Below are 87,153 nucleotides of genomic sequence, written 5' to 3' on the forward strand. Positions count from 1 at the left end.
CATGGTGTTGAACGCATCGGCTCCCAGGTACTGATTTCCTGGCTGCACTCACTGATTCACCGGCTGCAATGGGATGACCAGTTACACCGGCGACTGGAGAAAGTGCGCCTGGTGTTCATGCCCATGATCAACCCCGGTGGCATCTGGAACCGCACCCGCAGCAACCCCCATGGCGTCGATCTGATGCGTAACGCCCCGGTGGATGCCATGGGCAAGGTGCCGTTCCTGGTCGGCGGCCACCGCATCAGCCGTCATCTGCCCTGGTACCGGGGCAAGGCCGGCGAGCCCATGCAACCGGAAGCCCAGGCCCTGATCCGGGTGGTGCGCGAAAAACTGTTTGGCGCGCCCTTTTCCATGAGCCTGGACTGCCACAGTGGTTTCGGCCGCCGTGACCGGGTGTGGTGCTGTTATGCTCGCAGCCACCGCCCGATTCCCCACATTGCCGAGGTGTTCCGGCTCAAGCAGGTGTTCGAGCAAACCTATCCCTACCAGCACCCGTATCTGATCGAACCGCAATCGATCAATTACACCACCCACGGCGACCTCTGGGATTATCTCTACGACGAGGCTCAGGAGCAGCACCCGCACCACACCTTCCTGCCCTTTACGCTGGAGATGGGTTCCTGGTTGTGGGTACGCAAGAATCCGCGTCAGATGCTCGACTTTTTCGGTTACTTCAACCCGGTAATCAGCCACCGCCATCACCGCGTACTGCGCCAGCACCTGCCGTTTTTCGAATTTCTCACCGCCATGACCGCCAATGCCGGCAACTGGCTGCCTCCCGGCCACCGCCGAGAAAGCCTTACCCGCGAAGCCCTGCGCTACTGGTTTCGCGATGACGACGGTAATTAGCTGTTGAAAACAACGTGTACTGGCGGCACCACCATGCCGCCAGCACAATCAAACGCGCCAGGCGATTGATTTGCCGCGCCCACGTTGACGGACATGTGTCGTCAACGTGGCTTGAAAAACCGCCTTGCAGGTGCCGACTCTGGCCCTGCCCTTGCATAATCCACGGCCATGCCCCCAAATTGGGCAACACCAAGCAATGTCCGCAGACCGGCCAAGCGCCCTTGATAGAGAGTCGATTATGAAACTTGCCGCCCTTTTCCCCCTGGTACCCGTGGCCCTGCTGGCGGGCTGTCAGCATTTCAGCTACCAGGCCCCCACCGGCGACGACACAGCCACAGTCATTTTCACCAGTGATGATCTGGTGGCTCAACCGGTAGTCTGCGTACCAGGCGAGGGCTTCCAGTCCACCGAATATGCCCTGGGCGTGAACACCCTTGACAGTAAAAGCATCGACGAAATGCTTAACAGCATGAAAAAAGCCACCAAGGTAAGCACTCAGGTATCTGCGGGCAGCACCCGTATCGGCGTCACCATGAACCAACGCGAGAATGACGGCAGCCGGGACCGTTGCAAGGTGGCACTTCAGTTTGATGCGCTAAAGGGTGCCCGCTACCAGGCACACTTCACACGAAGTGCCGGCCAGTGCGGGCTTTCACTTAACGATGAAAGCGGCGCCCCTACGAACGCCGTGCTGGTTGACTGGCAGTGCCCCTGATATTGGCACCAAATCAGTGCGCCGCACCATTGCGGCGCACACCAATCCTCAGAACGTTTCCCATCTTCCTGTCTTTTTTTCGCAATATAACGATAACCAACTGATTTAAAAAGAAACTAAAGAGTTGGCACGCTCTCTGCTATATCTATTGCGAGCCCACAGGGCCGTGCGTCACCAACGCACACCAGACAGGAACAACTGCGAAACAATTGCAAAGAGGGTTGCACATGAAACAAGTACTGGGTCTTAAAAAAGTCCTTCTGGCCTCCGCCGTAGCTGCGAGCATGGTGGCGCCGTCCATGGCAGCTGCTGAAGTTAGCGGCAGCCTGGGCATTTCCAACATGTACTTCTGGCGTGGTCAGGACATCTCAGGCGGCACCGCCAATGTGTCAGGCAGCCTGGATTACAGCCACTCAAGTGGTCTCTATGCTGGTGTATGGGGCAGCTCCGCCGGCAATGGTACCAACGGTAACGACGCACCTGCCGCGGGTACTGAGACGGATCTGTATGTCGGGTTCGGCAATGAATACAAAGGTCTTAGCTACGATCTGTCCTATGTTTACTACGCCTACCCGAACCAGCAAGATACCGATTTCTCTGAAGTTATCGGCAGCGTAGGCTTCGCCGGCGTGACCGCGACGGGTTACTTCGGGGTGGACAATGGCTCCACTGAAAACAGCAGCAACTACTACACCCTTGGCTACTCCTACGACAAATACAGCATTCTGGCTGGTACGTGGGACATGGAAGCAGATGACACGAACTATACTCACGTTGATCTGAGCTATGCACTCACCGATCAGCTGAGCTTTACCGTGTCCCAGATCACCGCAGCGGATAAATTCGCCGGTGTGGATGATAGCGACGATCCGCTGTTCGTCGTGAGCTACAGCTTCGACATCTAAAACTGTCGACGGGGCGGCACCTCCGCCCCATGGTTTTACGCCGCAGGGTTCTCCCTGGTCCTCGCTAAACACGCAAGCAAGCCCTGCGGCGCTTTTTATTTTCTATCCATCCCCTGCGAACTGCCCCGTTTCAACGGCAATGTTACAGACAGGGCTTCATGGTCTGACACCACATCCCGACCCTGAGAATCATAAAGCTGGCGATAGCGGCCGGCATTACCCCTCGTAACTGCCACTCCATCCAGATCCGCCTGCAGTTCCTTATTTACCCAAATGTGATCCAACGCACTGGGGCGACAACGATAGCGAAAACTGTAACGTTCCGACTCCGGCAACCTTTGCCAGACATCGTAAAGCCCGCTGCGAGCAAAGCGTTGGTAGCTGTCTGAAAAATACCCCGCGCCTTGGCCGGAATTGAAATCGCCAAGCACCACCAGAGCCCCCTGCTGACGAGCGGCCCAGTCGGCCAGCAATGCAGCCTGCTGCTGACGTTTGACTCGAACCCATTCTTTTTCCAGACCGCGCGCACTGCGCATGTGCACCACAATAACCTTCAGGGGCCAGGGACTGTCCAGCACCAGTTGCAATGGTGGCCGGCTGTAGAGGGCATGACCCGCAAACCGCTGTTCGGCAAACAATGCCTGGACGTGCGCAATATGCACCGGTGTACGGCTAAGCACCCCCACGTCCATACCGGCAGGATCGTTGCCTTCCAAAAGCGTGGCTTGATATGTCAGACCTTGATGTTTGAGCCGCTCAGCCAGAGCCTCCAGCAAACGACGATTCTCGACCTCCTGTAACGCCAACAGTGAAGGTCCCTGAAGCGGACCAGAAATGTAGGCAGCCAACGCATCCAACCGTCCGTTCAAGGTATCGGTATCAAGCGGGTCATCAAGCCCACCATCACGCACATCATCCCGTAATCGCCACAGATTGAGGGTAGCCATGGACCATTGCCCGTCAGGCACCGCAGGAAGATTGCGGGCCGGCACCAGATTGCGGCAATCCGCCTGCCCGAGGGCGCCCAGCACGACAAGGACAACAACAAACACAATACGCATAAAGCCCCTCGCAAAAGACAGCAGTGTACGAGTGACAACAGGAAGCAGGAAAGTCGCTTGCAGCCGGAAAACCACCGGATTATGGCTTTACCGGACCGTCTTAACCGGGCACCCCACAGGTCAGTTCCTCACGGAAGTGGCATCAAACAGCCCCGGCAATGCGGATAGCGTCTATCTCTTTGGTTACGTCTTATTTTGTAAAACAGGACACAGGTCATGAACAAACACCGCTGTCATCACCACGTCATCAATAAAAAAATCCCACCCGGAGGCCGGGTGGGCAAAGGTTACGGGCGGAACACTACCTTCAATTTGGCAGTCACCCGTGAGTCGTCCAGATAACCAATAAAATTCCGGTTACTTGATACCAACAACTGCATTTCCCGATCCCCGGAGACCTGTCGGGGCGGCATACCCCTGCCGGTAAAAATCATGCGGGCCCAGTAACTTTTCATCTGTTCCGGCGTTTTTCCCATCAATGCCAGATAGAATGCCCGTCGAGTGGCACTGCTGGCCGGCAGGTCCAGTGGCGACAGCACCTGGCCCTGCAAGCGCCGGGTATGGCCATTGAACAACTGACGCACGTCCGACTGGCTGAGAGCCGTCAGCGGGCTGTCAGCGGCGACCACCACCACCGGCTCGGCCAGCACCAGCACCGGCCACAGCAGCAACAGCGAAGCGATCCATTTCTTCATGACGGCCCCCTAAAACACCAGATCCGCACTGAGGCGAATCACCGTGGCATGGTCGTCATCCAGGTTTCCCCCCTCGGTGACAAAGAAGCCGCTGGTGTCATAATCCGCATCGGAAAAATCGTAGTAATAGCTCACCTCACCCTTGAGCGCGAGGGACTCGTTGACGGAATAACGCAGGCCCGCGGTCCAGCCCTTCTGCCGCTCCGCCAGTGAGTCCTGCAACACGGTCGGCGATACCGGTGAGCCCTGCAGCTGGGGCAGGTAGGCATCATTGATGTCGTAGTACTTGAGCATTGACCAGGTCAGCACCGGCATCCATTTGCCGAAATAATGCCCCATGGTCACATAGCCGCTGTCGCGCCCCGGATACCAGTTGTTGAAATCCAGCCGCGCCCGTTCAGCGGCCAGATACCAGTCACCATCGTCATACTGCAGCCCCAGCCCGGCGAACCAGGTGTAGACGTCATCAAAGCTCAGCCCGGTACCGAAATTGCTGTTGAGCTGTTTGATGCTGTCCGGCAGCGGGTCCACCGACACCGACGCGGCGTTATAGGCCACCCGCAGGGACCAGTCCTGCCACTGGCTGGTCAGGTTGATGCCGGCCAGATCATCCGCTTGGTAGACGGTATCCGCCGAGCGCACGCCCCCCTCCACGCGTCCGGTTCCCCAGAAGGCGGACAAACGCTGGGCCACGGGGCCGGTGTTGAAGTTCCAGGAGGCTTCCAGGGCTTCCATGGCCTTGATCGGTACGGTGCGGTAGACCTCGGAAGGCGGTGTCACCCAGGGATAGGCATAGCCCACATCCACATATTGCGAATGCATGTAGAACGGCGCCACCATGCGGCCGGCCTTGAGGCTGATGGCATCGGTCAGCTGGTAATCCAGGTAACCCCACTGCAGCTCGGTCTGAAAATCGTCCTCGCCGCTGGCGTACAGCTGCATGACCGCATGGGTGCGCTCATTAAGGGTGGCGTCGATGCGCAGCCCGGCCCGGGTCAGCTTGTCAAAACGCCATTGATCATCGGCCCCATCCGCATAATGCACGCTGCCACCGGCCACATCGGCATCGGTGTGCAACACGCCGGTAGACAGGAAACCATTGACCTGCAGGCGCTGTGGCCCCGTCTGATAGGCACTGGCAGCCTGACTTTCCAGTGCTTCCAGTCGGGCTTCGTAATCCTGCAGTTGCTGTTCGAGCGATGAATCGGACGGTTGTGCCTGGGCACTCACCGTCACGGCAGTGAGTGCCGCCCCCAGACAGGCAGCCAAGGCCTTATCCATGCAAATCCTTATAAATATATTTTTATATCGTAGTTTTTATTAGCCATAAGGCTACGACGAAAGCATGGCATTATCCGTGAACCGGTTGGATTTTCAAGGATTACCCGGCCCGTTGCGTTGCACCGGAAAGAGCGTACACACCGGCTCGGCCTGACTGATCCGCAGACAGATCCTGATCTGGTCACCGGCTGCCGGCACCCGGTTGAGGCGGGTCAGCATCAGGTGCATGCCACCGGGCTTGAGTGTCACGCTGTCCCCGGGGGCCAGCTCGATGGCCTGCAAGGCCTGCATGCCCATGGTGCCGTCGGGCTGGCCAACCATGCGGTGAAAGTGCAGTTGCCCGGCCAGCGGCGAGGTGGCGCCGGTAATATGCGCGGTGGTGCTACCGGTGTTGGTCAGCGTCATGTAAGCGGCCAGCGACGAGGCCACCGGCGGCGCGGCGCGCACCCAGGGCCGCTCGATCACCACCTGGGCCATGCCCGGCCCGGCCAGCATCAGCAGTACCAATGCCGCCCCGGCCCGCGAGAAAGAAGTCACGGCGATCCTCCCGTTGCACCCGGTCGCAGTTTGTTTTCCTGGGCGGTATAATCCGCGCCCATTTTCCACCGTTTTAGGGTTAATCCCCATGGCACGCAAGCTGTTTATCCAGACCCACGGCTGCCAGATGAACGAGTACGACTCCACTCGCATGGCAGACCTGCTCGAATCCAGCCACGGCCTGGAGCCGACCGACAACCCGGACGAGGCCGACGTGCTGCTGCTCAACACCTGCTCGATCCGCGAGAAGGCCCAGGAAAAGGTGTTCCACCAGCTGGGGCGCTGGAAAAAACTCAAGGACGCCCGCCCGGACATGATCATCGGCGTGGGCGGCTGCGTGGCCAGCCAGGAGGGCGAGGCCATTCGCGAACGCGCGCCCTACGTGGATGTGGTATTCGGCCCGCAGACCCTGCACCGCCTGCCCGGCCTGATCACCCAGGCCGCCAGCACCCGCGAGCTGGCCATCGACGTGACCTTCCCGGAAATCGAGAAGTTCGACAACCTGCCCGAACCCAGCGTCGACGGCCCCACCGCCTTTGTGTCGATCATGGAAGGCTGCTCCAAGTACTGCACCTTCTGCGTGGTGCCCTACACCCGCGGCGAGGAAGTGAGCCGCCCGGTACAGCCGATTCTCGACGAGATTGAGCACCTGGCGGACCTGGGCGTGCGCGAGGTCAATCTGCTGGGCCAGAACGTCAACGCCTACCGGGGCCAGGGCGCCGGTGGCGAAACCCTGGATCTGGCCGACCTGATCCTGCTGATCCGCGATATCGACGGCATCGACCGCATCCGCTACACCACCAGCCACCCGGTGGAATTCTCCGATGCCCTGATTCAGGTCTATGAAGAAGTGCCGGAGCTGGTCAGCCACCTGCACCTGCCGGTGCAATCCGGCTCCGACCGTATCCTGGCCATGATGAAACGCAACCACATGGTGCTGGAATACAAGAGCAAGCTGCGCAAGCTGCAACGCATTCGCCCGGACATTTCCTTCAGCTCGGATTTCATCATCGGCTTCCCCGGGGAGACCGATGCGGACTTCCAGGCCACCATGGATCTGATCGGCGAGATCGGTTTCGACATGTCCTTCAGCTTCATCTACAGCGCCCGCCCGGGTACCCCGGCGGCGGATCTGCCCGATGATGTGCCCATGGACACCAAGAAGCAGCGTCTGGCGATCCTGCAGCAGCGTATCAACCAGAACGCCCAGGACATTTCCCGCAAGATGGTGGGCTCCACCCAGCGCATACTGGTGGACGGTTTCTCCAAGAAGGACCCGGGCCAGCTCAAGGGCCGCACGGAAAACAACCGGGTGGTCAACTTCCGCTGTGACGATACCGACCTGATCGGCAAGTTCGTGGACGTGACCATCGCCCAGGCCTACAGCAACTCCCTGCTGGGTAGCGACCCGCGCAATCCAGGCTGAAACCGGTATCGGCGGGCCAGGCTTACAGCGCCACGGCCCGCCCCATGAACAGGATCGGCCCTGACGGGCGTTTGCCGGGGGAACCGCCGGCGGGCTCCAGCGTTAACTCGAACAACTGACCGCTTTGCACACCACCGACTCGCCTGGCAGGCAGCACCAGTGGATGATCGGGCTCGACCAGACCCAGCGAACGGGGACCCAGGGCCGGGTCGGCCAGGGTCCAGAACTGCACGCTGCGATCAGCCGGGTAACTGCCATGCATCAGGGGGGTGAGACGCAGTTCGCCCGCGTCGGAAACGGTCACCCGCCAGCCGGGGTTGGCCGCCTCACCCGGCGCCTGCAGGATCACCGTATAAACCGGTGCAGGTTGCCGCAATGGCCCCAGCAACAGGGCCACCGCCACCAGCAGGGATGCTGCCAGCGCCCGCCAGACAGTAAGGCTTTGCCACAACTGCAGCCAGAGGCGGGGTCGCTTACCGCTGGTCCCCTCGATACGGCGGGAGATCCGCTTCCACAGCTGCGGCGGTAAAGACACCGGCTCGAGTAACGCCGCGGCGTCCAGCCAGTGTTCTTGCCAGCGACGAGCCAGATCGGCCGCTTCACTGTCCTGCTCCAGCCAGCGGGCAATCTCCGCCTCTTGCTCCGGCGCATGCAGGCCGAGCACATACTCGGCAATCAGGATACGCTGCTCTTGCGGGGATTCGGGAATCATAAGCGCAGGCACTCCTGCAGACCCTTCAAGCCGGATCGCACCCGGCTCTTGATGGTTCCCAACGGGACCGACAGCCGCTCGGCAATCTGCTCATAGGTGAAGCCCTGATAGTAGGCCATGAGAATCGGGCGCCGACGTTCCAGGCGCAATGTCTGCAGACAGTCGATCAGCCTGTGGCGCTGGTCCTCCTCCACGTAACATTGCTCGGGCGTCGACCCGCCATCATCCGCCCAATGATCACCGGGCAACGGCTCAAAGGCCTCGCGACGGGCTCGATGATGCTGATTGATCAGACGGTAACGCAACAGTCCAAACAGCCAGGTGCGGGCGCTGCCGCGCTCGCAATCAAAACGGTGAGCATGCTTCCAGACCTGCACAAAGGTCTCTTGCAAGGCATCTTCCGCCAGGGAAGCGTCGCCGGTAAAACGTCGAGCCACCGCCAGCATTCGCGGCGCCTCGTTGAGGTAAAGTCGGTGAAAGGCCTGCCGGTCTCCCCCGGCACATGCCTGTAGCAGAGCATTGCCCTGCTCAAGATCAGCACGCTGATCATCCATGAACCTGCATCCCGGGCGAATTTTGACAGAGCAAGATTGACTCAGCCGGTGCGAAGGCCATGTCAAGAAGGAAAGCCGGGCCGTTTGCACGGCCCGACCCGCCAGATCAGGGCGCACGCCCCAGATCATCGGCAATTAACGACACCGATTCCGGCGACGATTGCGACCAACTGAACGACGGCGCCAAATCGCCACCGGCGGCACCAAGAATGTTGTCAAACCGCAGCACCTTGCCCTGGGACTTTTCCGCCACGTACAAATGCTGGCCATCAAAGGCAATATCCACCGGGTTACCCAGCTGGGTCTGGCCCACCGTACTATTGTTACCGTTATCGATATTCACGCTAACGTTGGTCAGGCCATCCGCGCTTGCGGCCCCATCGAGCACATAGATCTTGCCATCGGTGGTATTGGCTCCGCTGCCCACATCGGAGACGATCAACTGGTCGGTTTTTGCCACATGGACAATGCCGTGCAGGTTGGTCGGTGCCGCAAACGCCACGCCGCCGGTCGCCGGCGTAATCACCCGATCCGGCCCGCTGGCGCCACGTACAACACTGTAACGGTCGAAAACGGCCACGGTGCCATTGGTCAGGGCCACATACAGCCGGTCTGCCTGTGGATCGTAGTCCAGATCCCAAGGAGCCACCGACAGCGACGTGGAAAACAGCGGTGCCACATTGCCATCCGCCTGAGCTCCGAACACCCGCACGGAAGGATTGCCGTTATCGGTAATCAGCACCCAACCCAGTTTATCGGCCACATCGAAGCCTTTCGGTGCAGTCAGGCCAGTACTGGTGCCCGTGACAAGCCGGTCACGCTCAAGCGCGAAGGACTCGCCATCGCGCTCCAGCGCCAGCCGGTTGATCACTGCCAGGCCACCGTCGTAGCTGACATAGGCATCCCCCATGTGATTAAAGGCCAGGCTCTCCCGATCCTGATTGGTGATAAAACCACGCTGCATGGCCCCCAGATCCAGATCCAGCACCACCACGTCCGGGCTCTTCGGCGAGGCTGGCGGATTGCTGGTGACCGCCACACCGGTAAAGAGGGTGCCCGGGCCGTCAATATCGGAAAGATCCGGCGTGGTGACCGTATCGGGGATCAGGGTCAATGATTCCGGTTTGATGCTGGCGACCACCTTGTCCGGGGCGATATTGCCGGAGCCACCGGAGAACACGTCCCGATAGACAAGGATGGCATCATTGGATTTTTCAGCGATATAGACATCGTCGTCATCGAGCACCAGGTCCACCGGGTTACCCAGCTGGGTCGCCGCACCGGCCAGCGTTCGTGCCGGTGTCACAACACCATTGGCGGTGGAGGCCTTCTCAATCACATAGAGACGGCCATCATCAGCAATGCCCGCGTCGCCCACGTCACTGACCACAAGGGTGTCGGTGTCGGCCCGGTAGGCAATGCCATGCAGATTGGAAACGGAACCGGCGGTGGCTGGCGTAATGACTCTCGCCGGGCTGGCCAGAAACTTGCCGGCCACGTAATCGTCCACCACCAACACGGTGCCGTTGGTCATGGCCAGGAACAGTCTGTCCGCAGCCTCATCATAGGCCAGATCCCAGGCATTGCCGGCCAGGGCCGTGCTGGCCAGCGACGTTGCCATGCCGCCCGCCGCCGTGCCATAGACTTCAATGCTGTTGCCGCCAATATTGGCAGCCATCACCAGCCCCGCCCGGTGAGCGATGGCAATGCCCTTGAGTGTCATGGAACCGGGAGCCGCCACGGTACGATCCAGGGTCGGCACGTCGGCCGTGCCATCCTCTCTTTGCGCCAGTTTGTGCAGCACCTGCAAACGGCTGGGCGCTCCGCCACTGTCGTTGGCCGCGTAAAGATTGCCCAGCAAATCCAGCGCGATCCCTTCATTGGCGTCGGCACTGAAGGTTGCCTTGACCGACAGGCTGGCATCGAGCCGGTCAATCTGCCCGCTATTAGCGGGGCCATTGTGCATGACCAGCAAGGACGGCCCGCGAGTCACCCCCGGGGAATCAATCAGCGGCCCATCATTATCATCACCACCGCAGGCGGCCAGCGTCACGGCCAGCGCCAGGGGGGACAGCCACAGCAAACCTTTGCCATTCACATTCATGTAATCTCTCCTTGGAGTATGGCACTGGCCCGGAAACGGCCAGCGGGACGGCGTCCTGCCCCCGGATACCTTGTGGCGACGCCAACGGATGTAACAGCGGGTAATATTTGTCAGCCAATCGGTAATCCGGCCAAATTCATCGGTTGTCCGACACCTGGCCCGCAGCCCTTGCGGGCCGGGTGCGGCAGGACTAGGCTGGCGGGGTAATTTTGCTTTCCCGAAAACACGCTTCGGGGTATTCTGAAACCCTCTGCAACAGCCCACAGGGCCACGTTTTCCATCTTGGACACACCACTCGCTTCTCAGAAAATCAGTCTCGAACCGAACGATTCCCGTCGCCTGGCCAGTCTCTGTGGCCGTCTGGATGAGCACATCAAGCAGATCGCCCAGCGCCTGAGCGTGGATATTCACAACCGTGGCAATCAATTTTCCCTGGCCGGCGAGCCCGCCGCCGTGGAAGCTGCCGGCGCCATCCTCACCGAGCTCTACGAACAGACCGGCGATGGCACCGAGCTGACGCCGGAGATGGTGCACCTGCATTTGCAGCAATCGAATGTGGCGGATCACACCTCGGCCGGCCGGACAGACAATACCGTGGCCTTTCCCAGCGATGAGGTGATCATTCGCACCCGGCGCACGCGTATCAAGCCACGCGGCACGCACCAGCGCGAATACGTCAGAAACATCCGCAAGTTCGATATCAATTTCGGTATTGGCCCGGCCGGTACCGGCAAGACCTGGCTGGCGGTGGCCTGTGCGGTGGACGCCCTGGAAAAGGCCGAGATCCAGCGTATTCTGCTGGTCCGCCCGGCGGTGGAAGCCGGTGAAAAACTGGGTTTTCTGCCCGGTGACCTGGCGGAAAAGATCGACCCCTATCTGCGCCCCCTCTACGACGCGCTCTATGAAATGCTCGGCTTCGAGAAAGTCGCCAAGCTGATGGACCGGATGGTGATCGAAGTGGCACCGTTGGCCTACATGCGCGGGCGCACTCTCAACAACAGTTTCGTGATCCTCGACGAAGCCCAGAACACCACGCCGGAACAGATGAAGATGTTCCTCACCCGCATCGGTTTCGGGACCCGCGCGGTGATCACCGGCGATGTGACCCAGGTGGACCTGCCGCGTCACCAGCGCTCGGGCCTGGTCAATACCCTGGAAGTGCTGGATGGCGTGAAAGGCATTGGCGTCACCCGTTTCGACAGCAAGGACGTGGTTCGCCACCCCCTGGTTCAACGCATTGTAGAGGCCTACGACCGCCATGAACGGGATACCGACACCGACCGTTGACGTCCAGTGGGCCAGTGATGACCCGGACGTCCCCGACCCATCGCAATTATCCGCCTGGGTGCGCCACGCGGCCCGGGCCGCCGGTGGCGTAGTCGGCGATGTCACCCTGCGGATTGTCGATGAAGAGGAAATCCGCGCCCTGAATCATGATTTCCGCGGCAAGGACAGCCCCACCAATGTGCTGTCCTTTCCCTTTGAAATGCCCGAGGGGCTGCCCGCCGATGCGGTGGCGCCCCTGCTCGGCGATGTTGTCATCTGTACCCAGGTGGTGCGCCGGGAAGCCGCTGAACAGGGCAAGACCCTGGAGGCCCACTGGGCCCATATGGTGACCCATGGCGTGCTGCACCTGCTAGGCTATGACCATATTGACGATGACGACGCCCAGATCATGGAAACCCTGGAAATCCGCACCCTGCAGGAACAGGGCTTTGCGGACCCCTACCAGACGCCCGACTCACAGGAGAGATAGGCAACATGTCGGACGATTATTCGGATAACGGTACCGGTCGAAGTTGGTTGGAGCGTGTCGGCCAGTTTTTCTCTTCCACGCCCGGCGACCGGGAGGAATTACTGGACCTGATGCGCTCCATGCGCGATGCCCATGTGGTGGATGGCGACACCCTGGGAATTATCGAAGGCGCCATCTGCGTGGCGGACATGCAGGTCCGGGAGATCATGATTCCCCGCTCCCAGATGGTCAGCATCCGCGCCTCCGGGGATCCGCGGGACTTCCTGCCCACCATCATCGACTGTGCCCACAGCCGTTTTCCGGTACTGGGCGAAGACCCGGATGAAGTGATCGGCATTCTGCTGGCCAAGGACCTGCTGCCACTGATTCTCGAACCGGCCCGCATGGAACGCTTTGCCATCAAGGATCATATCCGCTCGGCCATGGTGGTGCCCGAATCCAAGCGTCTGGATTCGCTGCTGCGAGAGTTTCGTATCAGCCGCAACCACATGGCCATTGTGGTCAACGAATACGGAGGCGTGGCCGGCCTGGTGACCATCGAAGACGTGCTCGAACAGATTGTCGGGGAAATCGAGGACGAGCATGATGTGGAAGACGACGATTACCTGATCAAGGATCTGGATAACGCCGAATACACCGTCAAGGCACTGACGCCCATTGATGACTTCAACGAACATTTCCACTGTCAGTTCAGTGACGAGGAGTTCGACACCATCGGCGGGCTGGTCATGCAGAAATTCGGACGCCTGCCCGGCCGCGATGAATCCGTGGTGCTGGATGGCTACCGTTTCACCGTTCTCAGCGCCGACGGCAGAACAATAAGACTGTTGCGGGTGACACCGCCGGGGGAACACAGCGATGACGACAACCCAGAAGAGGCCGAACGCTGAGCGGCTGAAACGCCTGCCCTGGATCACCGCCCTGGTGAGCCTGTTGATCATACTGGGATACTTGGCCCTGCCGGCGGCACGGGCCCCGCAACCGGTACTCGACTGGTATGCCAGCTCCGGCCTGAAAACCCTGGAATGGCAGAACTACCTGGCCTGGCTGCGCTTTCATGGCCAGAGCCCGCTGGCCGCCAGCCTGGAGCAGCAGCTGGCCACTGGCGATCACCACGCCTACAGCGCAGCCCTGTTGTCGCCGGCCTTTGATGCGGACAGCCGCCAGCGCGGTCGGGATTTCTGGAGCCCCGCCGATCTGGAGCGTCGCCAGAGCCTGCGTGACCAGGTGCCGTTGCAGCTGGCCGCCAGCCCGCTCTACCAGTGGGGCCTGCCGGTCCAGGCCAGTCGTCCGGCCCGTTTCTTCACGGCCCCCTTTGTGCCCGGCTCCCCGTGGGCCACGTTCGCCCTGTTGCTATGGATTCTGCCACTGGCCATCTGGCTGGAGAAACGTCTCGGCCATGGCAAGCAGCTGACGCTGTGGCTGGCCGGCAGCCTGCTGGCCGGCGCCGGCTATCTGCTACTGGCCCGGCCCGGCCAGATTCCCCTGCACGGCGCCGGCCCGGCACTGATGGTCTGGGTGGGCGCCTTTTTCGGCCTGCAGCGTCGCACCCTGGCCTTGCCGATCTGGCAGCCCCGCCAGCGGCGCTGGCAGACCCGGCATGTGCGACCCTGGTGGCTACTGCCCCTGATCCCCGCCATGCTGAGCCTGATGCTGCTCTACAGCTCCCCGGCCAACAGCCTGGCAGCGGCGATACTGGCCCTGCTTGGCGGTGCCGCCGTGGTACAGCTGATGCGCGCCAGTGACAGCGAGCCGCAGGAGAGCGACCCCTTCATCACCCCGGACCCGCAGCAGGTCAGTACCCTGAGTCGGGGCTGGCAGGCCCTGGCTCTGCTTAACGGGCCCACCGCCCGGGACAGCTTCCAGCAGGTGCTGGCCGGTGACCCGGCGCATTTCAGTGCGCTTACCGGGCAGTTCACCGCCCTGCAACTGACCGGCGACGACAACGGCTGGCACCAGGTAGCCTGCGCCCTGTTCCGCCACCCGGCCAGTGGCAAGGGCGAGCCGCAACAGGTTCGTCACTACTGGCACCAGTACCAGCAACGCAGCCAGACGCCACTCCCCGGCACCGTCGGCTGGGCCCTGGTTGCCACCCTGGCCCGGGCCCAGGCATTCACCGAAGCCGAAGCCCTGGCCGAGAGCCTGCCCGCCGCCGAGGGGCGCCAGCAGGCACTGGCCGTGCTGGTAGAGGAATTTGAAAAGGAAGGGCTGGGGCATCGGGCGCGAAACTGGAAATCACAGGCGGCCTGATCCGCTGTGTCGCTAACGTGAGGGCACAGCACAGCGGCCGAGATGACGGGGCGAAAAAGCGGGTCAGAGGGTGCCACCCGCCCAGGATCAACAGACCATCCGAGCGCTAGACCAGATAGGTCTTGCTGAAATGCCGGAAGCGTTCATGGGCGGAGGTTCGCAGCATTTCGAACAGCACCATCTCCGCACTCACCACCACGGCGCCGCCGTCACGCATTCGTTGCAGGGCCAGCTCCCGGTCCTGTGCCGAACGGCTGGACACCGCGTCGCTGACCACAAACACCTGCTTGCCCGCCTGACGCAATTCCAGCACGGTCTGCAATACACAGACATGGGCTTCCATGCCACAAACGATCACCTGATCCCGCGCCAGCAGGGCCGCCGGCAGACAGTCTTCCGCCAGGCAGGAGAAGGCCCGCTTTTGCACCACCTGCGGTGACGGCACCGCCGCCAGCAAACGCGCATCCGTCTCCCCCAGCCCCTGCGGATACTGCTCGGAAAACACCACCGGCAAGCCCGCGTCCACCGCCACCCGCAACAACCATTCACACCGCTCCAGCAGCGCCTCCGGCGCCACCACCGCCGGCACCAGCTTGCTCTGCACATCCACCACCAGCAGGGTGGCATGGTCGCGATTCATCAGCATGGAGGTTCCTCCTGAGTGGAGACGGGTAACGTTTAAACAGCCCACAGGGGGTGGCCCCGAGCAACAGGGACATCAGGCCCAGGCTTCGCGGCAACGGGCCACCTGCTGGCGCAGCTTGGCATCGCGACAATGACTTTCCACAAAGCGCAGGTACTGCTCGGCCTTGCCGGCCAGACCAAACTGCTCGGCCAGAATCTGCGCCAGCAGCAGATAGGCTTCCCCCACGCCGTCGAAGCCCGGGTGCTGTTCGTGCAGGTCCTTGAGCAATTGTACCGCCACCTTGGGGGCGCTGTCGGCCACGCCCCGTGCCAGCGCCAGACGCAGCCCCGCCGAGCCCGGCAACCATTGCGGCTCTTCACGGCGCTGTCGTGCCAGCAGCGCCAGGGCCTCCTGCCAGGCTTCGGCGCCGATTAACACATCCAGGTAGTCTTCACGGCGGCGACGGCGCTCGTCCTCGCGCCCCAGTACCGCCAGCAGACGATCATGCTGCTGCCAATCCGCCAGGGTCGCTTTTTTGCCTTTCAGGGTTTTGCTGACGCCAATCAGCACCCGATCAAAAGCCCCCGCCGCCAGCTGCACCCGCTCGCGGCGCTGATCCAGAGGCTCGGTGGCGCGGGGCACCGCCGCCCCCTGATACCCCCACCGACGGCCGTGGCGGGCCAGCAAGTCACCACACAACGCTGACAGCGCCAGCCACCAGCAGCCGGCCAGGCCCGCTGCCAAGGCCTGCACCGCCGGCATGGGTAACAGATCCATGGCCACACTGATCAGTGCCACACACAACATCCAGCCCAGCGAGGCGAACAGGGCCGCCACCAGCCCGTCCCGTGAGGCGGACAACAGCAAGCCCGGCATGGCCGCATAGGCCCCGGGGCCGGCCCCTTCCACTTCCACTGCCAGCCAGATGGCCGGCACCAGCAATAGCAGCAGCCCGCCCACCAGCAGGCCCGCGGATACCGACACGGTCAACAACAGCACCCCACTGCCGGCCAACACCACCAGCACCGGCAGCCCCTGAAACAGGGCCGTGCGCCAACGCGACAGCGGCGTCAGTGCCCGCCAGCCCGACGTCGTCGCCCGTCGACTCCGGCTGCTGCGCTCCCGACCGCGTTCGGCCAGCACCGCACTGCCGATACCCATGGCCGGCAGCCCGCCCAGCAGTACCACGGCCACACTGATCCACAACGGCGGCAACAACGCCGCCAGTCCTGCCCAGATCAGGGCCACCGGCAGCCATTGCGGGGAAAAGGGGAAGCGCAGGTAACGATCCAGCTGCTGCCATAACGGGGTGCGGGACCGTTCCGCATCCGCAGCGGCAAGGGGCTGGTTACACAACAGACAATGGGCAACAGCCGATGGCCCATCCCCACCGTCCACACATTGCTGACACAGATGCAGACCATCATGCGGGCAATACCACAGCGCCGCCGTCCCCGGATGGTACTTGCAATAGTGATTCACTATGATGCCCCCAAGCTTGCCAGCGCTTGCGCGCCTTTTATGCCCGCTTGCCGGTGTCACCGGCAAAGGGGCGACACTGCGATCAAGCGCATTTTTATGCAACATACTTTATTCGTATTCTGCCCGGGTCTCTACTCATGCGCGATAGATTGCTGGCCCTGACCGCCGGCCTGCTGTTTCCCCTTGCCTTTGCCCCCTATGGCTGGGTGTTCCTGTTGCCGGTCAGCATCGGCTTGGGCTTCTGGACCCTGCAACGGGCAGGCAGCGCCCGGGATGCCCTGCTACGCGGTTGGCTCTATGGGCTGGGCATGTTCGGCTTCGGCGTTGCCTGGCTGCATGTTTCCATGCACGACTACGGCTTCATGCCCCTGTGGATGGCGGTGCCCTTCACCGGCATCTTTGCCGCTGTGATCGCCCTTTATTATGGCCTGACCTTTTACCTGAGCTGGAAGCTGGGCCGCTCGGCACTGGCGTTTGCCGGCCTCTGGGTGGTGCTCGACTGGGTGCGCGGCTGGCTGCTGACCGGTTTCCCCTGGCTCTACGCCGGCTATGCCCTGGTGGATACCCCGCTGGCCCGGCTGGCACCACTGGGCGGAGTCTGGCTGCTGACACTGGTGGCGGTACTGATGGGCGCCAGCGTGGTCATGCTGCTGCGTCGCCAGCGCCATGCCTGGCTGCCCGCGGCCCTCACGGTTGCCCTGATGACCGGCGCCCTGCTGATGCCCGACACGCCCTTTACCCATGCCAGTGGTCCCAGGCAGAAAGTGGCGCTGGTGCAGGGCAACATCCCCCAGGACATCAAGTGGCAGATGACCATGCGCAGTGCCACCCGCGAGATCTACCAGGACCTGACAGCACCGATCCCGGCGGACACCCTGGTGATCTGGCCGGAGTCCGCCATGATCGAGTTCTACCAGGACATCCACGGCTTTATCGATGATCAGGGCAAGGCGCTGGCTGACCGGGGTGGCGCCCTGATCACCGGCCTGCCCTGGCGTAGCGACAGCGACGCGGGTATCACTTACCACAACAGCATCGCCTCCATCGGCAAGGATGGCCTGCGCGGCGTCTACCACAAACAGAAGCTGGTGCCCTTCGGCGAGTACGTGCCCATGCAATCGCTGATTCGCGGCCTGATCCCCTTCTTCGATCTGCCCATGTCCGGGTTTACCCCGGGCAAACCCAGCCAGCCCAACCTGCGGGCCCTGGGCCATACGGTGGCGCCCTTTGTCTGCTACGAGATTCTTTACCCGGATCTGGTGGCCGAGCGCAGCCATAATGCTGACCTGTTGCTGACCATCAGCAACGATGCCTGGTTCGGCCATTCCGCCGGGCCGCATCAGCACTTCCAGATGGCTCGCCTGCGCGCCCGGGAAACCGGCCGCTGGCTGTTGCGCGACACCAACAACGGCATCACCGCCATCATCAACGAAAAAGGCCAGGTTACCGACCGCCTGCCCCAGTTCGAGCGTGGCGTACTCTACGGTGAATACCAGCCACGCCGTGGCCAGACCCCCTTCATGCGCTTTGGCATCGGCCCCTGGTTGCTGCTCTCGGCGGTGCTGATCGGCCTCGGCTATGCCCTGAGGCCACAAGTCCGGAGCGATATATAATATTTTAGAATAAGCTTATAACTAAATTTGACTTGGTCGTTTTTTGCCCCTATAACAGTGGTAATCGCACCCACTGTTACAGGAGGCAATCATGTCTCAACCACAAGTCAAAGCCTTTTTCGATCACGACACCAACACCGTCAGCTATGTGGTGACAGATCCGGCCACCAGCCACTGCGCCATCGTCGATTCGGTGCTGGATTACGCGCCCAATGCCGGCCGCACGGATCACGGCAGCGCCCGACAGATCGTTGATTATGTCCGCGAGCAGGGCCTGACCGTGGACTGGCTGCTGGAGACCCATGTGCATGCGGATCACTTGTCCGCAGCGCCCTGGATCCAGGAGCAGGTGGGCGGCAAGCTGGCCATTGGCGAACATATCCGCACGGTGCAGGACACCTTCGGCAAGATTTTCAACGCCGGCACCGAGTTTGCCCGCGATGGCCGCCAGTTCGACCACCTGTTCAAGGATGGCGAGACCTACAAGGTGGGCAACATCGAGGCCCGCGCCATCCACACGCCGGGGCACACGCCGGCCTGCATGAGCCACCTGATCGGTGATGCCCTGTTCGTGGGTGATACCCTGTTCATGCCCGATTACGGCACCGCCCGTTGTGATTTCCCCGGTGGCGATGCCCGCACGCTCTACCAGTCCATCCAGAAGCTGCTGGCCCTGCCGGACGAGACCCGCATGTTTCTCTGCCATGACTACCTGCCGGAGGGCCGCGAGGCGTTTGTCTGGGAAACCACCGTGGGTGATCAGCGCCAGCACAATATCCATGTCCACGAAGGGATCAGTGAGGAAGATTTCGTGAGCATGCGTGAATCCCGCGATGCCACCCTCGACATGCCACGCCTGATCCTGCCGTCAGTGCAGGTCAACATGCGCGCCGGCCACCTGCCGCCCGCCGAGGACAACGGCGTGAGCTATCTGAAGATCCCGCTTAACGCCCTGTAAGGAACCGGCCATGACCAACAAGCAGAACCAATGGGATGTCATCATCGTGGGCGGCGGCGCGGCGGGCATTGCCTGCTGCGCCAGCCTGCTCAAGCGCCGCCCGGACCTGGCCATCGCCATCGTTGAACCCAGCGACCGGCACTATTACCAGCCGGCTTTTACGCTGGTGGGCGCCGGCAGCTTTGAACCGGCGGCCACCTGCCGCAGCACCGCATCACTGATCCCGGACGGCGCCAAATGGGTGCGCTCCCGGGTGACAGTCATGGACCCGGCACAACAGCGTGTCGGCCTGGACGATGGCCAATCGCTCTATTATCGGGCACTGGTGGTGGCACCGGGGCTGGAACTCAATCTGGGCGCCATTGAAGGGCTGGAAGCCACCCTGGGCAGCAACGGGGTCTCCAGCAACTACCTGTTCGAGCTGGCGCCCTACACCTGGGAATGTGTCAGCCAGCTCAGACAGGGGCGCGCGCTCTTTACCCAGCCGCCCATGCCAATCAAGTGTGCCGGCGCCCCGCAGAAAGCCATGTATCTGTCCTGTCATCACTGGGAGCAACGAGGCTGCCTGAAGGACGTGGACGTGCAATTTCACAACGCCGGTGGCGTGCTGTTCGGTGTGGCAGATTTCGTCCCGCCGTTGATGGAGTACGTGAAGCGCTACCAGGCTCACCTGAATTTCAACAGCCAGCTGGTGGCTGTGGACGGCGGCGCCCGCCAGGCCCTGTTCCGGGATACGGATACCGAAGGGGCAAGCCACGACCGCTACGAGGACTTCGATTTTCTCCATGTGGTCCCGCCCCAGCGGGCCCCGCGCTTTGTTCGAGACAGCGAACTGGCCAACGACGCCGGCTGGGTCGCCGTGGACGAAGCGACCCTCCAGCATCCACGCTTTGACAATGTTTTCAGCCTCGGAGATGCCTGCGGCGCCAGCAACGCCAAAACCGCCGCCGCGGTTCGCAAGCAGGCGCCGGTGGTGGCGGAAAACCTGATCGCCATGCTCGCCGACAAACCGCTGACCGCCCGTTACGAGGGCTATGGGGCCTGCCCGCTGACGGTGGAAAAGGGCAAGGTGGTGCTGGCCGAGTTCGGTTACCAGGGGGTCCTGCAGCCCTCGTTCCCGCTCAACCCGACGGTGGCGCGCAAGAGCATGTGGTGGCTCAAGGCCAAGGCCATGCCACGCATCTATTTCGATCTCATGCTCAAGGGCCACGAATGGCTGGCCAAACCGGCACGCCTGTAAGCCATGAAAGGGTTACGTCACATCGCCGCCGGCCAGTGGCTGCGCCACTATAACCGTCAGACCGCCGCCGCGGACGGCGTGGCGGCGGTGATCGTCACCATCATGCTGATTCCCCAGAGCCTGGCCTACGCCATGCTCGCCGGCCTGCCGCCGGAGGTGGGACTGTACGCCAGTATCCTGCCGCTGGTGGCCTACGCCGTGTTCGGCTCCAGCCGCACGCTGGCGGTGGGGCCGGTGGCAGTGGCCTCGTTAATGACCGCCGCCGCCGCCGGCGAAGTGGCCAGCACCGGCAGCCCGGAATACCTGGCTGCGGCCATTATCCTGGCAGTGCTGTCAGGGCTGATGCTGGTGGCCATGGCGGTGCTGAAAATGGGCTGGATCAGCAACCTGCTGTCCCACCCGGTGGTCAGCGGCTTTATCACCGCCTCCGGCTTGCTGATCGCTGCCAGCCAGCTCAAGCACATGCTGGGCGTGCCACTTTCCGGCCACAACCTGCCGCAGTTGCTCGGTTCACTGACGCAACACCTTGGCGATAGCCACTGGCCCACGGTGGCACTGGGCAGCGCCGTGCTGATCTTTCTGCTCTGGGTGCGTCGTTACCTCAAGCCCCTGTTGCTGCGCCTGGGCCTGCCGCCCTTCAGTGCCGACCTGATCAGCAAGGCCGGGCCGGTGGTGGCCGTGCTGGGCTCCAGCCTGGTGGTCTACCAGCTGCAACTGCAGCAGGGCGGCATGGCCATTGTCGGCGACATTCCCAGGGGCCTGCCGGACTTCATGCTGCCGGCGCTGGATATGGCACTCTGGCAGCAGCTTGCCATCCCGGCCCTGCTGATCAGCCTGATCGGCTTCGTGGAATCCATTTCCGTGGCCCAGACCCTGGCCGCCAAGCGCCGTCAGCGCATTAACCCCAATCAGGAACTGATGGGCCTGGGCACCGCCAACCTGGCCAGCGCCTTCAGCGGCGGCTTCCCGGTAACCGGCGGTTTTTCCCGTTCCGTGGTCAACTTTGACGCCGGCGCACAGACGCCCATGGCCGGTGTCTTCACCGCTTTGGGCATCGCCCTCACCGCCCTCTTTCTGACCGGCTGGTTCACCTACCTGCCCAAGGCCACCCTGGCCGCCACCATCATGGTAGCCGTACTGACGCTGGTGGATCTGCGCGCTCTGGTACACACCTGGCGCTTCTCGCGGCTGGATTTCCTGGCCATGGCCACCACCATTGTCGGGGTACTCGGCTGGGGCGTGGAGGCCGGCGTACTGGCCGGCGTCAGCACCTCGCTGGCACTCTATCTGTGGCGCACCAACCAGCCCCATGTGGCGGAAATCGGCCTGGTCCCCGGCACCGAACACTTTCGCAATGTGCAGCGCCACCAGGTACGGGTCAGCCCCGGCGTGCTGGGCATGCGCATTGATGAATCCCTGTACTTCGCCAATGCCCGGCGGCTGGAAGACCAGATCTACGATGCGGCCCTGTTGCGGCCTCAGACTCGCCATGTGGTGCTCATGGGCGCGGCCATCAATCACCTGGATGCCAGTGCCGTGGACAGCCTGCTGAGCCTGAACCAGCGCCTGCGCGACGCCGGCATCACCCTGCACCTGTCGGAGATCAAGGGGCCGGTGATGGACCAGCTCAAGCATACCGAACTGCCTGATCAGCTGAGCGGAAACATCTTCCTGAGCCATTACCAGGCGATACAGGCACTGGCCCCGGATTGCCTGGCAACACGCGACAGTGCCTCTTGCAGCCCGGCTGTGCAGCGTTAAGCTAGAGCGACATTTTCAAGGAGTCTTCATGGTTACCATCAAACGTCTGACCGACACCCTCAGCGTCGCGCCGCAACTGCGCCCGGAAGACATGGCCCAGCTGGCCGAGGCCGGTTTCAAGACCATTATCAACAACCGCCCGGATGGCGAGGCGGAAGATCAGCCCAGCAGCGCCGAAATGGCCGCCGCAGCCCAGGCCGCCGGGCTCGAGTATGCCTACCAGCCGGTGGTGGGCAGCAACATCGCCGAAACCGATATCGACGGCTTCGATGCCATCGTCACCCTGGCGGAAACGCCGGTGCTGGCCTTCTGCCGCACCGGTACCCGTTGTACCACCCTGTGGGCCCTGACCCAGGCGGAAGCCCTGGACAATGACACCATCGTGTCCACCGCCCAGCAGGCCGGCTATGACCTGAGCGGCCTGGTATCACGCCTGGACCAGCGACGGAACGGCTGATATGGCCGCCACGCCACGGTGGCTTCGCTGGCTGCCGGCCAGCGAATGGCTCAGCGGTTACACCCGCCAGGATGCCAGTGGCGATGCCCTGGCAGCACTGATCGTCACCATTTTGCTGGTCCCCCAGGGGCTGGCCTATGCCCAGCTGGCCGGCATGCCGCCGGTCACCGGGCTCTACGCCAGCATGCTGCCGCTGATACTGTACGGCCTGTTTGCCAGCAGCCGGGCCCTGGCGGTGGGGCCCGCCGCCCTCACCTCACTGATTACCCTGTCCGCCGCCGGCAGCCTGGCCCGCGGCGACAGTGCCACCTTCATGGCCGCGGCCATGGTCTTGGCCATTCTTTCCGGCGCGCTACTGGTACTGATGGCCGTACTGCGCATGGGCTGGCTCACCAATCTGCTCAGCCACCCGGTGATCGTCGGCTTCATCAGCGGTTGCGGCCTGCTGATTGCCACCAGCCAGCTGCCCCACATGCTGGGTATCAACGTTGCCGCCCATGACTTTATCGGCCTGTGGCAGGGCCTGCTCACCGAATGGCCCCGGTGGCAAAGCACCACGGTAGTGATGGCCGGCCTGGCGCTGGCCTGCCTGCTGTTGCCCCGCTGGCTGGGCACACAACTGCAAAAACGCACACGCTGGCGGGAAACCGGCAAACTGTTGGGCAAACTGGGGCCGCTGGTGGCGGTGGCGTTAACCACCCTGATCAGCGCCGCCGCCCAGCTGAACCATCATGGCCTGGCCGTGGTTGGCACACTGCCCGCCGGGCTGCCGGCGTTGACCTTGCCGTCCCTGCCACTGCAACACTGGCTGGACCTGGCCGGCCCCGCCGCCCTGCTGGCACTGATCGGTTTTGTGGAATCGATTACCCTGGCGCAGGCGCTGGCCGCCCGCAAACGCCAGCGCATCCGCCCCAACCGGGAGCTCATGGGCCTGGGGCTGGCCAATGTCATCAGCGGCCTGTCCGGGGCCTTTGCCGTCACCGGCAGTTTTTCCCGTTCCACGGTCAGCCAGGATTCCGGCGCCCGCACCCCGCTCACCGGCATTCTGGCCGCCGCCGGCATTGCCCTGGTGGCGCTGTGTTTTACCCGCGCCTTTTTCTACCTGCCCCAGGCCACCCTGGCGGCCATCATCGTGGTGGCGGTGCTGCCATTGGTGGAGCTGGGGGAGCTGAAACACCTGTGGCGTTTCAGCCGCGCCGACAGCCTGGCCATGGCGGCCACCCTGCTGGGCGTGCTGACCATCAGCGTGCAGGCCGGCCTGATCATCGGTGTGACGCTGTCACTGGCCCTGTTCCTGTGGCGCACCAGCCAGCCCCATGTGGCCGAAGTGGGCCGGGTGCCGGGCACCCAGCACTTTCGCAATGTGCAACGCCATGAGGTGGAAGTCAGCGCCCATGTGCTCGCCATGCGTGTGGACGAATCGGTGTGGTTCGGCAACGCCCGGCAGCTGGAAGACCTGATCTATGACAGCGCCATGCAGCGCCCGCAGGTTCGGCAGGTGATCGTGCAGTGCTCGGCCATCAACCACCTGGATGCCAGCGCCGTGGATAGCCTGAAAAGCCTCAACGATCGGCTTGCCCATGCCGGCGTGGTGCTCAATCTCTCGGAGGTGAAAGGCCCGGTGATGGATCTGCTCAAACGCACCGAGATTCCCGAACAGCTCACCGGCCAGATCTTTCTCAGCCATCACCAGGCGATGGAAACCCTGGCCGCCGAGAGCCCCTGATATACCGCTATCCTCCAGGGGGTCGGTCAGAAATAACGCAGCTGGTACCAGGCCAGGGCGAGCCACTCGTACCAGATCTCCGGCACCATGGAGAGCGCCCCCGCGGATGGCACCCAGGCCTGCCGGGGCAAGCGCCTGGCCCAGCTCGGGTGCGCCAGCATGCCCTGGTGGCGAAAGCACAGCAGCGCCCGCGACAGGTGCGAGCGGTCACTGACCAGCCAGATTTCGTCAATGCCGCGCAGGGTCAGCACATCGACGCTGTAACGGGCATTTTCCCAGGTGTTGCGGCTGGCGCTTTCCTCGATCACGGTGACGCCGGGCCAGCGCCGCCGCACGGCGGTGGCCATCAGTGACGCCTCGGAAGGCTGGCCCGGATGGCGGGCGCCCTTCTGCCCGCCGCTGACCAGTAGCGGCAACCCCTCGCGCTCGGCCAGCTCGGCGGCATGGCGCAGCCGGCGCAGGCCCCGGTCAGAAAGCCGGTAGCGCCCCCGCTGGTAACGTCGCCCGGCACCCAGCACCACCACCGCCTGGGGGCGAACCACGGGCTGGCGAGCCGGCAGCGGCGGCAACATGCCCCGCACTACCGCCGGCAGGGTGGCCCCGACCAGGACCAGCAATACCAGCCAGGTCAGCAGCATGCCCGTCTCCATCCGCTGGCCATGAAAAATTCCCCGGCTCGCCGCCGCCGTGATTGAGAAATCCGCCCCAAGCTCATGTATCCTATGTCCCCTTCGCCAACCGCGATGTTCCCCTCGCGATGTTTTTGTTTTTGTGACCCGTGACTTGTAATTAGTAGAGACCCGATGGACGCACAGTATCGCCCCGAACAGATCGAAGCCCAAGCCCAGAGCTTCTGGGAAGACAACCAGAGCTTCAAGGTGACCGAAAAGCCCGGCCAGGAAAAGTTCTACTGCCTGAGCATGTTCCCCTACCCGTCCGGCCGGCTACACATGGGCCATGTGCGCAATTACACCATCGGTGACGTGGTCAGCCGCTACCAGCGCATGCTGGGCAAGAACGTGCTGCAGCCCATGGGCTGGGATGCCTTCGGCCTGCCCGCCGAGAACGCCGCCATCAAGAACAAGGTGGCGCCGGCCAAGTGGACCTTCGAGAATATCGACTACATGAAGGGCCAGCTCAAGCGCCTGGGCTTCGGTTACGACTGGGACCGGGAGCTGGCTACCTGCACCCCGGAATACTATCGCTGGGAACAGTGGTTCTTTACCAAGCTTTATGAAAAGGGCCTGGTGTACCGCAAGCAGTCCACCGTCAACTGGTGCCCCCACGACATGACCGTGCTGGCCAACGAGCAGGTTATCGACGGCTGCTGCTGGCGCTGCGACACCCCGGTGGAGCAGAAGAACATTCCCCAGTGGTTCATCAAGATCACCGATTATGCCGACGAGCTGCTCAACGATCTGGACCAGCTGGACGGCTGGCCGGAGCAGGTCAAGACCATGCAGCGCAACTGGATCGGCCGCTCCGAAGGGGTGGAACTGACGTTCGCCATCGAGGGTGAAGACCCGCTGCGCGTCTACACCACCCGCCCGGATACCCTGATGGGCGTCAGCTATGTGGCGGTGGCCGCCGGCCACCCGCTGGCGCAGAAAGCCGCCGCCGGCAATGCCGACATCGCCGCTTTCGTGGAAGAGTGCCAGCACACCAAGGTGGCCGAAGCCGACATGGCCACCATGGAGAAAAAGGGTATCGCCACCGGCCTCACCGCCACCCATCCGATCAGCGGCGAGCCGGTACCGGTATGGATCGCCAACTTCGTGCTGATGAGCTACGGCACCGGCGCCGTCATGGCGGTGCCTGCCCACGACCAGCGCGACTTCGAATTCGCGCAAAAATATGACCTGCCCATCAACCAGGTGATCGAGCCGGCCAACGGTGAAACCATCGATCTGGGCAACCAGGCCTTCACCGAAAAGGGCACGCTGGTGAACTCCGGCGAATTCAGCGGCAAGACCTCCGCCGAGGCCTTCGACGCCATCGCCGCCTGGCTCACCGAGCGCAACCTGGGCGAGAAGAAGGTCAACTACCGCCTGCGCGACTGGGGCGTCTCCCGCCAGCGCTACTGGGGCGCACCGATTCCCATGGTGGAAACCGAAGACGGTGAACTGCACCCCACCCCGGCAGACCAGCTGCCGGTGATCCTGCCCACCGACGTGGAAATGGACGGCGTCAACAGCCCCATCAAGGCCGACCCGGAGTGGGCCAGGACCACCTTCAACGGCCAGCCGGCGCTGCGCGAAACCGACACCTTCGACACCTTCATGGAATCCAGCTGGTACTACGCCCGTTACTGCTGCCCGCAGAACGACCAGGCCATGCTGGACCCGGCCGCCGCCAACTACTGGCTGCCAGTGGATCAGTATATCGGCGGCATCGAGCACGCCATCCTGCACCTGCTGTATTCGCGCTTCTTCCACAAGCTGCTGCGCGACAGCGGCCTGGTGGAATCCGACGAGCCCTTCAAGCAACTGCTGTGTCAGGGCATGGTGCTCAAAGACGGCGCCAAGATGTCCAAGTCCAAGGGCAACACTGTGGATCCGCAAACCATGATCGAGGAATACGGCGCCGACACCGTGCGCCTGTTCATGATGTTCGCGGCGCCGCCGGAACAGTCACTGGAATGGAACGATGCCGGCGTGGAAGGCGCCCACCGTTTCATCAAGCGTCTGTGGCGGCAAGTGGCCGACCATGTCAGCGGTGGCGCCTGTATCGCACTCGATAAGGCCGCGCTGGATGACGCCGGCAAGGGCCTGCGCCGCAAGACCCACGAAACCATCCAGAAGGTCAGCGACGACTACGGTCGCCGCGCCACCTTCAACACCGCCATTGCCGCGGTGATGGAACTGGTCAACGAGATCAGCAAGTTCGAGGCCGGCGACGACGCTGGCCGCGCGGTGCGTCAGGAGGCCCTGGAAGCCGCCGTGCTGCTGCTGTCCCCGATCATTCCCCATGCCGCCCACAGCCTCTGGCAGGCTCTAGGCCATGCCGACCCGGCGCTGGATGCTACCTGGCCCCAGGTAGATGAAAGCGCCCTGGTGAAGGACACCGTGGAGCTGGTGGTGCAGGTCAACGGCAAGGTACGCGCCAAGCTGGCGGTACCGGCCAGTGCCGACAAGGCGGCACTGGAAGCACTGGCCCTGGAAGAGGAAAACGTGCAACGCTTTATCGACGGCAAGACGGTGCGCAAGGTGATTGTGGTACCGGGCAAGCTGGTCAATATTGTTGCCAACTAACGGAACTGACTGATGCGATTGCTCCGCCCTTTTCTGGTCCTGCTGCTGACGGTCTGGCTAAGTGCCTGCGGCTGGCAGCTGCGTGGCGCCACCCAGACGCCATCCCTGGACACGGTCACGCTGAAAGGCGCCAGCGCCCAGTTGCGCTATCCGCTGGAAGACAAGCTGGAAGACGAAGGCGTACTGGTCCATAACGAATCGCCCTACATTCTGGTGATCGAGGACGAGGACTGGAGCCGACGCACCGCGGCGGTGGATGACCAGGGCCGGCAGGCGGAAATCGAGCTGCGCTACCAGATTGTCTGGCACCTGGAGAGCCGCGACAGCGGCGCCCTGCTCACCGCTCCCAAACGCCTGATGGCTCTGCGCAGCTTTGCCTGGTACCCGGACAATGCCACCGCCTCCTCCGATGAAGAGCAGCTGGTGCGCGAAGACCTGTACGACGACATCATCGTGCGCCTGATCAACCAGCTGGCCGCCGCCACCCAGGGCTGGGAAGTGAACTGATGCGACTGCGCCCGGAGCAGCTGGCCAAGCACCTGTCCCAGTCCCTGCTGCCGGTCTATCTGGTGGCCGGTGACGAGCCCCTGCAACAGGGAGAACTGCTCGACACCCTGCGCCAGGCGGCCCGCGAACAGGGCTTTGACGAACGACAGCGCTTCAGCAGTGACACCGGCATCGACTGGAATGCCCTGCTCAACGAATCCCAGAGCATGAGCCTGTTCGGCGGACGTCGGATTCTCGAACTGGTGCTGGGCGAAAAGCGCCCGGACAAGGCTGGCAGCCAGATCCTGCGCGACATGCTGGCCTCCCCCAGCCCCGACACCCTGTTGCTGATCCGCTGCTCGCGGCTGGACCGGCGCAAGGACTGGAACAGCGCCTGGGTCAAAGCGGTGGATGAAGTGGGCGCCGTGATGGAAGTCTGGCCGGTGGAAGGCCCGGCCCTGCGCAGCTGGCTGCAGGAGCGACTGACCAGCCGCGGACTGCACGCCAATGACGATGCCATGGCGCTGCTGATCGAACGCAGCGAGGGCAACCTGCTGGCCGCCGCCCAGGAAGTGGACAAGCTCGCCCTGCTGGTGGAAAACGGTCAGGTAAGCCCGGAAGACGTGCAGCAGGCGGTGGGGGATTCCAGCCGCTACTCGCCCTTCGACCTCACCGAAGCCACCGCCCAGGGCGACGCCCAGCGCGTCATGCACATCATCCAGACCCTGCGCGCCGAGGGCGTGGAACCCCCGGTGCTGCTGTGGGCCCTGAGCCGCGACATCCGCACCCTGGACAGCCTGATCGGCGGCGGTCCGCCGCCGCGCCTGCCACCGCAGAAGGCCCGCGCCATGCAGGCCCAGGCCCGTCGCCTCAACGCCCGCCAGCTGCAGGCGGCCCAGGCCAGTGCCATCCGTGCCGATCAGTGCATCAAGGGCATGGCCAAGGGCGACCCGTGGCAGTACCTCACCTCCCTGGCCCTGCGCCTGGCTGGCCAGCCCCTGCCGCGCAGCATGGAACGCTAATCCCCGGAGACAGTCCCCGTTCGGTCGCAAAAGCAATTTGTCCCAATCTGCCATCACTCAATGGCACAATTCTGCTAGCCTGTGAGCCTTCAGTCATAACCAGCCAGAACAACAATGAGCGAACCCCGCGACACGTCATCGATCAGCTTTACTGCGCTCTACACCGGCCACGTGTGGACCCGTGACGGCCTTTCCGCCCCCTTCTTCCGCACCCGGGGCGGCGCCTTTCTGTACGGTGCCCTGGCGCCCTTCGAGTACATTGGCCGCAAGGTGGTGGGCGGCAACATCCGCACCTTCCTGCTGCAACGCCACCATCTGATCGACCATCGTCTGCACCAGCTGATTGCCGAAGGAACCACCCAGGTGGTGGAAATTGCCTGCGGCCTGTCACCGCGGGGTCACCGCTTCTGTCAGCAGTACCCGGAACTCACCTACATCGAAACCGACCTGCCGGACATGGCGCGCCGCAAGGAAAGCCTGCTGCGCGCACAGGGTCTGCTCAGCGACCGCCACCGCGTGCAACCGATCAACATCTTTGCCGACGAAGGCGAACTGAGCCTGGCCCATGTACTGGGCCAGCTGGACACCAACAAACCGGTGGTGGTGATCACCGAAGGGCTGGTCAACTACTTCCCGCTAGCCGTGATTTCCGCTTTCTGGCGCAAACTGGCAGACGCCCTGCGCGCCTTCCCCGCCGGCACCTACCTGACCGACAACTACCCGCTGTACGAAGGCATGCCCTTCTACCGCACCCTGAAGACCCTGGGCAACATGCTGGGCACCATTTCCCGCAGCCAGGTGGGTTTTCATTTCCACTCCGACCCGCAGGCCATCAGCCACTTCGAAAGTCTGGGCTTCGACCGGCTGACCATCCACAACCCGGCGGAGTATTACGATGCCCTGCCGATCCCCAAAACCCGCGGCAACCCCATGGTGCGGATACTGGAAGCAACCACGGGAAGGCTCCCAAAGGAAAACCCGTAAGGCTATACTGAAGCAGAAGCGGTAGTTTCCTAGTGGAAAGGTTGCGGGCCATAATGGCCAGCATGATCCGGTTCGAGTCCGGCGCCGCTTCATCTTATTCTTCATCGCCAATGATCCGCCCTTCAGACACTAGCCTGCTGGTGAAAACCGGCGGGCCGATCAGTGTGCGAGGCTTCACCAGGACACCCTCCCACGGACAGGCGCAACACGGGTTTTGTAGAGCCCGGCTTTGCACAGCCCCCAGTCGTTGACCACTACACCCAGTCCTTGAGGGTCGTCTACAAGCAGTGCCTCATTCAAGAGAACGCATATAAGACGGCATTATCTCCAGAAAAATTCAGACTCGAAGAACATCCTATACATGCAGCCACACCCGAATATCCAAAGGCTCCCAGTGTTCCGCATGATCCAGCACGGCTAACACCTCGGCGGATAACCGTCCTCCCTGGTCCATCAGGGCAGCAGACACCGCATTACCCCGGCGTGGCAAATAGCCGAGCTTGTGATTCTTCCAGAAGACTTCGACCGCAAGGTGATCATGGGGGTTCTCCGGTTGCCTGCGCAAACTCAAGGCATCTCCGGGGCCCAGCAACATCGCCACACCACTAAAAGCGTAATAACCGGAACCGGCGATTCGAGTATCCATCAACCGAAACCTTTGTTCCTTTCCTCTCGAACGCACCACCACCGGAGCTATTACCCCGGATACCGTCCCGGAAAACAGCAACTGCAATACTCTTCGTCTGTTCATGATCCTCCCCAAACGCTGTTCCATTTTCTTCACCACCAACCCTGCCACCCCAGCTGCCCTCAAAATGGCACTCACCCTATGTACAGTATTTCCAGTTGGCTTCTGGGAACGAATCATCCCAATCGCACGTTTACGTCAGGGCAGCCACCCCTCTGGTGCGGAACAACATCTCCGCCAGCCGGGGGCTGAGACGCGTGGCGATATTGGCCTCGCTGCCCGCCTTTTTCGGTGAGTCGCCGAGGTTATCCAGAGCTTTTGCTGTACCAGTAACTAGAGGGTGTTATCCGAGGCCATGACTATCTCGCAGAGCGGTAAGTCTCCGCCAGGCCCGACTAAAGGTGGGACAGAACGTCGCCCATTGCCCGTCGTGGCGTTACGCCCAATGATCGAAACAATGAGCCAGGGTGAGTAGCGTGATTCGCAGCGTTGGGTAACGGTGCCCCTGATCTCGCGGAGTTTACAGATTGTTGCACCGACGCCTGGCCAGCACCAGATACTCGAACAGCCGCAAAAGCGGTCGGGCGAACAGCCAGTACAGACCATAAAATACGTACCCGAGGCCCACCAAGCCCCAGGCGATTGCGCCTAGCGCGGCGACAGCGCCTATGAATATTGCAATGCTGCAAATCAACACGTCCACAGGGAGAGGGCCAGTGCGTTTTCAGGCACGGCGGTTGCGGCGCAGTAGAAGTTCCACCGCGCCGGGTTGCATGGGGTCGCACCAATCGTAGTTCGCCAGCAGTCTGCTCTGACGGTGGAGCCGTTTTGCAGCCCATCTGTCGATAGTAGGGAAAACGGGAACAAGTAGCAGACACAGGGCCATAAACGCCAGCGTCAGACTGAGCCCAAGGCCGAGAATCAAACCGACAAATGCCAGCATGCCAATGCCCTGTTTTGCTTATTGTTGGCTTGATCATAGCAAGCCCTACTCGTCGGCTCCACTGCGCAGGCGCGCTACCTCATGGCGGCTTCTACTCGCTCAGGTAGGCGGCCCGAGCGCGGGGCATGGCGGCGCTGGCGAAGGCATCGGGGTTGGGGCGGGAAAGCCTGTAAAAACCCTGAAGCTTGGCTATGACACAATGATGAAGGTGCTACAAAGCCTGGATGTAAATGTAGTTTGACGCCTGTTCACCAGCAAGGTCGTTGCACGCTCACAATGCTACTCATTTAAGCATTAGGGTACCTAAGGGGCTTTTCAACAGCCTGCCCCTCACGCTTGCCAGCCTGTTTATCCCCGCAGGTGCGGGGAACAGTCGATTAGGGCAGGCCCTCGAATGCTCCAATCCGGTTTATCCCCGCAGGTGCGGGGAACAGCCTCCCCCATTTCCTGCGATGAAGGAAATGCGCGGTTTATCCCCGCAGGTGCGGGGAACAGCCAAATAATACGGTCATATGCATTTAGCAAATCGGTTTATCCCCGCAGGTGCGGGGAACAGCTGCACCACTCGCATGGCGTCCCGGCCCACTCCGGTTTATCCCCGCAGGTGCGGGGAACAGAACACCCCGCCCATCATGCCGTCATGGGTGCGCGGTTTATCCCCGCAGGTGCGGGGAACAGAACTGCAGGCGCTTCAGAACGCTGTGCGCGTCCGGTTTATCCCCGCAGGTGCGGGGAACAGGGTGGCCCTGGCCGCCGCTTTGGCCAGCGAGGCGGTTTATCCCCGCAGGTGCGGGGAACAGCTGGATCGGCTGGCTGGCTCATTTTGTGCAGCCGGTTTATCCCCGCAGGTGCGGGGAACAGGCGCATCTTCCCTAGTGACGCGGGTTTTAATGCGGTTTATCCCCGCAGGTGCGGGGAACAGCTTCGGGCGTCGGCCATAGCGCGGCACGTTCTCGGTTTATCCCCGCAGGTGCGGGGAACAGAACGCATCCTCATAGCTCATGCGCTCGTCGCCCGGTTTATCCCCGCAGGTGCGGGGAACAGTCTAAATATACATGGCTGATTTATAAGGGAAAACACTCCCTTTCAAAATCCACCAGCCATATCGATCAAAATATAGCCAGATTTTTAAAGAGCGTTTTCGGTTGAAGATCCCTTATTCAGGATCGGGCAGAAAGGAAACCAGGCGCAGGCCATCGTAGTCGATGGGCACACGCCGGTTTTCACCGCAGGTCTGGAAGTCAAAGCCGGATTCGGTATTGGTGGCCCAGCTCATGGCGACATTACCATCCTCCACCATGGCTTCCACTTGTTCCCAAATCATCTCCCTGACCCGCTTGCTCACATCGCCCACGTATACACCGGCGCGTATTTCCAGTAGCCAGATAGCAAGCCGACCACGCAGCCGGGGCGGGACGTTCTCGGTTACCACCACCAGCATGCTCATTATTGGCTCCGGTGGCCGTCATCACCCAAGGACTTGGGCTCGGGAATGGCTGGCGGTTGGCTGTCCTCGGGCGGCTCCGGCGGCGTGATGCCTCCGGCGGCCAGTACCTCTTCAATGGCGGGAATAATTTTCTTGAGCAACCTCGTTTCTCTGAACGAATCCCGGCAAGCCACACGCACGGCTCTATCCGGCGAAGATGGTTTCTGGGCGGCAATGCGAAAGGCGACGGGCACCACGGTATCGAACTTGAAAAGATCAGCAATATCGTAGACGAAGGACAGAGGTTTGCCGGAATGGATAAATCCGACTGCGGGTGCATACCCGGCCGCCAATACCGCCGCTTCCGTCACACCATAAAGGCAGGAGGTCGCGGCACTAAGGCATTGGTTGGCTATATCCGCCTTATCCCATTGTTTGGGATCATAGCGACGACCATGCCATTCTACCCCATATTGCTGGGCCAAGAGCTGATAGGTCTTTCGAACCCTGGCGCCTTCGATACCACGCAACTGGTCCACGCTCCGGCGCTCCGGTGCCGGCTCGCCAAAACGTATCTCGAACATCTTGCGTACCACTTTGAGACGCAAGCCTTCATCCAGGGCCAGGCTGGCCTGATAAAGCAAACGATCCGAGCGAGCGCCGCCAGGCTGCCCACTGGCATAAAGTCGCACGCCGGCTTCCCCCACCCAAATCAGCAGGGTGCCGGTGATCGCTGCCAGTTTCACGGCGGCATGGGAAACGCGCGTGCCCGGCTCCAACATGATGCAGGCCACCGAGCCCACGGGAATGTGCTTGCGTTCACCGTGAACTTCGTCCACCACCACGAAAGCGCCATCCTTCACATCAATGCGTCCGTAGGACACAAAAATCATGGAAGTGCGCTCTTTCATGGGGATGGGCTTGAGCGGAATGAAAGCCATGCGCTAGCCTCGCCGCACCATGAGCATGCCGCACCCAAAGGCGCGGCTACGGCCCACGCCATTGAACAAGGCGTCGCGTAGACGCTCCGGGTCAGCCACGGTGATCACGCCTTCATAATCCACGGAGGAAAAACAAATTTGCCGTTGCTTGCGTTGCCATTGGTGTTGACGGTAACCGCTTAACTGAAGTGCGCTATCCAGCGAAAAACCCCAATCTTCACTGCGGTTTCTTAACCATTGTTCAGCGCCGGCATCCATGGCCTCGCTGACTTCCCAGGGCGAATCCCGGCCTTGCTGCCGACACTGCCACTTGGCGTCCATCAACACATCATGGCGGCGGGAGCGTGCCTCACCATCGTGCTTACGGGCCACCGTGGGGTTGGCGCGCAACTTGAACAGTAACCGATCTCCTTTTGATAACTGCGGGTCAAAGGGTTTGCTTTGGCACTCCAGCAACCCCGATACCGGTTCAGGCTCACGTGACGACAACACATAAAATAGCGGTAACCCCCGTGGGGATTCCCGGGAATCCAGTTGGTCTTTTTCCATCTCCTGACGAAACAGAAAAGGCCGCTCTTCCTCTTGTGTGAACAGCCGCCATAGCAACTGATGGTTCGCGTAGGCATCGCCCGACAGCAACTTCACCAGAGCGTTACGGTCGAGCCCTTGAGTCGCCACTCTAACGCGGGATAAATACATCAGCCCTCCTCCCTGAGACGTGCATGGTGCTCCTGGCGGCTACCGAATTGCCAACGTTCCCGACTGATCACATCGTCCGATGGTTGGCGGGTGTCCTGCACGGCAATATCACCGGCATCGCCCTCCCAGTAGAAATCCACAGTCTTCGGCAAATGCAGCCAGCGGCTTTGCTGGTCGCAAATGCGCGGCGGCACCACCGCGAAGGCTTCACGCAACCCGTTCGCCTGGACTTTTTGCGGAGCCAACGGCACTGCCAACGGGCACGCCTTGCGGCCCAGGTAAGGCGTGAATACTGGAGCGCGCAAAGCGGCTTCCAGTTCATCCAGGTTCCAGTCACTATGTTCATTAAGCAATACGGCCACCTGCCACAAACCATCCTGACGATATTCGCGGCTGGAAAGCACGGTGTTAAGCTTATCCTTGGGCACGGACAATTCATCCTTGCGGGTGAAGTAGCGGGCCTTTTTGTCCCGGCCAGGCACCTGCACAGTGTGATAATCACGCATGAGGCGACCGGCACTATGCTGCTTTACCGCAAAGCGCACGGATGACGCCAACGCCTGCTGCCCAGGGCCGTCATCCCGGCGAATACCCAAGGCTGCCGCCAGCAACCCCAACAGGGCGGCTCGGCCCGGATGGTCCGAGCTGGGCCGGGTCTCCCCCACTGCCGGCGCTCCCCAGCTGGCCAGGGGGCCATATAGTTGGAAAATCAACGCTTCCATCAGGCACCTCCTAGTCCTTTTTTAGAAAGTCCATCAGCGCCTGGAAGCTGCCTTCCCCGGTATGGGCGTTCAGGCTGTAGCGTTGATCGGCACATTCGCCATACACCTGGTCGAAGCGCTGGGTCTGCTCTTCCAAGCAAGTAATGGCATCCGCTGCCTGATCCTGGCTCTGCACTGGCTTGAGAAACGCCACCGACAGGGAACGCGGCTGTTGCGAACCCTTTTCCGCCATGACATAAGACGCATAGGCCCGTGAGCCAAAGCTGTTCTGTTTACCGGTGGGGGACACCTTGATGGCCGCTTCGGCCAGAGCCGCGATGGCCTTGTCCGCCAACGCCTCGTCGCCACTGAGGTTATCGATCAACTGGTCGCGGTTGATGCAGACATAGCTGTAAAACAGGCCGGCGGCGAAACCGGTTTCGCCGATATGAGCAGCACCCCGGTCTTCGTCACCATTATTGAGATCGTCGACAGCGGTGAAGTAGTCGTCCTCGATGACCACCGGATGGACTGTAATGGCGTGAGCCACCTGGCATGCCGCCTCCACGTTAAAAGCAGGATCCTCCGCCAACATCCGACCGAACAAGGCAATATCCGCCGCCGCCGGATTCTTGCGAAGCAACGCCAACTCTTCCTTTTCTGGTGCCCGATTTTCTTCAATCAGAGTATCGGTTAGAGCATCCACGGCCTGGCGCTCCTCCGGGCTGATATGGGCCAGCTGCGACAGTTCCACGCTGTCCTTTTCCAGCTTGCCGAACACATCGGCAATGTCAGCAGCCCACTTTTTCGCCTTGCCGTCTGCAATGCCTCCGTCCTGCAAGCGCTTCTCAACCTCCAGGCCCAGCCGCTTTGTACGGGTACCCAAGTTCCCAGCCAAGGATTCCTGAAACAGGTCGGAAGTACGCCAATGGCGCTTGAGCGATTGCGAGGATACTCGCAGCCGCTCGGCACCGCCCATGAAGGCAGTCTTGGGCTTACCCAGGTCATCCCGGTTCAGGTTGGCCGGCGGGTATGAAGTGAGAAGGTGCAGTTGAATAAAAGTGCTCATGATGTCAGTCCTTTGTGCTTTTCTCTTCGTCGAAGAAGGAGTTACTTGTCGTAGGCGTTTACCGCCGTGAAATACTCTGTCGCCCAACGCACCGCCAGGCGGTCCATGGGCCGGGAGCCCTGATTGCTTTGTTGCTCCTGGAACCAGTGCAGGATGTTGTCCGTCAGGGACAGCACCGGGGCAGTCTTGTTGATCAACGCCAGTGCGCGACGAAGCCGCATCAGAAAATCATCGCCGCTACGACTTTTTTGCAGTTGCGCGAAACGCATTTCGCTCATATAGGGTTTGCCGGTTTTTTCTTTCTGCTCTCCCAGCCTTCGCGCAAACGAAACATCTTTCGCCGCAGGCTGCTCACGTACGTCCGCCAGAGCGGCGGCGACACAAGCCCAGGCCAGCATATCTCTATCCCGCCGCTCGCTGGTTTGCGCCAACGCCTGCCACAGATGTCTAAAGCCTTCCGTTAGCAAGACTGCATCCAGCGTCTCACTACGCCGCAACTCGGCGCGGGCGCCCCGCTGCTCCTCCAGTTGCCGCCACCACTTCAGCACCGCGTCTCGGGTAGCGGATTCCTTAATACGAAAATAAAACGGAGCATCACTCATGCGGTTTCTCCTTGTTTCTTACTGGCCGCTTGCTGGCCGTTGTCATCCAGACGTCCGGTCTTGCGGAAGGCTTTTGCTTCTTTTCCGGTGTGGAGCTTCTTGCGGAAGGTATTACGCGCCTTGGTAATGCGTTTCATATCCAACTGTTCTGCCGGGCCACTGAGGGCAAAATCATCAAACAGGGCCGCGGCCTGGCGGGTAACGGCTCGATACCAGCTTGCTGCGAGCTCGGACGGGAACCGCTGCGGTGGCGCGTCGCCTGTCAGCAATTCACCCAGTTCCATAAGATGCTGATAAAAAACCTGTTCCGTGGCCTCCCACAGTGACGCACCGATGTAACTGACATCCCCCTTGGCGTCCTTGGGCCGGCTGAACCAGGCTTCCTTGACCTGGGCTTGCAACAGTCGGGCGCTGCTGTCCGTGAGTTCAATCATTTGCCGTAGCCACCGCTGAGCCAGGTCTCGCTCACCCTCTTCCAAGGCCAGAAGCGGCATATGCGCGCCGTACCAGCACCGGGGTTTCATATTGTCCATGTCATAGCCGAACACCCAAAGACCGGCGACTGTTGGTAGTTCTACGTCAAAATCATCCGCTTTATCGCACTTGTCCGCATAATCCAGCACCACCGGCGCAGGCAGAAAGCCCTTTTCTTTTTCATCCTTCATGGTCAGGGCTTCCCAGTAGCGATAGCCCAGGCCGTCCGTTTGCGCTTTGCGGGAGTACGGCAATTGTTCCGGCTTTTTGGGATCAAAGCGGTAAGGAGTGAGCGGGTGCGTCCAGGGGCCATCATAATTAAACCCGTAGTTTTTCGTGCGCAGCGAAGAAACATCGTATTCGCTCTGCCGTCCACAGAGATCACACTCGCAGGCCGCCGCTTCAATATTGAGTCGGATACGCCGAGGCATCGCCCAAAATGGATGAAGAGGATGGACGTCCTCCGGCGTCGTTTTTTGCCCCTTGTCGCTGACCCTGGTTTCTCCAAGCCAGGGAAAGACCTTGGAATCGGAAGTGCCGGGCGGCTCATAAGTCCAGCTATCCGTGTCCCGGACGTTAAGCCAAAGCCGGTGCCAGAGAGGACGGTCTGAGTCAGCGGGCATAACCAGCGTAGTCAGGGGGCCACCGCCGCGTAGCCCGGTCCTATACCCCTTTCCTCCAGCCGGAGCATTAATCTGCAACGTGAATAGCGCCATGGCAGCGCAATCCAGGCACAATTGTTCCACCCGACCTGCTTTTACAAAGTGATCGGTATTGTTCTTTATGGTGGAAGCGCCAGGGGAATCAATCAGCAACCCCGCAATATCAGTCGCTTTTTCATCGGCTAGCGAATCGAGGTCCTGCATAAACGCCGGTCCCTCGCTGTCCAACTCAAAGCCTGGCTTCCACTTTTCCAACATTTCCTGGCAAGACGCCAAGGACGGGGGAGTTTGATACCTCTTCACCCATGCATCCTTGTCTTCCGGTGCCATGGCTGTTTGCAAAAGACCAATCAGAAACTGATACGCCGCGCCCTGAAAATCCGCCCGGGGAAGTGCCAGATCAACAATGTCCGGATCCACCATGGCGGTGACAGGTAGATATTCCTGGCTGCCATCGCGGCGCTTGAATGACAGCCAGGGGGCGGTTAATAGATTCATGTTGTGGCTCCTTGCTTACGCATTGTTTTCATCCTTCCTCCCGATTCTGGGCACGCGATGCAGACCCATTTCCTGGCTGTAATCCATTGAGGATTCCTCCTCCGCTAACCACAACCGACTGAATTTCAGGCCCGGATAGCGCTCAGTCAGGCTGTCACGCTCTGCCGCAAGTGCTTGCGGCCACTCCGGTAAGCGCCTTGCCAGAGACTCCCGTACCTGCAATTGGCTTAGTTCCCAGGCAAATTGCTCCGCCTCTACCCAGGGTTTCAACATACCGCCTTCGTCTTGGCGAACCAGAGTGACGGTAATGCTGGGTTCCTCATTCAGGCGGGTACCGATGTCGATATTCACATCATCCATCCAGCCATGGCTGGCCTTGACGCTGTAACCCTGCTCCATATCAAGGCGATTGAAGCCAGCCATGGCCCGGTGGCTGCTGCGTTCGCCCTCCTGATCCAGGTGACGTTGTTGCAGTCCTTCGGGAATCTGAGCTTCGGCATCGTCACCAAAGACGGACTCAATCAGGTGGCGTGCACGCCCGGGCATGTCGATGCCGCCTTCGTCGCGCAAGGTTTTAAGGGTCAGCCAGAGTTGGCCGTGGTCGCGATAAACGGCGCCGGAACCCGGCAAGTGAGCAGACAGCCAATCAGGACCCGGCTGATCGTCGTAAGAGGGCGCCAACAGATGCAGCACCGGTGGCTGGCGCTGGTCGTCAGTGTCGATGGGATTACCGAGGGCGTCCCGGCGGTGGCGATGCAGGCGCCCGGCTCGTTGGATCAGTAAATCCATGGGGGCCAGATCGCTTATCATCTGGTCGAAATCCAGGTCCAGGGATTGCTCCACCACCTGGGTGCTGACCAGAATCCAGCCAGCCCGGCTTTCCGCCGTGGAGGTCTTGCCAAACCGTTCCAACGCCGCCTGCTCAATAGCCTGACGATCCGCCATGACAAAACGGCTATGAAACAACATAACCTTGCTCGGATCCGGCGCCCGTTCACGCAGAGTCTGATAAGCGGCGATAGCATCATCCACGGTATTGCGTATCCAGCACCCACACTGGCCACGTTCAGCCGTGCCGACAAGGTGGTCGATCACCGCTTCCGCTTCATTGAACGTTTCCACTTCAACCCGGCGAATCACGCTGTCACGAGTGGCCAATGGTGTCTGTTCCAGGCTCTGGTCCGTGACCCGGGTGGCCAGCGGAAAAGCTGCCAGCTCTTTCACCGTCTCGGCATTCAGGCCCCGGCCACGTTGGTAGGCCGCCACCAGACTGCGTTTCATGGCATGGGGCAAAGTGGCGGTAAGCAGGATGGCACTCCCTCCCTGCTGGGCATGGGCACGCAGCACTTCCTCCAGCAGTCTGGCCATGTAGTCGTCACAGGCGTGCACCTCGTCCACCACCAGCACCTTGTTTGCCAAACCAATCAAACGCAGGGTCTGATGCTTGAAGGGCAACACCGCCATCAAGGCCTGATCTACGGTACCCACGCCCACGTCCGCCAGCAGCGCCTTCTTGCGTGAGTCGGCGAACCACTGGTTACAGGCGGCGGATGCGGTTTGTTCCTCATCGCCATAGGCATGGTCCCGCCGCTGCTCAGCTATCACCGACTGTACAAAACCTGGGTTGAGATGACGCGCACCATGGGCCAGCACCAGATTGGGCACCTGCTCCCCGGCGAACCAACGACGATAGGTATTGGCCACACGCCCGTACATGGCATTGGACGTCGCCATGGTGGGCAGGCCGAAATACACCCCCTGCGCCTGGCGGTGCTCCAGCAGACGATGCACCAGAACCATGGCGGCTTCCGTCTTGCCGGCGCCGGTGACATCTTCCAGGACAAAGAGCTGAGGGCCAGGTTGCCAGGCCAGATCCTGCGCCCATTGCTGCAACGGCGTCGGCTCAAAACCAAAGAAAGACCGCACGCCCGGGAAGAAAGATGCAGTCAGCGGCTTACCAAAACCCAGTCTTGTCAGTGCTTGTTCGGCCTGAGGCAATGCCCTGGTCTGCCAGTAATCGTCCAGCGCTTGAGGACTGGACTGATAAGGAAATGCCGACTGATCCGACCCCAACCAATCCGCCAGCACCGCAAAGCCAGCCAGGTGCCAGGTCATTGTTTTAAAATGCTTAAGCCAATCTTTGTCCTGTGCCTGCTCTGGCCATTGAGGGCGAAGCCAGCTTGCCACTTCACAGGCGTACTCCCAGGCCGCCTGATGATCTTCAGGAAACCCCGGCGAGGGACGCTTGTTGCTTCCGGCATCCACCGGCTTGCCATGATGTCCAAACGCCATGCCCAGCATGACACGCAGAAAGTCTTTAGCCCCGTTACTGGTCTCGGGCCAGCCCCAGACTTGCAAACCATGATGTTTCAGTTCGCTTTTGAGGAAGGCTTTGAGAAAAACGGCACCCGCTTCACTGTGATGCGGCCATTCTGCCGTTCCGTAAGCCAGCGACGAATCCGGCGCGACCAACTCCGGCAACTCTGGCTCAGCCAGAGACTGGAACGCCCTGGCGAATTTGCCCAGGTCATGCACGGCCAAGCTGAAGACAAACAACGACTGTAGCTGCTCCGGCTTCAGTGACATGGACGCGGCCAATTCCTGGCAACGGACCGTATGGGGCGCCAGCAAGTGATAGCCGACCGCCGCCACATCCAGGCTGTGGAACGGCAACAGATGGCATGACGTACCCTCTGAATCCGTCGCTGGTTTGGCCTTACCCCAATACCGAAAATAAGCCGGCGCATTATTCCACGTAAGAACCACAAGTTTTCCCTTTACTGTTTTTCTTGTTGGACCCTACCACCCCACCTGCCCTTAAAATGGCACTCACCCTTTGTACAGTGGTTATTGCCCATACACCCCGGCCATGTCATTCACTCGTTTCATCACGGCCTCTCTCAACGCCGCCGGCCCCAGCACCTCGACATTCGCGCCATGGCGCAGGATCTCCATGATCAGTTCGGTCGGGTCCGAGTAGGGAATGTGCAGGTGGAAACTGCCGGCCAGCCATTCACCTTGCTGCTGGGGATGCCACTGCTCCTCGGCTACCCAGCGCGCGGCATGGGCGTTAAAGCATAGATGGGCGGTATTCGAGGCCTCACCGGAGAAGATGCCAAACCCCTGGTTGGCGAATGCGTCCAGTTGTTCTTCTGGCAGACGATGGGCGGGTGCTTCCTGCTGATTGGGGTGCTTTATTCTGTCCAGGGAGAAGAAACGCAAGGCGCGAGCCTGATGGCACCAGCCAAGCAGATACCAGTTGTCCCGGTAGTGCAGTAATCGTTGCGGGCTGACCTGGCGCAGGCCAGGCTGCTCAGTACCCCGACCGGTATAAGCAAAAGCGATTTGCCGACAACTCAACAAAGCATCGGCGACGGGCTGGAAAATGGCGGTATCAATCTGGCGATGATGGATGGGCTGAACGTTGACGCGCTCGCTGACGTCTTCCTCGCCCTGCCCGGCCTCATGAAGCAGCGCTCTGATGCGCCGCCGGAGCGGTTTGAGCCGATCTTCCATCAACCCTGGCTGGACACGCTCCAGCAATTGCTCACACACCAGTAAGGCGTGTAATTCGGAGGCATTCATCCATAAACCGGGAAGCTCGAACACCTCCGCCTCCGGGTCGTAACAATAGCCTTTTTGTTGCTGGTCGTAGTGAATGGGAGCGCCGAAGAAGGTACGCAGGTAGTTGATGTCCTTGCCTAGCGCATTACGCTGCACACCCAGCTCTTCCTCCAGGCGTTTGCGAGGAACAGGATGGCGGGCATGACGCAATATGTCATGGAGTTTGTAGAAGCGTTCCAGCCGATTCACAGTGCTCTTCCTGAGGCGTTATTCTTATTCCTTCTCGAACTCTATTCACTTGTGAACCGCATCACAAGACTCTGCCGACCTACAAAAAAGCGGGAGGCCATCTCTGACCTCCCGCCCTTTGTTATCAAACGCTTTTCTCGATCAGCCGTAAATCTTGTGTACTTTGTCGGCATTGCCCGGCTTGAGAAAATACTGGCCATCACGAAGCAGCTGGGTAAAGCGCTCGGCGGCCTGGATGTTGCCGTGTTTGAACAGGCAACGCAGGTAGCCGGCTTCGTCGTAATCGAACACCAGCAGCTCCAGGGTCAGTTCCGGGTTCTCCATGTACAGGGTGCAATCGCGGGCATGGTCGGCGATGGAAAAGCCCGGCTGATTGAGCTTGAGCAAGCAGCCGAAGAAGTTGATATCCACCACCTTCACCGGTTGATTGAAGCGGAAGCGATCACCGACGCGGGATTCGCTGGTGACCCGGCCATGGTTATTGCAGGGGATCAGGCGCTCGGCCCGGCGGCGCTCGATGCTGGCGATATCGCTGCGCTCGAACCGCTCGATGCCCTGCACCGGGGCCAGGCTCTCGCCACGCAGGAAGGTGGAGAACAGGTCCAGCGATACTTCGCGCTTTTCCAGCTGGGGCAGGTGGTCGGCCCCCTTGATCAGCACGAACTGGGCATTCGGGCATTTTTCCGCAAAGGAAGCGTTTTCCCGAGGCAGGGTGAAGCTGTCGAATTCACCGGTGGTGACCAGGGTGTCGCATTCCGGGTAACCCAGCAGCCCTTCCACGGACAGCAGGCGACGGCCGTTGATCTTGTAACGCTCGCGCTCGTTGTCGGACAGCTGCTTCATCTGGCGATAGAACAACTTTCGCGCCGTGGGGCTGATGCCGGTTTCCTTGAGGCGGTCGTAATTGACCAGGTAGAGCACCACCGCCTGGCTGAATTCGTCCATGCGGCCCTGCTCCAGCACGCGCACCGATTCTTCCACCAGCATCCGCCAACTCTTGCGCGGGCGGGTAACGATGCCGGCGACGATCAGCTTGTCGGTCTGTCGGGGGTACTTGTAGGCAAAGGTGCTGGCAATGGCCGACCCCAGGGAAAGGCCCATCAGGTGAACCTTCTCCAGCCCGGTCTGCAGGGTAAATTCAAACAACAGGTCCGCCAGGTCTTCCATGCTCAGATCCGGCGCCAGCTGGTCATTGTTGCCCAGCGACGGCAGATCAATGAGGATGACAGGGAAGTCCTGATAGATGCGCTCTACGCAGTATTTGTAGGAGGTGAAATTCTGAAAGGCGCCACCCACCACCAGCAACGGCGGTTTGGCGGCATTCTCCGGGCTGGCAAAGGCAAGGTAGTCGATGCGCCACTGTCCGACCCACAGCTGACTGGGGGCGGCCTTGATGCCGGCGCGGCTGTATTCCTGATACTGAAAGCCCATGGCGTCTGGCCTCCGTACTGGCCTGATTTGTTATTGTTTTTGGGGCAGGCCCAGCGGCTTACCCGGCAACACCTATGCAAGCTACGACATACCCGCAAAAGAATCAGAGGGTTACCGATGCGTAGCAAAGGATTTCAATTCTTCACCATTTGTGTGCAAGCGTAAAGAGCCGGTTATCGTTATAATGCCGCTCTTGACTCCCATTTTCCGACAGTCACGCGATATTGATATGAACATCCAGCAGTATATGCAGGGTCTGGGCGAACAGGCCCGTCTCGCCTCCCGTGCCATGGCCCGCGCCAGCAGCGGCGACAAGAACCGGGCCCTGGCCGCCATTGCCAGCGCCCTGCGCAGCCACCGCAGCGCCATTCTGCAGGCCAACCAGCAGGATCTGGACAACGGCAAGAGCAACGGCCTGGACGCCGCCCTGCTGGACCGCCTGGAACTCACCCCGGCCCGTTTCGATGCCATGGTGGAGGGCCTGGAGCAGGTCATGTCCCTGGCAGACCCGGTGGGCGTGATCACCGACCTGGCCTACCGCCCCTCCGGCATCCAGGTGGGCAAGATGCGTGTGCCGCTGGGCGTGATCGGTATCATCTACGAATCCCGGCCCAACGTGACCATCGATGCCGCCGCCCTGTGCCTGAAATCCGGCAATGCCGCCATTCTGCGTGGCGGCTCCGAGGCCATCCACGCCAACCAGGCCATTGCCGAATGCATTCGGGTGGGCCTGCGTGACGCCGGCCTGCCGGACACCGCCGTCCAGGTGGTGGAAACCACCGACCGGGCCGCCGTGGGCGAGCTGATCTCCCACCCCGAATATGTGGATGTGATCGTGCCCCGGGGCGGCAAGGGCCTGATCGAGCGCATCAGCCGGGAAGCCCGGGTGCCGGTGATCAAGCACCTGGATGGCAACTGCCACACCTATATCGATGACCAGGCGGATATCGCCAAGGCCATCAAGGTGGCCTACAACGCCAAGACCCAGCGTTACGGCACCTGCAATACCACCGAAACCCTGCTGGTGGCCCAGGCCATCGCCGAGCGCGTGCTGCCCGAGCTGGCCGGCCAATATCGTCAGGCCGGCGTGGAGCTGCGCGGCTGCGAGCAAGCTCGGGCCCTGGTGGAAGGCATAAGCGAGGCCACCGAGAATGACTGGCAGGAAGAATACCTGGCACCGGTGCTGGCGGTGAAAGTGGTGCGTGATCTGGATGAGGCCATCGAGCACATCAATCGTTACAGCTCCGGCCACACCGAAGCCATCATCACCGAGAACTACACCCGGGCGCGCCGCTTCCTCACCGAGGTGGACTCCAGCTCGGTGATGGTCAATGCCTCCACCCGCTTTGCCGATGGTTTCGAATACGGCCTGGGTGCGGAGATCGGCATCTCCACCGACAAGATCCACGCCCGCGGCCCGGTGGGCCTGGAAGGCCTGACCAGCCAGAAATGGGTGGTGCTGGGCGACGGCCACATCCGCCAATAGTGACCATGCCTGCACCACAGCCCGCCGGGACCACGCCCCTGGTCCTGTTCGGCGGCACCTTTGACCCGGTCCACCGGGCGCACATCAGTGCCGCCCGGGCGGTGTCCCGGGTGCTCGGCGATGCGCCGGTGCATCTGCTGCCCAATGCGGTACCGCCCCATCGCCCCCAGCCCCTGGCGGACGGCGAGCAGCGCCTGGCCATGCTGTCACTGGCCTGCGCGCCCTACCCGGCCCTGACCGCCGATGACTGGGAACTGCGCCAGAGCGGCCCCAGCTACAGCCTCAATACCCTGCGTCATTTCCGTGACCGGATCGGCCAGCGGCCGCTGGTGTTTCTGATCGGCGCCGACAGCTTCGCCAGCCTGCACCAGTGGCACCACTGGCGCGACTACACCGGCCTGTGCCACCTGGCGGTAGTGCCCCGACCGGATTGCCCGCTGGCCCGCGATGAGGTGCAGGCCGCCTTCCCGGAAGCCTCTGCCGACGCCCTGCGACAGCAACCGGCGGGCCTGCGCCTGATGCTGCAACGGCCGTTTCTGGACGTGTCCGCCACCGCCATCCGTGACGCCCTGGCCCGCAAGGGGCAGTGCCCGGCACTGGATGATGCCGTGATTGCCCATATTCATCGCCACCATCTGTATAATGTGGCCCATTCTCCATCTGAACCTGACTCCGACAACGAGGCCCCATGAGCGACACCCCGCTTCTGCAACGGGTAATCGACGCCCTGGAAGACGTCAAAGCCCAGAACATTACCCAACTGGACGTGCGCGAACTGACCAGCGTAGCCGATGACATGGTCATCGCCAGCGGCACCTCCAACCGCCATGTGAAAGCACTGGCCGACAGTGTGGTGGAAGCGGCCAAGGAGGCCGGTCAGCCGCCGCTGGGCACCGAAGGCGAAAACGGCGGCGAGTGGATTCTGGTGGATCTGGGCGATGTCATCGTGCACCTGATGCTGCCGGCCACCCGTGAATTCTATGACCTGGAACGGCTCTGGCGGGACCCGCAACACCACCCCGACCGCAGCCATCAGGACAATTAATTGCGACTGGTTCTGCTCGCCGTGGGCACGCGCATGCCGGCCTGGGTCAATGACGGCTTCAGTGAATACCAGAAGCGCATGCCCCCGGAAATGCGCCTGGAGCTGGAAGAGATTCCGCTGCCCAAACGGGGCAAGGCCGACACCGCCAGCCTGATTCGCAGTGAAGCGGAACTGATCCGCAAACGGCTGGACAAATACCCCGCTGCCAGGGTGGTGGCGCTGGAAGTGAAGGGCCGGGCGCTGGACACCCCGGCCCTGAGCCGCAAACTGGGGGCCCTCAAGGATATCGGCCAGGATCTGGTGCTGCTGACCGGCGGCCCGGACGGACTCTGCCCCGCCCTGTCGGCCAGTGCCGACGAGCAGTGGAGCCTGTCCAACCTGACCCTGCCGCACCCGCTGGTGCGGGTGCTGCTGGCCGAACAACTGTATCGCGGCTGGACGCTGCTCACCGGGCACCCCTATCATCGCTGACTTTCATTGCTGCGCCGCGACCCTGATATGCGCCGACCGCTAACATTAAAAGATCACCACCACGAGCAGCGCATTTTCAGTGTGCGGCTGATGGTCGGCGTGATTCTGGTGCTGCTGCTGACGCTGGTGCTGTTCAGCCGCATGATCTGGCTGCAGATCATCGAGCACAACCGTTACACCACCCTCAGCGACAACAACCGCATTCAGACCCAGGCGGTGGCGCCACCCCGCGGCCTGATCACCGACCGTGACGGCGTCATCCTGGCCGAGAACCGCCCGGACTTTTCCCTGGAGGTGGTGGTTGAACAGGCCGGCGATCTGGAAGGTCTGCTGGGCAAGCTGCGCAAACTGGTCACCCTGGACGATGACGATCTGGATCAGTTTGAAAAGCGCCGCCACAGTGCCCGCCGCCCCTGGGAGCCGGTGCCCCTGCGCGGCCGTCTCACCGAGGAAGAAATTGCCCGTATCGTGGTCAACCAGTATCGCCTGCCGGGGGTACGCATCGTCGCCGACCCGATTCGCCATTACACCCACGGCATCCTGTTTTCCCATGTACTGGGCTATGTGAACCGCATCAACGCCCAGGATCTGGATGACATGAGCCTGGACCAGCAGCGCAATTACGCCGGCACCCACTTCTATGGCCGCAGTGGCGTGGAACGCTTCTATGAAGACCGCCTGCACGGCCAGGTGGGCTACCGCCAGGTGGAAACCAACGCCCGCGGACGGATTCTTCGCGTACTGGATGAGCAACCGCCGGTGCCGGGCAGGGACCTGCGCCTGACCCTGTCCATGAAGGTCCAGCAGGCCGCCTATGACGCCCTGGGTGACCGGCGCGGCGCGGTGGTCGCCATCGACCCCCGCGACAGCAGCGTGCTGGCGTTCGTCAGCCGGCCGGGCTTCGATCCCAACCTGTTCGTCACCGGCATTTCCCACAAGGACTATTCCGCCTACCGGGAAGACCACGACAAGCCGCTGTTCAACCGGGCCCTGCAGGGCCGCTATCCGCCGGGCTCCACCATCAAGCCCTTCATGGGCATCGCCGGGCTGGATGCCGGCGTCACCAACTGGCAGCGCACCATCTTCGACCCCGGCTACTACCAGCTGGAAGACAACCCGCACCGCTACCGGGACTGGAAGCGCTGGGGGCATGGCCGGGTGGATCTGCACAAGGCCATCGTGCAGTCCTGCGATACCTATTTTTATGATCTGGGCTTCCACCTGGGTATCGACCGCATCCACCAGTACCTGAGTGAATTTTCCCTGGGCCAGCCCACCGGTATCGACCTGAACAATGAATCCACCGGCATTCTGCCCTCCAAAAAATGGAAGAAAGCGGCCCGTGGCCGCCCCTGGTTCCATGGCGACACCATCAACGCCAGCATTGGCCAAGGCTTCGTGCTGGTGACGCCCCTGCAGCTGGCCACCGCCACCGCCATCCTGGCCAGCCACGGCAAGCAGATCACACCGACCCTGGCCGCCGGCGAGGTCCATCACACCGAGCGCCATGACCTGGTGCTCAAGGATGCCGACAACTGGCAGAAGATGACCGATGCCATGGTGGACGTGACCGAAACCCTGCACGGCACCGCCCAGAACATGCGCAACGACCAATACCGTGTGGCCGCCAAGTCCGGCACCGCGCAGGTCTTTTCCGTGGGCCAGGACGAAACCTACAACGAGAAGGAGATCGCCGACCGGCTGCTCGACCACGCCCTGCTGATCGCCTTTGCGCCAGCCGATGATCCGGCCATCGCCGTGGGAGTACTGGTGGAAAACGGTCGCCATGGCGGCTCCACCGCCGGCCCGGTGGCCCACCAGGTGATGGATGCCTGGCTGCTTAATGACAAGGGCGAGCTGGACGTGCCGCCGCCCCTGGCTGGCGCCCCCGGGGCTGACAACAACGGCAAGGAGACACCATGAGTCAGCGGGAATTCCTTCGCCAGATGCCCGGCCATACCGGCAGCACCCTGAACCCGGGGCTGGCCAGCCGCCTGCACCTGGATGCGCCCCTGCTTACCGCCCTGCTGATGCTGATGCTGGCCGGCCTTACCGTGCTCTACAGTGCCGGCGGCGAAAGCATGGAACTGGTCTGGCGCCAGTGCCTGCGCTTTGGCGCCGGCCTCACCGTCATGCTGCTGGTGGCACAGATTCCGCCACGCAGCTATCGCTTCTGGGCGCCCTTCGTCTATACCGGCGGCCTGCTGTTGCTGGTGCTGGTGCTGGTCATGGGGGTGGAAGCCAAGGGCGCCCAGCGCTGGCTGCCGATTCCCGGCCTGGGCCGCTTCCAGCCGGCGGAAATCATGAAGCTCGGCGTACCGGCCATGGTGGCCTGGTACTTCAGCGAACGCACCCTGCCACCGCGCTTGATGGACGTGGTCATCGCCCTGTTGCTGGTGGGCATGCCCGCCATGCTGATCGGCCTGCAGCCGGATCTGGGCACCGCCATCCTGATTGCCGCCAGCGGGCTGGTGGTGCTGTTCATGGCCGGGCTCTCCTGGCGCCTGATTGCCATCGCCATCATTCTGGTAGTCACCGCCGCGCCACTGATGTATTACTTCGTGCTGCACGACTACCAGCGCAACCGGGTGGATACCTTCCTCAACCCGGAAGCGGACCCGCGCGGTGCCGGCTGGAACATCATCCAGTCCAAAACCGCCATCGGCTCCGGCGGCGTTCAGGGCAAGGGCTGGCTGGAAGGCACCCAGTCACGTCTGGATTTCCTGCCCGAATCGTCCACCGACTTCATCCTCGCCGTGCTCAGCGAGGAATTCGGGCTGATCGGTATCTGTGTGCTGCTGATCATGTATCTGGTGATTGTCGGGCGCGGCTTCTTTATCAGCTGGCAGGCCCAGGAAACCTTTGCCCGCTTGCTGGCCGCCAGCCTGACAATGACATTTTTTATTTATGTTTTTGTGAACATGGGCATGGTGTCCGGACTCCTGCCGGTGGTGGGGGTACCGTTACCGCTGGTCAGCTACGGGGGCACCTCGATTGTGACCCTGCTGGCCAGTTTCGGCATGTTGATGTCGATTCATACACACCGAAGACTGATCAGTTACTGAACCGGGAGACGCGCCTTGCTGCGTTATTACAAGGGATGTCTGGCCACGCTGATGGCCGTTGTCACACTGCCGGCGCTGGCCGCCGATACCAGCAACTACGCGGACCGGCCCGAGGCCCGGCCGATCATTGAGGCGCTGGTCAAGGAAGGCATCGACGAACAGCATGTGCGTGCGCTGCTGGCAAACGCCAAACGCCAGGACAAGATCCTCGAGGCCATTGCCCGCCCGGCGGAAAAGACGCTGGACTGGGCCGCCTACCAGAAGATCTTCCTGCAGGACAGCCGCGTCCAGCAGGGTGTGGCCTTCGCCCAGCAACACCGCGAAACCCTGGACCGGGCCGAGCAGGAATATGGCGTCCCCCGGGAAATCATCCTCGCCATCATCGGCGTGGAAACCCGTTACGGGCGCCACATGGGCACCTACCGGGTGCTGGATGCCCTGGCCACACTGGGCTTTGACTACCCGCCGCGGGCGGCCTTTTTCCGCAAGCAGCTGCAGGCCCTGTTCGAGCTGGAACACGATGCCCATATCGACGCCTCGGCCATTACCGGTTCCTACGCCGGTGCCATGGGCTATGGCCAGTTTATTCCCACCAGCTATCAGGCCTTCGCGGTGGATTACGACAACGATGGCGTCACCGATCTGGTCAACAACCCGGTGGATGCCATCGGCTCGGTGGCCAACTACTTCCACAGGCATCACTGGCAGCCCGGCCTGCCGGTGGCCGCCCGCGCCCGGGTCAGCAACGAACGCTACAAGGCCCTCACCGCCAAGGGCGAAAAACCCTCCTTCACACTGAACCAGGCAGCCCAATCCGGTGTCACACCGCTGAGCTGTGACAATGACACCCTGACCAGCGAATACTGTTTCGACCTGCCCGGCGATACCCTGACGGCCCTGCTGGAACTGAACGGCACCGAGGGCGCGGAGTTCTGGCTCGTCAGCCAGAACTTCTATGTGATTACCCGTTATAACCACAGCCCCCTTTATGCCATGGCCGTGTTACAGCTCTCCCATCGCCTGGCAGCGGCCCTTGAGGAGAACACCTGATGCGTTTGTGGCTGGCCCTGAGCCTGACATTGCTGGTTTCGGCCTGCGCAACCACCACCCCGGTGACCACACCGGATAGTGGGCAAAGCCCCTCGCAGGCGGGCAACGGCGCCCCCGGCTCGGACCGTTACGCCCACGACCAGGACACCGCACCCATGGAGCGTCGGGACGTGGCCAGCCTGCCGGAACCGACCCCCAAGCAGGAGGCGCCCAGCCGTTACGGCAACCCCAAGACCTACAGCGTCTGGGGCAAGACCTACCATGTGCTGCCCTCGGCCAAGGGCTATGTGGCCGAAGGCACCGCCTCCTGGTACGGGCAGAAATTCCACGGCTATCGCACCTCCAGCGGCGAACCCTTCGACATGTATCGCTTTACCGCCGCCCATCGCACCCTGCCCCTGCCCACCTATGCCCGGGTGACCAACCTGGATAACGGCAAGAGCCTGGTGGTACGGATCAATGATCGCGGCCCCTTCCATGATGATCGCCTGATCGATCTGTCCTGGGCCGCCGCCGTGCGCCTGGGCATCGAGCAACACGGCACCGGCCACGTGCGCGTGGAAGCGCTGAGCGGCACCGATAGCCCCGCCGAGCAGCCCAGCAGCACGGTACCCACCGCAGTGCGGGCCGCCGTGGACAGCCCGCCACCCAGCTCCACCCTGTTCCTGCAGGCCGGCGCCTTCCAGACCCAGGCCGCCGCCCAGCGTATGCAGATGAAACTGCGCACCGAACTGGGCGTGGCCAGCCAGATACGCAACAATGAGCAGGGCCTGTTTCTGGTCTGGCTGGGCCCCTACCGCAATGACAGCGAACGCCAGCAGGCCCGCACCCGGGTATCACAGGCCGGTTTTGATTCGCCCATGCCGGTATCGCCCTGAAGCGCCGGCACTGACACCATTGCACTTATCCGGTGGTCGCCTAGAATGCAGCCCAAGCAGGTGCGGGATGTTTCTTTGATGATCGGGGAATTTTTCCACCGATAGCGGTCAAAGCCCTCTTGGGAGCCTCTGACCCCACCCTTGCACGCTCAGGCTTACAGGCTGGTTCACCCCCCCGGCCAAGGTAAAGAGGGGCGCCCTTTTGAAGGCGTATGTCGATCCATCGGCTTTTTCCCTTCAAAGAAAGGGCAACAACGAGTGTGGGCCAGAATGAAAGCCCCGGGGGGCGTGACCTGAAGCGCCCATCTGCTGCGCCTTGCCTCTAGGAAAGGGAACCACCCTGTCCGTCGTGACAAGACACAACAGCTGCACGCTTCAGGTCACGCTGAGCATGTAAGGGTGGGGTCAGAGGCTCCCGCCGCACCCACTCCCGAGCTCAGCCCAGCGGCCCGGTGACCAGGTAATCAACAGGCAGGATACCCATGAGCCTTCAAACCATGCGTTTTTTCACTTTCGCTCTGTTTTCTCTTTTCGGCAGTGTTTTTGCCCTGCAAGCCCAGGCCGATGACATCATGGTGCCGCGCGCACCGGAAATCGAAGCCAAAAGCTATGTGCTGATGGATGCCCAGAGCGGCCAGATCATCGTTGAGCACAATGCCGATCAGCGCCTGCCGCCGGCCAGCCTGACCAAACTGATGACTGCCTATATCACCGAAGAAGAGCTGCAAAAGGGCAACATCTCCGAAAAGGATATGGCTCCCATCAGCGTGCACGCCTGGAAAATGGGCGGCTCACGCATGTTCGTGCGCGAAGGCACCCGGGTTCCAGTGGGCGATCTGCTCAAGGGTATCGTGGTGCAGTCCGGCAATGATGCCAGCGTCGCCATGGCCGAATACATCGCCGGCTCGGAGGATGCCTTCGCCGACCTGATGAACCAGCATGCCCAGCGCCTGGGCATGAAGAACACCCACTACATGAACGCCACCGGCTGGCCCACCGACAACCACTACTCCTCGGCCCATGACCTGGCGATTCTGGCACGGGCGATCATTCGCAACTTCCCCGAGCACTACAAGACCTACGACATCAAGGAATTCACCTACAACGGCATCACCCAGCAGAACCGCAACCTGCTGCTGTGGCGTGACCCGTCCGTGGACGGCCTGAAGACCGGCCACACCGACGCCGCCGGTTACTGCCTGGTGGCCTCCGCCAAGAAAGACGGCATGCGCCTGATTTCCGTGGTCATGGGCACCGATTCCGAAAACGCCCGCGCCCGCGAATCCCAGAAGCTGCTCACCTACGGCTTCCGCTTCTACGAGACCTACAAGGCCTACAGCGCCGGTGACGTGCTGGATACCGCCGAAGTCTGGATGGGCCAGCGTGACCAGCTGCGCCTGGGCCTCACCGATGACCTGGTGCTGACCATTCCCCGTGACAGCCACAACGACCTGCAGGCGCAGATCAGCGTGCAACCCCAGCTCAAGGCGCCCATCGTGCAGGGCCAGAGTTACGGCAAGCTGACCGTGAAGATGGGGGACAAGACGCTGGTGGAAAAACCGCTGGTGGCACTGGAGAATGTGGAAGAAGCCGGTTTCTTCAGCAAACTCTGGGATCACATCATGTTGTTCTTCAAGAGCCTGTTCTGAGGCCATTACGCCATGAGCCAGGTGTATCTCAATGGCGCCTTCATGGCGCCCCAGGATGCCCGGATCTCCCCCATGGATCGGGGCTTTCTGTTTGCCGACGGCATCTACGAGGTGATTCCGGCCTACAATGGCGTGCTGTTCCGCTTTGACGAACACCTGGATCGTCTCGAACGCTCCCTGCGCGAAGTGCAGATCATCAATCCGCACAGCCGCGCGCAATGGCAGGCCCTTTGTGAAGACCTGATTGCCCGCAATAACGGCGGCAATATCTCCGTCTACCTGCAGATCAGCCGTGGCATGGCGGAAAAGCGCGACCATGCCTTTCCCGATCCTCCAGTGGTGCCCACGGTTTTCATGATGACCAGCCCCATTGCGGTGCCGGCGGCGGACAGCCCGGACACGGCCCGCGGCTATGGCGCCATCACCCGCGACGACATCCGCTGGGCCCGCTGCGATATCAAGTCCGTGTCGCTGCTGCCCAACAGTCTGCTGCGCCAGCAGGCCGTGGCCGCCGGCGCGGCGGAGGCGATTCTGCTGCGTGACGGTTTCGTCACCGAGGGCTCCGCCAGCAACGTCTTTATCGTCCAGAGCGGCACCATCATCACGCCGCCGCGCAGCCACGCGATCCTTGGCGGCATCACCCGCGACCTGGTCGTGGAACTGTGCCACCAGCACGGCCTGCCCCTGGAAGAGCGGGAACTCACCGAAACCGAGCTGCGCCAGGCCGACGAAATCTGGATTACCAGCTCCACCAAGGAAGTGGTGCCGATCACCACCCTCAATGGCCACCCGGTGGGCCAGGGGCAACCGGGCCCGGTCTGGAAAGCCCTGGCACACCACTATGTTCGACACAAACGCCGCCTGTGCGGTCTGGATTAAGCGAGGCAGCCATGTCCACCGATGACACATCCCCCAGCGCCAATGGCATCAACGAACAGCTTTGGGACTTTCCCCATGACATGCAGCTGAAGGTTGTCGGCGCCGTGGACGCGCCGCTGGAAGAGGCCCTGATCGACATTCTCAATACCCACCTGGACGATTTCGATCCCGGCCGTCACCTGAACAGCAAACTCAGTGGCAAGGGCAATTTCATTTCCTTCACCGCCCAGGTCACCATGCAGAACCGCGAACAGCTGGAAACCATTTACCGGGCCCTGAACGCCTGCCCCCACGTCAAGATCACCCTCTGACAACCGGTTCCTGCCGGTTTTTCAGGCGTTTTGGCCGGCCGCTCCAGGCCGGCCATTACATTACGTAACCGCCCTTCACAGCCCGACACGCAAGCGCCACCAAGCTGTTATTGGTCTGGCACAACCGTGCCGCTAACGTTGTTCCCATAAGAACAACAGTCGGGATAGCTATAATGAAAACGCTTGTCGCACTCTGTCTGCTGGCAGGCATGGCCGCCATCATGGTCCAGCCTGCGCCCTCGTCCATGCATTACGCCCGCTTTGATCGCCCCAACGGTATTGTTCCCGCCATGCCCCGCAGCCCGGATATGGCCGAGCACCAAACCGGCGCCACCACCGGCATGGACCCGCTCAATACCTTCCAACTGAATCCGAATACCGACGCCCTGCGTGCCAGCATCGCGGTTTCCGACCTGAATCTGCACTGGGCGCAGCGCCGTCAGGGCAAACCCTCTATCTGAGGTTGCTGGCTGAGAAATTCATTGTCGCGAGATTGATTGTTGTAACCCCGCGAGGGGTTCTGCCTTGGCCCGGCGCCCCCGCCGGGCCTTTTTTTCCTGCCCCAGGATGCCAAGATTTCTTACATCCGGACGCCGACAAAGGCAGCCCGCCCGGCCTATAATCTGGCCATGGACACTCTGGTACGCTATTTCCCGACGGTGGATTACCCAACCTGCTGGCAAGCCATGCGGGACTTCACTGACCGCCGCGACGACAACCGCACCGACGAGCTGTGGGTGCTGGAACATCCCCCGGTTTTCACCCTGGGGCAGGCCGGCAAGCCCGAACACGTGCTCAATGCCGGCAACATTCCGGTGGTGCAGAGCGACCGTGGCGGCCAGGTCACCTACCACGGCCCTGGTCAGACGGTCATCTACCTGATGCTGGATATCCGCCGGCTGGGGCTGGGCAGCCGCGGCCTGGTCAATGCCATCGAAGCCGGCATCATCGACTTTCTTGCCAGCCAGGGCATCCAGGCCCGCAATCGCGACGATGCTCCCGGCGTCTACGTGGATGGCGCCAAGATCGCCTCACTGGGCCTGCGTATCCGCCGTGGCGCCAGCTACCATGGCCTGGCCATCAACCGCGACATGGACCTGGCCCCCTGGCAGCGCATCAACCCCTGCGGCCATGTGGGCCAGCCCATGACTACCCTGCAGGCCCAGGGTGTCCATCTGAGCCGGGATGACATGGAGCACCAGCTGGTGGCACTTTTGGCCAAACGTCTGGGGCTGACACCCCGGACAGCGCCCCCGCCCGGCTGGTACAATGGCGACACTGACACTTCCTTACCTGCCACGGTTACGGATACCCCATGAGCGAACAGGCACAGGCCAAACGCAAGGTTCAGATCGGCGACAAACTGCGTGGTGCCGACAAGGTCCGCACCATCCCCATGGTCAACGAGGAAAACGGCTATCAGCGCAAGCCGGACTGGATTCGGGTGCGCGTTCCGCCGGGTGGCGAAATCCAGCGCATCAAGAGCATGTTGCGTCAGCAGAAACTGCACACCGTCTGTGAAGAAGCCGCCTGCCCCAACCTGCCGGAATGCTTCGGCGGCGGCACCGCCACCTTCATGATCATGGGTGACATCTGTACCCGACGCTGCGCCTTCTGCGACGTGGGCTTTGGCCGCCCCAACGCACTGGACCCGCAGGAGCCACTGCACCTGGCCGAATCGGTGGAGAATCTGGGCCTCAACTACGTGGTGATTACCTCCGTGGACCGGGACGACCTGGCCGACGGCGGCGCCGAGCATTTCGCCGAGTGCATTCGCCAGGTGCGCAGCCGCACCCCGGACACCAAGATCGAAATCCTCACTCCCGATTTCCGCCCCTGCCTGGACACTGCGCTGGAGATCCTTGCCGCCACCGCGCCGGATGTGTTCAACCACAACATCGAAACCGTGCCCGAGCTGTACAAGCACATTCGCCCCGGCGCCCGCTACCAGCACTCGCTGGATCTGCTCAAGCGCTACAAGGCAGTGCGGCCCGATGTCAGCACCAAAAGCGGCATCATGGTGGGCCTGGGCGAGACCTTCGAACAGGTGATCGGCACCCTGGAAGACCTGCGAGCTCACGACGTGGACATGCTGACCATTGGCCAGTACCTGCAACCGAGCAAACACCATGCTCCAGTGGAGCGCTTCGTGCACCCGGACGAGTTCCGCGAATACGCCCGGGTCGCCAACCAGTTGGGCTTCAGCTCGGTGGCCTCCGGCCCCATGGTGCGCAGCTCCTACCACGCGGACCTGCAACACCAGGGCGTGGATGTGGGCGCCGTCTAGCCCCTTCCCGCGGGCGTAAATTTACATTTGCGCCCGCTGACCCCGGGCGGGCTTTCCAGTAGGCTTGGTAATCACTGACTAACCACCAAGTGCCGTCAATCTGGACCCTGCTATGCTGTATTGCGCCACCCGTTGGCTCACCGTTGCCCTGTTACTGTTTGCCGGCCCGGCCATGGCCGAACCGGTGGCCGCCGACCTGCCCCACCCGCAGCTGCAACCGGTACTGAACCAGGCCCAGAAAATCGATCTGCCGGACCAGGCACTGGCGTTGGCGGCCATTCCGCTTAACGGCCCCGGCAAGGCCCGCTATGTGAATCCGGACGAAGCGGTCAGCCCCGGCTCGATCATGAAGCTGGTAACCACCTATGCCGCCCTGGAACTGCTCGGCCCCAATTATCACTGGCATACCCGGCTGTACACCGATGGCACCATCGACGGTGACACTCTCAACGGCAACCTTTACTTTGTCGGCAGTGGCGACCCCAAGCTCACCGAGGAACGTCTGTGGCAACTGCTGCGTGAATTGCGCGGCTATGGCATTCGCACCATCAATGGCCAGCTGCGCCTGGACGGCAGTTTCTTCCATCTGCCCAACGGCATCCATGACTTCAACGACGACGGCGACAACCCCAATGCGCCCTTTCTGGTGGAGCCGGACAGCCTGCTTACCAACCTGAACGTGGTGCGCTTGCGCGCCCGCGCCGACGATCGTGGCATTCATACCTGGATGGAGCCGGACCTGGCCTCGGTCACCGTCAACAACCAGCTGGTGTTCAAGACCTTTGGCCACTGCCCGGCGCGCTACCAGTATGATTTCCAGCCCAGAACCCTGAGCAACGGCAAGGTCGAGGTGACCGTCACCGGCGTGCTGCCCCGTGACTGCAGCACCGACAGTTACCTGTCGCTGTTTTCCCAGCGCGACTACACCGCCGCCCTGCTCACCAGCCTGTGGCAGCAGGTGGGTGGCACCTTCACCGACAAGGCCGATATCGACCATACCCATCTGGCCACTCTACCCCGGGGCGCCACGCTGCTGGCGACCACCTCCTCGCGGGATCTGGTCACCATGGTGCGCGATATCAACAAGTGGAGTAACAATGTGATGGCGCGCCAGCTGTTTCTCACTATCGGAGCGGAACGCCGTCAGCCCGACGACCAGGACGACCTGGCTGCCGCAGAACGGGAAATCCGCCAGTGGCTCGCCCACAAGGGTATCGACGGTCACGCCATGGTGTTCGAGAACGGTGCCGGGCTGTCGCGCATCGAGCGCATTACCGCCGGCCAGATGGCACAACTGCTGGAGCAGGCCTGGCACAGCCCCTATTCCGCCGAGCTGATTTCCTCGCTGCCACTGGCGGCCATGGATGGCACCATGCGGCGGCGCCTGCGCGATGCTGACATGGATGGCCTGGCCCACATCAAGACCGGCTCACTGAACAACGTGCGCTCCGTGGCCGGCTTTGCCCGCGATGACAACAACACCACCTGGGCGGTGGTGGCCGTGATCAACCACCAGCAGGCCTGGAAAACCGAAGCGGTGCTCGACACCCTGCTCAAGCAAATCCACCTGGCAGCCCGGCCGACCACCATCACCACCGCCACCAATTAGGGTTCACGTGGCGGGTACCCCCCACAATGGTATGCTCGGCCTTTCATCACACTAACCGGGGATACCATGATTACTGTGCACCACCTGGAAAACTCCCGCTCCCAGCGCATTCTCTGGCTACTCGAAGAGCTGGCGCTGGACTATGACATCCAGCATTACGCCCGCGACCGCAAGACCATGCTGGCACCGCCGTCGCTGCGCAAGATTCACCCGCTGGGCAAATCCCCGGTGATCACCGACGGCGACACCGTAATCGCCGAATCCGGCACCATTACCGAGTACCTGATCCAGACCTACGGCAACGGCCAATGGCAGCCGGGCGCGGCAGATCCGCAATGGCTCAACTACCGCTACTGGCTGCATTACGCCGAAGGCTCATTGATGCCACTGCTGGTGATGAAGCTGATTTTCGGCCACATTCCCAAATCGCCCATGCCGTTTTTTGCCCGCCCGGTGGCCCGCGCCATCAGTGGCAAGGTCACCGCCACCCTGCTCGACCCGCAGATCACCACCCACCTGGCCGTGATCAACGATCATCTGGGCGAACACACCTGGTTTGCCGGCGAGCAACCCAGCGGCGCCGATATCCAGATGAGCTTCCCGCTACAGGCCGCTGCTGCCCGGGCCGACCTGTCCGCCCTGCCGCACATCCGCCGCTTCCTGGATCAGGTACAGCAGCGCCCGGCCTACCAGCGGGCCGTGGACAAGGGCGGCGAACTGCAGGTGCTCGGTGGGTGAGCCAATCCCGCGAAGGCGCCATCCTCGCTAGCTGGCAGCACAATGCCGCACCCTGGAGCGATCTGGTCCGCCGCCACGGGATTGCCAGCCGCCGGCATACCGACCCGGCCATTGTCCAGGCCGCCCTGCAGTGCCAGCCGCGCAGTGTGCTCGATGTGGGCTGCGGAGAAGGCTGGCTGTGCCGAACCCTGGCGGCGGAAGGCCTGCAGGTCACCGGCGTGGATGCCATCGAGGCACTGGTGCAACGCGCCCGGGAACAGCACCCCTTGGGCCACTATCAATGTCTGGACTACCAGGCACTGGCCGAAGGCGCCCTGCCCGGGCGCTTTGATCTGGCTATCTGCAATTTCTCGCTTTTTGGCGATGCCTCTGTCAGCCGCCTGCTGCAAGGGCTACACCGGCAGTTGAATGATGGTGGCACCCTGCTGATCCAGACCCTGCATCCGGTCACCAGCTGCCAGGGCGACTATCGTGATGGCTGGCGCCCGGGCAGCTGGCAAGGCTGTGACGGCGACTTCCGCGATCCGCCCCCCTGGTATTTCCGCACCCTGGGCAGCTGGTTGAAACTGCTGGACGACAGCGGCTACCGGGTGACACTGCACGAACCCCTGGACCCGCACCACGGCGTACCGCTTTCCGCACTCTTGCAGTGCAGGCCCGATCACCTGCTACACGAATACCACAAGTCATAACAAAGACTTGCTGGTGGTGGTACGAACGTCTGCCTAGGCTTGGTACGAAAAAATGGCAGAGCGGGAACACCATGATCCTTCTGTACTTTGCGGTTACTTTTCTTCTTTGTGCCCTGGTACTCCAGGCGTTTCAGTGGCTGGCTCTCGCCCGCTTGCGCCAGCGCGGCCTCTACCCGGCCCGCGGGCAGGTCAGCGAAGCGGACATACGCCAATTGCTTGATCGCGGCGCCTACGACCTGGCCATTCGCGCCTACCGGGAATACCACGGTGTGGACTCGCGCACCGCCAGCCTGGCCATCAACAGCATGAAACAGGGCCTGCACTTCCCCTATTGCTAAACCTTGTTAAAGCCGCGAACCATTTCACACCTTATGCGTTCATAATAGGGAAAGCGTTATCAGGAACGCGGTACTAAGGAGTGAATTCCCGATGAAAAAACTGATTGCTGTTACCACCCTGCTCGCCGGCACCGTGCTGGCCGGTTGTCAAAGCGCGCCCCAGGCGCCGCCGGAGCCCACGGCCCAGAAAGTGGTGTACAGCGGCATGCTGCCCTGCGCGGACTGCTCCGGGATTCGTACCACCCTGACGCTCTATCGGGACCAGTACGATCACCCCACCCGTTTCGAACTGCGTGAGGAGTACATGAGCGGCTCCAAGGTGGCCCTCAGCGCTATTGAGCGCGGCCAATGGGCAGCCCGCGACAAGGTGGAGTCCAACACCCAGTATCAGATCTTCACCATCAACCCGGACGATCCGGGCGCTACCCGCCAGTACGTCAAGGACGCGGTCAATGCCATCGAAATGCTGGACAAGAACGGCGATCGCATCCAGTCGAACATGAACTACCGCCTGCTGAAAAAGTAACTCCCTTGCGGTAACAGAAAGGCGCCTGCGGGCGCCTTTTTTTGTGCCTGGATGACGGGAAACCCGCAAAGACGCGAATAGGAATGACTTGCATTAACAGTTGTTTTTACCTATTCTTGGCCCCTCTGGAGCAGCGCCATTTTACCGACCTGGCCCCGCCATCGCTGGCCTGACGGTCTTTCACCGGGGCCGTGCTGCATCCACCCCTATCCAACAGGAGTACCGACCATGCCCGTTTCCCTGCAACTGCCTGAGTGGCTGGTATCCGGCGGCCCGACCATGTGGGCGCTGACCGTTCTGTCGGTGGTGGCACTGGCAACCCTGATCTCCAAACTGCTGCAATTTGCCCGCCAGCGGCCGCTCAGCAGCCGCCGCGCCGATGCCCTGCTTGACGCCCTGGAGCGGGGCCAGTCACCCAGCCAACCCGGCCGACTGAGCGCGCCGGTGGACCGGGTCATCTGGCAAGCCTGGCAGCAACAGGAGCTGGACGATGACAGCTGGGAAGAAGACTGCCTGCGCCGCGCGCGCCAGGCACTGGAGCCCCTGCATGGCGGTCTGCGCATCCTGGAAGTGATCAGCGCGGTGGCGCCGCTGCTGGGGCTGCTGGGCACCGTGTTCGGCATGATCAGTGCCTTTCAGGCGCTGGAGCAGGCCGGCTCCCAGGTGGACCCGGCCATTCTCTCCGGGGGGATCTGGGAAGCCCTGCTGACCACCGCCGCCGGCCTGGTGGTGGCGATTCCTGCCCTGGCCGCCTTCCACTGGGCGGACCGCACCATCGAACAATGCCGGGAAAAAATGCAGGATCGGCTCTCCCAGCTGAAGATTCTGCGCCGTCACCACCGTGGCGCACCGGTGAGGGTGGCAGCGTCCCCCAAGACGGCAGATGTGGCCCATGCATCTTGAGAACCCCCGCCAGCGGGCGCCGGGCATCGGCCTGACGCCGCTGATCGATGTGGTCTTCATCCTGCTGGTGTTTTTCATGCTGGCCACCCGTTTCGGCCAGTTCCACGACCTGCCGGTTAACGTGCAGCCGGCGGACAGCAACGGCAAACCGGATGACAGCTGGGTGCTATTGCAGGTGGAACGTGACGGCCGGCTCAGCGCCGATGGCCGCACCGTGACGCCAGAGCAAGTGAGCGGTCTGCTTGATACCCGCCATGACAAGGTCTGGGTCAGCGTGGTGCCACAGGCCACACTGCAACAGTCCCTGAGTGCGGTGGATGCCATCAAGGCCACCGGTGTGGACAAGGTCCAACTGGAGTTACTGCCATGAATCTGGGTAGTATCGCCAACCGCCGCCCGCCGCTGGAGCCGGTACTGCCGCTGATCAATGTGGTGTTCCTGCTGCTGATCTTCTTCATGCTGGCCGGGCAGCTGGCCAAAAAACCCAGCGTGGAGGTGGCGACGCCAGTCAGTGCCGTGGCCAATGGCAAGGAACAACCGGACAGGCTGTTACTGATGCTCAAAGCAGATGGTCAGTGGTTTGCCGGTGATGGCAAGCAGCCACTCACCGACACCGAACTGGCCAGCCTGCTGGCGGCTCGTGCGGAAAATCGCCCGGCACCGGCCCAGCAGGAACCGGAGCCCATTCGGTTGTTGGCCGATGCGCAGGTCTCCATGCAGCAACTGCGCGCCCATCTGCAGACCCTGCGGGCGCTGGGCGTGCAACAGGTTCGACTGGTAACCCGGGAAGATGCGAACCATGAATGACCGTCTGACACGCATTATCGCCTGGACCCTGGCCATTCTGGCCCATGGCGCCCTGCTGATTACCCTCGGCAGCATGACCCTGGCCGGCGGCCGGCCAAGCAAGCCTGGCGTGCAGGAAATGACCCTGAACCTGGCCGCGCAAGCGCCGGCGCCAAAGGCCGCCCCGCAGCCCAAACCCGAGCCCCATCACGCCCCCAAACCCAAGCCCAAACCCAGGCCGGAGCCGGTGGTCAAGGCCAAGCCCAAACCCAAGCCCGTGCCCCGGGAAACGCCCAAACCCGAGCCCAGGCCGGCACCCCAGGTCGCCCAGAAAGAACCGGAAGAAAAAACCCCGGACAACAGTGAAGAGGCCGCCACCCAGAGTCAGCCCCAGGGCGCCAGGGGGATTGCCGGCGATCCCGGCAAGGGCGCCCACGCCAAGGGCAACCACGACAACCTGCATGACCGCTACATGGCCAAGGTGCGCAACCTGATCGACCGGCACAAGCAGTACCCCAGCCGGGCGCGCATGCGTCGCCAGCAGGGTATCGTGGAAATCAGCTTCGTGATCAATGCCAATGGGCGGGCAGAAAACGTGGCGGTGCACAAGAGTTCCGGCAGTCGCATTCTCGACCGGGCCGCCACCCAGCTGGTGCAGCGCCTGCACTTTGATCGCCCGCCGGTGGAACTGGATACCATTCCGGTGCCGGTTACCGCACCGCTGGATTACAACCTGAGCAACTCCTGATCCATCGCCGGGGCGCTACTCGCCCCAGCGCTTGACCAGCGTCTGTGCCACGCCCAGGTGATCGAGAAGCCGGGCCACCATGAAATCCACCAGATCGTCCACGCTTTGCGGGCCATGATAGAAGCCCGGCGCCGCCGGCATGATGGTGACACCCAGCCGCGACAGCTTGAGCATGTTCTCCAGATGGATGGCCGAGAAGGGCGTCTCCCGGGGTACCAGTATCAGCTTGCGGCCTTCCTTGATGGCCACGTCCGCGGCGCGTTCGATCAGGTTGTCACTGGCGCCGCAGGCAATCGCCGACAGCGTACCGGTGGAACAGGGACACACCACCATGGCCGCCGGCGCACCGCTACCGGACGCCACCGGTGCGGTCCACTGTTCCAGACCACACACCACCAGGCGGCCCCGATCGGTGGCAACCCAGTCACGCAGGGCCTTTTCCGCTGCCCCGGTGCCCGCCGGCAAACTCAGTTCGGTTTCGGTGCCGATCACAATGCGGGCGGCCTTGGAAAGAATCACGAATACCTCGCAATTCGCCTGCAACAGGCACTGCAACAGACGCAGGCCATAGGGCGCCCCGGAGGCCCCGGTGAACGCCAGTGTCACGCGGGAGGGCGATGCAACGGTCATGATGTCATCCCCACACCGCGAGCCATCATGGCGGCCAGGATCGGGATCAACAGCAACAGGTGCAGCTCGGCCACCAACACGCCGCGCAGGCGCGACTGCAGCCCGTCATCAATCTCCGGCATGCGACCGGCAGCCACGTCCTTGCGCCAGCCCAGAAAAACCCGCGTGGGGTAGAGGCTGAGCAGGCCCACCAGAATGAACAGCGTCACCTTGCCATGGAACCAGGGATTGGCCAGATAGAAATCCCAGCCCTTTTCCGTCCAGCCGGCACGCACCACCCCGCTGATCAGGACCGCCAGAGCCGACAGTCCATAGCCCATATCCAGGCGCAGCAAGGTACGCACATTGTTCTGGGAAATACCGGTACGCCAGAGCAGCAACTCGCCAAACAGACAGGCGAACAGGAACAGGATGCTGATGTAGTGAATCGAGGCCCAGATCACCGATGCCATCATGTCGATCTCCCTTTTGCGCAGGCGTTACTGTTGCAGGGCATCCAGCAATTTCTGGTGAATACCGGCAAAGCCGCCATTACTCATCACCACCACATGCAGTGGCTCGCCCCGGTGCGCGACCACACGGGCAATAATGTCATCAATATCATGACTGACCGACGCCGGCACCGGTGCATCGTGCACCACCGGCTCCAGGGACCAGTCCAGCCCCGGCGGCTGATACCAGATTACCTGATCGGCAGACACCGTGCTGGCCGCCAGCGCCGCCTTGTGACTGCCCATGCGCATGGTATTGGAGCGCGGTTCGATAATGGCCAGGATACGCCCGTCCCCCACCTTGCGGCGCAGGCCGTCCAGGGTGGTGGCAATGGCCGTGGGGTGATGGGCAAAGTCATCATAGACGCGAATGCCGGCCACCTCGCCGCGCAGCTCCATGCGCCGTTTGACGCCAGCAAACGCGCTCAGCGCCGCGGCACCATCGGCCAGTGTCACGCCCACATGGCGCGCCGCCAGCAGCGCGGCCATGCCGTTGTTGACACTGTGGCGGCCGGTCTGGCCCCAGCTCACCCGGGCCACCGGCTGACCGGCCTCCAGCACGGTAAATTGCGAGCCATCATCCTTGTCCAGCCGGTAACCCAGCGGCGAGCCCTCACCAAAGCGTTCCACCTCACTCCAGCAACCCTTTTCCAGCGTCTCCTCCAGGGCGGTTTCTCCCTGCGGCAGGATCAGCCGGCCGGTGGACGGCACCGTACGAATCAGGTGGTGGAACTGGGTCTGGATGGCGGCCAGATCGGCGAAGATATCCGCGTGATCGAATTCCAGATTATTGAGAATCGCCGTGCGCGGGCGGTAATGCACGAACTTGCTGCGCTTGTCGAAAAACGCCGTGTCGTATTCATCCGCCTCCACCACGAAAAACGGTGTCTGCCCCAAACGGGCGGACACACCAAAATTGGCGGGCACGCCACCGATCAGGTAACCGGGGTTGAGCCCCGCGTGTTCCAGTATCCAGGCCAGCATGGAACTGGTGGTGGTCTTGCCGTGGGTGCCGGCCACGGCCAGCACCCAGCGCCCGGGCAGTACCACCTCCGCCAGCATCTGAGCCCCGGAGGTGTACGGCAGCCCCTGGTCCAGAACATATTCCACCGCCGGATTGCCACGGCTGAGCGCATTGCCGATCACCACCAGATCCGGGGCCGGATCCAGCTGGGCCGGGTCATAACCCTGGGTCAGTTCAATGCCGGCAGCGGCCAGCTGATCACTCATGGGCGGATAAACGTTCTGGTCGCAGCCGGTGACCCGGTGCCCCTGGGCCTGGGCCAGTTGCGCCAGCGAGCCCATGAAGGTGCCGCAAATGCCGAGGATATGGATATGCATGGATAGTAACTGCCAACTGTGTGAATTCATGCACCATAACGGCAAGCCGCCCGCAGGTGAAGTCTTCAGCCCACCAGAATACGGACATGACGGGAGCGACGTAGCACCGTGGAAGGACTCATTCCGAGCATGCTCTTGAAGACATGGGCCAGGTGCGATGAGTCGGAAAACCCTGCCGCCAGGGCAGCGTCTGTCAAGGTCGCCCCCATGGCCATCATGGACGAGGTAACAAACAATCGATGCCAGAGCCGGTAACGGCGAATGGGAATACCAGTGGTCTGCTTGAACAACCTCTGCAGGCGATCCCCGGACAGCCCGACACGCTGCGCCAACGCTTCGTTGGACAAGTTTTCCGACGGATCGGAGCGAATCAGGGCCACCACTTCGGCAATGCGGGCATCCGGTTCAAACCCTTCCACCCGTGTGCACTCCTCCGGAAAAAGCTGGCCCTCCAGTGCCCGGTAAGCCTGCCCGGCATCCGCCTGGTCACGATACAACGTCTGCAAGGTATGAAGCTGACTTGCTTCATGCATGGACCCAAAGGAAATGCCACTTTCATGTTCTGCCATGGCCGGTGAATGAAACAACATATCCTTGCCCAGCGGGTCGAGAAAACAACAGGCAATTCGCTTCCCCAGGGAATCCGCCGAATATCTGGCGCCCGCCGGAACCAGGTAGGAACGGGCCTCCAGTTGCAAGCCGCCCACCTTCAAGGGAATGACATCATCCAGGCCAAAAAGCAGCGTGTTCGCGCCCTGTGACAGGGACGAAAGGCGACTGATATATCCGAGATACAACGTGCGCTGTTGCCATAAATAAAGGGTGCCGGCAGTTTTCACGGACGATGTCATTGTTGTTATTCCTCGGCGGTGCAAAACCGGGACGCCTATCACAGTTTCTGCTGTTTATGACAAAACCGGGTACGGGTTCCTACAAGTTAGTACCACTCATCCTGCCTATAGTCCAACTGTCGACAAACCATCCGCAGTCAGGCGCCGGCTGCTCAAAAAAACAAACAGGAGAGCACCCATGTCGATTCAAATACGCGGGCTATTGGCAGCCCTTATTCTGCTAATCACAACCACCCAGGCACAGGCCTGGTCATTGTTCGGCAAGGACAAGCACTACGCCGACACTCGCTACCCCATCGTGCTGGTGGGCGGCATCATTGCCTTTGATGATATTGCCGGCGTGGATTACTTCTACGGGATTGCCGATGACCTGCGTGACTATGGCGCCGATGTTTACGAAAGCAATGTCAGCGCCATGCAGGGCAATGAGTACCGTGGCGAGGAGCTGATCACACAGATCGAGGAATACCTGGCCGTCAGCGGCGCCAGCAAGGTCAACCTGATTGCCCATTCCCAGGGCGCCCCCACCGCCCGTTATGTGGCGGCGGTACGTCCGGATCTGGTGGCATCGATCACCTCTGTGCATGGTGAAAACCGTGGCACGCCGGTGGCCGATGTGATCCGTGGTGTTGTCCCCGCAGGCAGTGTTACCGAAGGCCTGGCCGATGCCATCACTTTTGCCTTCGCCGGCCTCTGGGAGGCGGCCTCCGGCGGCCCCAACCCGCTAAACCAGTCCGCGTCCGCGGTACTGGCCGACTCCACCACCGCCGGCATGGCGGATTTCAACCGGCGTTACCCCCAGGCCATGCCCGCCGGCGACTGTGGCACCACTGGCCAGCACACGGTCAACGGCGTGCAGTACTGGTCCTGGGGTGGCACCGGGGTGCAGACCAATTATCTGGACCCGTTTGATTCCCTGCTGGTGTCAGTCACCAAAATGGCGTTCCCCAAGGGCATGAAACATGACGGGGTACTACCGCTGTGTGGCATGTATCTGGGCACCCCCATCCGCCACGACTACAACCACAACCATGCCGATGCCATTCGCCAGCTTTTTGGTCTGCTCGGCTGGGCGGTGGACCCGAAAACCCTTTACCGCAACCAGGCCAACCGCCTGAAGAACGCCGGTCTTTAACCGGCTGTTGAAACCCGAAATACCCGCAGGGCCTCGGCCCTGCGGAACGGATGGATATGATGAAAAAGCGTACTTTTTTTCTGTTTTTTTCCATGCTGATGGCCGCGGTGCTGTGCTGGTTCCTGCTGGCCCCCTCACCCCCTGCTCCCCGCGCGATTGCTGCGCGAAGCAAGGCGCCACCGGTTTCCCCGCCCACGACCACGGCAGTTGCACAGACAACCCTCAAGCATCACGACCGGGCTGGCAACACCGTACTCAGGCAAGCGCTTGCCGACACTTCCCTGGCGGGCACCACGGTGCCGGCAGGGCTGGCGGTTGACACCCAGGGGCATCTGATCGTGAAAAGCAGCACCAAGGATGTACTGGATTATTTTCTGTCACTGACCGGCGAGCGCTCACAGCAGGATATCGAGGCGCTGCTTGGCCAGTGGGCCAGCGCCACGGCCGGAAAAAAAGCCGCATCAGACCTGCTGGTACTACTGCATCGCTATCGCGAATATGGCAAACAGTTCAGCAGAGGGGATTATGCCCCTGATGGCATGGATCAGGTGGCGGACAAGTTGCGCCAGCGCCAGCAACTACGCGACGATATTTTCGGATCGGACACCGCCGCGGCACTGTTCGCCGACGACAACCGCTATGACCGTTTCAGTCTGCAGCGCCATGAGATTCTCAGCTCGGAGCAAAGTGACGCGCAAAAGGCCCGAGCTCTGCAAGCACTGCGCGCCAGCCTGCCGGAACCGCTGGCTCGCCAGTATCAGCGACAGTATCGGTTACAGCATCTTCATGATGACGAACAGGCCCTGCGAAAGCAGGGAGCCGATAACAGTGATCTGTTCGCCTATCACCAGCAGGCCTTTGGTGACCAGGCAGCCCTGCGGTTGCAGGCACTGGAGGAAAAAAGAGCCCAGTGGCAACAACGCTACCAGGACTATGCTCGCCAACGTGACATCCTGCTGCACTCAGGCCTGGCCGCACAGGACCGGCAACAACAGATAGAACAACTACGCCAGCGTCTTTTCACCAGCACTGAACAGAAACGGGTGGCCGCACTGGATCGAATCGAGCAGTAAAACGGCAGGGAAAATTCCCCGGAACGGCGAGGCTCCGTTCCGGGGCAATGGAGGGAATGCAAGAGTGGGAGCCATGACGCTCCCTTATTGTTGTCAGTGACTGATCATCCAGGGCCGTGCGGACGGGAACATCTTGTTGCCGTCGGCGGTGAAGAACACCTTGGACTTGCGTTTGTGGTGACAACAGCCCTGCTCTTTTTCCGAATGCTGATTACCATGGCGAGGTTCGTGGGCAGCCCTTTCATTGCGTGCCATGGCCTGGCGTTTCGCCGGGGCCATCTCCAGCAGCTCCGGCGCTACCATGATCACCCGGGCGGACAATGCGCCGCAGTGCGGACACGGCGCGCAGTCACCGGACGCTTCCATGGGCACCAGATCATGGAACAGGCCGTGCTCGGTGCATTTGTAATCATACAGCGGCATGACAGTCTCCTTACTTGTCCTTGGCCAGGGGCACATCCACACTGCCGGCCACGCTGCTTTGCGGCCCATCGACGCCCGGTTTCACATCAAACTCGAAAATATCCGTGGGCAGCCAGAGGGTGGCGCAGGCATTGGGCACATCTACCACGCCACTGATATGCCCCTGCACCGGGGCACAACCGAGCAACGCATAGGCCTGGGCGCCGGTGTAGCCGAATTTCTTCAGGTATTCGATGGCATTGAGGCAGGCCTGGCGATAGGCCACATGCACATCCAGGTAATGCTGTTTGCCTTGCTCGTCCACGGAGATACCTTCAAAGATCAGGTAATCATCATACTTGGGTGCCATGGGGCTGGGCTTGAAGATCGGGTTCTTGATGCCGTACTTGGCCATACCGTCCTTGATGATATTGACGCGCAGGTGAATCCAGCCCGCCATTTCGATGGCACCACAGAAGGTGATTTCGCCATCGCCCTGACTGAAGTGCAGGTCCCCCACGGACAGGCCGGCGTCTTTCACATAGACCGGGAAATAGACCTGGGAGCCACGGGACAGGTCCTTGATGTCGCAGTTACCGCCGTGCTCGCGGGGCGGCACGGTACGGGCCCCTTCCGCGGCGGCGGCGGCCTTGGCGTCACCGGTGAGCTTGCCCATGTGGGCGGTGTCCGCATAGGGCAGGTTGGCCAGCCCCGGAACACGATCCGGCTCGGTATCGTAGAGTTCCTTCTCGCGGGTATTCCAGTCGTTCAGCATCTCCTTGGACGGTAGACAGCCAATCAGGCCCGGGTGAATCAGGCCGGCGAATTCCACACCGGGAATATGCCGTGACTTGGTGAACATGCCGTTGAAGTCCCAGATGGATTTCTGCGCTTCGGGGAAATGTTCGGTCAGAAAACCACCGCCATTCTGCTTGGAAAAGAAGCCGTTAAAGCCCCACTGGCTTTCCTCGAAGGTGCCGATATCGAGAATATCCACAACCAGAAGATCGCCGGGTTCGGCCCCTTCCACACCGACCGGGCCAGTGAGGAAGTGCACCTGGGTCAGATCCACATCGCGCACGTCTTCGGCACTGTCATCGTTCTTGATCTGACCACCGGTCCAGTCGTGGCATTCGAGAATGAAATCGTCACCGGGCTTGACCATCTTGGCCATGGGGATGTCCGGGTGCCAGCGATTGTGAATATTCTCGTTTTCGTAGGGCGATTTGTTCAGGTCGATCTTGATGATGGTTTCAGCCATGGTGAACTCTCCTCGGTTAGCATCAGGGCGACAGCCAAACACGCCGGCCCGTCGTTCCAGCTTCACTATCGGCAATCCCCGGCATGGCCACCATTCGCCAATGGCCCCCTCGCGATACGTCATTTGACGTATTGCCCGGCGGGCCTCACCCGGTAATTCCACAGACCGTTGCACGCAAGGGAAGCCCGCGCATGGAAAAGAGAAAAACCCGGAAAGATTAGACAGGAAGCACGACCAGCGAGCCCTGCTCCAGGCGGGCCTCGAACAGGGTCGCCGCGGGATAGTCGATCATCACCCTTGCCAGGGGCGGGGAGAGTTCATTACGGATTCGCCGGGCCATGTCGCGGGCGCCGAAACGGCGATCCAGCGGGCGCCCCAGATGTCGCCGGGCCCCCTCACCCAATGTCAGGCGCGCGCCCCGTTTCAGCAGGCGCTGATTGAGTTGTTCCAGTGCAAGATCCAGCAACGCCTCCACCTGATCGAGCCCCAGGGGGTCAAACACCTGGATGGCATCGATACGGTTGAGAAACTCCGGATCAAACCGCTGCTGCAGGGCCTGATCGATCAACGCCTGGCGCTGGCGCTGCTGCGCCGCCGGGCTTTGCCACCACCGTCGGGCCTGTTGCTGCTGCAGAGTCGCCAGGCGAGCCGCCCCCACATTGCTGGTCATGAAAATCAGGGCGTTGCGAAAATCGATCTCGCGATTACCCGCACTGAGCCGCAGTCGCCCACGCTCCAGCACATTGAGCAAGGTGCGGATGACCTCCGGGCTGGCCTTTTCCAGCTCATCGAACAGCACCAAGCCCGGCTTGCTGAAGCTGCCCTGAATGGCCGGCACATCAAACAGGGTCTGGCCTTCCTTGCTGCCCACATAACCCGGTGGTGCACCAGTGAGCGAGGCGGCGTAATGCTCCTGGGCCAGGGTGTTCATATCAATGCGGCAAAGGGCATCAGCGCTGCCATGCAGTGCCTGGGCCAGCAAACGGACCATCTCGGTCTTGCCGACGCCGGTGGGACCGACCAGCAACTGTACACCCAGGGGCCGGTCGCTGGCGCCGATGTCGGCTTTCAGCACGCGCAGCATATCGTCCATGGCCGCCAGCACCGTTGGCTGGCCGACAATGCGTTCGCGCAGCAGCGCCATGACCGTATCCGGGTCGAAGGTGAAGCGACAGCGACGCCCGCCATCTGCCTGCCAGCGCTGGCGGGCGGCACTGTCATGGTTGGCCGCCAGCTGCTCGTTGATGAAAGGCACCGGTCAGTCGCCCGCAGCCTTTTCCCTGTCGGGCACCGGCAGGTTCCCCACCGGGCAATCGGCCACGCCGACTGTGGAGCGCGTCATGGCTTCCACATCTTCACGGGCCTTCTCGGCATCCATCACCCAGGTGCGATAGAAATCGAAGGGGCAATCCGCCACCCCCTTGTCGCCATCCCCGGAGGCATGAATGCCGGAATAGCCACGGTGCAGCAATTTGAACAGATGATTCTGTGACTGGTCGTTGGCACGGGCATCACGGATCTGGCTGACGGACAACTGGGCATACTGCACGCCCATGTCTTCCTCGCCACATTCCCCCAGGGTACGGCCATCAAAGCCGATGATGGCGGAGTGGCCGAAATAGGAATACACGCCATCAAAGCCGGTGGCGTTGGCCACGGCCACGTAGCAGTTGTTGGCCCAGGCCATGCTCTTGGCCATCATGATCTGCTGCTCCTTGGCCGGGTACATGTAGCCCTGGCAGCGCACGATCAGCTCCGCCCCCTTCATGGCACAGTCACGCCAGATTTCCGGATAGTTGCCGTCATCACAGATGATCAGGCTGATCTTCAGGCCCTTGGGCCCTTCGGTGACATAGGTGGTATCACCGGGGTACCAGCCTTCTATCGGGCACCAGGGAATGCATTTACGGTATTTCTGCACCACCTCACCGTCGCTGTTAATCAGCACCAGGGTGTTGTAGGGCGCCTTGTGCGGATGCGCCTCATGGCGCTCGCCGGTGAGGGAAAACACTCCCCAGGTGTTGGCCTCGCGGCAGGCCGCCGCAAAGATCGCCGTTTCATCGCCGGGTACCGTGGCGGCGGTCGCCATCATTTCGTCCGGGTCATACATGATGCCCATGGTGCTGTATTCCGGGAACACCACCAGATCCATGCCCGGCAATCCCTGCTTCATGCCCTTGATCATATCGGCAATGTGGCGAGCGTTATCCAGCACCTCGGCCTTGCTGTGCAGACGCGGCATCTTGTAGTTGACCACGGCCACGCCCAGGGTATCGGCGCTGCTGGAAATATCTCCGTGTCGCATGCTTGTCTCCTCGCAGGCTGTTTTTCAAAAACCGGTTACACCGCCAGGTAGCTGGCGATTTTTTTCTGGTCGGCGCTCTTGCCATCTTCCTCGTGCACGATCTGGCCTTTCTCGATCACCATTACCCGGTCGGCCACAGCCATGGCAAAGCTCAGCACCTGCTCGGACACCACGATACTGAGCCCGCGCAGTTGCTTGATCTCGTTAAGCGTCTTGGCCAACTGCTTGATGATGGAGGGTTGAATGCCCTCGGTGGGCTCATCCAGCAACAACACTTTCGGGTCGGCGGCCAACGCGCGGCCGATGACCATCTGTTGCTGCTGACCGCCGGACAGGTTTCCGGCCTTGCGATGGCGCATGTCATGCAGCACCGGGAACAGTTCATAGATGTCGTTGGGGATCTTTTTCTTGCCGGTGGCCTCAAGGCCGGTGGCAATGTTTTCCTCCACCGTCAGGGTAGGAAATACCATGCGCCCCTGGGGCACATAGGCAATGCCTTTCCTGACACGTTGATAGGCCTTGTCCCCGGTAATGTTATTGCCCTGCATGGCAATACTCCCCTGGGCCGGCAAGATACCGATCAATGACTTGAACAGAGTGGTCTTGCCCATACCGTTACGGCCCATGATGGCCAGGGTTTCGTTTTCCCCCACGGTCAGGGAGATGCCGTGGATCACTTCACTCATGCCATAGCTGACACGCAAATCATTGGTACTGAGCATGGTTCTCTCTCCTGCTCCGATGGTCTGGTCAATGGCCCAGGTAAACCTCGATCACCCGTTCGTTTTTCTGGATATCGTCCATCTTGCCTTCCGCCAGCACCTTGCCCTGGTGCAGCACGGTGACCTTGTGGGCAATGTCTTTGACGAAATCCATGTCGTGTTCGATCACCAGCACCGAGCGGTTCGTACTGATGCGATTGAGCAGCTCGGCGGTGCGCTCGCGCTCCACCACACTCATGCCCGCCACCGGTTCATCCAGCATCAGCAGTTCCGGGTCCTGGATCAGCAACATGCCGATTTCCAGCCATTGTTTCTGACCATGGCTGAGCAATCCGGCGCTCTTTTCCAGGTCGTCATCCAGGTAGATCATTTCGGCAATCTCTTTGACTCGCGCGGTGATTGCTGGCGTGCGCCGGAAAAAGAGACTGCCAAACACCGTGCGCCCCTTCGGATAGGACAGTTCCAGGTTCTGAAACACGGTGAGGTTTTCGTAGATGGACGGGGTCTGAAATTTACGCCCGACCCCCTCGTGAACGATCTTGTCCTCGGCCAGGCGGGTGAGCTCGGTATCCTTGAACTTGATGGAACCATCGGTAGCGCGGGTCTTGCCGCAGATCAGATCCAGCAGGGTGGTCTTGCCGGCCCCGTTGGGGCCAATTACCACCCGCACCTCGTTGCGTTCCACATACAGTGACAGGTCATCCACGGCCTTGAAGCCATCAAAGGACACCGTCAGGCCTTCCACGGCCAGCAGAATCGGGGATGTCATCAGTGGCTCTCCTGTGCAGACAGAATCGGGGCGCTATCGGGCGACGTATTGCTGGCCGGCGGCGCCGTCTTTTTTTCCACCGCCGGGGCCGGCTGGGGTCGCTTGAAAGTCTCTTTCATCCAGCGGCGTACCGGCCCGGCGTAATCGTCCACCAGCCCGGCCAGGCCACGGGGGAACAGCATCACCACGGCGATGAACAGCGCCCCCATGGCCACCACCCACAACTGCGGGAAGGTTTCCGACAGGGAGCTTTTCGCCAGATTGACCAGGAAGGCGCCGTAGGCTGCGCCGATCAGTGACAGGCGCCCCCCCACGGCACAGAAGATCACCATTTCGATGGAGGCCACCGTGCCGACAAAGGATGGCGACATGAATCCCACCTGCAGGGTGAAGAAAGCCCCGCCGATGGCAGAAATCACCGACGCCGCCACGAACACGAAGATCTTGATGTTGGCCACGTCATAGCCGGAAAACCGCACCCGGTCTTCCTGATCCCGCATGGCAATCAGCAATTGCCCGTAACGGCTGTTGATGATGAACTGGCCCGCCAGCAGGCACAGCAGCAAGGCGCCACAGCAGGCGAAGTACAGCACGTACTTGGCAAAGTCGGTCTGTATATCCCAGCCCATCAGGGTACGCAGGTCGGTGATGCCGTTAATGCCCCCGGTATAGCCCTGCTGACCGATGATCAGAATGGTCATGATGGAGGCGATAGCCTGGGTAATGATGGCGAAATACACACCGCCCACCCGCCGCTTGAACATGGCGAAACCGATCAGAAAGGCAAACAGCGCCGGCACTGCCACAATCAGAATCAGCGTCAACGTGAAGCTGTGGAACGGTTGCCAGAACCAGGGCAACTCGGTGAGCTGGTTCCAGTCCATGAAATCGGGAATCCCCGGGGTGCTCTGGATCGCCGTGTTTTCCGGTGACGATGCCTCCAGCTTCAGAAACATGGCCATGCAGTAACCGCCCAGGCCGAAGAAGATCCCCTGCCCCAGGCTGAGAATGCCGCCGTAGCCCCAGCACAGTACCAGCCCGGCCGCCACGAAGGCGTAGGTCAGGTATTTGCCATACAGGTTGAGGCGAAAGATATCCGCACACAGTGGCAACACCACCATGATCAGAAAGGCGATGATCAGTATCTGGATCAGTTTTCCCCGGCCGCCGAACTTGTCCATCCAGCGGCTTGCGGCAAGGGCTTGAGTGTCTGGCTTGTCCATCACGATCTCCTTGAGGCAATCAGTAGCGCCCTAACGGCGCACCTTGCTGGCAAACAGGCCCTGCGGGCGGAACATCAGGATGCCGACCACCGTCATCAGTGTGATGACCTTGGCCATGGACCCGGACAGGAAGAAGGAAAGAATCGATTGCGACTGGGCGATGCCGAAGGCGGATGCCACGGTCCCCAGCAGACTGGCCGCGCCACCGAACACCACCACCAGGAAGGTATCAACGATATACAGCGAGCCGGTGGTCGGGCCGGTGGAGGCAATGGTGGTAAAGGCAGCACCGGCGACACCGGCAATACCGCAACCCAATGCAAAGGTCAGGCGGTCCACTTTTTCGGTGTTGATACCGGCGGCGTTGGCCATGGCCCGGTTCTGGGTAGTGGCCCTTACCTTGATGCCCCAGCGTGACCGGTAAAGCAGGAAGAACACCCCGATGGTCATTACCACGGTCAGCGCCACCACCATGACACCATTAATGGGAATATCGACCATGTCCGACGCCTGGAACGAGCCCATCAGCCAGTCAGGCAGCACCACGCTTTTTTCACGCGGGCCGAACACGGAACGGAAAATCTGCTGCAGGATCAGCCCCAGGCCCCAGGTGGCCAGCAGGGTATCCAGCGGGCGGTTGTAGAGGAAACGTATCAGGAACCGTTCCACCAGATAACCGAGAATAAAGGTGCCCAAAAACGCGAGTGCAATCGCCACCGGGAAATAATAATCGAGCAAAAATGGCCAGGTATCCGAAGCCAGATACGACACCAGATACGTGATATAGGCCCCCAGGGTCAGAAATTCACCGTGGGCCATGTTGATCACGCCCATCTGACCAAAAATGATGGCCAGCCCCAGGGCCATCAGCAGGAACACGCAAAACAGACTCAGGCCACTGAAGCCCTGCATGAGAAAGATTGCGGTGAGTTCCTCTCCTGTATAACCACCCATGATCAGTCCTCCCTCGGACCCGGACACAGACACCGCCTGTATCCATGCTTGTGTTTGTTACCGGAAAATCGCGCAAAACGTGCAGTGATGAAGGGCGCCCGTACTCGGGCGCCCGGGTCGTGCGGCTTACTGGTACCCTTTCGGGAAGGGGTTGGGTTTGATCACGTCGGACTCCCACACCACGTCGGCCTGGCCATCGGCTTTCCATTTGCCGATGCGGGTGCGCATCCACAGGTGATGGTTGTCATCCACTTTCAGGTAGCCATGCGGGGAGTTGTCCCACTCCATGCCCGGCGATGCGGCCACCACCTTGTCCACGTCGAAGCTGCCGGCGGCTTCCACCGCACGCTTCCACAACCACGGCCCCAGGTAGGCGGATTCGGTCACATCACCAATCACGGCCTTGTCGCCATATTTCTTCTTGAAGGCGGCCACGAATTCCTTGTTACCCGGCAAATCCAGGCTCTGGAAATACTTCATGGAGGAGTACAGACCTTCCACGTTTTCACCACCGATACCGAGCACTTCATCCTCGGTCACGGATATGGTCAGCATGGGCTGCTTCTTGAAGGTCAGGCCGGCGGCGTTGAGCTGCTTGAACCAGGCCACGTTGGAACCGCCCACCACGGCACCGAACACCAGGTCCGGTTTTTTCAGCTTGATCTTGTTGATCAGCGAGCCGAACTGGGTGCTGCCCAGCGGGTAATATTCCTCGCCCACTACCTTGCCGTGCAGCACGTTCTCGATGTGTTTGCGGGCAATCTTCATGGAGGTGCGAGGCCAGATGTAGTCAGACCCCACCAGATAGAAGGTCTTGGCACCAAGCTTGTCATGGGCCCAGTTGAGACCGGCCAGAATCTGCTGGGTGGCTTCCTGGCCGGTGTAGAAGACGTTATGGGACTGCTCCAGACCCTCATAGAAGGTCGGGTAGTACAGCAGACCGTTATCCTTCTCGAACACCGGCAATACCGCCTTGCGCGAGGCGGAGGTCCAGCAACCGAAGACGGCGGCAACCTTGTCCTTTTCCAGCAGCTTGTGGGACTTTTCCGCGAAGGTCGGCCAGTCAGAAGCGCCATCCTCCTGGATGATCTTGATCTGGCGTCCCAATACACCGCCCTGGGCATTGATCTGCTCGATGGCCAGCTTTTCCGCCTGTACGGAGCCGGTTTCACTGATCGCCATGGTGCCGGTCAGTGAATGCAGAATGCCCACGGTGACCGTGTCGTCGGTGACCGACAGGCCAGTGGTGTTCACGTCATCGGCAAACACCGGGTTGGCCAGCGCCAGTGCCGCCGGCAGGGCCAGCAGCCCGGCCAGCAGACGGCGCCGGGTGGACTGTGTCTTGCGCTTGGAGTCTTTCATCGTCATCCCCTATTCAGTGACATGCTTGGGAGGGGCCCACTGCCCCCTTTGTCCCTCGCCATTGAGTATGGGAAGACGCCCCCTACCGGCCCATTCGGCGAATGCGCCAGAGCACTACGTCATTTGACGCATACCCGCACTGGCCGCCCCCGGCTAGTCTCGGGCGCGGGCGGGGCTATCAAGGAGGCACCGCTACCGAGCGAAGCGCCGCCGACATCGGGAAAGGCACGAATCGTGCTTGGGATACTCTCGCGGCGATTTCCGCTGCCTGCGGATGATGAACATGGCCTTACAGCAACGGATCTTCCGGGTCCGGCGCAATTACAATCAGTGGGTGGCCAACCAGACACTGGAAGACTTTGCGCTGCGCTTTACCGCCAAATCGGCGCGCCGCTGGTCTGCCGGTCGGGTGGCCCATACCGCCCTTGGGGGGATCTCCTTTCTGGCTCTGGAGGCCATCGGCGGCACCATTACGCTCAACTACGGGTTTACCAATACCGTGACGGCGGTGATGGCCGTGGCGCTGATCATTTTCATGCTGGGGGTGCCGGTGAGCTATTACGCCGCTCGCTACGGGGTGGATATTGATCTGCTCACCCGCGGCGCCGGTTTCGGCTACCTGGGCTCCACCCTGACGTCACTGATATACGCCTCGTTTACCTTTATCTTTTTCGCCCTGGAAGCGGCCATCATGGCCATGGCCCTGCAGATCGTGTTCGGCCTGCCGCCAACGCTGGGCTATCTGGTCAGCTCGCTGATGGTGATTCCGCTGGTCACCCACGGCATCACCTATATCAGCCGTTTCCAGCTGTGGACCCAGCCCCTGTGGCTGCTGCTTCAGCTGGCCCCCTTTGTGTTCATTCTGGCCCAGGACCCCAGCACCCTGGACCGTTGGCAACACTTCGAAGGGCTGGGACCCCACGATGGCAGTTTCAATCTGCTGATGTTCGGCGCCGCCTCCACCGTGCTGTTTTCCCTGGTAGCCCAGATCGGCGAGCAGGTGGATTTTCTGCGTTTCATGCCCGAGGCGCAGGCAGGCAAGCGCGCCCGCTGGTGGCTGGCCCTGCTGGCCGGCGGCCCGGGCTGGGTACTGATGGGCGCCTTCAAGATTCTGGCCGGCTCCTTTCTGGCAGTGTTGGCGTTCTATCACGGGCTACCCAGCAATGAGGCCCATGAACCCATGCAGATGTACCTGGTGGCCTTCAGCCATATCACCTCCAGCCCACCCATGCTGCTGGCACTGGCCGGTATCTTCGTGGTGCTGTCCCAACTCAAGATCAACGTCACCAACGCCTATGCCGGCTCCATTGCCTGGTCCAACTTCTTCTCGCGGCTGACCCACAGCCATCCGGGCCGGGTGGTGTGGCTGGTATTCAATGTCATGATCGCCCTGGTGCTGATGGAAATCGGTATCTACCGGGCCTTCGAATCGATTCTCGGCAGCTACGCGGTGGTGGCAGTGGCCTGGATCGGTGCCCTGGTCGCGGATCTGGTGATCAACAAGCCGCTGGGCCTGAGCCCCAAAGGCATCGAATTCAAGCGCGCCTACCTGTTTGATCTCAACCCGGTGGGCTTCGGCGCCATGCTGCTGGCGACCACCATCGGCCTGTCGGCCCGCGCCGGCCTGTGGGGTGACAGCGCCCATGCCCTGGCTTCTTTCCTGACACTGGGCAGCGTCATGGTGATTGCACCGCTGCTGGCCTGGGCCACCGGCGGGCGCTATTACATTGCGCGCCACCCGGACCAGGCCGACGCCCTGAGCGGCCAGGCCTGCTGCATCTGCGAGCACCACTTCGACGGCGAGGACATGGCCTTCTGCCCGGCCTACAACGGCCCCATCTGTTCGCTGTGCTGTTCCCTGGATGCCCGCTGCAATGATGCCTGCAAGAGTAACGCCCGGGTTCAGGAACAGTTGCTGGGCTGGCTGGGCAAGGTATTTCCGGCAACGCTGGTCAACCGGCTGCGCTCGCGCCTGGGACACTTCCTCGGTCTGTTGACGCTGGTCACTCTGGTGATGGCCGGGCTCATGGGACTGGTCTACTCCCAGTTACCGACGGTGGAACCACTGGTGCGTGATCTGATGGCCGCCACCCTGGCCAAGGTCTTCGCCATCCTGGTGATCATCAGTGGCGTGGTGGCCTGGTTATTCGTACTGGCCCATGAAAGCCGCGTGGTGGCCCAGGAAGAAAGCCGCCGCCAGACCCGCATGCTGATGCAGGAAATCAAGGCCCATGAAAAGACCGACCGCATGCTGCAACAGGCCAAGGAACAGGCGGAAGCGGCCAACCAGGCCAAGAGCCGCTATCTGACTGGTCTCAGCCACGAGCTACGTTCGCCGCTCAATGCCGCCTTCGGCTACGCCCAGCTACTGGAAAACGACCCGGGTATCCCCGTGGATCGGCGCGAAGCCGTCTGCGCCATTCGCCGCAGTACCGAGCACCTGTCGGACCTGATCGAGGGGTTGCTGGAAATCTCCAAGATCGAGGCCGGCCGGCTGGAGTTGTATCGCAACGAAGTGCGGGTGCGCACCCTGATCGACGAACTGGTGGCCATGTTCCAGCTGCAGGCCGAAGACAAGGGCATCCGCTTTGAATTCCACAGCCGCGGGCCGCTCCCCGGCTGGGTCACCACCGATGAAAAGCGGCTTCGCCAGATTCTTATCAACCTGTTGTCCAACGCCATCAAGTTCACCCGCGAGGGCAGCGTCACCCTGACCTTCCGCTACCGTAACCAGGTGGCCGAGTTCGTCATCGCCGACACCGGTGTGGGCATCGCCGAGGAAGATCTGCAACGTATCTTCCGCCCCTTCGAGCGGGTCAGGAAACCCGGCGTACCGGCGGTGCACGGCACCGGGCTGGGGCTGACCATCACCAAACTGCTAACCGACATCATGGGCGGCGACATTCAGGTCAGCAGCGAACCGGGCAAAGGCAGCACCTTCCGCCTCTCCGTGATGCTGGCCAGTGTCAGTCGTCCGGACAGCTCGCCCCGCGAACAGCTGCCGGTGACCGGCTACCTGGGGCAGCGCCATACGCTGCTGGTGGTCGATGACGACCCGTCTCACCGCGGCCTGGTCAGCGACCTGCTCACGCCACTGGGATTCCAGGTGGATGAAGCGCCGGACGGTGAAACTGCCCTGGCCCTGGTGGCACAGACACCGCCGTCACTGATTCTGATGGATATCGGCATGCCGGGCCTGGACGGCTGGCAGACCGCCGCCCGTCTGCGCGAGGCGGGCCATGCCGGCCCCATCGTTATGCTCTCCGCCAATGCCCGGGAACTGCATGCGGATGTGCCACAACATCTTTACGACGATTACCTGGTCAAGCCCTTCAAGTTCGGCGCCCTGCTCGACAGCCTGGCCCGCCAGCTGGGCCTGACCTGGCAACACCAGAGCCCGCCGAGCCGGCGCCCGCCGCGCATTGCAGTCACCACCGTGGCCCTGGACCCGGCGCTGCGTGACGAACTGCTCGCGCTGGCGGAAATCGGCCACCTCAGTGGCCTGCGTGATGCCCTGACCCGGCAGGGCGACAGCCTGCCCGAACCGCTCGGCCAGGCCATCCGGGACAACCTGGAACGCTATGACTTCCAGGCCCTGATACAGCTACTGGAGAAAGCGTCATGAACGCGGCCCCGCGCAAAGATCTGATCCTGGTGGTGGATGACTCACCGGATTCGCTGGGCATGATTCACCAGGCCCTGGACCGGGCCGGCCTGACCGCGCTGGTGGCGCTGGAGGGTGAACAGGCACTGGGTATCGCCGAAAAGATGGTGCCCGACCTGATTCTGATGGACGCCATCATGCCCAACCTGGACGGCTTCGAGACCTGCCGCCGCCTCAAGGACCATCCGGAACTGTCGTCGGTACCGGTGATTTTCATGACCGGGCTGACCGACAGCGAGGATGTGGTTCGCGGTCTGGAGGCCGGCGGCGTGGACTATGTCACCAAGCCGGTACGCCCGGATGAACTGATTGCCCGCATCCGCGTGCACCTGAACAACGCCCGCCTGACACAGAGCGCCCACACCGCCCTGGACCGGCTGGGCCAGGCCACCTTTTCCACCGATGAAGCAGGCATCTGGCGCTGGGCCACCCGCCAGGCGGAACAACTGCTGGGCAAGGCCTGTGATGACCGCGCCGCCCTGCTGGAGCAACTGGCCGGCGAAATCCGCCACTGGCTACAGCATCAGCCGGAGCGAGGCCAGCAACTCAATCTCGGTGCCCTGCCCGGCAATCTAGGCCTGCGCTATCTGGGCCGCAGCAGCGCCCAGGAGCACCTGTTTCGTCTGCTGCACCAGGACAGCGACGCGGAACTGGCGCTGCTGCGCTCGGCACTGCATGTGACCCAGCGTGAAGCCCAGGTTCTGGTCTGGATTGCCCACGGCAAGACCAACCGGGAAATTGCCCAGATTCTGGCGCTCAGCCCGCGCACGGTGAACAAGCACCTGGAACAGATATTTCGCAAGCTGGGGGTGGAAAACCGCACGGCGGCGGCGGCCATGGTGATCCAGTATCTGACCCAGATACAGTAATGGCCTGGTCACGATTCATACGCAACCGCAGTGCCGCCAGAAACGGGCTCAGGCGCCGCCGCGCAGCACCTGGGGCAGCAACATCACCACCGCCGCATAGCTGACGATCAGCAGCATCAGGGCGATGCCCAGGCCCAGAAAGGGGCTCACATTGAGGCTGCGGTGATAGATGAAACCGTGGGCGGCCAGCTGCCAGCTCACCAGCAGCAGGTAGATGCCATCGATCAGCGGCAGGCGCTCACTGGCGCCCAGGTTGATCAGCAACAGCGGCAGGCTGGCCAGGGTCAACATGATATCCACGCCCACCAGCGACAGGGCTGCCTGCCACCAGCGGCTCTGCAACGCCTTGAAGGTCAGCAGCAAACGGCAACCCGCCAGCACCACGGTCATGGTCAACAGCTGGCTGGCCAGCAACACCGCCAGCGGCAAGGCCGTCTGCAGGCTGGCCACCACCAGCTGCAAGGCGAACCAGACCGCCAGCACCACGGCCAGCAACGGTGGGGAATAGGGACTCTGCTCGGGACCGGAGCGGAAAGTGCAGAGTCGCCAGAAATGAGTTAATAGTGCAGTCATAGTGCCTCCGGCGGCCTATTCTTCCAGAGCCGGAGGGAAAGCACCACGGCCGGCGCCCAATCGGATGGAAAGTCATGAAAAGCCCATCATCCTCCGTTAGAATGCGCGCAAATCGAATCAAGGGGTCTGTTATGGCGCGTAAAAACGCTTTCTACGCTCAGTCCGGTGGGGTTACCGCCGTCATCAATGCTTCCGCCGCCGGCGTCATCGAAGCCGCCCGTGAAAACAAGGACGTGATCGGCAAGGTCTACGCCGGCCGTAACGGTATCATTGGAGCCCTCAAGGAAGAGCTGATCGACACCAGCAAAGAAAGCAAAAGTGCCATCGAGGCCCTCAAGCACACCCCCGGCGGCGCCTTCGGCTCCTGCCGCTACAAGCTCAAGGATCTGAAGACCTCCCAGCGCGAATACGAGCGCCTGATCGAGGTCTTCAAGGCCCACAACATCGGCTACTTCTTCTACAACGGCGGTGGTGACTCCGCCGATACCTGTCTGAAGGTGTCCCAGCTGTCCGAGAAGATGGGCTACCCGATCCAGGCCATTCATGTGCCCAAGACCGTGGATAACGACCTGCCCTTCACCGACGTCAGCCCGGGCTTCGGCTCCGTGGCCAAGTATACGGCGGTAAGCTGTCGTGAAGCGGCCCTGGACGTGGCCAGCATGTGCGCCACCTCCACCAAGGTGTTTGTCATGGAAGTGATGGGCCGCCACGCCGGCTGGATCGCCGCCGCCGCGGGCCTGGCCAAGGAAGATAACGACGATGCCCCGCACCTGATCCTGTTCCCGGAAATTGCCTTCGACAAGGCCGCCTTCATGAAGAAGGTGGAAGCCACCGTGAAGAAGAGCGGTTACTGCGTGATCGTGGTCTCCGAGGGCGCCCGTTATGAAGACGGCACCTTCCTGGCCGACGCCGGCAACACCGATGCCTTCGGCCACAAACAGCTGGGCGGCGTGGCGCCGGTCATTGCGCAGATGGTCAAGGACGAGCTGGGTTACAAGTATCACTGGGCGGTCAGCGACTACCTGCAGCGCGCGGCCCGTCACATTGCCTCCGCCACGGACGTGGAGCAGGCCTACGCGGTGGGCCGTGCGGCGGTGGAGTTCGCGGTGGCCGGCAAAAACGCCGTGATGCCCACGGTGGTGCGCAAGGACACCAAGAAATACAGCTGGACCATCGGCGAAGCGCCGCTGAGCAAGGTGGCCAACGTGGAAAAGAAAATGCCGCGCAAGTTCATCAGCAAGGATGGCTTCGGCATTACCCCGTCCGGGCGCGCCTATCTGGAACCGCTGATCGGCGGCGAATCCTACCCGCCCTACAAGAATGGTCTGCCCCAGTTTGCCAAGCTCAAGCTGGTGGCCGTGGCGCGCAAGCTCAACGACGCCTTCGAGGTATAAGCTCGACCGGGCTGACCGCCTGTGACAAAAAAGCCCCGCCAGAGCGGTAATGCCGTTCACTTAAGCGGTGCAAATCTGGCTGAACCCTTTCAGGTAGGTTCCCTCTCCCCTTGTGGGAGAGGGACAGGGAGAGGGTCGGGGCGAACTTCAGTGACTTACCATTGATCTGGCTGTCACGCCCCCCCTCTCCCCAACCCCTCTCCCGCAAGGGGAGAGGGGCTTAACATCTAAAGTGAACAGCATTACCGCCAGCGCGGGGCTTTTTTATGCCTGCCTGTGTCACTCGCCGGGCTTGCCATTCTCCGGTTTGCCACGCAGGGAGTTGATCAGTCGTTTGGGCAAGTTGGTGGATTCCAGCAGCGGGCGCAGTAACGTCAGCGTGCCCTCCATTCGTTCTACCCGCTCCACCAGATGATCCACATGGTCGGAGATGCCCTCCACCCGGGTGGAGACACCACTGACCTGATCCGGCAGGGCATCCATGCGCTCGATGATATTCATGATGCGATGGGCCATGACCAGATATTCCAGGGCCGCACGGACCACCGCCACTGCCACCAGCAGGCCGAAAGGTGCTGCCAGTAACGCGGTGATGCCCGCCAGCATGGATACCTGAAAGAAGCTGACCACGATAATGATGGTCAGCAAGGTGGCGGCCATCACCAGGATCAGGTAGAACCAGGGCAGCAGCTGCATGGTCAGGTAACGGTCAAACCGCCAGTCCGCCAGGTCTTCAAGCAGTTTCACGCGGGCTTTCTTTTGCTCATCCATTGCAACAATCCAGAGTCATTATCCAGGGTCATTAACCGTCGAAGGGAACATGCTGTTTCCCTATGCCTATCTACGCAAAGCCGGGCGCAAACAACAATGGCCTTTTTGTGAACGCCGGTGTCATGCTTTGCCCTGTCACCCGGGCAAAGACAGTGATAGCGTCAGACAAAACGAAAAAAAGAGGCCCTATCGTGAGCGACCCCCTTGCCGATCTGTCCAGAAAAGCGTTTGTTTATGAGTGTGCCAGCCGGGCGCTGGCCGCCAGCTTTGCCAACCCCACGGCCAAGCCCTCGGTTGCCAGTATGGTGCGCGATGCGGATAAACTGTGGGAAGAGCTTCAGGAATGGGAAAACAGACAGGAGTCACCCTTATGAAACGCTTGGTTCTGATTGCTACGCTACTGACCGGCCTGGCCAGCATGGCCTGGGCCGCTGACACCATCAGTGTCGATGACCTGGCCGGCAAAATGGCCCAGAAACAGGGACCGGTGGTCATCGATGTTCGTAATGAAGACGAATTTCTTGCCGGTCATATCCCCGGTGCCATCATGATTCCCCAGTCCCAGATCGGCGCCAACCTGGAAATGCTGAAGGCCCACAAGAAAGAACCCATTGTGGTCTATTGTCGCTCCGGGGCACGCGCTGCCAAGGCCGCCGCCGAGCTGGAAGAGGCGGGTTTCAAGAAGGTGGAGGTCCTGGATGGCAGCTTCCAGGCCTGGCAGGCTGCCGGCAAACCGGTCACCAAGTAGCGCTATTTTTTGAATATATGGCCTGACGGCTACCGCCAGGCTATAAGCTTATTCCGTATTTTTCCCGCCCCCGGTGGCTTGCCATTAGCCGCCGGGCCCCGCCATTGCTATAATCCGCGCCCACCACCAACCCTGTTGAGAAGGACAGATCATGGATTTTGCTAAGGTTCCCGCCGGGAAAGACCTCCCCGAAGATATCTACGTGGCCATCGAAATCCCGGCCAACGCTGACCCGATCAAGTACGAGATCGACAAAGACAGCAACGCGGTATTCGTGGACCGCTTCATGGCAACCCCCATGTTCTACCCGGCCAACTACGGCTACATCCCCAACACCCTGTCCGAAGATGGCGATCCGCTGGACGTGCTGGTTGTGACCCCCTACCCGGTGGTTCCCGGCTCCGTGATCCGCTGCCGCCCGGTGGGCATCCTGAACATGACCGACGAAGCCGGCAAAGATGCCAAGCTGGTTGCCGTACCGCACACCAAACTCACCAAGCTGTACGACAACGTCAAGGACATCAATGATCTGCCCGAGCTGCTGCTGGCCCAGATCAAGCACTTCTTCGAGAACTACAAGGACCTGGAAGCCGGCAAGTGGGTGAAGGTCGATGGCTGGGATGGCGCCGACGCCGCCAAGGCCGAAATCATCAAGTCCGTGGAAGCGTTCAATAACGCCAAGTAAACCACGCCAGATGAAACACAAAAAAGCCGGCTTTAAGCCACTGCTGTCCCACAGTTTGGGGCGGTCATA

At 61.6% G+C, this 87,153-nt stretch carries 86 protein-coding genes and 1 CRISPR repeat array (1 of these 87 cut by a window edge); of the genes, 49 read left to right on the forward strand and 37 right to left on the reverse strand.

Annotated elements, in window-relative coordinates; all coding sequences use genetic code 11:
* From A11A3_RS02700 to A11A3_RS02710, 3 genes are all read left to right on the forward strand, one after another.
* Positions 1 to 852, forward strand: the 3' portion of a protein-coding gene (locus tag A11A3_RS02700) for a M14 family zinc carboxypeptidase (RefSeq protein WP_008927727.1). 201 nt of this gene lie to the left of the window's left edge; 852 of the gene's 1,053 nt are visible here — the last part of the coding sequence; the start codon falls outside the window, past its left edge; its stop codon occupies positions 850 to 852.
* A 238-nt stretch (positions 853 to 1,090) separates the two neighbouring features.
* The gene (locus A11A3_RS02705) at positions 1,091 to 1,567 is read left to right on the forward strand and encodes a hypothetical protein (RefSeq protein ID WP_008927728.1); all 477 of its coding nucleotides are present in this window, start codon (positions 1,091 to 1,093) and stop codon (positions 1,565 to 1,567) included.
* A 227-nt stretch (positions 1,568 to 1,794) separates the two neighbouring features.
* Positions 1,795 to 2,472, forward strand: a complete 678-nt coding sequence (locus tag A11A3_RS02710) for a TorF family putative porin (RefSeq protein WP_008927729.1) — start codon at positions 1,795 to 1,797, stop codon at positions 2,470 to 2,472.
* 95 nt (positions 2,473 to 2,567) lie between these two features.
* On the opposite strand, the gene A11A3_RS02715 is transcribed toward A11A3_RS02710, so the two are convergent.
* The 4 genes from A11A3_RS02715 to A11A3_RS02730 form a co-directional block, all read right to left on the reverse strand.
* Positions 2,568 to 3,533, reverse strand: coding sequence for an endonuclease/exonuclease/phosphatase family protein (locus A11A3_RS02715; protein ID WP_008927730.1), 966 nt, complete (start codon positions 3,531 to 3,533; stop codon positions 2,568 to 2,570).
* Between the two features lie 287 nt (positions 3,534 to 3,820).
* On the reverse strand, positions 3,821 to 4,228 hold the full coding sequence (locus A11A3_RS02720) for a type 2 periplasmic-binding domain-containing protein (protein WP_008927731.1): 408 nt from the start codon (positions 4,226 to 4,228) through the stop codon (positions 3,821 to 3,823).
* A gap of 9 nt (positions 4,229 to 4,237) precedes the next feature.
* Complete coding sequence (locus A11A3_RS02725; RefSeq protein ID WP_008927732.1) at positions 4,238 to 5,509, reverse strand: hypothetical protein; 1,272 nt, start codon at positions 5,507 to 5,509, stop codon at positions 4,238 to 4,240.
* A gap of 93 nt (positions 5,510 to 5,602) precedes the next feature.
* Positions 5,603 to 6,046, reverse strand: a complete 444-nt coding sequence (locus tag A11A3_RS02730) for a copper chaperone PCu(A)C (protein ID WP_162136907.1) — start codon at positions 6,044 to 6,046, stop codon at positions 5,603 to 5,605.
* Between the two features lie 88 nt (positions 6,047 to 6,134).
* Between A11A3_RS02730 and miaB the strand changes: the two genes are divergently transcribed.
* The gene (gene miaB / locus A11A3_RS02735) at positions 6,135 to 7,472 is read left to right on the forward strand and encodes a tRNA (N6-isopentenyl adenosine(37)-C2)-methylthiotransferase MiaB (protein WP_008927734.1); all 1,338 of its coding nucleotides are present in this window, start codon (positions 6,135 to 6,137) and stop codon (positions 7,470 to 7,472) included.
* A 22-nt stretch (positions 7,473 to 7,494) separates the two neighbouring features.
* On the opposite strand, the gene A11A3_RS02740 is transcribed toward miaB, so the two are convergent.
* The 3 genes from A11A3_RS02740 to A11A3_RS02750 form a co-directional block, all read right to left on the reverse strand.
* The gene (locus A11A3_RS02740) at positions 7,495 to 8,184 is read right to left on the reverse strand and encodes an anti-sigma factor (protein WP_008927735.1); all 690 of its coding nucleotides are present in this window, start codon (positions 8,182 to 8,184) and stop codon (positions 7,495 to 7,497) included.
* Positions 8,181 to 8,738, reverse strand: a complete 558-nt coding sequence (locus tag A11A3_RS02745; protein WP_008927736.1) for an RNA polymerase sigma factor — start codon at positions 8,736 to 8,738, stop codon at positions 8,181 to 8,183. Before A11A3_RS02745 ends, A11A3_RS02740 begins: the two co-directional genes overlap by 4 nt.
* A 106-nt stretch (positions 8,739 to 8,844) precedes the next feature.
* On the reverse strand, positions 8,845 to 10,842 hold the full coding sequence (locus A11A3_RS02750; protein WP_008927737.1) for an NHL repeat-containing protein: 1,998 nt from the start codon (positions 10,840 to 10,842) through the stop codon (positions 8,845 to 8,847).
* A gap of 282 nt (positions 10,843 to 11,124) precedes the next feature.
* Between A11A3_RS02750 and A11A3_RS02755 the strand changes: the two genes are divergently transcribed.
* The 4 genes from A11A3_RS02755 to A11A3_RS02770 are packed head-to-tail and all read left to right on the forward strand — an operon-like array spanning position 11,125 to position 14,848.
* Complete coding sequence (locus tag A11A3_RS02755; protein WP_008927738.1) at positions 11,125 to 12,129, forward strand: PhoH family protein; 1,005 nt, start codon at positions 11,125 to 11,127, stop codon at positions 12,127 to 12,129.
* Positions 12,101 to 12,598 carry an rRNA maturation RNase YbeY gene (ybeY, locus tag A11A3_RS02760; protein ID WP_040296613.1) on the forward strand — a complete coding sequence of 166 codons (498 nt, stop codon included), beginning with the start codon at positions 12,101 to 12,103 and terminating at the stop codon, positions 12,596 to 12,598. The genes A11A3_RS02755 and ybeY overlap by 29 nt, the downstream gene beginning before the upstream one ends.
* Before the next feature lie 5 nt (positions 12,599 to 12,603).
* Complete coding sequence (locus A11A3_RS02765) at positions 12,604 to 13,488, forward strand: CorC family transporter (RefSeq protein WP_008927740.1); 885 nt, start codon at positions 12,604 to 12,606, stop codon at positions 13,486 to 13,488.
* Positions 13,457 to 14,848: a rhomboid family intramembrane serine protease gene (locus tag A11A3_RS02770; protein WP_008927741.1), complete on the forward strand. Its 1,392-nt coding sequence runs from the start codon at positions 13,457 to 13,459 to the stop codon at positions 14,846 to 14,848. Before A11A3_RS02765 ends, A11A3_RS02770 begins: the two co-directional genes overlap by 32 nt.
* 106 nt (positions 14,849 to 14,954) lie before the next feature.
* On the opposite strand, the gene A11A3_RS02775 is transcribed toward A11A3_RS02770, so the two are convergent.
* Positions 14,955 to 15,494 (reverse strand): hydrolase, encoded by a 540-nt coding sequence (locus tag A11A3_RS02775; protein ID WP_008927742.1) that lies wholly within the window; start codon positions 15,492 to 15,494, stop codon positions 14,955 to 14,957.
* A gap of 72 nt (positions 15,495 to 15,566) precedes the next feature.
* Positions 15,567 to 16,955 carry a B-box zinc finger protein gene (locus tag A11A3_RS02780; protein ID WP_157375259.1) on the reverse strand — a complete coding sequence of 463 codons (1,389 nt, stop codon included), beginning with the start codon at positions 16,953 to 16,955 and terminating at the stop codon, positions 15,567 to 15,569.
* Between the two features lie 137 nt (positions 16,956 to 17,092).
* Here A11A3_RS02780 and lnt point away from each other — a divergent pair, with 137 nt between their 5' ends.
* The 6 genes from lnt (at position 17,093) to A11A3_RS02810 (ending at position 24,710) form a co-directional block, all read left to right on the forward strand.
* Entirely contained in the window at positions 17,093 to 18,568 is a 1,476-nt protein-coding gene (gene lnt, locus A11A3_RS02785) for an apolipoprotein N-acyltransferase (RefSeq protein WP_040296615.1), read from the forward strand.
* Positions 18,569 to 18,659: 91 nt separating this feature from the next.
* Entirely contained in the window at positions 18,660 to 19,526 is an 867-nt protein-coding gene (locus A11A3_RS02790; RefSeq protein WP_008927745.1) for an MBL fold metallo-hydrolase, read from the forward strand.
* Positions 19,527 to 19,536: 10 nt separating this feature from the next.
* Positions 19,537 to 20,766 carry an NAD(P)/FAD-dependent oxidoreductase gene (locus tag A11A3_RS02795; RefSeq protein WP_008927746.1) on the forward strand — a complete coding sequence of 410 codons (1,230 nt, stop codon included), beginning with the start codon at positions 19,537 to 19,539 and terminating at the stop codon, positions 20,764 to 20,766.
* Between the two features lie 3 nt (positions 20,767 to 20,769).
* Positions 20,770 to 22,527, forward strand: a complete 1,758-nt coding sequence (locus A11A3_RS02800) for a SulP family inorganic anion transporter (RefSeq protein WP_008927747.1) — start codon at positions 20,770 to 20,772, stop codon at positions 22,525 to 22,527.
* Positions 22,528 to 22,555: 28 nt separating this feature from the next.
* Positions 22,556 to 22,984: a protein tyrosine phosphatase family protein gene (locus tag A11A3_RS02805; RefSeq protein ID WP_008927748.1), complete on the forward strand. Its 429-nt coding sequence runs from the start codon at positions 22,556 to 22,558 to the stop codon at positions 22,982 to 22,984.
* 1 nt (position 22,985) lies between these two features.
* The gene (locus A11A3_RS02810) at positions 22,986 to 24,710 is read left to right on the forward strand and encodes a SulP family inorganic anion transporter (RefSeq protein ID WP_008927749.1); all 1,725 of its coding nucleotides are present in this window, start codon (positions 22,986 to 22,988) and stop codon (positions 24,708 to 24,710) included.
* A 26-nt stretch (positions 24,711 to 24,736) separates the two neighbouring features.
* Here A11A3_RS02810 and A11A3_RS02815 read toward each other — a convergent pair whose 3' ends face one another.
* Positions 24,737 to 25,348: a YdcF family protein gene (locus tag A11A3_RS02815; protein WP_008927750.1), complete on the reverse strand. Its 612-nt coding sequence runs from the start codon at positions 25,346 to 25,348 to the stop codon at positions 24,737 to 24,739.
* 165 nt (positions 25,349 to 25,513) lie between these two features.
* On the opposite strand from A11A3_RS02815, the gene leuS reads away from it, so the two are divergent.
* The 4 genes from leuS to A11A3_RS02835 all read left to right on the forward strand — a co-directional run bounded on the left by leuS (position 25,514) and on the right by A11A3_RS02835 (position 30,453).
* A complete protein-coding gene (leuS, locus tag A11A3_RS02820) occupies positions 25,514 to 27,961 on the forward strand; it encodes a leucine--tRNA ligase (protein WP_008927751.1) in 2,448 nt (815 codons plus the stop codon).
* Positions 27,962 to 27,973: 12 nt separating this feature from the next.
* Positions 27,974 to 28,468: an LPS-assembly lipoprotein LptE gene (locus A11A3_RS02825; RefSeq protein WP_008927752.1), complete on the forward strand. Its 495-nt coding sequence runs from the start codon at positions 27,974 to 27,976 to the stop codon at positions 28,466 to 28,468.
* The gene (gene holA / locus A11A3_RS02830; RefSeq protein ID WP_008927753.1) at positions 28,468 to 29,469 is read left to right on the forward strand and encodes a DNA polymerase III subunit delta; all 1,002 of its coding nucleotides are present in this window, start codon (positions 28,468 to 28,470) and stop codon (positions 29,467 to 29,469) included. The genes A11A3_RS02825 and holA overlap by 1 nt, the downstream gene beginning before the upstream one ends.
* A gap of 114 nt (positions 29,470 to 29,583) precedes the next feature.
* A complete protein-coding gene (locus A11A3_RS02835) occupies positions 29,584 to 30,453 on the forward strand; it encodes a class I SAM-dependent methyltransferase (RefSeq protein WP_008927754.1) in 870 nt (289 codons plus the stop codon).
* A gap of 355 nt (positions 30,454 to 30,808) precedes the next feature.
* On the opposite strand, the gene A11A3_RS02840 is transcribed toward A11A3_RS02835, so the two are convergent.
* The 12 genes from A11A3_RS02840 to A11A3_RS02900 all read right to left on the reverse strand — a co-directional run bounded on the left by A11A3_RS02840 (position 30,809) and on the right by A11A3_RS02900 (position 44,400).
* On the reverse strand, positions 30,809 to 31,228 hold the full coding sequence (locus A11A3_RS02840) for an HIRAN domain-containing protein (RefSeq protein ID WP_162136908.1): 420 nt from the start codon (positions 31,226 to 31,228) through the stop codon (positions 30,809 to 30,811).
* A gap of 637 nt (positions 31,229 to 31,865) precedes the next feature.
* The gene (locus A11A3_RS02850) at positions 31,866 to 32,084 is read right to left on the reverse strand and encodes a hypothetical protein (RefSeq protein WP_008927756.1); all 219 of its coding nucleotides are present in this window, start codon (positions 32,082 to 32,084) and stop codon (positions 31,866 to 31,868) included.
* A gap of 344 nt (positions 32,085 to 32,428) precedes the next feature.
* Positions 32,429 to 33,128: a CRISPR direct-repeat array (repeat unit 29 nt; unit sequence CGGTTTATCCCCGCAGGTGCGGGGAACAG).
* Between the two features lie 112 nt (positions 33,129 to 33,240).
* Positions 33,241 to 33,531: a type I-E CRISPR-associated endoribonuclease Cas2e gene (gene cas2e / locus A11A3_RS02855; protein WP_008927757.1), complete on the reverse strand. Its 291-nt coding sequence runs from the start codon at positions 33,529 to 33,531 to the stop codon at positions 33,241 to 33,243.
* Positions 33,531 to 34,451, reverse strand: coding sequence for a type I-E CRISPR-associated endonuclease Cas1e (gene cas1e / locus A11A3_RS02860; RefSeq protein ID WP_008927758.1), 921 nt, complete (start codon positions 34,449 to 34,451; stop codon positions 33,531 to 33,533). Before cas1e ends, cas2e begins: the two co-directional genes overlap by 1 nt.
* 3 nt (positions 34,452 to 34,454) lie before the next feature.
* Positions 34,455 to 35,150 carry a type I-E CRISPR-associated protein Cas6/Cse3/CasE gene (gene cas6e / locus A11A3_RS02865; protein ID WP_008927759.1) on the reverse strand — a complete coding sequence of 232 codons (696 nt, stop codon included), beginning with the start codon at positions 35,148 to 35,150 and terminating at the stop codon, positions 34,455 to 34,457.
* A complete protein-coding gene (gene cas5e, locus A11A3_RS02870) occupies positions 35,150 to 35,872 on the reverse strand; it encodes a type I-E CRISPR-associated protein Cas5/CasD (RefSeq protein ID WP_008927760.1) in 723 nt (240 codons plus the stop codon). Before cas5e ends, cas6e begins: the two co-directional genes overlap by 1 nt.
* A gap of 10 nt (positions 35,873 to 35,882) precedes the next feature.
* On the reverse strand, positions 35,883 to 36,920 hold the full coding sequence (cas7e, locus tag A11A3_RS02875) for a type I-E CRISPR-associated protein Cas7/Cse4/CasC (RefSeq protein ID WP_008927761.1): 1,038 nt from the start codon (positions 36,918 to 36,920) through the stop codon (positions 35,883 to 35,885).
* Positions 36,921 to 36,961: 41 nt separating this feature from the next.
* Positions 36,962 to 37,522: a type I-E CRISPR-associated protein Cse2/CasB gene (casB, locus tag A11A3_RS02880; protein ID WP_008927762.1), complete on the reverse strand. Its 561-nt coding sequence runs from the start codon at positions 37,520 to 37,522 to the stop codon at positions 36,962 to 36,964.
* Positions 37,519 to 39,156, reverse strand: coding sequence for a type I-E CRISPR-associated protein Cse1/CasA (gene casA, locus A11A3_RS02885; RefSeq protein WP_008927763.1), 1,638 nt, complete (start codon positions 39,154 to 39,156; stop codon positions 37,519 to 37,521). The genes casB and casA overlap by 4 nt, the downstream gene beginning before the upstream one ends.
* A gap of 15 nt (positions 39,157 to 39,171) precedes the next feature.
* Positions 39,172 to 41,922 (reverse strand): CRISPR-associated helicase/endonuclease Cas3, encoded by a 2,751-nt coding sequence (locus A11A3_RS02890; RefSeq protein ID WP_040296618.1) that lies wholly within the window; start codon positions 41,920 to 41,922, stop codon positions 39,172 to 39,174.
* 81 nt (positions 41,923 to 42,003) lie between these two features.
* Complete coding sequence (locus A11A3_RS02895; protein WP_008927765.1) at positions 42,004 to 42,969, reverse strand: helix-turn-helix transcriptional regulator; 966 nt, start codon at positions 42,967 to 42,969, stop codon at positions 42,004 to 42,006.
* A gap of 141 nt (positions 42,970 to 43,110) precedes the next feature.
* Positions 43,111 to 44,400, reverse strand: coding sequence for an alpha/beta fold hydrolase (locus tag A11A3_RS02900; protein WP_008927766.1), 1,290 nt, complete (start codon positions 44,398 to 44,400; stop codon positions 43,111 to 43,113).
* 229 nt (positions 44,401 to 44,629) lie between these two features.
* On the opposite strand from A11A3_RS02900, the gene A11A3_RS02905 reads away from it, so the two are divergent.
* The 23 genes from A11A3_RS02905 (at position 44,630) to A11A3_RS03015 (ending at position 63,861) form a co-directional block, all read left to right on the forward strand.
* On the forward strand, positions 44,630 to 45,886 hold the full coding sequence (locus tag A11A3_RS02905) for a glutamate-5-semialdehyde dehydrogenase (protein WP_008927767.1): 1,257 nt from the start codon (positions 44,630 to 44,632) through the stop codon (positions 45,884 to 45,886).
* 5 nt (positions 45,887 to 45,891) lie between these two features.
* Positions 45,892 to 46,578 carry a nicotinate-nucleotide adenylyltransferase gene (gene nadD, locus A11A3_RS02910; RefSeq protein ID WP_008927768.1) on the forward strand — a complete coding sequence of 229 codons (687 nt, stop codon included), beginning with the start codon at positions 45,892 to 45,894 and terminating at the stop codon, positions 46,576 to 46,578.
* On the forward strand, positions 46,575 to 46,931 hold the full coding sequence (rsfS, locus tag A11A3_RS02915; protein ID WP_008927769.1) for a ribosome silencing factor: 357 nt from the start codon (positions 46,575 to 46,577) through the stop codon (positions 46,929 to 46,931). Before nadD ends, rsfS begins: the two co-directional genes overlap by 4 nt.
* Positions 46,932 to 47,402 (forward strand): 23S rRNA (pseudouridine(1915)-N(3))-methyltransferase RlmH, encoded by a 471-nt coding sequence (rlmH, locus tag A11A3_RS02920; protein ID WP_008927770.1) that lies wholly within the window; start codon positions 46,932 to 46,934, stop codon positions 47,400 to 47,402.
* Between the two features lie 27 nt (positions 47,403 to 47,429).
* Positions 47,430 to 49,325, forward strand: coding sequence for a penicillin-binding protein 2 (gene mrdA, locus A11A3_RS02925; protein WP_040296619.1), 1,896 nt, complete (start codon positions 47,430 to 47,432; stop codon positions 49,323 to 49,325).
* On the forward strand, positions 49,322 to 50,467 hold the full coding sequence (gene rodA / locus A11A3_RS02930) for a rod shape-determining protein RodA (RefSeq protein ID WP_008927772.1): 1,146 nt from the start codon (positions 49,322 to 49,324) through the stop codon (positions 50,465 to 50,467). The genes mrdA and rodA overlap by 4 nt, the downstream gene beginning before the upstream one ends.
* Before the next feature lie 15 nt (positions 50,468 to 50,482).
* Complete coding sequence (mltB, locus tag A11A3_RS02935) at positions 50,483 to 51,517, forward strand: lytic murein transglycosylase B (protein WP_008927773.1); 1,035 nt, start codon at positions 50,483 to 50,485, stop codon at positions 51,515 to 51,517.
* Positions 51,517 to 52,395, forward strand: coding sequence for a septal ring lytic transglycosylase RlpA family protein (locus A11A3_RS02940; RefSeq protein WP_008927774.1), 879 nt, complete (start codon positions 51,517 to 51,519; stop codon positions 52,393 to 52,395). The genes mltB and A11A3_RS02940 overlap by 1 nt, the downstream gene beginning before the upstream one ends.
* 482 nt (positions 52,396 to 52,877) lie before the next feature.
* Entirely contained in the window at positions 52,878 to 54,044 is a 1,167-nt protein-coding gene (locus tag A11A3_RS02945) for a D-alanyl-D-alanine carboxypeptidase family protein (RefSeq protein ID WP_008927775.1), read from the forward strand.
* A 12-nt stretch (positions 54,045 to 54,056) separates the two neighbouring features.
* The gene (gene dat, locus A11A3_RS02950; protein ID WP_008927776.1) at positions 54,057 to 54,923 is read left to right on the forward strand and encodes a D-amino-acid transaminase; all 867 of its coding nucleotides are present in this window, start codon (positions 54,057 to 54,059) and stop codon (positions 54,921 to 54,923) included.
* Positions 54,924 to 54,934: 11 nt separating this feature from the next.
* Positions 54,935 to 55,234 (forward strand): YbeD family protein, encoded by a 300-nt coding sequence (locus A11A3_RS02955; RefSeq protein WP_008927777.1) that lies wholly within the window; start codon positions 54,935 to 54,937, stop codon positions 55,232 to 55,234.
* A 173-nt stretch (positions 55,235 to 55,407) separates the two neighbouring features.
* On the forward strand, positions 55,408 to 55,695 hold the full coding sequence (locus A11A3_RS02960; RefSeq protein WP_008927778.1) for a hypothetical protein: 288 nt from the start codon (positions 55,408 to 55,410) through the stop codon (positions 55,693 to 55,695).
* A gap of 168 nt (positions 55,696 to 55,863) precedes the next feature.
* On the forward strand, positions 55,864 to 56,553 hold the full coding sequence (gene lipB / locus A11A3_RS02965; protein WP_008927779.1) for a lipoyl(octanoyl) transferase LipB: 690 nt from the start codon (positions 55,864 to 55,866) through the stop codon (positions 56,551 to 56,553).
* A complete protein-coding gene (lipA, locus tag A11A3_RS02970) occupies positions 56,550 to 57,521 on the forward strand; it encodes a lipoyl synthase (protein ID WP_008927780.1) in 972 nt (323 codons plus the stop codon). Before lipB ends, lipA begins: the two co-directional genes overlap by 4 nt.
* Positions 57,522 to 57,633: 112 nt before the next feature.
* A complete protein-coding gene (dacB, locus tag A11A3_RS02975) occupies positions 57,634 to 59,130 on the forward strand; it encodes a D-alanyl-D-alanine carboxypeptidase/D-alanyl-D-alanine endopeptidase (protein WP_008927781.1) in 1,497 nt (498 codons plus the stop codon).
* A gap of 66 nt (positions 59,131 to 59,196) precedes the next feature.
* Complete coding sequence (locus A11A3_RS02980; RefSeq protein ID WP_008927782.1) at positions 59,197 to 59,868, forward strand: glutathione S-transferase; 672 nt, start codon at positions 59,197 to 59,199, stop codon at positions 59,866 to 59,868.
* Positions 59,865 to 60,560, forward strand: coding sequence for a class I SAM-dependent methyltransferase (locus tag A11A3_RS02985; protein ID WP_008927783.1), 696 nt, complete (start codon positions 59,865 to 59,867; stop codon positions 60,558 to 60,560). The genes A11A3_RS02980 and A11A3_RS02985 overlap by 4 nt, the downstream gene beginning before the upstream one ends.
* A gap of 71 nt (positions 60,561 to 60,631) precedes the next feature.
* Positions 60,632 to 60,898 carry a hypothetical protein gene (locus A11A3_RS02990; RefSeq protein ID WP_008927784.1) on the forward strand — a complete coding sequence of 89 codons (267 nt, stop codon included), beginning with the start codon at positions 60,632 to 60,634 and terminating at the stop codon, positions 60,896 to 60,898.
* Positions 60,899 to 60,989: 91 nt separating this feature from the next.
* Positions 60,990 to 61,424, forward strand: a complete 435-nt coding sequence (locus A11A3_RS02995; protein WP_008927785.1) for a copper resistance protein NlpE — start codon at positions 60,990 to 60,992, stop codon at positions 61,422 to 61,424.
* Positions 61,425 to 61,652: 228 nt separating this feature from the next.
* Entirely contained in the window at positions 61,653 to 62,327 is a 675-nt protein-coding gene (locus A11A3_RS03000; RefSeq protein WP_008927786.1) for a MotA/TolQ/ExbB proton channel family protein, read from the forward strand.
* Positions 62,317 to 62,697: an ExbD/TolR family protein gene (locus tag A11A3_RS03005; protein ID WP_008927787.1), complete on the forward strand. Its 381-nt coding sequence runs from the start codon at positions 62,317 to 62,319 to the stop codon at positions 62,695 to 62,697. Before A11A3_RS03000 ends, A11A3_RS03005 begins: the two co-directional genes overlap by 11 nt.
* Entirely contained in the window at positions 62,694 to 63,134 is a 441-nt protein-coding gene (locus A11A3_RS03010; RefSeq protein ID WP_008927788.1) for an ExbD/TolR family protein, read from the forward strand. Before A11A3_RS03005 ends, A11A3_RS03010 begins: the two co-directional genes overlap by 4 nt.
* On the forward strand, positions 63,127 to 63,861 hold the full coding sequence (locus tag A11A3_RS03015; RefSeq protein WP_008927789.1) for an energy transducer TonB: 735 nt from the start codon (positions 63,127 to 63,129) through the stop codon (positions 63,859 to 63,861). Before A11A3_RS03010 ends, A11A3_RS03015 begins: the two co-directional genes overlap by 8 nt.
* A gap of 15 nt (positions 63,862 to 63,876) precedes the next feature.
* On the opposite strand, the gene A11A3_RS03020 is transcribed toward A11A3_RS03015, so the two are convergent.
* From A11A3_RS03020 to A11A3_RS03035, 4 genes are all read right to left on the reverse strand, one after another.
* Positions 63,877 to 64,491: a flavin prenyltransferase UbiX gene (locus A11A3_RS03020; RefSeq protein ID WP_008927790.1), complete on the reverse strand. Its 615-nt coding sequence runs from the start codon at positions 64,489 to 64,491 to the stop codon at positions 63,877 to 63,879.
* The gene (locus tag A11A3_RS03025) at positions 64,488 to 64,946 is read right to left on the reverse strand and encodes a DUF2214 family protein (RefSeq protein ID WP_008927791.1); all 459 of its coding nucleotides are present in this window, start codon (positions 64,944 to 64,946) and stop codon (positions 64,488 to 64,490) included. Before A11A3_RS03025 ends, A11A3_RS03020 begins: the two co-directional genes overlap by 4 nt.
* Before the next feature lie 24 nt (positions 64,947 to 64,970).
* Positions 64,971 to 66,323: a UDP-N-acetylmuramate:L-alanyl-gamma-D-glutamyl-meso-diaminopimelate ligase gene (gene mpl, locus A11A3_RS03030; RefSeq protein ID WP_008927792.1), complete on the reverse strand. Its 1,353-nt coding sequence runs from the start codon at positions 66,321 to 66,323 to the stop codon at positions 64,971 to 64,973.
* A 65-nt stretch (positions 66,324 to 66,388) separates the two neighbouring features.
* Positions 66,389 to 67,174, reverse strand: coding sequence for a helix-turn-helix domain-containing protein (locus A11A3_RS03035; protein ID WP_008927793.1), 786 nt, complete (start codon positions 67,172 to 67,174; stop codon positions 66,389 to 66,391).
* Positions 67,175 to 67,352: 178 nt separating this feature from the next.
* Between A11A3_RS03035 and A11A3_RS03040 the strand changes: the two genes are divergently transcribed.
* Positions 67,353 to 68,309, forward strand: coding sequence for an esterase/lipase family protein (locus A11A3_RS03040; protein WP_008927794.1), 957 nt, complete (start codon positions 67,353 to 67,355; stop codon positions 68,307 to 68,309).
* 59 nt (positions 68,310 to 68,368) lie between these two features.
* Positions 68,369 to 69,382 (forward strand): lipase secretion chaperone, encoded by a 1,014-nt coding sequence (locus A11A3_RS03045; RefSeq protein WP_008927795.1) that lies wholly within the window; start codon positions 68,369 to 68,371, stop codon positions 69,380 to 69,382.
* Positions 69,383 to 69,475: 93 nt separating this feature from the next.
* Here A11A3_RS03045 and A11A3_RS03050 read toward each other — a convergent pair whose 3' ends face one another.
* From A11A3_RS03050 to urtA, 9 genes are all read right to left on the reverse strand, one after another.
* Complete coding sequence (locus tag A11A3_RS03050; RefSeq protein ID WP_008927796.1) at positions 69,476 to 69,805, reverse strand: zinc ribbon domain-containing protein; 330 nt, start codon at positions 69,803 to 69,805, stop codon at positions 69,476 to 69,478.
* A gap of 10 nt (positions 69,806 to 69,815) precedes the next feature.
* Complete coding sequence (fmdA, locus tag A11A3_RS03055) at positions 69,816 to 71,045, reverse strand: formamidase (protein WP_008927797.1); 1,230 nt, start codon at positions 71,043 to 71,045, stop codon at positions 69,816 to 69,818.
* Positions 71,046 to 71,262: 217 nt separating this feature from the next.
* Positions 71,263 to 72,300 (reverse strand): AAA family ATPase, encoded by a 1,038-nt coding sequence (locus A11A3_RS03060; protein ID WP_008927798.1) that lies wholly within the window; start codon positions 72,298 to 72,300, stop codon positions 71,263 to 71,265.
* Positions 72,301 to 72,303: 3 nt separating this feature from the next.
* The gene (locus A11A3_RS03065; RefSeq protein ID WP_008927799.1) at positions 72,304 to 73,350 is read right to left on the reverse strand and encodes an aliphatic amidase; all 1,047 of its coding nucleotides are present in this window, start codon (positions 73,348 to 73,350) and stop codon (positions 72,304 to 72,306) included.
* A gap of 35 nt (positions 73,351 to 73,385) precedes the next feature.
* The gene (gene urtE / locus A11A3_RS03070; RefSeq protein WP_008927800.1) at positions 73,386 to 74,072 is read right to left on the reverse strand and encodes an urea ABC transporter ATP-binding subunit UrtE; all 687 of its coding nucleotides are present in this window, start codon (positions 74,070 to 74,072) and stop codon (positions 73,386 to 73,388) included.
* A gap of 28 nt (positions 74,073 to 74,100) precedes the next feature.
* Positions 74,101 to 74,841, reverse strand: coding sequence for an urea ABC transporter ATP-binding protein UrtD (gene urtD / locus A11A3_RS03075; protein ID WP_008927801.1), 741 nt, complete (start codon positions 74,839 to 74,841; stop codon positions 74,101 to 74,103).
* On the reverse strand, positions 74,841 to 76,064 hold the full coding sequence (urtC, locus tag A11A3_RS03080) for an urea ABC transporter permease subunit UrtC (protein WP_008927802.1): 1,224 nt from the start codon (positions 76,062 to 76,064) through the stop codon (positions 74,841 to 74,843). The genes urtD and urtC overlap by 1 nt, the downstream gene beginning before the upstream one ends.
* A gap of 30 nt (positions 76,065 to 76,094) precedes the next feature.
* A complete protein-coding gene (gene urtB / locus A11A3_RS03085; RefSeq protein WP_008927803.1) occupies positions 76,095 to 77,018 on the reverse strand; it encodes an urea ABC transporter permease subunit UrtB in 924 nt (307 codons plus the stop codon).
* 126 nt (positions 77,019 to 77,144) lie between these two features.
* Entirely contained in the window at positions 77,145 to 78,380 is a 1,236-nt protein-coding gene (gene urtA / locus A11A3_RS03090) for an urea ABC transporter substrate-binding protein (RefSeq protein WP_008927804.1), read from the reverse strand.
* Positions 78,381 to 78,663: 283 nt separating this feature from the next.
* On the opposite strand from urtA, the gene A11A3_RS03095 reads away from it, so the two are divergent.
* On the forward strand, positions 78,664 to 82,005 hold the full coding sequence (locus A11A3_RS03095) for a hybrid sensor histidine kinase/response regulator (RefSeq protein ID WP_008927805.1): 3,342 nt from the start codon (positions 78,664 to 78,666) through the stop codon (positions 82,003 to 82,005).
* Positions 82,002 to 82,913 (forward strand): response regulator transcription factor, encoded by a 912-nt coding sequence (locus A11A3_RS03100; RefSeq protein ID WP_008927806.1) that lies wholly within the window; start codon positions 82,002 to 82,004, stop codon positions 82,911 to 82,913. Before A11A3_RS03095 ends, A11A3_RS03100 begins: the two co-directional genes overlap by 4 nt.
* 48 nt (positions 82,914 to 82,961) lie before the next feature.
* Here A11A3_RS03100 and A11A3_RS03105 read toward each other — a convergent pair whose 3' ends face one another.
* Positions 82,962 to 83,486: a hypothetical protein gene (locus A11A3_RS03105; protein WP_040296622.1), complete on the reverse strand. Its 525-nt coding sequence runs from the start codon at positions 83,484 to 83,486 to the stop codon at positions 82,962 to 82,964.
* A gap of 131 nt (positions 83,487 to 83,617) precedes the next feature.
* Between A11A3_RS03105 and A11A3_RS03110 the strand changes: the two genes are divergently transcribed.
* Positions 83,618 to 84,880 (forward strand): 6-phosphofructokinase, encoded by a 1,263-nt coding sequence (locus tag A11A3_RS03110; RefSeq protein ID WP_008927808.1) that lies wholly within the window; start codon positions 83,618 to 83,620, stop codon positions 84,878 to 84,880.
* Positions 84,881 to 85,159: 279 nt separating this feature from the next.
* Here A11A3_RS03110 and A11A3_RS03115 read toward each other — a convergent pair whose 3' ends face one another.
* On the reverse strand, positions 85,160 to 85,651 hold the full coding sequence (locus tag A11A3_RS03115) for a DUF4282 domain-containing protein (protein ID WP_008927809.1): 492 nt from the start codon (positions 85,649 to 85,651) through the stop codon (positions 85,160 to 85,162).
* 191 nt (positions 85,652 to 85,842) lie between these two features.
* Between A11A3_RS03115 and A11A3_RS03120 the strand changes: the two genes are divergently transcribed.
* From A11A3_RS03120 to ppa, 3 genes are all read left to right on the forward strand, one after another.
* On the forward strand, positions 85,843 to 86,025 hold the full coding sequence (locus tag A11A3_RS03120; protein WP_008927810.1) for a hypothetical protein: 183 nt from the start codon (positions 85,843 to 85,845) through the stop codon (positions 86,023 to 86,025).
* Positions 86,022 to 86,399, forward strand: coding sequence for a rhodanese-like domain-containing protein (locus A11A3_RS03125; RefSeq protein WP_008927811.1), 378 nt, complete (start codon positions 86,022 to 86,024; stop codon positions 86,397 to 86,399). Before A11A3_RS03120 ends, A11A3_RS03125 begins: the two co-directional genes overlap by 4 nt.
* 151 nt (positions 86,400 to 86,550) lie before the next feature.
* Complete coding sequence (gene ppa, locus A11A3_RS03130) at positions 86,551 to 87,084, forward strand: inorganic diphosphatase (RefSeq protein WP_008927812.1); 534 nt, start codon at positions 86,551 to 86,553, stop codon at positions 87,082 to 87,084.
* Positions 87,085 to 87,153: the final 69 nt, after the last annotated feature.

The organism is Alcanivorax hongdengensis A-11-3 (assembly GCF_000300995.1).
In the GTDB taxonomy this organism is placed as follows: Bacteria; Pseudomonadota; Gammaproteobacteria; order Pseudomonadales; family Alcanivoracaceae; genus Alcanivorax; species Alcanivorax hongdengensis.

Bases quoted from the DNA above. Each gene is read 5' to 3' on its own strand.
- A11A3_RS02705 (WP_008927728.1), top strand. From the start codon at position 1,091: ATGAAACTTGCCGCCCTTTTCCCCCTGGTACCCGTGGCCCTGCTGGCG.
- A11A3_RS02710 (WP_008927729.1), top strand. From the start codon at position 1,795: ATGAAACAAGTACTGGGTCTTAAAAAAGTCCTTCTGGCCTCCGCCGTA.
- A11A3_RS02715 (WP_008927730.1), bottom strand. From the start codon at position 3,533: ATGCGTATTGTGTTTGTTGTTGTCCTTGTCGTGCTGGGCGCCCTCGGG.
- A11A3_RS02720 (WP_008927731.1), bottom strand. From the start codon at position 4,228: ATGAAGAAATGGATCGCTTCGCTGTTGCTGCTGTGGCCGGTGCTGGTG.
- A11A3_RS02725 (WP_008927732.1), bottom strand. From the start codon at position 5,509: ATGGATAAGGCCTTGGCTGCCTGTCTGGGGGCGGCACTCACTGCCGTG.
- miaB (WP_008927734.1), top strand. From the start codon at position 6,135: ATGGCACGCAAGCTGTTTATCCAGACCCACGGCTGCCAGATGAACGAG.
- A11A3_RS02740 (WP_008927735.1), bottom strand. From the start codon at position 8,184: ATGATTCCCGAATCCCCGCAAGAGCAGCGTATCCTGATTGCCGAGTAT.
- A11A3_RS02745 (WP_008927736.1), bottom strand. From the start codon at position 8,738: ATGGATGATCAGCGTGCTGATCTTGAGCAGGGCAATGCTCTGCTACAG.
- A11A3_RS02750 (WP_008927737.1), bottom strand. From the start codon at position 10,842: ATGAATGTGAATGGCAAAGGTTTGCTGTGGCTGTCCCCCCTGGCGCTG.
- ybeY (WP_040296613.1), top strand. From the start codon at position 12,101: ATGAACGGGATACCGACACCGACCGTTGACGTCCAGTGGGCCAGTGAT.
- A11A3_RS02765 (WP_008927740.1), top strand. From the start codon at position 12,604: ATGTCGGACGATTATTCGGATAACGGTACCGGTCGAAGTTGGTTGGAG.
- A11A3_RS02770 (WP_008927741.1), top strand. From the start codon at position 13,457: ATGACGACAACCCAGAAGAGGCCGAACGCTGAGCGGCTGAAACGCCTG.
- A11A3_RS02775 (WP_008927742.1), bottom strand. From the start codon at position 15,494: ATGCTGATGAATCGCGACCATGCCACCCTGCTGGTGGTGGATGTGCAG.
- lnt (WP_040296615.1), top strand. From the start codon at position 17,093: ATGCGCGATAGATTGCTGGCCCTGACCGCCGGCCTGCTGTTTCCCCTT.
- A11A3_RS02790 (WP_008927745.1), top strand. From the start codon at position 18,660: ATGTCTCAACCACAAGTCAAAGCCTTTTTCGATCACGACACCAACACC.
- A11A3_RS02795 (WP_008927746.1), top strand. From the start codon at position 19,537: ATGACCAACAAGCAGAACCAATGGGATGTCATCATCGTGGGCGGCGGC.
- A11A3_RS02800 (WP_008927747.1), top strand. From the start codon at position 20,770: ATGAAAGGGTTACGTCACATCGCCGCCGGCCAGTGGCTGCGCCACTAT.
- A11A3_RS02805 (WP_008927748.1), top strand. From the start codon at position 22,556: ATGGTTACCATCAAACGTCTGACCGACACCCTCAGCGTCGCGCCGCAA.
- A11A3_RS02810 (WP_008927749.1), top strand. From the start codon at position 22,986: ATGGCCGCCACGCCACGGTGGCTTCGCTGGCTGCCGGCCAGCGAATGG.
- A11A3_RS02815 (WP_008927750.1), bottom strand. From the start codon at position 25,348: ATGCTGCTGACCTGGCTGGTATTGCTGGTCCTGGTCGGGGCCACCCTG.
- leuS (WP_008927751.1), top strand. From the start codon at position 25,514: ATGGACGCACAGTATCGCCCCGAACAGATCGAAGCCCAAGCCCAGAGC.
- A11A3_RS02825 (WP_008927752.1), top strand. From the start codon at position 27,974: ATGCGATTGCTCCGCCCTTTTCTGGTCCTGCTGCTGACGGTCTGGCTA.
- holA (WP_008927753.1), top strand. From the start codon at position 28,468: ATGCGACTGCGCCCGGAGCAGCTGGCCAAGCACCTGTCCCAGTCCCTG.
- A11A3_RS02835 (WP_008927754.1), top strand. From the start codon at position 29,584: ATGAGCGAACCCCGCGACACGTCATCGATCAGCTTTACTGCGCTCTAC.
- A11A3_RS02840 (WP_162136908.1), bottom strand. From the start codon at position 31,228: ATGGAACAGCGTTTGGGGAGGATCATGAACAGACGAAGAGTATTGCAG.
- A11A3_RS02850 (WP_008927756.1), bottom strand. From the start codon at position 32,084: ATGCTGGCATTTGTCGGTTTGATTCTCGGCCTTGGGCTCAGTCTGACG.
- cas2e (WP_008927757.1), bottom strand. From the start codon at position 33,531: ATGAGCATGCTGGTGGTGGTAACCGAGAACGTCCCGCCCCGGCTGCGT.
- cas1e (WP_008927758.1), bottom strand. From the start codon at position 34,451: ATGGCTTTCATTCCGCTCAAGCCCATCCCCATGAAAGAGCGCACTTCC.
- cas6e (WP_008927759.1), bottom strand. From the start codon at position 35,150: ATGTATTTATCCCGCGTTAGAGTGGCGACTCAAGGGCTCGACCGTAAC.
- cas5e (WP_008927760.1), bottom strand. From the start codon at position 35,872: ATGGAAGCGTTGATTTTCCAACTATATGGCCCCCTGGCCAGCTGGGGA.
- cas7e (WP_008927761.1), bottom strand. From the start codon at position 36,920: ATGAGCACTTTTATTCAACTGCACCTTCTCACTTCATACCCGCCGGCC.
- casB (WP_008927762.1), bottom strand. From the start codon at position 37,522: ATGAGTGATGCTCCGTTTTATTTTCGTATTAAGGAATCCGCTACCCGA.
- casA (WP_008927763.1), bottom strand. From the start codon at position 39,156: ATGAATCTATTAACCGCCCCCTGGCTGTCATTCAAGCGCCGCGATGGC.
- A11A3_RS02900 (WP_008927766.1), bottom strand. From the start codon at position 44,400: ATGGGCTTTCAGTATCAGGAATACAGCCGCGCCGGCATCAAGGCCGCC.
- A11A3_RS02905 (WP_008927767.1), top strand. From the start codon at position 44,630: ATGAACATCCAGCAGTATATGCAGGGTCTGGGCGAACAGGCCCGTCTC.
- nadD (WP_008927768.1), top strand. From the start codon at position 45,892: ATGCCTGCACCACAGCCCGCCGGGACCACGCCCCTGGTCCTGTTCGGC.
- rsfS (WP_008927769.1), top strand. From the start codon at position 46,575: ATGAGCGACACCCCGCTTCTGCAACGGGTAATCGACGCCCTGGAAGAC.
- mrdA (WP_040296619.1), top strand. From the start codon at position 47,430: ATGCGCCGACCGCTAACATTAAAAGATCACCACCACGAGCAGCGCATT.
- rodA (WP_008927772.1), top strand. From the start codon at position 49,322: ATGAGTCAGCGGGAATTCCTTCGCCAGATGCCCGGCCATACCGGCAGC.
- A11A3_RS02940 (WP_008927774.1), top strand. From the start codon at position 51,517: ATGCGTTTGTGGCTGGCCCTGAGCCTGACATTGCTGGTTTCGGCCTGC.
- A11A3_RS02945 (WP_008927775.1), top strand. From the start codon at position 52,878: ATGAGCCTTCAAACCATGCGTTTTTTCACTTTCGCTCTGTTTTCTCTT.
- dat (WP_008927776.1), top strand. From the start codon at position 54,057: ATGAGCCAGGTGTATCTCAATGGCGCCTTCATGGCGCCCCAGGATGCC.
- A11A3_RS02955 (WP_008927777.1), top strand. From the start codon at position 54,935: ATGTCCACCGATGACACATCCCCCAGCGCCAATGGCATCAACGAACAG.
- A11A3_RS02960 (WP_008927778.1), top strand. From the start codon at position 55,408: ATGAAAACGCTTGTCGCACTCTGTCTGCTGGCAGGCATGGCCGCCATC.
- lipB (WP_008927779.1), top strand. From the start codon at position 55,864: ATGGACACTCTGGTACGCTATTTCCCGACGGTGGATTACCCAACCTGC.
- lipA (WP_008927780.1), top strand. From the start codon at position 56,550: ATGAGCGAACAGGCACAGGCCAAACGCAAGGTTCAGATCGGCGACAAA.
- dacB (WP_008927781.1), top strand. From the start codon at position 57,634: ATGCTGTATTGCGCCACCCGTTGGCTCACCGTTGCCCTGTTACTGTTT.
- A11A3_RS02980 (WP_008927782.1), top strand. From the start codon at position 59,197: ATGATTACTGTGCACCACCTGGAAAACTCCCGCTCCCAGCGCATTCTC.
- A11A3_RS02990 (WP_008927784.1), top strand. From the start codon at position 60,632: ATGATCCTTCTGTACTTTGCGGTTACTTTTCTTCTTTGTGCCCTGGTA.
- A11A3_RS02995 (WP_008927785.1), top strand. From the start codon at position 60,990: ATGAAAAAACTGATTGCTGTTACCACCCTGCTCGCCGGCACCGTGCTG.
- A11A3_RS03000 (WP_008927786.1), top strand. From the start codon at position 61,653: ATGCCCGTTTCCCTGCAACTGCCTGAGTGGCTGGTATCCGGCGGCCCG.
- A11A3_RS03005 (WP_008927787.1), top strand. From the start codon at position 62,317: ATGCATCTTGAGAACCCCCGCCAGCGGGCGCCGGGCATCGGCCTGACG.
- A11A3_RS03010 (WP_008927788.1), top strand. From the start codon at position 62,694: ATGAATCTGGGTAGTATCGCCAACCGCCGCCCGCCGCTGGAGCCGGTA.
- A11A3_RS03015 (WP_008927789.1), top strand. From the start codon at position 63,127: ATGAATGACCGTCTGACACGCATTATCGCCTGGACCCTGGCCATTCTG.
- A11A3_RS03020 (WP_008927790.1), bottom strand. From the start codon at position 64,491: ATGACCGTTGCATCGCCCTCCCGCGTGACACTGGCGTTCACCGGGGCC.
- A11A3_RS03025 (WP_008927791.1), bottom strand. From the start codon at position 64,946: ATGATGGCATCGGTGATCTGGGCCTCGATTCACTACATCAGCATCCTG.
- mpl (WP_008927792.1), bottom strand. From the start codon at position 66,323: ATGCATATCCATATCCTCGGCATTTGCGGCACCTTCATGGGCTCGCTG.
- A11A3_RS03035 (WP_008927793.1), bottom strand. From the start codon at position 67,174: ATGACATCGTCCGTGAAAACTGCCGGCACCCTTTATTTATGGCAACAG.
- A11A3_RS03040 (WP_008927794.1), top strand. From the start codon at position 67,353: ATGTCGATTCAAATACGCGGGCTATTGGCAGCCCTTATTCTGCTAATC.
- A11A3_RS03045 (WP_008927795.1), top strand. From the start codon at position 68,369: ATGAAAAAGCGTACTTTTTTTCTGTTTTTTTCCATGCTGATGGCCGCG.
- A11A3_RS03050 (WP_008927796.1), bottom strand. From the start codon at position 69,805: ATGCCGCTGTATGATTACAAATGCACCGAGCACGGCCTGTTCCATGAT.
- fmdA (WP_008927797.1), bottom strand. From the start codon at position 71,045: ATGGCTGAAACCATCATCAAGATCGACCTGAACAAATCGCCCTACGAA.
- A11A3_RS03065 (WP_008927799.1), bottom strand. From the start codon at position 73,350: ATGCGACACGGAGATATTTCCAGCAGCGCCGATACCCTGGGCGTGGCC.
- urtE (WP_008927800.1), bottom strand. From the start codon at position 74,072: ATGCTCAGTACCAATGATTTGCGTGTCAGCTATGGCATGAGTGAAGTG.
- urtD (WP_008927801.1), bottom strand. From the start codon at position 74,841: ATGACATCCCCGATTCTGCTGGCCGTGGAAGGCCTGACGGTGTCCTTT.
- urtC (WP_008927802.1), bottom strand. From the start codon at position 76,064: ATGGACAAGCCAGACACTCAAGCCCTTGCCGCAAGCCGCTGGATGGAC.
- urtB (WP_008927803.1), bottom strand. From the start codon at position 77,018: ATGGGTGGTTATACAGGAGAGGAACTCACCGCAATCTTTCTCATGCAG.
- urtA (WP_008927804.1), bottom strand. From the start codon at position 78,380: ATGAAAGACTCCAAGCGCAAGACACAGTCCACCCGGCGCCGTCTGCTG.
- A11A3_RS03095 (WP_008927805.1), top strand. From the start codon at position 78,664: ATGGCCTTACAGCAACGGATCTTCCGGGTCCGGCGCAATTACAATCAG.
- A11A3_RS03100 (WP_008927806.1), top strand. From the start codon at position 82,002: ATGAACGCGGCCCCGCGCAAAGATCTGATCCTGGTGGTGGATGACTCA.
- A11A3_RS03105 (WP_040296622.1), bottom strand. From the start codon at position 83,486: ATGACTGCACTATTAACTCATTTCTGGCGACTCTGCACTTTCCGCTCC.
- A11A3_RS03110 (WP_008927808.1), top strand. From the start codon at position 83,618: ATGGCGCGTAAAAACGCTTTCTACGCTCAGTCCGGTGGGGTTACCGCC.
- A11A3_RS03115 (WP_008927809.1), bottom strand. From the start codon at position 85,651: ATGGATGAGCAAAAGAAAGCCCGCGTGAAACTGCTTGAAGACCTGGCG.
- A11A3_RS03125 (WP_008927811.1), top strand. From the start codon at position 86,022: ATGAAACGCTTGGTTCTGATTGCTACGCTACTGACCGGCCTGGCCAGC.
- ppa (WP_008927812.1), top strand. From the start codon at position 86,551: ATGGATTTTGCTAAGGTTCCCGCCGGGAAAGACCTCCCCGAAGATATC.